This is a genomic window from Curtobacterium pusillum (genome assembly GCF_013359865.1).
Taxonomy (GTDB): Bacteria; Actinomycetota; Actinomycetes; order Actinomycetales; family Microbacteriaceae; genus Curtobacterium; species Curtobacterium pusillum.
In genome coordinates, this window is record NZ_JABMCE010000085.1 from 1 (window position 1) to 115,343 (window position 115,343).

Below are 115,343 nucleotides of genomic sequence, written 5' to 3' on the forward strand. Positions count from 1 at the left end.
GCACCGACGCCCGCGCCCGCGTACACGTCGAGCGCCGCGTCGACGCCGCCGCCCTGCGGGACCGGGTGCCCGGCCCGCCGCAGCGCGTTCTCGAGCGCGGCGAGCGTCGTCACGACGGTGTCCTTCCGGGCGTTGTAGCCCATGGTGCCGATCCGCCACACCCTGCCGTGCAGGGGCCCGAACGACGTGCCGATCTCGATCCCGTGGTCGTGCAGCATCGCGGAGCGGACGTCGTCGCCGTGCACGTCCGACGGGATCTCGACCGCGAGGACGTTGTGCATCCGGTGCGCGAGGTCGCCGAAGACCCGGAGCCCGAGCGCTTCGACTCCGGTGAGCATCGCGCGGCCGGCGAGTTCGTGGCGGGCGATGGCCTCGTCGACCCCCTCGTCGAGCAGGATGCGCGCGCACTCGTTCGCGGCGTAGAGCATCGAGGCGGCCTCGGTGTGGTGGTTCAGCCGGCGCGGGCCCCAGTAGTCGAGGATCATCGCGAGGTCGAGGTAGTTCGACCGGATGGGCTCGTCGGCCACCTCGTCGCCGGGTTCCCGGATGCCGGCCTCGACGCTCCGGCGGCCGCCGAGCACGTCGACTGCCCGGGCCGACAGCGACACCGGGGCGCTGCCGGACGGCCCGCCGAGGCACTTCTGCAGACCCGCGCTCACGGCGTCGATGCGCCAGGCATCGAGCTCGAGCGGGTTGCCGCCGATGGTCGCCGTCGCATCCGTGTAGAGCAGCACGCCGTGCCGGTCGCAGATCGCGCCGAGTTCGTCGAGCGGCTGGTTCATGGTGGTGGAGGTGTCGCCCTGCACGATCGCCAGGACCTTCGGCTTCGTCGCGGCGACGGCGGCTTCGATGGCGGACGGGGTGAACACCTGGCCCCACGTCGTCTCGATCGTGTGCACCTCGGCACCGGCCCGCCGGGCGATCTCCTCGAGCAGGTGCCCGAACCGTCCGAACACCGGGACGAGCACCCGGTCACCGGGTGCGAGCAGGGAGACGAGCACCGCCTCGATGCCGGCTCGCGAGGTCCCGTCGACGAGCACGGTGGCGTCGTTCCGGGTGCCGAACACCTGTCGGTAGAGCTCCTGCGTCTGGTTCATGGTGGCGGTCATCCACGGGTCGTACTGCCCGACGAGCGGGGTCGACAGGGCACGGAGCACGCGCGGGTCGGCGGTGATCGGGCCCGGCCCCATGAGGAGGCGGGCCGGCGGGTTGACGGGGTGGGACATCGGGGCCTTCCGGTTGGTGCTCAGCGCGACGGGTGGTGTTCAGCGCGACGGGTGGGACGGGCGCAACGGGTGGGAGGGGTTGGACAGGTGGGTCGGGAACGTGGCCGCCGCGGCGACGAGGTCCCGGTCGGTGTCGGGGCCGCCGACCAGGCAGACCCCGACCGGGGCGCCGCCGACCTGCAGCAGCGGCGCGCTCAGCGCCGGCAGGCCGCCGACACCGGCGACGGCGGTCATCCGGAGGGTCGCCCGCCGGGTGGCGAGGACGTCGGGTCCGGTAGCGGTCCGCAGCGGGGCGGGCCCGGGGACGGTCGGGAGGCACAACACGCCTCCGCCGACCGCGTCCCGGATCCTGGCGCGCAGTTCCGGCAACCGGGCGCGGGCGGTGTCCTCGTCCTCCGCGGTGACGGCGGCGGCGGCCGTGAACCGGGCGGCGACGTCCTCGCCGAGCGAACCGGGGTGCTCGCCGATCCAGCGTCCGTGGTTCCGCCAGGCTTCGGCGGCCTGGACGACCCGCAGCGTCTCGGCGAGGTCGTCGAGGTCCGGCAGGACAATCCGCCGCACCGGCCGGCCCGTGTCCGCGACCCAGGCGGCGAAGGCCCGCGCGGTGTCCGGTTCGGCGGCGTCGAGCAGGGCCTCCGCGACCAGGAGCGTGCCGTCGTCGACGTCCGTCGCCGTCTCGGACAGCGAGACCGTGGCGGCCGCGGTGAGCACGTCCGGGCTCCTCGCCAGCCACCCGACGGTGTCGAACGACTGCGCCAGGGGGAGCACGCCGTGCCGGGACACCGCGTCGTGCGTGGTGCGGAGCCCCCAGAGGCCCTGGTACGAGGCGGGGACCCGCAGGCTGCCCGCGGTGTCCGTCCCGAGTCCGAGGTCGGCCTGCCCGAGGGCGACCGCCGACGCCGGACCGGAGGTCGAGCCGCCGCCGATCCGGGTGCCGTCCGCACCGTTCGGGGGTGCGCCGAAGTGGGCGTTCCGGCCCGCGAGCGCGTACGCGAACTCGTCGGTGCCGGCGATCCCGGCGACGTCGGCGCCGGAGTCGAGCAGGGCCCGGAGCGCGGCGGCCGTCTCGGTGGCGGTCGGTGCCGAGCGCTCGTGTTCGGGGTTCCCGGCGCCGACGACCTGGCCGGCGATGTCGAACAGGTCCTTGACCGCCACCCGGACGCCCGCGAGCGGTCCGGCACCGGTGCCGTGGACGAGCGGGTCGCCGAGGACCCGCCAGATCGACCGGTCGAACGCCCGCGGCCGACCGGTGACGTGCGCGACCGCGATCCGCCAGACGCCGTCGGTCCGGCGCCAGAGCTGGGTCTGGAGTCCGCGCCCACCGCCCGCGAACGCCGACTCGCCGACGACGAGCACCGTGTCGCCACCGACCGGCCGGACCTCCACCGACGCGATGGTTCGCGGCGCGACCCCGCCACGACGGGTGCGGAAGGCGCTGATCGCGTCGTGGCCGCGGAGGAGCCCGGCGTCGTCGCCGCGGAGGGTCTCCGACCCCGGTTCGAACAGGGCGTCGAGCAGGTCGGTGTCGTCCCGCATCAGCGCCTCCTCGTAGGCCGTGAACGCCGCCTCGAGTCCGGCGGGCCAGCGGTCCCCGCCGCCGCCGGTCACGGTCCGACCTCGGCGAAGTCGGCCTTCCGCACCATGGCGTGCGACCCGCACACCAGGTCGACCACCTGGGAGATGCGGAAGTCCGTGGCGGCACTGAGGTACGCGTACGCGATGTGCTCGTCGACGCCCCACCGCGCCCGGAGCAGGGCGATGGCGGCCCGGACGCACCGCCGGACGGCCTCGTCGAGGTCCTGGTCGAGTCCGGTGGGCACGAGGTACTCGGCCGTCTCGGCGAGCGGACCGACGAGCTCCCCGAACCGGCGGAGGGCCGCCGTCCGCGGGACCAGGTCGAGACGGAGGGTCAGACGGAGCGAGGCCTCCATCGCGGTGAGTGCCACCTCGCCGTCGCCCTGCGCGAAGTGCGGGTCGCCGACGTACACGCCCGCTCCCGGCACGAACACGGGCAGGTGCAGCGTCGCCCCGGCCGTCAGCAGGGCGATGTCGACGTTGCCGCCGTACGTTCCCGGAGGCACCGAGTGCGCGCGGTCGTCGGAGTCGGGCGTGACCCCGACGATGCCGGGGAACGGCCGGAGCGGGAACGTGATGACGCGGGGGCCGCCCTCGACCGCGGGGAGCCGTCCGTGCGCCACCCCGTCCCGACTGACGACGTCGGCGAACACCGACACGCTCGTCTCGGCCCTGGGGAGCTCGCCGGGCAGGGCTCCGCGTCCGTGCCGGTTCGAGATGACGCCGTACGGCACCCGCGGATCCGCTGCGAGGACCGTCACGGACACGACGTCACCGGGTTCGGCCCCGTCGACGGCGATCGGACGCGAGACCACGTGCGGACCGTCCTCGGGGCCACGACGGAGCGACCGGGCGATGTCCACGGCGTCGACGAGCACGCCGTCGCGAGGGACACCGTGCCGGCCGAAGAACGCCACCGGGTCGCCGCCCTGGTCGTCGAGGATGCCCTCGTGGCTGACCGTGTCGACCGAGAGGACCGTCCCCGACGGCACCGTCAGCGCGGGATCGTCACGGCGCGAGGGCAGGCGGCCCCAGAGGACGTCGGACGGCGTCGACCCGAGGTGCGCGTCGGTCTGCCGCAGGAGCTCAGGCACGGGCGATCAGCTTCCCCTCGACGGCGGTGACGCCCGCGGTGGCGGAGGCGATGCGGCGGCCACGGAGGAAGGTGTCGGTGACGCGGCCACGTGCCTCCAGGCCGGCGTACGCGGAGACGGGGTTGCGGTGGGCGAGCGCGGCCACGTCGATCGTCTCGATCGCGTCCGGGTCGAACACGGCCAGGTGGGCGAGCGCGCCCGGCGCGATCCGTCCGCGGTCGCTGCTGCCGATGAGCGCCGCGGGCGCGGTCGTCACGGCGGGCAGGACCCGGTCGAGGGGGAGTCCGCGGCGGTGCGCCTCGGTCCACAGGGCACGGAAGCCGACCTGCAGCCCGGCGATGCCGCCCCACGCGAGTCCCCAGTCGTCGACCTTGAGGTCGGCGGTCGAGGGCGAGTGATCGGACACGACCATGTCGATGGTGCCGTCGAGGAGACCCTCCCAGAGGGCGTTCCGGTTCGCGTCGTCGCGGATCGGCGGGCAGCACTTGAACCGGGTCGCACCATCCGGGATGGCGGCGGCCTCGAACGTCAGGTAGTGCGGGCAGGTCTCGACCGTGATCGCGACGCCGTCGTCCTTCGCGGCGCGGATCATCGGCAGGGCGCCGGCGTCCGACAGGTGCAGCACGTGCACCCGGGCACCGGTCGCACGGGCGCCGTCGATGACCCGGGCGATCGCGGACCGTTCCGCGGTTGCGGGGCGGGTCTCGAGGAAGTCCTCGTAGCGGGACCCGAGCGCATCGTGGGGGAGCAGGTGGTCCGGGTCCTCGGCGTGCACGATGAGCAGCGCGCCGATCCTCGCGACCTCGGCGATCGCGCTCCGGAGCTGCTCCGCGCCGAGGTGCGGGAACTCGTCGACGCCCGACGGAGCCGTGAAGCACTTGAAGCCGAACACCCCGACGTCGTGCAACGCGTCGAGGGACCCGAGGCTGTCCGGGACGGCGCCGCCCCAGAAGCCGACGTCGACCGCGACGCGGCCCTCGGCGCTCGCACGCTTCGTCGCGAGCGCGTCGACCGTCGTCGTCGCCGGGATCGAGTTGAGCGGCATGTCGACGATGGTGGTGACGCCGCCCAGGGCCGCCGCGCGGGTGGCCGAGGCGAAGCCCTCCCACTGCGTCCGACCCGGCTCGTTCACGTGCACGTGCGTGTCGACGAGGCCGGGGAGCAGCACGTGGCCGTCCGGGACGGCGTGCTCCTGGAGGGCCTCCACCGCGGCGTCGACCGGCAGCAGGTCCGCGATGCGGCCGTCGCGGACGACGACGGCCGCGGGCCGGAAGCCGCCGTCGATCCAGGCTCGCCGCGCTCGGAACACGACGTCCGCCGGGGTGGCGATCGCGGTCGATGGTGCCAACGGGGAGACCTCCGGGTCGGGCGGGTGAGCGGGGTGTTCCGGGCTCATCTGCGACGCTAGGGAACGCGGTCGGTCCGGCCGTTTCGCCCGTGTAACGGTCGTGTGACGCCCGCGGCCGGTGAAACGCTCGTTCCGGAGCGTCGTCCCGCTCGCGCGTTCATCCCGGCCAGTGCTCGAGCGCCCACCCGCCGTCGGCCGTCCGCTCGTAGGCCAGGCGGTTGCTCGGTCCGTCCACGTCGCCCTGCCAGAACAGCATCCGGACCGGCGTGATCGCGTAGCCGACCCAGGTGTCCGGCGGTTCGAGGGCGTCGTCGCGTTCCTGCACGAACGCCGCCCACCGTTCCCGGCGGCGCGTGGTGGGCTCGGCGGCGAGCTCGTGGTCGTTGAGCCAGGCGAGCACCTGCAGGTACCGGGTGCGCGCGGCGAACGCGACCCGTGCCTCCTCGTCCGTCACCCGCCGGACGTCACCCGTGACGACGAGCTGCCGGGCGACCTCGGGCTGCAGGACGGTGACGGTGGCGCGGGGGTCGGCCGCCAGTTCCGCCGCCTTCCGGCTCCTGGTGTCGGTGTGGAAGTGCAGCCGCTCGCCGTCGAAGCGGGAGAGCAGGACGGTCCGGGCCGACGGGTAGCCGTCGAGTCCGACGGTCGACAGCGTGACGGTCGGGGTCAGTCCGGACTCCGGGGTGGGCAGCCAGTCCGCCGCCAGCGCGAACGGGTCGGTCACGCCGGCGGCCGCGGGTCGAAGCGGGCGATCTCGTGCAGTGACGCCACCGCCTCGGCGAGGGAGTGCTCCCACAGCGCGGCGCCGTACGACGCGCTCGCCCGGCTCGCGTCGCCGACGACCCCCGGTGTCCCGAAGTCGTCCGACAACCAGCCGAAGGACACCGGGCCGCCGTTGAACGCGATCTTCTCGAAGCCGGCCACGTGCTCGGGCACCCATCGCTCGGCGCGCGACATGTCGACCAGGTCGGGGCGGAGGTGCAGGATCATCGACGTCTCCGCCGCGCCGCCGTGGATGCCGAGGCCGAGCTCGTCGGCGTCCTCGCCGTCCGGACCGGGCAGCCGGGCGAGTGTCGGCATGAGGAACGTCTTCAGCTCGTACCGCTTCCGGATCTCCCGGAGCGCGACCTGCAGCAGGGCGACGTTGCCACCGTGCCCGTTCGCGAACACGAGTGTGCCGGCACCGGTGAGCGCGACAGCCCGACCGACCTGCACCACGGTGTCGAACATCGTCGCCGCGTCCAGCCACACCGTGCCCGGGGCCCAGCTGTGCTCGTCCGACTTCGTGAACGCCAGCGTCGGCAGCTGCCACACGTCGAGCCCCTCCGCGGCCGCCCGGTCCACCGCGGCACCCCCGATGTGGTCGGCGAGCAGGAAGTCGGTCAGGAGCGGCAGGTGCGGCCCGTGGTGCTCGACGGCACCGGTGGGCTGCACGACGATGGTGTCGGCGGTGAACCGCGCGGCGACGTCCGGTCCGGACAGCTCGGCGAGCTTCCGGGTCCCCGGCGTGCGCGCGGTGTCGTCGGTGACGCTCACTTGCCGAACCCCGGGACGCTCGGCTGTGCCGACGCGGTGGACCCGCCGGAGAGCACGAGCGACGGGTCGATGACGTGCCCCGGGTTGAGGAGCCCGACCGGGTCGGTGCGCCGCTTCAGCGCGAGCAGCTCCTCGACGCCGTGGTCGACGTAGTACTGGTGCGGGCTGTGCACCCGCACGCCGAGGTCGTCCAGCACGGGGTAACCGGCGTAGACGTCCTCGGCACCGGTGTACGGGGCGGTGAGCATGCCGATCGGGCCGACGTGCGCGGCCTCGATGTGCAGCATCCCGCCCGGGTACACGGCCTCGACCTCGGCGATCCGGTCGATGAGCGCTTCACCGCCGACCTCGACGTGGAAGTACTCCGTGTCCGCGGTGTTCCGCTTGAGCCACCAGATCGGGTGGTTGTAGGACAGCATCGAGACCTTCGTGGTCTGCTGCAGGCCCTCGCGGACGTCCTCGACGGTGCCGCCGGCCTCGGCGACGAGCGCCTGCGCCTCGTCGAGCGTGACCGCGTCGACGATGCCGCGGAGACTCGCCCGGCCCGCGACGATCGCCGCGTCCTTCGGCAACGTCGCGGCGACCTCGGCGCGGTCGGCACTCACCAGGCGCGGTGCCGGGGTCAGCCCGCGGAGGGTCCGGACCGCCGTGAGCGCTTCCTCGAAGGTCGGGAAGCTCGCGTACAGCGCACGCCAGTCCTGCAGCGGCTCCAGCCGGACCGTTGCGCGGGCGATGACACCGGCCGTGCCGTAGGTGTGCACGAACGGCTGGGCCTCGTCCCCCTCGACGTGCCGGAGCCCGTCCTCGCCGGGCAGCGCGATGTCGAGCGCGGTGACGAAGCCCTGCCAGTTCGACCCGTGCGAGATCGACCCCGTGCCGCCGGACCCGCCCGACAGGAACCCGCCGATCGTGGACTGCGCCGTCGACGGGTACATCCAGAGTTGCTGCCCCGCGCCCGCCGCGGCCTGCTCGAGCGCGACCATCGTCGCACCCGCCTCGGCGGTGATCCAGCCGTCCCCGACCTCGACGACGGCGCGCGCCCGCGAGGTGTCGAGCACGAGGCCGCCGTGCAGGGGGATGCCCTGTCCGTAGTTGCCGGTGCCCTTGCCGCGGGTGGTGACGGGCACGCCGTGGCGGACGGCGGCGGCGAGGGTGTCGGCGATCTCGTCGGCGCTCGCCGGTGACGCGACGAGGTCCGCGAGTCCGAGTGGCAGCTGCTCGGAGAGGATCGGGCTCATGGTCGCCTCGTCGACGGAGGCGCGCTCGCGGGTGCGCCGGTCGTCGCTGACGCCGCGCTCGCCGAGCAGGGCGAGGAGCTCGGCGCGGAGCGCGGCGAGCGCCTCCGTGGTGGCCGTGGGGGCGGTGGTGGTCATGCTGGCTCCAGTGGGGTGGGTGGTGCGGAGACGACGGACGGGAGGCGCGGGGCGGCGTCGGCCAGCGCCTCCCGTCCGGTGGGTGGGAGCGGCTAGTAGCCGAGCGAGATGCTCTTGTCGAGGAACTCGTTCGTGTAGAGGTCCCCGGCCTCGAGCCCGGACTTCACGTGTCCGCCGGACCCGTCGAAGATCGGCTTCGCCTTCTCGATGAAGTCCGTCACCCGCTGCTCGTCGAGGTCGCCGACGTACCCGTTCTCCCCGTCGGTCGCGATGCCGAGGTCCTTCATCTGCTTCGCCGCGAACGCGCCGACCTTGGAGTCGTACGCCCAGCCGTTGTTGTACTGCTTCACGAGCTGCGTGATGAGGTCGTTCGTCGCCGACGGGGACGCCAGGTAGTCCACGTCCGCCTGCTGCATCACGGGGACGAGCTTCTTCAGGCACGGCGAGAGCTTCTGCAGGTCGCCCGTGCGCACCGACATGGTCTCGGGGTACGGGTTCCAGCCGGTGCTCGAGATGAGCTTGTAGTCGACCTTCTTGCCCCAGGCCGCGACCTGGTTCTCGTAGATGTACGGCTCGGCGGTGGCGAAGCCCTGCTGGGCGTCGGTGCCGCCGGCGGAGACGAACTTCGACGGCGTGCCGTCGTAGCTGCCGTCGAGGACGCTCTTCGGCAGGGTGCCCGACTCCTGCAGGTACGTCATGTATGCGGCACCGTTGAAGTAGCGGACGACGCCCTTCTTCTTCTCGAGGTCCTTGCCGAGCTCCTTGATGCTGCTGACGTCCTTGTACTTCGACGGGTCGTACATGATGACCATCGGTGACTGGTCGTTCTCGGCGAAGACGGCCGTGGTGGGCAGGTTGCCGGAGAACTCGACCGCCTCGTCGGTGGAGACGTAGCCGAGGGTGATCGACTTGTCCTGGTACATCTGCGAGCTGACCGTCGAGTACCCGATCGCGGGGCCGCCGGCGCGGATCTCGAGCTTGACGCCGGTGGACTTGCCGTTGGCGTACAGATCGCCGCTCACCGTCTTCCCCGAGGCGTCGATCTTCGGGTTCGGGCCGAGCATCTGGTACAGGTGGCCGTGGTCGCCCTCGGGGTTCCAGTCGGTCTGGACCACGACGGTCGACGGACAGACGTCGGAGAGGTCGACGGCCGGCCCGGAGGCGCTGCTCGCCGCGGCGGTCGTGGTCGTGCTGCTGGAGGTGCCGCTCGCGCAGCCGGTGAGGGCGAGCGCGGTGACGCCGAGCGCTGCGGTGGCGATGCCCAGTCGGGTCGTGGTGCGCATGGATGCTCCGTTCGTGGTGCTGGTCGCGTGGTGCAGGGGTGTGGGAGGGGCGGGAGGTCGTGCGGGTCAGGGGTGACGGCGCGCTCGTGGGCGCACCGGTCGGCGCGGGTCAGCCGAAGTCGTGCCAGCGGCCGACGGCGAGGCGACCGATCAGGCCGAAGACGAGGAACACGGCGACGCCGTAGAGCGAGGCGATGATGATGGTCGCGTAGAGCTCGGGCCCCATCAGCCGCGAGGCGGTGACCTGGATCAGGACGCCGAGCCCGGGGTTGCCACGCTGGAAGAACTGGTCGCCGACGATCGCGCCGATCACCGACAGCCCCGCCGAGGTGCGGAGCCCGACGAAGATCGACGGCAGCGCCGCGGGGATCTGGAGCTTGAGGAGCTGGGCGCCGCGTCCGGCCCGTTGCAGCTGGAAGAGCTCGCGCTGCGCACGGTCGGCGGACTGCAGGCCGAACAGGGTGTTCGACACCATCGGGAACAGGGCGATCATCACGGTGACGATGACCCGGCTGACGAACTCGTAGCCGAACAGGGCGCCGATGAGCGGGACGAGCGCCAGGATCGGGACGCACTGCAGCACCACGGCGTAGGGGTACAGCGAGTTCTCCAGCCACTTCGCCTGGGTCATGAGCATCGCCCAGAGGACGCCGATGACGATCGCGATGGCGAGCCCGGTCAGGGACACGAGGGTGGTCCGGCCGAGCGCCGTCCACAGGTCGCTGTCGAACGTCGTCGGTGTTCCGTCCATCCCGGTGTCCCACACGATCGCCTTGAGGACGAGGTGCGGGTACGGCACGAGGAAGGCGAGGCTCCGGACGTGGTCGTAGTAGGCGGCGGCGGCGTACCAGACGCCGACGAGCAGCGCGAAGACCACGACGGGCTGCCACCAGGTGACCGACCGTCGGGTGCGGGGCGTGGCGCGGCGGGCGGCGGCGCGGGCCGCCCGGGTCTCGGCGACCTCCTGCAACGTGGCCATCAGCGGTGTCCTTCCCGGAGTGCGTGGGAGACCTCGCCGACGAGCTCGGCGAACTCGGGGGTGAAGCGGATGTCGGGGTCCCGCGGCATCGGGAACGGCACGTCGAACCGGCCGACGATGCTGCCCGGTCGGCCGGACATCACGATGACCTCGGTGGACAGGTAGACGGCCTCGGACACCGAGTGCGTGATGAAGAGCCCGGCGAACTGCTGCTCCACGAAGAGCCGGAGGAGTTCGTCGTTGAGGCGTTCCCGGGTGATCTCGTCGAGGGCGCCGAACGGCTCGTCGAACAGGAACAGCTCGGGGTCGAGGGTCAGCGACCGGGCGAGCGAGACGCGCATGCGCATGCCGCCGGAGAGCTGCTTCGGCAGGTTCGACTCGAACCCGCCGAGCCCGACGAGGTCGATCGCGTGCGCTGCCTTCGCCGCGCGCTCGGCCTTCGGCATGTGCCCGAGCTCCGCGAGGAGCTCGACGTTGCCCTGCACGGAGCGCCACGGCAGGAGGGTGGCGTCCTGGAAGACGTAGCCGATCCGGTCGGCGGCGACGCCGGCGGAACCGTCGGACGCCGTCTCGAGGCCGGAGGCGATCCGGAGCAGCGTCGACTTGCCGCAGCCGGAGGGGCCGACGACCGAGACGAACTGTCCGCGGTCCACGGTCAGGTCGACGCCCTGCAGGGCGATCGTGCCGTTCGGGAAGGTCATCTCGACGTTCCGGAAGTCGAGCAGCGTGTCCGTCGCGGTGACGGGGGCTGGTGCTGTGGTGGTCACGGCTACCTCGTGTTCTCGTGCGCGGGGGCGGAGCGGGGGGTGTTCTCGGATGCTGGGGCGGTTCCTCGGGACGGGACGGGGTTCGGGGCGGCCACGGTGCGCTGGACCTCGGTGGCGGCGACGAGCCGGCCCGCGGCGACGACGAGTCGCCCGGCCGGGGCGTTGGCGATCGCGTCGGTGACCCCGGTCGCGTCCACCGCCACGAAGTCGGCTCGCGCACCCGGTACCGCACCGGCGGCGGGCAGGCCCATCACGCTCCGCGCGCCGTCGCTCACCAGGCCGTACGCTTCGTCGGGCGTCAGGTGGCCGGCGGTGACGAGGAGGGACGCGGTCTCGAAGGCGTCGGACCGCCCGACCGGGTTGAACGGGTCGCGGACGTTGTCCGCGCCGGCCGCCACCCGGACACCGGCGTCCAGGAGTGCCCGGAGGGTGGTGAGCCCGCGCGGGGTCGCGACCGGGTGCTGCCAGCCCTGCAGGTACAGGTTCGTGATCGGCAGCGTGATGACGCCGACGTCCGCGGCGAGCACGTCCGCGACGACCTCGGCGAGGCGCCCGGGCTGCAACGTGCCGAGGCGGACGCAGTGCCCGGCGGAGTACTGCCGGTCGCGGGGCCAGTCCCGGACCGACCGGGCGTAGTGGTCGAGGGTGACCGGACCGTCGAGGCTCTCGTCGGCGTGCAGGTCGACGCCGAGCCCGCGGCGACGGGCGATCGCGAGCAGGCGGTCGACGTCCGCGTTCGGGTCGTCGGCGAGGTGCGGTGCGCCGCCGACGAGGTCGACGCCGAGGTCGAGGACCGCCTCGACGTGCTCGTCCGGCGCGTGCGGTCCGGCGAGGGCGACGAGTTCGAGGTCCATCAGCCCGGCGAGTTCGGCCCGGACCTGCACGAGGGCGCGGGCGCCGCGGGTGGCCTCGTCCACCGTGGCGTCACCGTGACCGCTCAGGACGTCGACGTGGGTCCGCACCGCGGTCGTCCCGGCGGCGAGCATGGCGAGCGCCTGCGCCCGAGCGCGGTCGGCGATGTCCTCGACGGTCATCGTCGCGGCGTGCTCGGCCCAGGCCGCGATCGCGGAGCCGAGGTCGCCGAGCGGCGGTCGGATGACGTCGGCGCTGAGGGCCTTGTCGAGGTGCGCGTGCGGTTCGGCCGGCGCCGTGAGGAGCAGGCGGCCGTCGAGGTCGAGGGTCCGCTCGGGGGAGGCGTGGAGCGTGCCGACGGCGGCGACCCGGGTGACCGTGCCGTCGGCGATCGCGACGTCGACGAGGCGGCCGTCGGGCAGCAGCGCAGCCCGGAGCAGGTCGAGGGACCGGGGCAGTGTGCCGAGCATGGTGGCCTCCGATCGTGTGTGAGAATGTTGATCGCATCAACATTGCCGATGCTAGGGCGGCCGTGTTTCCCGGCCGTTTCGGCCTGATTGCCATGTGTGACACCGACCCCCGACCGGAACAGACCACCGCGTCTGCAACGACAGGAGCGCAGTGACCAGCGACCTCATCGAGTCCGACAGCAGCGCGTCCGATCGCATCGTCGACGGGCAGTCGCGACGCATCGGCGAGCACATCCGGGCCCTCCGCCGGGCCCGTTCCCTCACGCTCGTGCAGCTCGCCGAGCTGACCGGCCTCTCGCACCCGTTCCTCAGCCAGGTCGAGCGGGGCCACTCCCGCGCGAGCATGGTCTCGCTCGAGAAGATCGCCGGCGCGCTGTCCACCAGCCAGGTGGAACTCCTGGCCGCCGGTGCTGCACAGACCCGGGAACCCGACGACCGCCGCCCCGAGGTCCTCCGTGCCGGGGAAGGCGCCCGCGGGCCGTTCTCCAGCGGCGAGGCGCGCCTGCTCGTGCACGGCGGCGCGCACGCCTTCGAGCCGCTGGAGTGGGTGGGCGAGAACACCGACCTCGGCCCGTACTTCGAGCACCACGAGGACGAGTTCCTCTACGTGCTCGGCGGTGCCGTGCTGCTCGACCTCGGCGGCGACGAGGCCGAGGCCGGGGTGCTGCGCCTCGGCCCCGGCGACTCGGCGTACTACCGCGGTGGCACGCCGCACCGGTGGTGCAGTCCCGACGGCAGCCGGTTCCACCTGGTCGTCGTCAAGGAGACCCCGCGGACCGGAGCGACGTCGTGACCGGGATGGTGTCCGACCCCGGGGCGCGGCGACCGATGCGCATCGCCGACCGGCAGCGGGTGGCCGAGGACGTCGTCGTGCTCGACCTCGCTCCCGTCGACGGCACCGCGCTGCCGGACTGGGAGCCCGGCGCGCACCTCGACCTCGAGATCGCGCCGGGTCTCGAACGGCAGTACTCGCTCGTGACCACCACCGCCGACGGGCACTGGCGGGTCGCCGTCCTCCGCGAGTCCGAGGGGCGTGGTGGTTCGACCGCCGTGCACGACACGCTCCGCATCGGCCACGAGGTCGTCGTCGGCGGGCCTCGGAACCACTTCGGGTTCGACCCGGGCCGGCCCGCGGTGTTCGTCGCCGGCGGGATCGGCATCACCCCGATCGCCGCGATGATCGATGCGGCGGAAGCGGCCGGTACCCCGTGGGAGCTCCACTACGCCGGACGCAGCCGGGACCGGATGGCGTTCGCCGCCGAACTGGTCGCCGCGTACGGGGACCGCGTCCGACTCGCCGTCGCGGACGAGGGCGGGCGCCTCGACGTCGCGGCACTCCTGGCCGAACCGCGCGACGCGGTCACCTACTGCTGCGGTCCGCGGCGCCTGATGGACGCGGTCGAGCAGGCGGCGGCGCACTGGCCGGCCGGCAGCGTGCGGGTCGAGCGGTTCGAGGCGGCCGAGGGCGTCGACGCGCCCGGGGAAGCGTTCGAGGTGGAGCTCGCCCTGTCCGGCACGACCGTGACCGTCCCGGCCGACCGGACGCTCCTCGAGGTGGTCGAGGACGCCGGCGTGTTCGTGCTGTCCTCCTGCCGCGAGGGGACGTGCGGCACGTGCGAGACACCGGTGCTCGAGGGGCGGATCGACCACCGCGACACCGTGCTCAGTCCCGCCGAACAGGCCGACGACCGCACCATGATGATCTGCGTCTCCCGGGCACGCGGCGACTGTCCCCGGATCGTCCTGGAGCTGTGACGCGTCGGACGGGAGGCGCTGGTGCGGACGCGACCAGCGCCTCCCGTCCGACCCGGGGCCGGCCCCGTCTACGGACGCTCGGTGTCGTCGAGCGGGGCGCCGGTGAGCGCCGAGAGGCGCTCCAGTCCGGCCTCGGCGACGAGCTGCCGTGCGAGCGGTCGGGCCCTGGCCACGGCCTCCCGCACGTCCACTCGCGTGACCTCGCCGTCGGCCAGGCTCAGCTCGCCGTCCACCCAGACGTCCTTCACCTCGTGGCTGCCGGCGACGAAGACGACGGCCTGGTACGGGTCGTGCACGTTCGCGAGGGTCGGGCTCTCGCCGTCGAAGACCACGAGGTCCGCCCGCTTGCCGGGCTCCAACGACCCGATCTCATGCTCCATCCGCAGCGCCTGCGCGCCGCCGATCGTGCCCATCTCGAACGCCTCGCGCGCGCTCATCGCCGTGGCCTGCAGATCGCGGATGCGGGCGAGGAGCGCTGCGGACTTCATCGCCTGCAGGAAGTCCTGCGAGTCGTTCGACGCCGGGCCGTCGACGCCGATCCCGACCGGGATGCCGAGCGCCCGCAGTTCCGCCACCGGAGCGATGCCGCTCGCCAGGATCCCGTTCGCGACCGGGTTGTGCGCCACCCCGACGCCGTTCGCCGCGTAGCGCTCCCGGTCATCCCGGTCCACCCACACGCTGTGCGCGGCGATCACCGGCACCCGGAACATGCCCGTCGCCTCGGCGTGGCCGACGACGGTCCTGCCCGTCCGCTGCCGTGCCGCGGTGACCTCCTCACGGACCTCGTGCACGTGCACGTGGATGCCGTGCCCGCCGTCGACCGCGTACCCGATGTGCTCGTCCCACGCGGCGTCGGTGTACCGGCCGATCGAGGACATGCCGACGCGGAACGTGCTGTACCGGCTGGCGTCGGCCGTTTCGCGGAGGGCGTCGAACTCCTCGAGGATCGGCGCCGGCCCGAACCCGCGGTCGACGTCGCCCGACCCGAACGACACCACGCCGCGCAGCCCGAGCTCCTCGAGCGCCTGCACCACACCGGGGGTCGCGGGTTCACCCGGGATCGGGTCCGAGCAGAACATGTCGTTCGCCGTGGTCACACCACTCCGGAGCATCTGGATGCCTTGCAGCATCGTCCCCGCGTACGCCTTGTCGCGGGTCATCACCGGGTTCACCCGCGAGATGAGCTCCTGCAGCCACTCCCAGAGCGTGTACTGCGAGCCGATCCCCGTGATGAGCCCCTCGCTGAAGTGCCCGTGCGTGTTCACGAAGCCGGGCGTCACGATGTCGTTCGCGCCGCCCCGGACCGTGGCCGCGGGATGTGCCGCGGCGAGGTCGGCGAACGTGCCGACGGCGGCGATGCGGTCGCCGTCCAGCAGGACGGCGCCGTCCCGGATGGCAGCGGGGGTGGCGGAGTCGTCGGGCGCGGCGGTGAGGACCCAGCCGGCGCGGATCAGCGTCTGTGACATGGGGCGAACCTAGGGGGCGCGTGTTCCGTGGGTGTTACCGTCGGGTTTCCCGGAGCGCCACGCCCGGGCTGTGGGAACGCGGCCCATGCGCTGGAGCTGCCGTCGGGCGTTCGTCGGTGCTCGTGCATCGGTGGCCGGGGGGGGGGCGCTCCTGATCGCGCTGGTCGGTAGAACGTCGCGCGCCGAAGTCGAGCAGTGAGACGAGTTCGATGGTCGAGTGATCTCCGACGCGCCGGGGGAGCCAGGCTCTGCACCCGTGAGCTTGGTCCGGCTCGATCTGCGCGGTGAACTCCGGCACCCGAATGATCCGTCGGGCGACGCTGCGCTGGTGATCGCAGGTCCCAGCGGGAGAGTCGACTCCGACCGGGCACGTGTGTTCGCGAAACACGGGTTCGTCGCGGAATCCATCCGCTGGTTCGGGGGCTCCGGGCAGCACGCCGGGTGCCGTGGGAGATCCCGGTGGAGTGCTTCTTCGATCGGGTCACTGCTCTGCAGTCGGTGAGCGATCGGGTGTGGGGTGGTGGGTACCTCGTTCGGTGCCGAGGCTGCGTTATTGAGCGGCGCGCACCACCACGTCCGTGGCTGGGGTGATCGCATTCGCTCCTACCGACGTGGTGTGGCCGCGGAACGACGAGGCAGGGATCGCACGCTCCCACTGGACCTCGACAGCGCGCACCGCATCGAGCTCCGTCGCCTCCACGCTGGCCGTACGACAACCATCATCACGAGAAAGGATGCGGGACACCGAACAGTCCCGGCGGGTCCGAAGAAGCAGACCATGCACTCGGCAGGGCGGCATGGCCCGCGATCGCTCAGAGCACCGCCTCGTAGAGGATCGTCCAACGGACTCGTTCCCGAGGATCGCGTAGACCGGACTCACGTTCATTCGGCTCGGGCTGTCGTCGCAGCGAACGTCGGCTCTGGTCGGCGCGAAGTACGAGTCGGCATTGCTGGTTACCGCAAAGTCGTTGAGGAGTTGTCGCGGCTGCCACCTGAGCGGCAGTACCGTCCGGGAACAGCCTGACCTGAGGCTGCGAGAACTTGACCCGAAGGCGACCCGATGGACAAGTACGACAGGCGACGGCTTCGCGCCCCCGCGTTCAAAAAGCATCTCCGCGATCAACTCAGCGACGAGCCCGTGCCGACAAGCCCGGCTCATGGCGCGCCGCTGTCCGAGTTCAGCCCCAACCTCGACACTCCCGCCGGTGCTTACCTCGGTGCGCCAGAAGCGAAGTGGGCGGAAGCGAGCCGGGGACGGGCCGGCACCGGCAGCCCGATCGCACAGCTCAACGGCGCGGCGAAGACGAGTGCCACGCGCGCGCACATCGCTGGCGGCTCGATAGCGAACGGCGGACCCGGGCAAGCCGGCGCTGAGCCAGCCCTGTTCAAGGTTGGGATGGCGAGCACGGGGCTGTCCCTTGCCGGCTGCGGTGTCGTGATCGGCTGCGAAGTCGCGCGCACGATCGGCCCGCACTTCCTGACGGCCCTGAGGCTGGCGAATCCTGACGTCCGCGACACCGAGCTCGAAGAGCGCGGCGGGTCCAAGGGGCAGGCCGCCGCGGTGCTCACGATGTCCGGGCCCACGGTCGTCGAACTTCCCTCAGAGGAGCAGGCGGCAGACACCATCATCATGCCCGTTGTCGGCGACGACGTGCACTACAGCCGCGGTTCCGGGTACCTCATCGGGCTGCAGGGCGTCGTCGTAGCGTCCGATGACGGGCAAGCCCTGCCGTCGGGGCTGCGGTACGTGCAGTTCGACGGTGAGGAGTGGCCAAAAGTCGTCGCTGTGACAGGTCTGGACCGGATTTAGCTGGCCTTCGTCGCGAGCAGGCTCTCAGCGCTGTTCTCCGTGCTTTGCGGATCGGCGACGCCCTCCACGGACCGGACGCGCACTTCCGCCTTCCGCCGATCGGAGTCTCCAGATCAGCCGTCCTGCGCGTCTCGACAGCCGATCGCTCGTTGGACAGGTCGATCGTGGAGCCCGTTGATGTCGAAGCGCTCTGCCAGGCGGTGGCCATCTCAGGAGACGGGTCAACCCCGTCGAGTCCAGGGCTACAGTCCGTACCTGTGGGACGTGGCGAGAGAGCGACCAGGCAGGTCCTCCGACTTCAGGCAGCAATGGGCGTTGTCCTCTGCCCTGTGGTGGGCATCGCACTCATCGTCATCGGAGCCGCGCGAGCCTCGAGTGGCGCCGCAAACGGCGGCTCGCTGTTCGGCTTCCTCGTACTCGTCGCGGTCCTGCTATTCGGAGGCACCTTCGTTTGCTGGCACCGATTCCGGACCCTCAGCCCGTTGGACGAGGACCGGAGAAGTGAGACTGACCGGTCGTCTCAATAGTCGATCGGCTACTGCGAGGGTTGGGCGGGTCACTTCTTGAGCGTGTAGTTACTTCCCGCTGTACACGGGGAATGCGCTCGAGTCGCCGTAGTCGCGCTCGTGCAGGTTGTGCAGCGTGGTCATGTCGTCGTCGGAGATGATGAAGTCGACCTGCGCGTTGGAAGCCATGTGCGCGGGCTTCGCGGTCTTCGGCAGCGAGGCAGTGCCGAGCTGCACGGTGTAGCGGATGCAGAGCTGCGCGACGGACACGTCGTACTTCTCGGCCATCGTCTTGAGGTCGGCGTTGTCGAGGACCTCGCCGTGCGCGATCGGCGAGTACGCCTCCACCTGGATGCCCTTGTCTGCGCAGAAGGCGAGCAGGTCCGTGGGGGTGTTCCCGGCGTGCACGAGCAACTGGTTCACGTGCGGGACGACGGTGCCGCCGTCGAGGATGTTCTGCAGGTCCTGCTCGAGGAAGTTCGACACACCGATCGCGCGAACCTTCCCTGCCTGCAGCGCTTCCTCGAGGGCGCGCCATGCGGCGAGGTTGCCCTCGGCGTAGTCGCCGCCTCGGAAGTCGTCCCAGGGTTGGGGCGCGTGGATGAGCATCAGGTCGACGTAGCCGATGTCGAGCTTCGCGAGGGACTCGTCGATCGCGGAGACCGCAGTGTCGTAGTCCTTGATCTCTGCGGCGAGCTTGGAGGACACGAACAGGTCCTCGCGGGGCACGCCGGAGGCGCGGACGCCCTTGCCGACGCCGTGCTCGTTGCCGTACGCCTGCGCGGTGTCGATGTTGCGGTAGCCGACGCCGATGGCGTCCCGAACGGCCTGCTCGGCTTCCGCGTCGTCCATCAGCCAGGTGCCGAGGCCGATCTTCGGGAGCTCGACCCCGTTGGAGAGGGTGTAGGTCTCGGTGAGGGTGCTCATGCTGCTTCTCCGTTCTTCGGCAGGGCGCTGTACACCTCGTCCGTGACGGGCTCGAGCCATTCGTTGCGGACGTTCTCGCCGGGCGTGATGAACGCCAGGTGCGAGAACCACGAATCGGCCTTCGCACCGTGCCAGTGCTTGGTGCCGGCCGGGACCCGGATCGCGGCGCCGGGCGTCATGCTGATCGGTTCTTCGCCCTCGGCCTGGTACCACCCAGACCCGGCCGTGCAGATCAGGACCTGGTCGCCGCCGCCGTTCTCACCGTGGTGGATGTGCCAGTTGTTCCGGCATGCCGGCTCGAAGGTGATGTTGTTCACGGGGACGCCGCCGTCGACGACGGGTGCGTTGTAGCTCTGCCCGGTGAAGTACTGCGCGAACGCGTCGTTCGTCGCGCCGGTCGGGAAGGGTTGCTGGAAGTCGGTCTGAGCCATGGGGTGCTCCGTCTCTGTGGGGTCGTGGTCAGTTGCCGTCGGCGCGGTCGCGTGGCGCGACCTCGATGGTCGCGGCTCTCGGGTCGGGTGCGGTCATCGGTGGGAGGTAGGGGCTGCCGGCGTACTTCGCCTCGAACGCGGCGTCGATCCGGTTGCCCAGGTCTGCATCGTCGACGGGGGCGAAGGCGACGTCGTGTTCGGCGCCGGCAGCGGTGATCTTTCCGGCGCGCTGTGCCACAGCGGCCTGGTACCACTTGCCGCGGGTGCCGTTCCAGGCGCGCACGAACACGCGGCCGTCGACGACGACGGACCAGATCCACGTCAACGTTCCGGTGGTCACGCCATCAGGTCGGTACGGGGCGATGTGGAAGTCGTCGGTGTCCGCGATCTGCTGCGCCGTCGTGGCGGGCCAGCTCGTCGCGCTCACTGGTCGTTCTCGACGATGTTCTTGAGCACCGCGGTCGCTCCCATGCCGTTGGGCCAGCCGGCGTAGAACGCCAGGTGCAGCAGGGCTTCCTTGAGCTCGTCGTCGGTGAGGCCGTTCTGGCGGGCGTAGGCGAGGTGGAACTGCAGCTGGTCGGTCTTGCCGAGCGCGGTCAGTGCTGCGATCGTCACGAGGCTGCGGTCTCGCTTGGACAGGTCGGGGCGCTCCCAAACCTCGTCGAAGAGGACCTTGTCCGTGTAGTGCGCCATCCCCGGGGCGAAGTCCCCGAAGGCGTCCTGCCCGCCTGTCCAGCCGGTGTGTTCGTCGTTCGCTGTCATCGTGCGTCCTTCCGTCGTCTTGCGTCGCCGGTCTCGATACGCGGTCCGTCCCCGGCCTGCTCGTTCGTCGCGACCCAGGTGGCGAGGAGCTTCAGGCGCTCCTCGGTGACGGAGCCCGGTACCGCGGTGTACATGAGCACGTTCAGTCCCGGCTCCCCCATCGGCTCCATCGCCTCGTACCGCATGTCGAGGTCACCGACGACCGGGTGGTGGAACTCCTTGACGCCGTTGGCGTGGTGCCGCACGTTGTGCGCACCCCACCTGATCCGGAACTCGTCGCTCAGGGTGCTCAGTTCCCCGACGAGGTCCTGCAGTGCTCTGTCGCCGGGGTCCCGACCGACCTCGGTACGGAGGATGGCGACGTTGATGTCGGCAGAGCGTTCCCACGATGGGTAGAACTCGGCGGCGAGGTCAGGTTGCAGGAACGTGAAGCGCGCCAGGTTCACCGGCCGCTCGGTCGACTGGTACAGGTCCCAGTAGAGGCCGCGGAACAGGGCGTTCTCCGCCAGGACGTCCAGCCGACCGTTGCGCGCGAACGCGGGGCCGGCGGTGTAGCCGTCGACCATCCACTGCACCGTTTCGCGCAGCGGCTTGGGCGCGGTGCGACGCTTCCGCATCGGGGAGGCGTTCGCCGTGCGGGCGAGATCGAACAGGTGCGCACGTTCGGCGTCGTCGAGCAGCAGAGCGTCCGCGATCGCGGTGAGGACGGCGTCCGATGCTCCGACCACGTGACCGCGCTCGAGCTTGGCGTAGTACTCCACACTGACGCCGGCGAGCATCGCGACCTCGTTTCGCCGCAGCCCCGGAACGCGCCGGTTGCTCCCTCCCGGAAGCGACACCTGCTCCGGCTGCACATGCGCTCGGCGGGTCGTGAGGAACTCCCGCACGTCGTCTCGAGTGGTCATGCCGGCCACGCTAACCGGCGCCCGTTCCCGGCGGGGTGCTCTCCCAGTACACCTTCCAGCACGGCCCCCTCGGTCACCTCGCGTCGGGTCTGCGTGCGTCCGGACGACAGCCGTCCCGCTCACGGCGCGGACGGCGGGCGGCGCGCTCGGTCGTGCTTTCGCTCCAGCGCCCGCAGCGTCACGAGCGGGATGAAGGTCACGGCGGCGAAGACGATCCCGGTGATCGGCGCCGCGGTCGGGCCGAGGTCCGTCCCGATCAAGCAGGCAGTGATCGCCGTGCCGATGGCGGTGCCTGCATTGAACATCGAGGTAGCCATCGCACTCGGGAGCGTGGGCGCGACACCGCCATGACCGACCGCGAGCGAGACCAGGACCGGGTTCGCGGACAGCCCGACGAGACCGAGGACCGCCACGAGGACGAACGTCGGGACCACGTGGTCGGCGAAGACGGTGAGACCCGCTGCGACCACAAGCGACCCACCGGTGGTGACGAGCGCTGTGCCGAACGGGCGGCGGTCGCCGGCACGTCCACCGAGGACGGAGCCGATGAGCGCGCCGGCGCCGAAGAGCAGCAGCGCGACCGGGACGAGGGCGCTGCTGATGCCGGTCCTGTCGGTCAGCAGCGGCGAGATGTAGCTGTACACGGAGAGCACCCCGGCGTTGACTCCCGCGCACGCCGCCAATGTGAGCCACAGCCTCCCGGACCTGAGCGATGCCAGCTCCCGTCTCGCGGACGGTTGCGCTCGGTCGGTGCGCTCCGCGGGGATCGCCGCGGCGACGGCGACGACCGCCGACGCGGCGAGGACGGCGAGACCCCAGAACGGTCCGCGCCACCCGATCACCTGGCCGCCGAACGCGCCGAGCGGAACACCGACGACGTTGGCGAGCATGCCGCCGCCGAGAACGATCCCGAGCGCGCGAGAACGGATGTCGACCGAGACGACGTGGGATGCCACGACGGCCGCGACGGCCCAGAACGCGCCGGTCGCGAGGGCGCTGACGAACCGGCTGACCAGGAGCAGCGCGAAACTGTCGGTGAGTGCCGCGCCGACGTGGCCGAGGGTGAACACGGCAAGAGCGAGCATCATCGTCGTCTTCCGTGGCAGCCGCAGCGTCAGCAGCGCCATCGTCGGTGCGCCGATGATCATCCCGACGGCGAACACCGTGATCGCCAGTCCGGCGTGCGCGACAGAGACGTCGAGGTCGCTGGCGACCTCGGGGAGGATGCCGGCGACCACGAACTCGCTGGTCCCCATGAGGAACGTCCCCGCAGTGAGCACCCAGATGGCTGCCGGCAATCTCCCGCTCGATGGGGATGACGAAGCGCTGGTGGGAGCGGGCGGAGTCTCAGGAGTGCGTTCACTCATGGGGAGCGCTGTCCTACTTTCGAGCCCGACGCGCGGCGATGGGCCCGGCGAGGAGCGTCAGGTCGGCCTTGCTGAGCCGGTCCGCGGCGTTCAGGTGGTGCCAGAACGGGTACGGCAGCTGCTGGGCGCTGATCGCGTCGAGCTTCCCGAGCTCCTCGGCGGTGAGCTGCAGGTCGGCAGCTGCAAGGTTGCCGCGCAGCTGGTCCTCATTGCGGGCACCGACGACGAGGGACGTGACGCCCGGCTTGGCGAGAAGCCACGCGAGCGAGACCTGCGCCGGGGTGGCGTCGTGGGCGTCAGCAATCGCGACGAGGTCCTCGACGATGTCGTACAGCTGCTCGGTGTCGTACACCGGGGGCTCGTTCCAGCCTTCGACGTGGCGGCTGCCGGCCGGCGCGTCGACGTCGCGGCGGTACTTGCCTGAGAGCAGACCGCCCGCGAGCGGGCTCCAGACGAGGATACCGATGCCCTGGTCGACCGCGACGGGGACGATCTCGTGCTCGATGTCGCGAGTCTGCAGCGAGTAGTGCACCTGCGTCGACACGAACGGGGTGAGCCCCTTCCGATCTGCGGTCCACAGCGCCTTCATCATGTGCCAAGCCGCGAAGTTCGAGACACCGATGTAGCGGACCTTGCCCCAATGGACGAGGTCGTCGAGCGCGGAAAGGGTCTCCTCGAGCGGGGTCTGTCCGTCCCACTCGTGCAGCTGGTACAGATCGAGGTGGTCCGTGCCGAGACGGGTGAGCGTGGCGTCGACGCTTCGGAGGATGTGGTGTCGGGACAGGCCGGCGTCGTTGGGGCCGTCGCCCATGGGCAGGCGCACCTTCGAGGCGACGAGGACGTCGTCACGGTTCGGTCCGAGTGCCTTGCCGAGGATCTCCTCGGACATGCCGGTGGAGTACACGTCGGCGGTGTCGAAGAGGTTCACGCCGGCGTCGCGGGCGATGTCGATCTCACGGCGGGCGCCGTCGACGTCGATCTTGCCGACGTTCTCGGCGAAGCCGGTGCCGCCGAAGCCCATCGTGCCGAGGGTGATGGTCGAGACGCGGAGGCCGCTGTTTCCTAGCTGTCGGTATTCCATGCCGCCCACGCTACGAAGCAGCCGACGTGGTTGGGAGGACGAACCAGAACCCCCCAGCCGGACGGGTCACCGCGTCGTGCTGAACTCCTGCGTCGCAGCCCAACTCGACAGCACTGCGAGCCGCTCCGCCGATGCCGTGCCCTCGTCGACCGTGTACGTCACGAGCAGCAAGCCGGGCTCTCCAGGCATCTCGAAACCGTCGAAGGTGACTTCCAGCGGACCGACGACGGGGTGGTTGAACACCTTCCGACCGGTGGTGTGTTCGTGGACGTCGTGGTCGGCCCAGTCCTGCCGGAACTGCGGACTCCGCGTCGCGAGCTCACCGATCAGCGCCGTCAGGTCCTCGTCCAGCGGGTCCCGGCCGGCGGACAGGCGCAGCATCGCGGCGGTCATGCGGCGTGCGAGCGGCCAGTCCGCGAAGTAGTCGCGGGCGCGCGGGTCGAGGAAGATGAACCGCGCCGTGTTCGGTTGCCCGTTCATCTCGAAGTGCGGTGAGTACAACGCCCGGCCCATCAGGTTCGACGCGAGCAGATCGTGCCGCTGGTTCTGCACGACGCCGGGCACCGCGAGGTTGTCGAGCATCCGCTGCACCGATGGGCGTACGCGCTGCGTCGAGGCAGCCGATGCCGACGGCTTCGGCACCACAGGGACCCGCCGGGCGAGGTCGAACAAGTGTTCCCGCTCCACATCCGAGAGCAGGAGCGCACCGGAGATGGCGGAGAGCACACTCTCCGAAGCGCCCTGGATCGCCCCACGCTCGAGGCGGGTGTAGTAGTCCGTGCTCAGCCCGGCGAGCGTTGCGACCTCCTGCCGCCGGAGCCCCGGAACGCGCCGATCGTCGGTGAACACCGGGAGCCCAACCTGATCAGGGGTGACGCGGGCGCGCCGGGAGACCAGGAACTCCTTGACCTCGTTCTTGCTCATGCGTCGACCCTACGGACGGTTCGCGCGGTGTGGGAGGTCGCGATCGGTCCCCTCAGGTGAACGCAACCGGCCTGCCCCGTTCGGCCGGCACCGGGGGCGGTGGACGCGACCAGGAGCAGGACGGGAGGCGCGGTGCGGGCCCGCACCGCGCCTCCCGTCCTGCTCCTGGTCCGTCAGCCGAGGGCGGCGACGTCCGGCGAGCCGGCTGCCGTGGCGACGTCTGCCGAGCCGGCTGTGAGCGCACCGCGGACCGATCCCCAGGCCGCCAACCGGGCCCTGATCGACTCGTCGCGTTCGGCCTCGAGCGCGGCGGCGTGCGCCTGTTCGAGCACCTCGTCGATGACGATGCGCCGCCCGGCGCGCGCCGACGCGATCGCCGCGTCCACCATCGTCAGGCTCATCACGTTCCCGTGCACCTCGCCGTCCGGGACCCCGCCCGAGCGGACCGCATGGACGAACGAGGCGAGCGCTCCCGCGATCGCGTCGCCGACGCTGCGTGCCACCGGCGGCGTGCCCGGGACGCCGTCGAGGTCGCTCCACGGGTCGTGGTCGCCGTCCCAGAGCGCGGTGCCCGCAGCACCGGACGCCCGCCAGTCGCCGTTCCACGAGGTCTCGGCGCCCGGCGCGCACCACGAGCCGTCGTACACGTACCGCACGTCGTCCTCGAACGTGAAGACGGCTGCCGCGGCGGCGTCGCCCCGGTACCAGGACCACGACGGGTTCCACGACTCGCAGTAGACGGACACCGGGTCGCGCTCGAGCACGTACCGCGCCGAGTCGAACGCGTGGATCGCCATGTCGAGCAGGAGCACGTCGTCCATCTCCTCGCGGAAGCCGCCGAAGTGCGGGGCCTTCGCGAACCGCGTACTCAGCCCGCCGACCGCACCGAGCCCGCGGACGTGCTGCCGGAACGCGACCAGCTGGTCGTTGTACCGCCGTGACTGCGACACCATGAAGAGCTTGCCGGTGGCCTCGGCGGCGGCCGCGAGCGAGAGGGCCTCGGCGACGGTCTGCGCGGCCGGCTTCTCACCGAGCACGGGTAGTCCGGCACGGAGGGCCTCGAGCGTGACCGGGTGGTGGGCGGCGGGCACGGTGATGTCGAGCACGGCTTCCGCACCGGTCTCCGCGGCCAGGGCGGTGAGGTCCGTGCCGACCGGGATCGTGGGGTCGCCGGCGTGGGCGGCGCCGGCCCGTGCCGCGTCGAGGTCGAGGTCGACGATGCCGACGAGCTCGACGTCCGGGTCGGCGGCGACGGTGCCGAGCCAGGCCCGTCCCATCCCGCCGGCGCCGACCTGGACGACGCGGAGGGTCACGCGTGCACCTCGTCGTCGACGGGTGCGTCGTCGAACGGGCCGCGGTAGTGCTGGCCGTCGAAGTACTCACCGAGCTCGTAGCGGCGCAGCGTCGGGATCTCCCGCTCGCGCTCGGGTCGCGCCCACTCGGCGGCGTTGGCGATCACGCGACGGACGTCCGGGTGGTGGTAGACGGGGAAGTCCTGGTCGCCGGGGGAGAAGTAGAAGATCTTCCCGAGACCGCGGCGGTACGTCATGCCGCTCCGGAACACCTCGCCACCGGTGAAGCCCGAGATGAACACGAGTTCGTCCGGCGTCGGCACGTCGAAGTACTCGCCGTACATCTCCTGCTCGGGGATGACGATCGGGTTGGGGACGCCACGCGTGATCGGGTGCTGCGGGTTCACGGTCCAGACGAGTTCCTGGTCGTGTTCGCTGCGCCACCGGAGCGTGCAGGTCGTGCCCATCAGCTTCCCGAAGATCTTCGACCAGTGGCCGGAGTGCAGGACCACGAGCCCCATGCCGGAGAGCACGTGCTTGTGCACGCGGTCCACGACGGCGTCGTCGACGTCCTGGTGTGCGGCGTGGCCCCACCATGTGAGGACGTCGGTCTCGGCGAGGACCTCGTCGGTGAGCCCGTGCTCGGGTTCCTGCATGGTGGCGGTGCGGACGACGGCGTCCGGCAGGTTCTCGCGGATGCCGTCGGCGATCGCGCCGTGCATGCCGTCCGGGTAGCGATCGGCGACGTGCTGCTCGACCTGCTCGTGGACGTTCTCGCCCCAGACGGTGATGCGGAGCGGGGTGGTGGTCATGGTGTGCCTTTCTGGCTGGGGTCGGGACAGGGGTCGGTCGGCGTCACTTGACGGCGCCGCCGAGCGCCCCCGCGGAGATGTACCGCTGGGCGACGATGAGGAGCACCGCGGCGGGCAGGGACGCCAGCACCGAGGTGGCCATCACCGGCCCCCAGTCCGTGACGTTCGAACCGATGTAGTTGTAGATGCCGAGGGTGATCGGGCGGACGGCGGTCGTCGACGTCAGGGTGAGCGCGATGAGGAAGTCCCCCCACGCGCCGAGGAACGTGAACAGTGCGGCCGTCACGATGGCGTTCCGGCTGATCGGCACGACGATCGAGACGAACGCGCGGAAGTCGTTCGCTCCGTCGACCAGTGCCGCCTCGACCAGGCTCGCCGGGATCGACTCCATGAACGCGCGCATGAGCAGCACGGCGAAGGGGACCTGGACGGCGCTGTCGGCGAGGATCAGCCCGAGGTAGCTGTTCAGCAGTCCGACGTTGTTGAACAGCGTGTACAGGGCGTTCGCGATGACGATCGCCGGGATCATCTGCGTGATGAGCAGCACCAGCAGGAACACGCGCGTGCCGCGCATCCGGAATCGGGCCAGGCCGTACGCGGCCGGGGTCGCGATGACGAGCGTCAGCACCACCGTGCCCAGGCCGATGATCATGCTCGACAGGAAGTTCTGCCCCTGCTGGGCGAACGCCGCCTGGTAGCCCGCGAAGGTCGGGTGGAACGGGAACCACGACGCCGTGGCCGCCCCGGACGTCGCCTGCAGACTGGTGTTCACCATCCAGTAGACGGGGAACACCATGATCGCCAGGAACAGGCAGCCCAGGACGGTGAGCGGAATCCCCTTGACGGAGCCGCGCGGGCGGCGGGCCTTCGTGGTCCGGGCGGTCGTGACCGCGCGGGTGGTGGTGATGTTGTCCGCGAGTCCGACGCTCATTCGTCGACCGCCTTCCTGGAAATCGCGATGTAGACCATCGCGAAGACGAACGAGACGACGATGAGCACGTTGCTCACGGCGGCTCCGATGCCGAACTGGAAGTTGATGAACGACTGGTGGTACGCGTTCGTGGCGAGCGTCTGGGTCGAATTCGCCGGGCCGCCGCCGGTGAGGCCGAGGATGATGTCGACGACCTTCAGCGTGTACACGACCCCGAGCACGATCACGACGCTCACGACCGACCGGATGCTCGGCCAGGTGATGTACCAGAAGGCCTTGAACCCCGTCGCGCCGTCGAGCGCTCCGGCCTCGTACAGCTCCGGCGGCACCGACTGCAGACCGCTGTACAGGATCGTCGTGTTGAACGGGATGCCGAGCCAGACGTTCACGCCGATGACGGCGATGAGCGCGAGGCTCGGGCTGACGAGCCATGGCACCGGTGCGATGCCGACCAGGCCGAGGAGCTGGTTCAGGGCTCCGCTGTCCTGGTCGAGCAGCCACTTCCAGACCGCGCTCGACGCGATCAGGGGCAGGAGCCACGGCAGCAGCAGCAGTCCGCGGAGGAACCCGGAGAGCGGGAAGTGCCGACGGAAGAACAGCGCCAGGCCCAGCCCGATCACGAACTGCAGGACGATCGACCCGGCGGTGAACAGCGCCGTGTTCACCACGCTCGTCGTGAAGACCGAGCTCTGGAACACCGCGATGTAGTTGCTGAGACCGACCCACGGGGCCTCGCCCGTGAAGAACGTCTTGGTGGTGTAGTCCTGGAAGGACATCAGGATGTTCTTCACGACCGGGTAGCCGAAGAACACGGCCACGAACAGCGCGGCCGGGACGACGAAGAGCCATCGGGTGATCCCGGACCGCAGGCGTGCGCGTCGCTGACCGGGGCGTGGCGGGGGTGGTGCGGGGACGGACGTACGGGTCCGTGGTGGGGTCTGTGTCGTGGCGCTCATACCGGAGCCGCTCCTCTCGTGGTGGGAGGGAGCCGACCGGATCGGCCGGCTCCCTCGTTGCACTACTGGTTCTGGGACTGCGCCTGCTGGAGCGCTGCCTCGGGATCGGCTTTGCCCGTGAGGGTGAGCTGGACGGCGGTGTAGATCTTCGTGGCGGCCTTCGGCCAGTCCGGTCCGAGCTCACCGGTGCGGGCACGAGCGGTCTTCACGGTGGTGACGAACGAGGCGACCTGCGGGTGGTCCGTCGCCCAGGCGGCCCCGACCTCGAGGTTCGTGGGTACGTTGCCGGTCACGCCCGCGATGACCTTCTGCATCTTCGCGGTGTTGAGGCACCCGACGAACTTGCCGGCGAGCTTCATGGTGTCCTTGTTGCCGGTCTGCGGGACGGTGAACGCCTCGCCGCCGAGCGGTGCGACGGTCTCCGAGCCGGTGGGGGTCGGGATCGGCACGCTGTCGAACTCGAGCCCCTTCTTGGCGTTCAGCGCCGGGAGCTGCCACGGGCCGTTGATCATCATCGCGGCCTTGCCGGCGAGGAACTGGTTGTTGACGTCGGCCTGCGCCCAGTTGATCGAGCTCTTCGACATGGAGCCGTCGCTCTGCAGGTCGTCGACGAGCTGGAGCGCCTGCGTCGCCTCGGGGGTGGCGATGTCCTTCTCGTCGCCGCCGTTCGACCACAGCAGCGGCAGGAACTGCCAGGTGCCCTCGTAGGTGTTGATGTTGCTCATCGCGAAGCCGTAGGTCGACCCCTTCGTGAGCTTCTTGGCCGCGGCCTTCAGCTCGTCCCACGTCTTGGGCGGCTGGACACCGGCGTCGGCGAGCAGCTTCTTGTTGTAGTAGAGCGCGATCGAGTTCGTGACCGGCTGCAGGCCGTAGAGCTTGCCCTTGTACGAGTTCGCCGCCTTCACCGCGGGCACGTCGCCCGAGGCGTCGAGTCCGTAGTCGCCGAGGTCAGACAGGGCGCCCGACTCGGCGATCTGCTGCACGTCGGGGTTGTCGAGCATGAGGACGTCGGGCAGGGTCCGCGACGACGCCTGCTGCAGCACCTTCGAGATGAGCCCGGCACCGGCGACGTGGTTGATGGTGACCTTCGCACCGACGGTCGCCGCGCACTTCTTGTAGATGGGGTTGTAGTTGGCGGCGTAGTAGTCCTCGATCGTGAGGGTCTTCCCGCCACCGGACGACGCCGTGCCGGACCCGGAGCACCCGGCGAGGACGAGGGGGACCGTCGCGAGCACCGCGACGGCGCCGACGAGGGCGCGGATCCGGCGTGACGGGGAGTGGAATCTTTGCTTCATTGCAAGGCTCTTCTCTTGACGGGTGCATGGGGGCAGGCGCGCAACCACGACTCCGCTGACGTCGTCGTCGCTGTGTCCTCGGTGCGAGAAACTAACAGAAAAGCGCTTCACCTGTAAAGCGCTTTTCTGAGTCGGTCCGGAGGCTAGGCTGATGGTCGTGGCAGCCGACGCCGAGCCGCCACCTGGCAGAACGTGACGAGGAGTCGGCATGGCAACGATGCAGCAGGTCGCCGACCGCGCTGGCGTCTCGATCGCCACGGTGTCCTTCGTCGTGAACGGCACCAAGTACGTCACCCCCGCGACGACCGCCCGGGTCCGTGCCGCGATGCGCGACCTGAATTTCCGCGGCAACGTCGTCGCCCGTGCCCTGGCGAGCCGTCGCACCCGGATCATCGCGCTGCTCTTCCCGACGACGGGGAACCGCTTCAGCCCGACCACCGCGCAGTTCTTCATGAGCGCCGCGGAGCGTGCGTCTGAGCGTGGCCACCACCTCGTGCTCTGGCCGGTCGACCCCGCTGGGGACGACCTCGACGACCTCGTCTCCGGTGGCCTCGTCGACGGCGTGATCGTCATGGAAGTGCGCATGGACGACCCTCGTGTCGCCGTCCTCACCAGCCTCGAGGTCCCGTTCACGCTCATCGGCCGCACCCGTGACAGCCGGGGCCTGCCGTTCGTCGACATCGACTTCGAGACCACGATCGTCTCGAGCATCGACCACCTCGAGTCGCTCGGCCACCGCCGGTTCGCCCTCGTGCTCGAGGACCTCGAGGGCACGCCGATGGCCGGCTATGCGCCGCACCTGCGGGCCCAGGCAACCTTCGAGCGGGTGATCGCCGAACGCGGGCTCGTCGGGCAGGTCGCCCCCGCCGGGGCAGGGAGCGACGGCGGGCGTGCCGCGGCGGAGGCGATCCTCGCAGCCGATCCTGACGTCACGGCGGTGCTCGTCATGAAGGACGACTCGTCGGCCGGGGTGCTCGTCGGCCTGTACGCGGCCGGGCGGCGGGTCCCCGAGGACGTCTCGGTGCTCAGCATCGCGTCGTCGGCGACGCACGCCGACCAGCACTACCCGCGGCTGTCGACGATGGTCGCACCCGGCCGAGAGCTCGGGATCCGCGCCGCCGACGCGCTCATCGACCAGCTCGACGGGGTCTCCGACGATCTCCCGCACTTCCTGCTGCCGTGCACCCTCCGGGTCGCCGAGTCGACGGGGCCCGCTCCGGTGTGACCCGCACCGCGGGAGCGACAGTGCACCGCCGGCGTTCCGCGGTGAACTGTCGCTCGCGGAGCACGCACGCGGTGGTCGGTGCGCGAGGTGGTGCGTGACCGGCCGGAGGCGATCGCGCGGAGTTCGCTGCCGACGGCGAAGGAGTAGCGCAACCGGTCGACCTGCGTGGTCCCGGTCCCGCTCACCCGCGTACCGCTCGACCCTCGGGTGACGTCTGGCCAGCCGGCTCCTGGCGCGAGGGCTCCTAGGGGAGCATCTGCTGGAACTGCGCTACAGCACGGATGACGCCGAAGACCCCGCCGATGACGACGACAGCGATGTACGTCCACAGCGGCCACATCGGTCTTCCCGGCGCGACCTTGCAGACCACCACGTACCGGCCGATGACGTAGACGATCGGGGACAGGAACGCCCACGGCCACCGGAACGGCCGAACGACACCGCGTCGCTTCAGCTCGCGGTGGTCGAAGTACGCGAGCAGGACATCAACGCCGTACAGGAGCACACTGACGCCTTGCACGAGGAAGTATCCGCCGGTGTAGACGGAGCGCGGATCCACGGTCCGAACGTGGCTGGGCCCGATGACCTCGAACCGGAAGTGCGGCTGGTAGACGAACAGCAGCGGCAGGGTGATGAGCGGCAGCAACGCCATCAGCCACACGAACACGGTGTCCGTCCGCACGCTGTCGGCGATGCGTGGACGAGGCATCTGCGCCGTCGGCGGCCCAACGTGTTGGGTCCACCCGGCGCCGTCCCACCACCGCGTCCCGTGTTGACCGGACGGGTCTGGATACCAGCCTGGCGGCGTCGCAGACGACATCGGAACTCCTCGAAGGTTGCGGGAGCGACGAGCTCCACAGCACTCGAACGTAGACCGGCGCTGCCCGGTTCGGTCCGCGCCGAAGGTGACGGATGGTCCAGGTTCGACCGGGACCACCGGCTGAGCGTCGGCTGCAACAGAAATTCTCGGCAGTGCCCATCGGGCAGACGTGGGCTTCTGGCGCCCGCTCGACGATCGCTCAGCGAGTCAGACGGACGACGTGAACGCTGGCACCGCCGAACGACTCCGTCTTCACCATGCCGTCGCGTTCGAATCGGTTGCGGCGGTAGAAGGCCTCGGCTCGGGGGTTGTTCTCAGCCATCCACAAGTACGCCGCGTCATCGCCGACGGCGGCGTCGAGCAATTGTTGGCCCGCTCCTGACCCGTAGGCCGCTGCGATCACGTAGATGCCCTCGAGCTCCCGCGCGGCGGGGGAGGATGAGTCCCGTCCGGCTCCCGCCGAAGCCCAACCGATGACCTTCTCGCCGTCGAGCGCGACGAACACGTCGGTGATCTCGTCATCGATGATCGACTTCCAGCCGGCCTCGCGCCGTTCCGTGTCGAGTGAAGAAAGGAAGGCTGCGGGCATCAGGTGCGCATAGGCCTCGCGCCAGGCCTGTACATGGACGGCTGCGATTCCGGCGGCATCGGACTCCCGTGCGGAACGGACGGACATGTGCGCCATACCGCCATTCCATCACCACTCGTTCGCTCGAGACCTCGATACGGCTCGTCCTGACCAACGCCCGATCGGCACCGCGTTGCTGTTCGTCGCATCTGACCCGCACGCCGATGGCTGCCGGGCAACGGGATCATCGATCTGGCAAGGAGGACTGACGAAGGCGGTTGTGATCCCGTGCCGCGGTTCACCCGGCGCATCGGCGAGCACACTCTCCTTGTGACCGCGTCGGCCCGCGACACCCCCGACGACTACGCCGAAGCGCTTTGGTCGAACTGTCAGCGAGTGCGGATCGTGAACTTCTCGAGGGTGAAGGTGCCATCCTGTGCGAACAGGCCGACTCGTCCGGTAGGCCGGTCGTAGAGACGCGTGCTCAACGCGGTGGCACCATCGATGACCGCGACGCAGATGTCGGCGTCGAGGTGCACTTCGATGCGATGCCGCCCCGGTGCCAGCTCGACGGAGCGCTCCAGTTCCACTGCGTGCGGCACGTCGCCGAGGATCTGCCACTGCTCCGTGCCGGTGCTGCCGCGCGGCCACCGGTCCAGCACCAGCCGGCTCCGATTCGGTTCGAGCCGGAGCGCGTAGCCCTCCTCGGCGTCGTCGTTGGTGCGCAGCAACACTCCGAGCGACTGCGTGTTGGCCGTGATGTGGACGTCGGCGACGATCAACGCTTCGGCGGGAAGCTCCGGTCCGAGCCATGACGCGTACCGGGTCTCCGCACCAGCACCAACCTCCCGTACTGCGCCGTTGAGCGGCTCGAACTCCTCAGTGATGTCGGTCTCGTGGGCGTACGCGGCTTTCACCGCGTCGGGCAGGTCAAACCGCAACGACCCGTCGGATCGCTGATGCGCCTGCAGCGCTGCCATGGTGCCGGCCCACTGCCACCGGCCCTCGTCACGGCGACCGTCCTTCGTCGCGATCCATCCGACGAAGTAGCGGTCCTCTCCGAGGGCGACCGTCTTCGCGGCGTAGAAGGCGCGTCCGTCGACGGTGTCGTCCGCTGGCGCGACCCATGGTCCGTCGGGGGATTTCGCCATGCGGTATCGCGTGCAGAACGAGTCGGAGAACTCCGAGTACACCAGGTACCACCACTCACCCCACTGGAACACATCGGGGCATTCCTGGGTGATGAACCGGTGCGGCTCCCAGAGTGGTTCGGCGTCGCGCCACGTCACCAGGTCATCAGACTCGAGCCGCGCGACCAGCCCGGAACGTCGGTAGGGCTCCTCACGTCGACGTGTGGCGAGGAGCATCTGCCAGGGCCGGTCAGCTGCCGGGCGGAACACGAAGGGGTCCCGCCAGTCTTCGGGCGAGTACTCGGCGAGCGCAGGGAAGTCCCAGTCGTGGTGCTTGGTCCAGTCGGTCAGATCACCCGTGGAGGTGGCATGACAGACGACCTGGGCATCCTTGAACCCACCATCAGCACCGGTTGTGATGCGAGGATTGTGGCCGGTGTAGAACAAGTGCAGCGTCCCAGCGTCGTCCCGAACGACGCTTCCGGTGTAGCAGTCGAAGTCGCTGGCGTCCGTGCCTCCGGATGGAAGCACCACGCCCTTGTCCTCGAACGTGACGAAGTCCGTTGTGGTGGCGGCGCCCCACGGCATCCCTGTCGAGCGCTCGAGCGGCGTGGCGTCGGGGCGCTCGTCAAGAAGGTAGAAGAGCCACGCCGTGCCGTCGCGCTCGAACGGGATGACGTCCCCGACGAAGCCGTTCGGGGGCTGGAAGTGGGTGCTGGGCGGGGGGATCACTCAGGTTCCTTCGGATCGAGGGGCAGCAAGCGAGCTGCGGGGTACGTATTCGCAGGGCACGAGGTGCCGGCCGGGCTGCTCCGTCTCTGCCAACAGCAGCGTCCCGGCGTCGTAACCCATCTGCTGGTGGGGGAGTGCGACCGTGGTCAGCGGCGGATGCATCTGATCGGCGAGGTCCGGCTGGTCGTCGAATCCGACGATGCTGATGTCCTCCGGGCACCGCAGACCGAGTGACTGCGCAGCCATCAACGCGCCGACCGCCATGCGGTCGTTGCCGCAGATGATCGCAGTCGGTCGTTCGTTCGCCAGCACACCCATCGCGAGGTCGTAGCCGGAGCCCACCTGGAACGTGCCGAACTGGATCCGGATCGTGGCCGGATCGATGTTGGCATCCGCAGCGGCGCTCTCGAGTCCACGCTTCCGCTCCCGACAGGCGTAGTCGTCCTCCGGACCGCCGAGGAATGCGACGTTCGTATGGCCTGCTGTGAAGACGGCGGCGGCGGCGTCGCGGCCGCCCTGGAACTCATCGGCCAGCACGGTCACGGCGGGTACGTCGCCGGGTGGGAAGCAGTTGACGAAGACGGTCGGGACGTTGTCGAGTCCGCCGACCGGGGTGACGTATTCGGGGCCCGGCGCTGCGTAGATGAGCCCTGCGACGCCCTGCTGCACGAGGTTCTCGACTGCCGCCTTGCCGCCGTCCGTGGTCGGCGCGGTCTCGACCACGAAGCACACGTACCCGGCTTCCTGGACTGCTTGCTGCACGCCGAGAACGATGTGGCCAGCGTACGGCTGAGAAACGAGCCGGTCCGCGATGACACCGACCGTGTACGACCGGTTCGACCGCAACGACTGCGCTGCGCGGTTCGGCTGGAAGTTCAACTCCTTCGCGGCCTCGAGGACGCGGCTGCGCGTCTCGGCCGCGATGGAGACATCGCGGCGGTCGTTCAGCACGAACGACACGGTGGGCTGCGATACGCCTGCGTGGCGTGCAACGTCCTTCATCGTGACGCGATGCGGCTGCGCTGCTGTCCGCTTACGGCTCGCCATCGACCCTCCTTCGTCATCATCATCATGCCAGAAGCAAATACGTATTGCGTGACCTGCGACCGGTGTGTACGCTCGGCCTGCAAATACGTATTGGCCCCGACCTAGCGGGGCCACGATCGCTCAGAGAGGAGCGACCCATGGCGAACGGATTCGGTACTCCAATCGACCGGCGCACGCTGTTCAAGTTCGGTGGTGCCGGGCTCGCCCTGGCCAGCATCGGATCGCTGGCCGCGTGCTCGACCACTGGTGGAGGGGGCAGCGGCTCGGGGACGGTGAAGATGCTCTACTTCGGTGAGCAGAGCGCCGCCACCGCTCTGCAGAAGGCGATCGAGCCGAAGATCAAGCAGCTGGACAAGAAAGCCAGCCTGCAGGTCACGGCGATCAACGGCACCGACTGGAACGACTTCCTTGCGAAGGTGCTGACGCAGATCGCGTCCGGGGATGTCCCGGACATCGTCAGCGTGGCGACCGAAGGCCAGCAGCTCCTGGCGTCGAAGAATCTGCTGACCCCGCTCGACGACTACGTCACGAAGAACCTGTCGGACCTGCACAAGTACTTCACCGGCGCGCACCCGGCGCTGATCGAGTCGACGATGTACGAGGGGCACCTCTACACGCTGCCCGACAGCTTCAACGCGGGCAGCATGTTCTACTCGACCGATCTGTTCACCAAGGCCGGCCTGTCCCGGCCCGCAGCCACCTGGTCGATGGACGACTTCCACTCGTCGACGGAGAGCCTCGCGAAGCTCGGCGGTGGCACCTACGCGTTCGACTGGGTGGTTCGCCTCTGGGGCAGCTGGACTTCGTTCCTCTACGCGAACGACGGGAACCTCCTCGAGGAGGGCAAGTACTCCGGCGGCGACTGGCTGTGGAAGAGCAAGGCGTTCTCGGACAACCCGATCGGTGTCTCCGGCCGTAAGGGCGGTTGGAAGTGGGGGGACCCCACCGCGAACTCCGACGCGGCCGTCGAGGCACTCCAGTACGTCATCGACCTGCAGAAGTCCGGTGCGTCGCCTTCGCCTGACGTCGGCGGCGGCGGCACCCTGCAGGGGCTCATGGCATCCGGCCGGATCGGCATGACCATCGGCGGTGGCTTCTGGGCCGGTGGTCTCCACAACGCGGGGATGAAGAACGGCAGCTTCGACGTGGTGCAGTTCCCGACATGGAAGAGCAACAAGTCGCTCTTCGGCGCCGGCGGATACGGCATCTTCAACTCCTCGAAGCAGAAGGATCTCGCGTTCGAGGTGGTCAAGCTCATGGTGCAACCCGAGAGCTTCGACGCGCTGTGGCCGGGCAACGTCACCACTCCGGCGCAGAAGTCGCTGATGACCGCGGAGCGGTACGCCACGACCGGGCCGGCCCACTGGTCGGTGTTCTACGACCAGCTCGACAACTCGGTGCCGATCTCGGCACCGCCGTACTACAACGCGCTCGCGACGGCACTCAACCAGCGCACCACGCAGGCGATCTCCTCCGGAAACGCGAAGAAGGCGCTCGACGGCATGCAGGCCGACATCGAGAAGGCCGCTGCGCAGGCTTCGTGATGACAGCAGCAACAGAAACGCGCGTCCGGCGGGCTGCCAAGGTCGCAGCCCGCCGGCCGGCGGCCAAGCGCGCCCGCCGTCGTGAGTCCACGTTCGGCTACCTGATGATCGGGCTCGCGGTGGTCTTCGTCGCCGTGTTCACCCTCATCCCCATCCTCGCCTCGCTCGGGCTGTCCTTCACGTCCTGGGACGTGATCAGCAGCCCGAAGTGGGTCGGCTTCGACAATTACGAGCGTCTGTTCACCGATGGGCCGGTGCTGGCGTCCTTCGGGGTCACCGTCCTGCTCGCCCTCGCGATCGTGGTGCTGCAGATCTCGCTCGGCCTGCTGTTGGCCGTCTTGGCGAACAACCGGAAGCACAACGCGACACGAGTGTTCTTCCGCACCTCGTTCTACCTGCCGTTGCTGGCGTCGACAGCAGCCGTGTCGATCTTCATGGGCTACATCTTCGACACGAAGTTCGGGCTCATCAACTACTACCTCAACGAGATCGGTCTGCCCGGAGCGCACTGGCTCAACGACCCGTTCTGGGCGAAGGTCACGATCGTGATGGTCGTGGTCTGGCAGCAGGTCGGCTTCACGTTCGTGCTGTTCGTCGCCGCGTTGATGGCTGTGCCGGTCGATGTGCAAGAAGCAGCCGCGATCGACGGCGCCGGCCCATGGCGGACGCTGTTCCGGATCAAGATCCCGCTCATCAGCCCGACGATCCTGTTCGCCACGGTCATCGCCATGATCAACGCGATGCAGCTGTTCGATCAGCCGTTCATCATGACCAAGGGCGGGCCAGGTACCGCAACCACCACGGCCACCATCTCCATGTACCAGGCCGGATTCCAGAACCTGCAGTTCGGGTTCGCCTCCGCCATCGCGATCCTGCTGCTGGTCATCATCGGCATCATCACCGCGATGCAGTTCATCGCAGCCCGAAAGCTGGTGTTCTACCAATGACGACCACAGACACCCTCAACCCGCTGCACGCACCGGAGACATTGGCCCAGCCGAGCGTGGACCACATCGTTCGGCGGCGGAAGCCCGTCGCGAAGGTGGGAAGCGTCATCGGGATGATCATCCTGATCATCGCCGTGGTGTTCGCACTCGGACCGCTGCTGTGGACGCTGACGACGTCGCTGCGCACGCCGGCGGAATCGTTCAACAACCCGCCGCAGTGGCTGCCGCTGTCCTGGGACTTCAGCAACTACGCCGCGGTGTTCAACCAGATCCCGATCGGACAGTTTTTCGTCAACAGCGTCATCGTCACGCTGCTGATCGTCGTCGGGCAGACCATCACCTGCACCCTGTCCGGGTACGCCTTCGCGATGATCAGCTTCCCGGGCAAGAACACGATCTTCGGGATCTTCCTCGCCACGATGATGGTGCCGATCCAGACGATCATCATCCCCGTCTTCGTCATCCTGAAGGACATGGGGCTGACCGGCTCCATCGCTTCCCTCATCGTCCCCGCCCTCGGCAGTGCATTCGGTACGTTCCTCATGCGGCAGTACTTCCTGCAGATGCCGAACGAGCTCGGTGAAGCGGCCCGCATCGACGGTGCCAGCCAGTTCGGGGTGTTCTGGCACGTCTACTCGAGGATGGCAAGCCCGGCGATCGCGACACTGGCGATCCTCAACTTCTCCGGCTTCTGGGCCGAGTACTACCGGCCGCTGATCTTCCTCAACCAGCAGAACACGTTCACCCTTCCGCTGGGCCTGGTCGGGCTGCAGGGGAATCTCGGCACCGGATCGATCTCCGTCGTCCTCGCAGGCGTGGTACTCACGATGATCCCGAGCGTGCTGCTGTTCATCTTCGCCCAGCGCTACTTCATCGAAGGCGTCACGGCTGGATCCTCCCGATGACCGACATCCGCACCATGCCCGCAGCACTCCAGAAAGCAGCACCGACCGTGACCGCCGCTGATCACCACCTCCCGCAATTCCACGTCCGGCTGCCCCGCGGCTACGTCAACGACCCGAACGGCCCGATCGACATCGGCGGGCAGGCGCACCTGTACTTCCAGTCCCGGCCCCGCGTCGATCTCGCGATCCCGGTCGAGTGGGGACACGCCACCAGCGACGACCTCGTGCACTGGACCCTGCACCGGCCGGCCATCGTCCCCGTCCCCGGGGGCGCCGACTCCGGCGGGGCATGGTCGGGCAACACGGTGCTGCACGACGGGACGGTCCGCGCCTACTACTCAGGGAAGGTCGACCACAGCCCCTTCCAATCGGTACTCCTCGCCGAATCCACCGACGGAGGCAACACGTACGGACCTCCCGTCCAGGTCGTCACGGACCCGTCGGTCGACGAAGCGATCACCATGTTCCGCGATCCGTTCGTCTGGCAGGACGGTGACGGCTGGTCGATGGCCGTTGGAGCAGCGGCAGCCGATCAGACGGCTTCCGTCCGTCACTACCGCTCCGCGGATGGCCTCAGTTGGGCATTCGTCGGTGACCTGGTCGCGATGTCCCGCAACACGGTCGACGGCATCGACACCGGCGAAGGGTGGGAGTGCCCGCAGATCCTCACACTCGATGGCGTCGACGTCGCCATCGTGGCGTCCTGGTCGCATGCCGACGGGCCGGGCGATGTGATCGCCATCCCGCTGACCGGCGCTCCTCTGCCGGTCAAGGTGGATGACGGGCAGCACTTCTACGCGGCGTCCGTGATGCGAACGAGCTCCTGGGGCCCCGTGCTGTTCGGGTGGATCAGAGAAGGCCGTATCGAACAGTGGACGGAACAAGCCGGCTGGTCGGGTGCGATCTCACTCCCTCGACGGACCTGGTTGCACGGCGGGCGCCTCGCGAGCGAACCGCATCCGGTGCTCGAATCGCTCCGGATCGGTTCCGGACAACGTGGCCAGGGCGCAACGATCGGTTCGCAGGTCGAGATCGTGCTTCCCGTCGCCGTCACGGGGCGCATCCGGCTCCGGTTCTCCGAAGCCGAGTACCTCGACGTCAACATCGACCTCGAAGCTGACATCCTCACCGTCGACCGGGCCCATGCCAGCACGGATCATCGCGCTGACCCGAGTCCCGCGGTGGTCTCTGCTCCCTTCGACCGGTCCGCTGATCGACCCGCAGTGCGACTGCTGTTGGACGGGTCCATCGTCGAGGTGTTCACCAGTGCCGGCCGCTCCGTCACGACGCGGGTCTACCCCACGCAGGCTCCGCCGTGGACCGTGGAAGCGCCCGCTCAAGCGCTGGTCTGGGAGCTCGAACGTGCCGTTGCCACGGTGCCTGCCCACGACACGAACATCCCTGCGGGAACCGTTTCGTCGTAATGCGCCGTACGAGCAGACGGCAACGACGATTCGTTCTCGAACATCGAAGGAGATGACTGTGCGTCTGATCGCCGTAGCGGGTGAATCGCTGGTCGACATCGTGCACGACGGCGCGACGCGGGAGATACCAGGTGGAAGCCCGGCGAACGTGGCGCTCGGGCTGGCACGGCTCGGCACCCCGGTCGAGTTCGCCACGTGGCTCGGTGACGATGCTCATGGACTCCGCATCGCCGATCATCTCCAGGCGTCCGGCGTGCGGCTGGTACCAGGCGTCTTCGGTGCGACTCGGACCTCCGTCGCGATCGTTCGGCTGGCCCAGGACGGCCAGCCGACGTACGAGTTCGGTATCGAGTGGGATCTGCCGGAAGTGCAGCAGACCCCGCGGTGGTTGCACGTCGGGTCGATCGGCGCGTTCCTCCAGCCCGGTGCGAGCAAGGTGCTGGCGTTGGTGCGTCGGACGGCGGCGGCTGCGGGAACCGTCTCGTTCGACCCCAACATCCGACCCGCCCTGCTCGGCGACGCAGCAGGCGTGCGAGCTTGGTTCGAGCAGCTGGCCGCGAGCGCGAACGTGGTGAAGCTGTCCGACGAGGACGCGGCATGGCTCTATCCCGGATTCAGCACGGACGCAGTCCTGGACCGGCTCCTCGAGGTCGGCGTCGAGCTCGCCGTCATCACCACCGGTGCCGCAGGCTCGGTCCTGGCTACTGCACTCGAGCGGGTCCCGGTGCCGAGCGAGCGCGTTGACGTCGTGGACACGGTCGGCGCAGGCGACACCTACATGGCGACGCTCATCTGGCAGCTCCGGAGTCACGGGGCGGCACTCGGCTCGATCGACGGATCCGCCCTCGCCGAACTCGGTCGCGTCAGTGCCCGTGCCGCGGCGATCACTGTCAGCCGGCGGGGTGCAGATCTGCCGACCGCCGATGATCTGCTCTCGGTTGCCGGCGAGGACAGCGGATGACTGCCCCGTCGGTGCCGCACGGGAAACGGCAGCGTCCCGCTTCCGGCGCCATGTCGGTCGGACAGCACTTCAACGAGCTTCGGAAGCGCCTCTTCCGCGCGGTACTCGCCATCGCAGTCTGCGCGATTGCCGGCTGGTTCGTCACACCGTTCGTGCTCGATCAGCTCCGCACCCCGGTCGCCGAGCTGACCACCACTGGCGGCGGTCACGCCGCGGAGCTGAACTTCCCCGTCATCAGCGGCGCCTTCGACCTGCGGCTCCAGATCACCATCACCATCGGTGTCGTCATCTCCAGCCCCATCTGGCTCTACCAATCGTGGGCGTTCGTTGTTCCCGCGCTGATGCGGAAGGAGAGGCTGTACGCCATCGGCTTCCTCGGCTCCGCGATCCCGCTGTTCCTCGGCGGCTGCTGGTTCGGCTGGCAGGTCCTGCCGCACATCGTGCAGATCCTCGGCAGTTTCGTCGCGCACCAAGACACCTCGATCGTCGATGCGAAGGCTTACTACGACTTCGCAGTGAAGCTCGTGCTCGCCGTCGGTATCGCCTTCGTCCTGCCGGTCTTCCTCGTCCTGCTGAACTTCGTCGGCGTGTTCACCGCGAAAGCGATCCTCGGCGCCTGGCGCATCGCAGTGCTCTGCATCCTCATCTTCACCGCGGTCGTCACGCCGTCAGCGGACATCGCATCGATGTTCCTCCTCGCCGTTCCGATGTCCGTGCTCTACCTGGCAGCGTGCGCCGTCGCATGGCTGCACGACCGTCATCTCACCCGCCGCCTCGCGGCCGCGGCGACCACCACCCCGTAACGCGGCCTCGGCTGCGATCACCCCATCTCGCGAACGATCACCCCATCTCACGAAGGAGCGCACCATGCTCGGCAACCTCACCGGCGTCCACCTGCTCATCATCCTCGGCATCGTCGTACTGCTCTTCGGTGCCACGAAACTCCCCGCCCTGGCCAAGGGCCTCGGGCAGTCGCTGAACATCTTCCGCAGCGAGATCCAAGCCGACGACAGCAAGAAGAAGACAACCGCTCCCGACAGTCCCACAGCCGACCCCGTTCTCCCGTCGAACGAGTGACCTCCTCTCAGTCGAACTGACGGGATCACATCGTGGACGTCGACAAGCTGCTCATCATCGCCGTCGTCGCGGCGTTCTGCCTCGGTCCGACTCGACTCGTCGGACACACCAAGCAGCTGACCACGTTCCTCCGGCAGCTCCGTGGCTGGGCAGACACGACGAAAGCACAGATCGAAGAACGGACCGGCGTCGACATCGATTGGTCAGAACTGGATCCACGTCGATACGACCCACGGCGCATCATCCGCGATGCCCTCGTGGACGCCCCGAAGCCGCGCGATGTCGCCCTCGAAACGCCGACGACGAATGCGCACGAACCGCCCCGAACCCGGTGACGATCGCCACTCAAGCGGTCAACGGATCGGTGGTCCAACTCCACTGCTGCACGTGCGGCGTCGTCGGTGGCGGAGGTCATCCACCCCAGCCGGAACCCACGTCACGCCGCCGTCACGGGCCGGAAACAGCGGACTGCTACAAACGCAACCATGCTGACCGTCACCGGTGCCCTCCGCGTCCTCGTCGACCCTCGGACCGAGCGGGAGGGCGACGTCGTCGTCGATGACGGCAGCGACCTCGCGAGTGTTCTCGACGCCGAGGGGTGCGTGGTCACTGCCGGCCTCGTGAACGCGCACCACCACCTGCTGCAGACCGCGTTCCGGACCCTCCCGGGCACGCGGGGCGTCCCGATGGCGGACTGGCTGCCGACGATGGCCGGAGCGTACGCGCGGGTCGGCCACGATCCCGAGCTCTACGGACTGGCCGCTGCCGCCGGAGCCGCCGAGGGCCTCCTGTCCGGCGTCACGACGATCGCCGACCACCACCTGAACTGGCCGGCCGACGCGACCACCGACGACACCGTCGCGCTCGCCGCTGCGACCGTGGACGCGGTCCGCGGGATCGGTGGGCGACTCGTCTTCGTCCGGGGGTCCGCACGGGACGACCCGGACCGCGCTGCTGCGTCCGCGGACGCCATCGCCGCCGGGCTGCTCCACGAGGACGCCGTGGGCGGCGTCGACCCCGACGGCGGGCTCCAGGTCGCCGTGGGCCCGGCGGGGGTGCACTCCGACGGTGAGGCGACGTTCCGGGCCCTCGCCGAGGTCGCCGCACGGTACGGCTTGCGCCGACGGACGCAGGCGAACGAGCAGGTGGACACCGCGATCGCTCTCGAGCGCTACGGCCGTCGGCCGCTCGACCTGCTCGAGGAGTGGGGGTGGCTTGCGCCCGACGTCACCATCGCGCACCTCTGCGACGTCACCGACGACGAGATCGCGCGGCTCGCGGCGTCGGGGGTCACGGCGACGCACGCGCCCGGCTGCGACGTGCCGATGGGCTGGGGGATCGCGCCCGTGGCCCGGCTCGCCGCCGCCGGGGTCCCCGTCGGGCTCGGCACGAGCGGGGGCGGGAGCAACGACGCCGGGCACCTGCTCGCGGACGGCCGCCTCGCGATGCAGGTGTCGGCGCTCGTCGGGCCCCAGCTGCCGGCCCGTCAGGTGCTCGGGATGATGACGGAGGGCTCCGCCGCGGGGCTGGGGCGGCCGGAGCTCGGGCATCTCGGCGCCGGGGGTGCGGGTGACCTCTGCGTGTGGGACGTGTCGGGTGTCGCGGACGCCGGTGTCGCCGATCCTGTGGCCGGGCTCCTGTGGGCGTCCCCGGGACGGCGGCCCCGGCACGTCGTCGTCGGTGGGCGCGTGGTGGTGCGGGACTTCAGGCTCGTCACGGCTGATGAGCGCGAGTTGGCGGCCCGTCTCGGCGAGCGTCTGGCGCGTACCCCGGCCTGACGGCGACGGCCGGCCAGCCGGCGACGGCCGGCCGGTCCCGGCCGACGCGCGCGGGCAACCGGTCCCGGCGTGGCGGGGCCCGGCCAGCCGGTCGCGGCCGACCGGTCGCGATCAGCCCACCCCCACCCGACGGTGGATCGGCCCGGCGCCGTCCACGAGCGAGCCGCCCGACGACCCCGTCCGGACCGCGATCACCTCCGCCATGATCGCGATCGCCATCTCGGCGGGGGTCGTCGCGCCGATGTCGAGCCCGATCGGCGACCGCAGCCGTCCGAGGTCCGGTGTGCCGAGCCGCCGCAGTTCTTCCATCCGTCGTTCGTGGGTGGCCCGGGACCCCATCGCCCCGACGTACCCGGCGCCCCGGCGGAGCGCGTGGTCGATCACGGCGGCGTCGAACCGGTCGTCGTGCGAGAGCACCACGACGACCGTCGACGCGTCGATCGGCAGGTCCGCGAGCACCCGCGTCGGCCAGCCCACGAGGCGCTCGTCGGCCGCCGGGAACCGCTCGTCCGTCAGGAACACCGGGCGGGGGTCCACCACGGTGACCGCGTGGCCGAGGACCGCCGCGGCGTTCGTCACGGCGACGGCGAACTCGACCGCGCCGACGACGATGCACCGCGGCCGGCCGTCGGAACGCTCGGCGAACACGCGACCGCGGCAGCCGTCCGGGGCGGTGACGACGGCGCCGAGCGTGTCCGGGTCGAGTGAGAGCGCGAGTGACGTCGGCACGCCGGCCGTAGCGTGCCGCAGCGCGTCGACCACCGCGACGTCGTCGGGTGCGACCCGGCGGACGAGGACCTCGACCCGGCCGCCGCACCGGAGGGCGGGCGCCCACACCGCGTCCGGGTCGTCCGGGTGGTCGTCGAAGCCGAATCGCTCGAGGACGGCGACGCCGGTCGCGAGGATCTCCTCGGCCGTGTCGAACAGCGAGCCCTCGACGCATCCGCCGGAGATCGTGCCAACGACCTGGCCGCCGGGCAGGACCGCCATCGACGTCCCGACGCCGCTCGGTGCGCTGCCCTGCATCGCGACGGCGGTCGCGACGACGACGGGGTCGCCGGCGTCGAGGACGGCCAGGAGGCGCGGTGCCAGTTCGAACATCACGCACCTCCGGCGTCGGTCGCGTCCACCGCCATCGCCCAGACCCGGTCCCGGGTCATCGGCAGCCGGTACGGCCGGACGCCGATCGCGTCCCGGACGGCGTTCGCGACCGCCGGTGCGACGGGGTTGTACGGAGCCTCGCTCATCGACTTCGCCCCGAGGGGCCCGAGCGGGTCGTGCGTCTCGGCGAACAGCACCTCGGTCCTGGGCACGTCGGAGATCTTCGGTACCCGGTACGCCCGGAAGGCGTCGGTGGTGACGCGGCCCGTGTCGTCGAGCAGGACCTCCTCGTAGAGCGTGGACCCGATCGCCTGTGCCGCCCCGCCCTCGACCTGGCCGCGCAGTTGCTCGGGGTTGAGGACGGTGCCGGCGTCGACGGCCTGCACGCTCTGCAGCACCCGCACCTCGCCGGTCGGGCGGTGCACGGCGACCCGGGACCCGTGCACGGTGAACGCCAGCGACCGCGGAGTGCCGTCGTGTCGGCCGTGCGCCAGGAGTGGTCCGTCGGCGAGGAGTTCGGCGTGGTCGACGAGTTCGTCGCCGATGCGGACTCCGTCCGGTTCGACCGAGATCGCCGGGCCGAGGGGGCCCGCGGCGGTCCGGGGCGTGCGCTCGGCCACGATGGCCATCGCCCGTGCGGTCATGTCGTCGCGCAACGTCTGCGCGGCTGCGTACAGCGCCCGGCCGGCGACGACGACCCCGGCGGAACCGAACGCCCCGGTGTCGTGCTCGGCCGCGTCGGTGTCGGACTGGTGCACGTCGACACGGTCGGGTGTGGTGCCGAGGGCGGTCGCGACGAGCTGGGTGTGCACGGTGGTGGTGCCGTTGCCGAACTCTGCAGTGCCGACCCCGATCCGGTACCGGCCGCCCGGGGTGAGTTCGACGGTCGTGTGGGCGTGGTGGCCCCGCGGCGGCATCGTGGCGATCGCGGCGAGGGCGACACCCGTGCCGTGCGCCCAGTCGGGGGAGCCGTCGAGTACGGGACCGTCCATGCGGGGCGCCTCCGGCAGCGGCCGGGCGAGCGCTCCCTCGACGAGGTCGAGGCACTGGTCGAGCCCGTAGCTGCCCTCCCACCGCAGGTCCGTCTCCTCGTCCGGGTCGGTGACGACCAGCGGGTCCCCGGGCACGATGACGTTGCGCCGTCGGAGCTCGACGGGGTCGATGCCGAGCTCCCGCGCCAGCTCGTCCATGGCCGACTCGATCGCGAACACCACCTGTCCGAGGCCGTACCCCCGGAACGCTCCCGAGGGCAGGCTGTTCGTGTAGACCGACTCGGCGTCGACGCGCTTCGCGGGGCACCGGTACACGGCCACCGACTCGCTCACCGAGTGGTACATCACCCCGATCCCGTGGTTGCCGTAGGCGCCGGTGTCCATCGTCTGGTCGACGTGCATCGCCGTCAGGGTGCCGTCGGCCTCGGCGCCCAGCCGGACCCGCACGCGCATCGGGTGCCTCGTCGGGGCGATCGTGAACTCGTCCCGGCGGCTGAACTCGTACTGCACCGTCCGACCCGTGCGGAGCACCGCCAGGGTGACGAGGTCCTCGGTGAGGAGCTCCTGCTTGCCGCCGAACCCGCCGCCCACGCGCTTGGCGACGACGCGCACCTGGGCCGGGTCGAGGCGGAACACGCGTGCGATCTCGTCCCGCACCAGGAACGGGACCTGCGTGGCGGTCCGCAGCACGAGCCTCCCGTCCCGGTCCACCGACCCGCGGGTGGCGTGCGTCTCGAGCGCCGCGTGCGAGACGCGACCGGTCGTCCACGTCCCGTCGACGGTCGCGGCGGCGGACGCGAGGGCGCCCTCGACGTCACCGGTCTCGCCGTGCAGGGCCGCGACCACGTTCCGCTCCGGTTCGGCGATCCGGTGCTCGGCCGATGTCTTCTCGCCGTGCAACAGCGGGGCGCCGGGGCGACGGGCCGCGTCCGGGTCGTGCACGCTCGGCAGGACCTCGTACGCCACCCGCACCAGGGCGCAGGCCTGCTCGGCGATCCGGACGCTGTCCGCGACGACGGCCGCGACGCGCTGCCCGCGGAACCGCAGCACCCGGTCGAGCACCAGGGTGTCGTCCGGGTCGTCGAGGCGGGACTCGTGCCGGCCGGTCGAGAACAGCACGCCGGGGTCGTCGCGGTACGTCAGGACGGCGTGCACCCCGGGCAGCGCCTCGGCCTCGGTCGTGTCGATCGCGGCGATCCGGGCGTGCGGGTGCGGGCTGCCGAGCACGGCGAGGTGCAGCAGCGTCTCGGTGCGGCGGACGTCGAGCGTGTACTCCTCCCGGCCGGTGACGATGCGGCCCGCAGCCGGGGCGGCGACCGAGTGTCCGACCGCGGCACCGGCGTCGGCGCACGTGGTGTTCGTCACCCCGGCGAGGGCGTCCTCGATCGACCGGTACCCGGTGCAGCGGCAGAGGTTCCCCTTCAGCCGGCGGTGGTGGTCGGCGAGGTCCTCGGGTCCGAAGGTGGACGCGGTGACCACCATGCCGGCGGTGCAGAACCCGCACTGGAACGCTGCCGCGTCGGCGAACGCGCGCTGCACCGGGTGCGGGGCCTCGGGGGTGCCGAGTCCGGCCGCCGTCGTGACCGTGGCGCCGTCGAGCCGGTGCGCCGGGGTGATGCAGGAGTGCACCGGGACACCGTCGACGAGCACGGAGCACGCGCCGCAGTCGCCGGCGTCGCAGCCCTTCTTGACCGCGGTGACGCCGTGCTCGCGCAGCAGCGTCCGGAGGACCTGTCCGGGTTGGGGGGAGACCTCGAGCGCGTTGCCGTCGACGTCGATCCTCATGCGGCACCTCCGGCGACCGAGTCGGTGTCGATCGCGGCTTCGTCGCGGAGTTCGTGCGCGAAGCGGGTGCTCACCGCGCGGCGCCAGTCGGGCGAGCCGTGCGGGTCGTCGTACCAGTCGTCGTACCCGGCGAGCGCGGCGTCGAGGGTCTCCGCGCTCGGCACCGTGCCGAAGCGGAGGACGAGTGGCCGCGGCGTCGCCGCCGTGACGACGAGCACGAAGCCGTCCGTCGACCACCGCGCCGTCACGAGTGCGCCGGAGCGGCCGTGCGGGCTGAGCGACACCCGTCGGTACCCGGTCGTCGCGGTGAGCGCACGTCGGGGCACCTCGAACGCCCGGATCACGTCACCGTCGCCGAGGTCGAGCGTCCGGACGCCGAGCACGAGCTCCGACACCGGGACCCGCCGTTCGCCGCCGTCCGCCGTCCACACGACGGCCGTTGCGTCGAGGGTCACCAGGAGCGCCGTCATCGCCCCCGCCGGCAGCCCCACGGCCACGTTCCCGCCGACGGTCGCGCTGTTCCACACCTTGAACGAGGCGAGCAGGGCGTTCGCGCACCGGTCGACGAGCGGCCACGCGCGCCACCCGGGGTCCGGGGCGAGCCGCAGGAGCGACGCGATCGTGCACGTCGCGGCGATCGTCAGGGTGTCGTCGGAGTACTCGACGTCCGGCCAGCCGAGCGTCGTCAGGTCGACGAGGCCGGTGAGGTCGGGTTGCTCCTCGGAGAAGAGCCAGGTGCCACCGGCGAGGGGGCGTTCACCCGCGGCGAGGGAGAGGTCGGCGCGGTGCGACGGCATCCGCACGGTGCGGACGGTGACGAGGTCCATGGAGGGGTCCGATCAGGGTGGGCGAAGCGGGACGGTGGACGCTCCCCGGCCGTCGGCCGTGCGCGATCATCCCGCGGTTCCACGCCGAGGTCGGCCGGCACGTGTCGGTGGTGTCCACGGCGCCCTCCTCGGATCGGACCTGCTGTCGTGCCACGGTACGGAAACGGTGTTTCGGCGTGGTTACGGGCCGGGAACGCTCGATGACGAACGACGACGACCACCCGTGACGTGCCGGAGACATGCCCGAAACACGGCGGTGTCATCCTCCGGGACATGGACATCTCCGACCTCGACCGGCTCGACCCCGCCGATGCGCGCGCGCTCGTGGCGACCTGGGCGGGTGTGCCGCGGTGGGTCGACGCGGTCCTCGCCGCACGTCCGTACGCGTCGGTCTCCGAACTCGCCGCGACGGCCGACCGGCTCGCCGGGACCTGGACGGACGACGAGGTCGCCGCGGCCCTCGCCGACCACCCCCGGATCGGGGAGCGCCCGGTGGGGTCCGGGGCATCGGCCGCGGCGTCCCGGGTCGAGCAGGCGTCCTCCGCCGACCCTGACGGTGAGACGCGCGCGGCGATCCGCGACGGCAACGCCGCGTACGAGGCCCGCTTCGACCGGGTGTTCCTGGTACGCGCCGCGGGACGCTCCGCGACCGAGATCCTCGCCGAACTCCGGCGCCGGCTCCGCAACGACGACGCGACCGAACGCGCCGAGGTCGCCGACGAGCTCCGCGCGATCGCGCTGCTCCGACTCGAGAGGACCTTCGCGTGAGCCACCTCACCACCCACGTGCTCGACACCACGCACGGCCGACCCGCGCCGGGGATCGCGGTGACGCTGACCGACGCCGCGGGGAACGTCGTCGCGCGCGGCACCACCGATGACGACGGACGGATCGGGGACCTCGGACCCGAGCGTCTCGCGGCCGGCGACTGGACGCTGTCGTTCGCCACCGGGCCGTACTGGACCGGCCTGGGCTCCGTCGCCTTCCACCCGCGGGTCGACGTCGTCCTCACCGTTCCCGAGGGGCAGTCGGACGCGCACCTGCACGTCCCGCTGCTCCTCAGCCCGTTCGCCTACTCCACCTACCGAGGGAGCTGACCCACCATGACCGACACCAGCACCGCCGACACCACGGCCACCACGACGACGACCGCCACGGTGCACCTGGGCGCCAACCAGTACGGCAAGGCCGAGGTCCGTCTGGTCCGCGTGACCCGGGACACACGTCGCCACGAGATCGAGGACCTGACGATCTCGACCCAGCTCCGCGGCACGGCGCTGGCCGACTCGTACACCGACGGCGACAACGCGAAGGTCCTCGCGACGGACTCGCAGAAGAACACCGTCTACGCGTTCGCCCGCGAGCACGGCGTGCACACGCCCGAGGAGTTCCTGCTCCGGCTCGGCCGCCACTTCACCGGCGCGTTCGACTGGTACGACGGCGCGACGCTGTCCGCCGAGCAGCACGCCTGGGAGCGGATCCCCGTGGACGGGGAGGAGCACGACCACGCGTTCGTCCGCTCCGGCCGGGGCACCCGCACGGCCGTCGTCCAGTTCGACGGCGAGGACGTCCACGTCGTGGCGGGCGTCACCGACCTCACGGTGCTGAAGTCCACCGGCAGCGAGTTCCACGGCTTCCCCCGCGACGGCTACACGACGCTCGCCGAGACCGACGACCGGATCCTCGCGACCTCGGTCACGGCGCGCTGGCGGTACACCCCCGAAGCGGTCGCCGCGGGCATCGACTACGACGCGCTGTACACGGCGGTCCTCGACCGGATGCTCGCCACCTTCGCCGACCTGCACTCGCTCGCCCTGCAGCAGACGCTCTTCGCGATGGGCCGCTCGGCGATCGAGGCGTTCCCGGAGATCGCCGAGGTCCGCTTCGCGATGCCGAACAAGCACCACTTCCTGGTCGACCTCGCACCCTTCGGACTCGACAACCCCGGTGAGGTGTTCTTCGCCGCCGACCGCCCCTACGGGCTCATCGCCGGCACGGTCGTCCGCGACGGTGTCGCCGAGGCGCCGGCGGCGTGGACGTCGGTGCCGGGGTTCGTGTGATGCCCCGGCAGGACGGCTGACCGGTGGTCGCCGGACGCACGGTGGGCCTCGTCCTCGCGGCCGGCGCCGGGTCCCGGATGGGGCGGCCCAAGGCGCTCGTCCGCGACGGCACCGGCCGACCGTGGGTCGACCTCGCGGTCGCGACGCTCCTCGACGGCGGGTGCGACGACGTCGTCGTCGTGCTCGGAGCGGCTGCTCGGGAGGCGCGGCTCCTCATCGCGGACCGGCCGGCGGTGCGCAGCACGGTCGCGGCCCACTGGGCGAGCGGGCTCGGTTCGTCGCTGGTGGCCGGCATCGACGCCGTCACGTCGGCCGGTGACGGCGTCGATGCGGTGCTCGTCTCGCTCGTCGACCTGCCGGACCTGCCCGCGGCGGCCGTTCGCCGGGTCCTCGGTCCGTCCGCGCACCGTGTGTCCGCCGCCCGGCAGGCCACGTACGCCGGGCGACCGGGGCACCCGGTGCTCCTCGGCCGAAAGCACTGGGCGCCGCTGGTGGCCGGACTCCGGGCGGTCGGGGACGACCCCACGCGGGCCGACCGCGGTGCCGGGTCCTACCTCCGGTCGGTCGGCGCCGAGCAGGTCGCGTGCGACGACCTGTGGGACGGACGCGACCACGACCGGTTGCCGGACCCCGTGCAGTGACGCCGTGCGGACGACGGACGGGAGGCACGGCACCAGCCGGCACCGCGCCTCCCGTCCGTCCTGCTGGTCGTCACGCGACGGACGCGCGCGTCTCGGCCAGCGTCGGGTAGTCGGTGTAGCCCTCGGCGGAGGCGCCGTAGAACAGCTCGGGCCGCGGCGCGTTGAGCTCGGCTTCCTGCTCCCACCGGTGCGCCAGGTCCGGGTTCGCGATGGCGGCGCGGCCGACGGCGACGGCGTCGGCGAACCCCTGGTCGAGGAGTGTGATCGCCTCGTCACGGGTGGTCATCGCCGAGAAGCCCGAGTTCGCGACGAACGGAGCGCCCGCGGTCCGACGGATGTGCTGCACGAGGTCGCTGCCGGGCTCGGCGTTGAGCACGTCCACGAAGGCGATGCCGAGCGCGGCGAGCCCCGCGGCCAGCGCGGAGTACGTGGCGAGCACGTCGGCGTCGTCCTCCTCGAGCACGCCCTGGATGTCGTGCTGCGGTGACAGCCGGATGCCGGTGCGGTCCGCACCGATCGCGGCTGCGACGGCGGTGACGACCTCGATCGCGAACCGCGCGCGGTTCTCCGGCGACCCGCCGTACTCGTCGGTGCGGGTGTTCGACACGGGGGAGAGGAACTGATGGACGAGGTACCCGTTCGCGCCGTGCACCTCGACGCCGTCGAGTCCGGCGGCGATCGCGTTGCGCGCGGCCTGCACGAAGCCCTGCACGGCCTCGTGGACCTCGCCCGTGGTGAGTCCGTGCGGGACCGGCATGTCCGCCTTGGTGCCGTCGGCCAGGTGGGTCTGGCCCGGGGCCGCGATGGCGGAGGGGGCGACGATGCGCGGGGTCCCCGAGATGTCGGTGTGCGAGACGCGGCCGCCGTGCATGAGCTGCATGACGAGGGTGCCGCCCTCGGCGTGCACGGCATCGGCCACTCGGCGCCACCCGGCGATCTGCTCGTCGGTCTCGATGCCGGGCTGCCCCGGGTAGGAGCGGCCCTCCTGGACGGGCCACGTGCCCTCGGTGATGATCATGCCGAGGCCGGCGCGCTGCCGGTAGTGCTCGACGAGGAGGTCGTTCGGCACCCCGTGCTCGCCGGCGCGCGTGCGGGTGAGCGGAGCCATGACGATGCGGTTGCGGAGGTGCAGGGCACCGAGGTCGGTGGGTTCGAAGAGCTTCACGACGAAACCGGAACGTGTTCGTTGCGGTGCCCATTCCCGCGCGGGACGGGAGACGCGGTGCGGACCGGCACCGCGCCTCCCGTCCGACCGGTCTACGCGGTGGTCACCGGCGCTCCCAGGAGCCGCGTCCCGCTCGTCCCGGCGGGCGAGGTGACCGTCCACGAGGTGTCCGGCAGGAAGTACCCCTGCGCGGCCTCGGCACCGGTCAGCGTGTGTCGCGGGGTGGAACACGTGTACGACGCCCCCGGGGCGAGGGAGGTGTACCTGCAGTTCCCCGCGCCGCTCGGTACGAGGGGCGACAGGTTCCCGGCGGTCGGGGCGACGGTGACCGTGGTGGTGCCGGTGTTCGTGACTCGGAAGGTGTACGGGATCGTGTCGCCGTCGGCGTACGGCGCCGTCGTCACGTCCCGGCCGGTGTCGGAACGGGCTCCGCTGATCGTCACCGCCGCGAGCGTGGCGGACCCGGTTTGGATGCCGGACGTGAGTGCCACCGGCACCCCGAGCACGTGCGCAGCACCGGTGGAGTCGCCCGTGGCGCTCCACGTCGTGTCCGGCACGAAGTACCCCTGCGCGGCCTCGGTCGTCGTCACCGTGTGACGGGGCATCGCGCAGGTGTAGGACGCGCCCGCGCCGAGACCGGCGTAGCGGCAGTTCCCGGTTCCCGGCGGGGTGAACGGGGCCAGGTTCCCGGCGGTCGGCGTGACGGTGGTCGCCGAGGCGCCGTGGTTGCGGACGGTCACGGCGTACGGGACCGTCTCACCTGCCGCGTAGGGCGACGCCGAGAGGTCCCGAGCGGAGTCGGTTCGCGTACCGGTGATGCTGAGGTTCCCGAGTGTGCCGATTCCGTCGCAGGCCGCGCCGAGCCAGGCGTCGTCGAACCGCGCGAACTCCATGGCGGTCGAATCGCTGGACTCGTAGAGGACGCCGAACCAGCCGGGTGTGAGGCGGGTGGCGGTCGAGTACCCCGAGTAGCCGGCGTTGATCTGCCTGGCGTACGGCCAGGTGGCTCCGTCGTCGCAGGACACCCGCGCGGTGAGGTTCGAGCGCGAGGACTGGGAGGCGGTGTTGGTGAACAGGAGCACCTGAGCCTCAGCGCTGCCGGCAGGGGCGGCCGGGTAGACGCGCGTGATCGACGCGTTGTTGGTCGGGTCCGGGAGCTCGGTGTCCTGCGTCACGGCACCGTACGTGGCGCCGCCGTCGTCGGACACGGCGATCTTCCGGTACCCGCCGCCCGCGCTGTCCCTGGAGTTGAGGAGGATGCGCCCGTCGGAGAGCTCGACGACCTTGTTCTCGTCCATGCCGGTGCCGACGAAGGCGCCCCGCTGCCACGTCGCGCCGTGGTCGTCGGAGTAGACGCTGTACGCCTGGATCGCGGTCGAGCCGTCCGCCTGGAGCACGGTTCCCGCGAACTCCTGCACGAGCCTGCCCGCGTGCGCGCCGTAGCGGAGCTGGATGCCCTCGCCGGAGCTGGCGAACATGCCGCGCACGTCGCCGGTCGTCGGGCTGGTCGAGCTCGACCCGGGCTTCACGACGGAGGTGATCAGGCGTGGTGCGCTCCACGTCAGGCCCGCGTCGTCGGACTCGGACACCTGCGCGCTGATGACCTGGCGGTCCGCGTCGTCGTTGCCGTAGGCGCTCCCGGCGAACCCCTGGTCCTTCGAGTACACCGAGAACAGGAAGACCTTGCCGGCGACGGCGTCGTACACGAGGCTCGGGTCGCTGTAGCCGGACTTCGGGGCGGTGGTCGAACCGGCGCGGACGGTCGTCGTGGTGCCCCAGCTCGCACCGCCGTCCGTGCTCCGGCGCATGACGATCGAGTTGGGGTTGGGTGCGTCGGCCGCGCTGCCGGGTCGCCCGTCCCAGGCGGCGAGCACGACCCCGTCGGGGAGCGATGCGAGTGCCGGGATGCGGTAGGCGGCGAACGGCCCGGTCGGGGAGCCCGAGATGTCCGACGTGGTGATCGTCCCCGGCGGGTCGGTCGGCGCGGCCCCGGCCGCGGTCGCCGTGAACGTGGCGCTCGCGCCCGCGAGCAACGTGGCGGCGGCGAGGAGGGAGAGCGCTCGGCGGCCGCTCCTGCGTGGTCCTGACATGGGGTTTCCGTTCTTCCGATGGTGCACGTCGTCGTGGTTGTCGGTCGTGGAGTTCGGGTCAGTGGTGCTCTGGTCACTGAAGCACATCGGACGTCTGATGTCCATCGTCATATGTGCTAACTTCGCCAAGCATGAGTGAGTCACACGCATGACGTTCTCCGTCACCGTCGTCGGTACGGGCGCCTTCGCCCGTGAGCACGTCCTCGCACTCCGTACGCTCGACGGCGTACGGGTCGCCCGGGTCGCGGGCACCGACCTGCGCCAAGCGGCCGAGCTGGCAGCGCTCGTGCCGGGAGCCGTGCCCACCACCGACATCGCCTCGGCCGTGGCCGATCCCGCGATCGACGGCGTCGACGTCTGCAACGCGACCCCCGGCCACGCTCCGTGGACGATCGCCGCCGGCCGAGCCGGCAAACACGTGCACGTCGAGAAGCCGGCCGCCCTGTCGATCGAGTCGTTCGACCAGATGGTGGAAGCCGTGCACGGGGCCGACCGGACGCTCATGGTGGGGCAGACGGTACGGTTCCAGCCCGCGGTCGCCGAGCTGCACGAGCGGCTCGAGCGTGGCGACGCCGGGGTGCCCCGGCTCCTGCACATCACCTGGTACACCGGTCATGTCTGGCCCGGTGGCTGGCGAGGCTGGCAACTCGATCCGGTGGCGTCGGGCGGACATCCCGTGCACAACGGCACGCACGCACTCGACCTGGCCGTGTGGCTGATGCGATCCGAGCCGGTCGAGGTGTTCGGACGTGACTTCCCGACGTTCGCGGCCGAGATGCCGATGCCGGACAGCTTCCACCTGCTCGTGCGGTTCGCGAACGGCGCCCTGGCCACGATCGAGCTCTGCTACGCGCTCACCCAGCCGGGTCGATTCCTCCGCCGGGTCGTGCTCTGCGGGACGAACGGCACACTGCTGCACGACACCGATGCCGAACCCGGTCTGTCGACGCCACGTCACGCCGAGCCCCCGGCATCGCTCGAGGGCGCACTCGCACGCCAGCTCGCGCACTGGGTCGCGGCGGCACAAGGGCGCGAGCCCCTGCGCGTCCGGCCGAGCGAATCGCGGGCTGCGCTGGCGGCGGCGATCGCCGGCCAGCGGTCGCTGCGCTCGGGCCACCCGGTGCGCATCGGGGAGGAGGCACGGTGAACGACCGGATCCGAGTCGCCTTCGCAAGCGGCGTGCGTCATGCCGACTCCTACCTGGCCGAGTTCGCCGCTGATCCGAGGGTGCAGCTCGTCGGCGTCGCCGACGAACCGGACGCTCCGACCTGGATGATCGAGGACGGCCGTCGTGTGGCCGACCGGTACGAGGTTCCCTGGTTCGACGAGATCGACGCCGTCACGGACCCCGAACGCGTCGACCTCACCGTGGTGTGCAGTGAACCGACGCGGCATGCCCGACTGGCGTCGGCGGCGATCACGGCAGGTGTCCACGTCCTCGTCGACAAGCCGGTCGCCACGCGGCTCGAGGACCTCGACGCCCTGATCGACCTCGAGGCGACGAGTACAGGCACGGTCTCGGTCGTGAACCGGACCCACGCTCCCGCGCTCCGGCGAGCACGGCGTTGGATCGACGCCGGTGACATCGGCCTCCCGCGGCACGTCGACGTCGAGTTCCTGGCGAGTGGTGCGTTCTTCTCGACCTCGGTCGAACGCCCCGAACTCGTCCTCGATCCGTCGCTCAGCGGTGGTGGCGAGATCCTCAACTTCCTGGGGTACTGCGTCGACGCCGTGGACCACCTCGTGGGGCTCCCGATCGAGAGCGTCCACGCCATGGCCGGCGCCCTCTTCGACGCCGGACACGCCGGGGGCGGCGTCGAGGACACCGCGATCGTGTCGCTCGGGCTGGCGAACGGCGTCACCGCGACCGCGACGGTCGGGCGGGTGGCATTCGCGCCGGGCACCGGGCCGACCAGCAGTTCGATCCGCGTGCTCGGGTCGCACGGGCACCTCACGGCCGATGACGACCAGCCCGCCGTCCTCGCGTTCGGACCGCGTGGAGTCGCCGCCCACCCGATCGGCGGCGGCGGTGGTGCGGCGCCCCTGCGTGCCTGGCTCGGGCACGTCGTCGACGCGCTCTGCGCAGGGGAGGCGCCCGACTACGGACTGCGCCGAGCCCGGACGTCGCTCGCCGCGATCGACGCCGCGTACCGCTCGCTCGCCGACCAGGCGGCCGTCCGTCCCCACCGACGCCCCTGAACGGGATCCACGTCCGGAACGAAGGAGAGAACGTGTTCCTCGACCTGCCCGAAGCCGAACTCCGCGCCTACACGAGTGCGCAGGTGGACCCCGATGACTTCGATGCCTTCTGGGCCGACACCCTGGGCGCTGCCCGTCGGCACCCCGTCATCGCCCGGATGGAGCCGGTCGACGTCGGCCTCCGGACGATCGACGTGTACGACCTGCGCTTCCGCGGCTTCGACGGCGAGGAGATCGCGGCGTGGGTCAGGATCCCGCGGAACGCCGAAGGACCGCTGCCGGCGGTCGTGCAGTTCCACGGGTACGGCCGTGGCCGTGGCGACGCGGTCGAGAACCTCCTCTGGGCCTCCGCCGGTCTCGTGCACGTCGAGATGGACACCCGAGGGCAGGGATGGAGTGGATCGCGGGGCCTCACCCCGGACCGCACGTCCGCCGGGCCGCAGATGCCCGGCTTCGTGACCCGGGGCATCGAGGACCCGGACGACTACTACTACCGGCGTGTCTACACGGACGCGGTGCGTGCCGTCGAGGCAGCTCGTTCCCTGGACGCGGTGGCCTCGGACCGCGTCGCCGTGCACGGGATCAGTCAGGGTGGCGGGATCGCGCTCGCCGTGGCCGGCCTCGTTCCGGACCTCACGCAGGTCGTCGCACGCGTGCCGTTCCTGTGCGACTTCCCCCGTGCCTCCGTCATCACCGACCGCCTTCCCTTCCGGGAGATCAGCGACTACCTGGCGCACTACCGGGACCGCACCGAACTGGTGCACCGCACCCTCGCGTACTTCGACGGCGTCAACTTCGCACGTCGGGCACAGGCGCCGGCGCTGATCACCGTCGCCCTGATGGACGCGGTGTGCCCGCCGTCGACGGTGTACGCGGCGTACAACGCCTACGCGGGCCCGAAGCGGCTCTGCACGTGGACGTACAACGGACACGAGGGCGGCGGCGTGGACGACGACGTCATCGCACTCCGGACGCTTCAGGGGGCGCTGCGCGTGGACTGAGCCTCGGTCCCGAGCGATCGCCGCAACGGCAGGTAGTGCCGGACCACCGCGGCTCGGTAGGCGTCGGGGTCGCCGGCCTCCGCGGCCCTGAGCATGTCGCCGTGGGCGCGCGCGGTCTCGTCCAGACCGACCGCCGGCGACAGCCCCAGCCGCGGGTACACGACCGTGTTGACCTCCCAGAACGCCGTGACCAGCTGCCCGACCAGGGCGTTGTCGAGACGGGCGATCAGTTCGGAGTGGAACGCGCGGTCCTCGGTGGCGAACGGTTCGCCCGCATCGCTGCGGAGCTCCATCGTGTGCACGAGGTCGTGCAGCGAGGGATTGCTCGTCCCGGCCAGCGCGGTGCACACCTGCTCGGCCATCGACAGGTCGAGCGCCTCACGGACCTCGACGACCTCTCGCAGCGCGGCCAGGTCGTCCCCGGCGCCGAGCACGCCGCGGAACACGAGTCCCTCGACCAGCGGCGCGAGCGAGAGCTGCCCCACGTAGGAGCCGTGGCCGTGCCGGACCTCGACGATGTCGAGCGCTGCGAGCGTGCGCATGGCCTCTCGGATGCTGCTGCGACTGACCTCGAGCTCGGCGCAGAGCTCCGCCTCGCTCGGCATCAGGTCACCGGGCCGGAGCCGGTGCACGAGGATGAAGTCCTTGATCTGGTCGGTCACGGGCGTGCGACCGTGCCTGTGCGTCGATGCGAACAGGCCGACCGGTGCGGATACTTCCGTCATGAGCGCTTGACCTCCCCGGACATCGTGCCCTACGTTCACTGTACCCGCTCGGACATCAGACGTCCGACATCAGGAGAGGTAGTTTCAATGCTGAAAGCAACGCTCCAGAAGGAGGCGAGTCGTCGCACCTTCCTCGCCGGTACCGGCGCGATCGGGATCGTCGCAGCGCTCGCGGCCTGCAGCGGGACCGGTTCAGCCAGCAGTTCGAAGGCGAGCGGCAGCGCGGGCAAGATCGACAAGAACGGCACCATCACCGCCGGGATGTCGTACGCGCTGGGAACCGGTTTCGACCCGATGACCACCACCGGTGCGCTGACGATGGCGGCGAACTGGCACACGCTCGAAGGGCTCGTCGAGCTCGACCCGGTCACGCGGAACGCGGCGGCCGCACTCGGCAAGGCACTTCCGAAGCAGAAGGACGACACGACCTACACGGTGACGCTCCGGGACGGTGCGAAGTTCCACGACGGATCCGCCGTCACCATCGACGACGTCCTGTTCTCGTTCCAGCGCGTGCTCGACCCCGCCAACGCCTCGCTCTACGCCGACTTCCTGCCGTTCCTCTCCTCGGACGGCGTGACGAAGGTCGACGACAAGACGGTGCAGTTCCACATCGACTACCCGTTCGCGCTCTTCGCCGAGCGGATCTCCGTCGTGAAGATCGTGCCGAAGGCGGCCGTCCAGGCCGACCCCACCGGGTACGACGCGCTTCCGGTGGGCACCGGCCCGTACAAGCTCGTCTCCGCCACCGCCAACGACAAGCTCGTGTTCCAACGGTTCGACGACTACAACGGGCCCCGGAAGGCACTCGCCGCCGGGATGACCTGGAACCTGCTCTCCGACGCGTCCGCTCGGGTCAGCGCGATGCAGTCGAAGCGCGTCGATGCGATCGAGGACGTGCCGTACCTCAACGTCGACGGCCTCTCCAGCGTCGTGGACACGAAGTCCGTCCAGTCCTTCGGGCTGCTGTTCATGATGTTCAACACCTCGGCCAAGCCCTTCGACGACAAGCGCGTCCGTCAGGCGTTCTTCTACGCGATCGACATCGACAAGCTCATCAAGAACGGCATGCTCGGCAACGCCGCCGCCGCTTCGAGCTACGTGCAGAAGGACCACCCGGACTACGTCAAGGCGAAGACGGTCTACAAGCACAACCCGAGCAAGGCGAAGAAGCTCCTCAAGGAGGCCGGCGTCTCCGGGCTCAAGATCACGCTCCTGACGACGGACACCAGCTGGGTCAGCGATGTCGCGCCGTTGATCAAGGAGGACCTCGACGCGGTCGGGATCAAGACGACGCTCGACATCGGACAGTCCGCCGGCCAGTACAAGAAGGTCGACAACAACCAGTTCGAGGTCATGGTCGCTCCCGGTGACCCCTCGGTGTTCGGGAACGACGCCGACCTGCTCCTCCGCTGGTTCTACGCGGACAACGTCTGGTCGCAGCAGCGGTACCGCTGGACATCCAGCACCGAGTTCAAGAAGCTCCAGTCGCTGCTCGACCAGGGCGCGAAGCAGAGCGACCGGAAGGACCAGCTCGCCACCTGGGGCAAGATCTACGACCTCGTCTCGGACGAGGTGCCGCTCTACCCGCTGCTGCACCGCAAACTCCCCACGGCCTGGAACGGCGACGCACTGCAGAACTTCAAGCCGATCTCGATGACCGGTCTCTCGTTCCTGGGCGTCGCGCCCACCGCGTGAGCCGTATTCCAGCCGGCGGCAGGGCCGTTCCCCTCGGCCCTGCCGCCACCCATCGCCCCCATTAGGAGCACTCCGCATGGTCCAACTCGTGCGCCTCGCGACACGCAGGTTGATCGTCCTGCCGTTCATGATCCTCGGGATCACGCTGCTGGTCTTCTTCGTCCTGCAGTTCGCGCCCACCGACCCGGCGACGAACGCGCTCGGTGAGAGCGCCAGCCCGGCGGCCAAGGAGGCCTGGCGAGCAGCGAACGGCTACAACGATCCGCTGATCCTCCGGTACTTCGCGTTCCTCGGACAGCTCGTCCGGTTCAACCTCGGCAACACCGTGCCGCCGGCACAGCCGGTCGGCAAGCTCATCGCCGCCGCCTTCCCGCTGACCCTCGAACTGACCTTCCTCGGACTCATCATCGCCGTCGTGGTCGCAGCGGTGTTCGGCGTCGCAGCGGCGCTGTACCGGGACCGCTGGCCCGACCAGGTGATCCGCGTCGTGTCGATCGCCGGCTTCGCCGTGCCGTCGTTCTGGCTGGCGATCCTGCTCATCCAGCAGTTCGCGCTGAAGGTGCCGTGGTTCCCCACCGGCGGCTACGTGCCGCTCGGCGACTCACCCGCGGGCTGGCTCCAGAGCATGTTCCTGCCCGCGACCGCGCTCGCCGTCCCGGTCGCGGCGTCGCTCACCCGCGTCGTCCGCACCTCGATGGTGGAGGAGCTCGATCGCGACTACGTGCGCACCGCGATCGGCTCCGGTCTGCCGCGCTCGGTCGTGATCGGGCGGAACGTGTTCCGGAACGCGCTCATCACACCCCTCACGGTCCTCGGCCTCCGCGTCGGGTACCTGCTCGGCGGCGCGATCGTGATCGAGGTCATCTTCAACCTGCCCGGCATGGGACAGCTCATCCTCAACGGCGTCACGGCGGGCGACACCAACCTCGTCCAGGGCGTCACCATCACGATCGCGTTCACCTTCGTGATCGTCAACACGATCGTCGACCTGCTCTACCTGGTCGTCAATCCCCGAATCAGGACGGTGTAACGATGCGACGCACCCTCGCAGACCGACTCTCCGCTCCGGGGCTGCGGTTCAGAGCACTGCCGCTCTCCTCCAAGGCCGCGCTCGTCGTCTTCGCGGTCGTCGTCCTCGCGGCGGTCTTCGCCCCGCTCGTGGCGACGCACGACCCGCTGAAGTCGGGCATCCCCGCGCAGGCGCCATCGCTCGACCACCTCTTCGGCACCGACCGCAGCGGCCGCGACGTGTTCTCGCGTCTCGTGTACGGCGCGCGGTCGTCCCTCGCCATCGGCCTGGGAGCGACGGCGCTCGCACTGCTCGTCGGCGGCATCGTCGGGTCGATCGCCGCCACCGCGAACCGCTGGATCAGCGAGACGATCATGCGGGTCCTCGACGTGATCATGTCGTTCCCCGGCATCGCGCTGGCGATCGTCTTCGTTGCCGTCTTCGGCAAGAGCCTCCCGGTCCTCATCGCGATCATCGCGTTCCTGTACGTGCCGCAGCTGTCCCGGATCGTCCGCGCGAACGTCCTCAGCCAGTTCGGCGAGGACTACGTCTCGGCCGAGCGCGTGCTCGGTGCGAAGACGACCTACATCCTCGTCAAGCACGTGTTCCGGAACTGCGCGGCTCCGATCCTGGTGTTCGCCACGATCCTCGTCGCCGACGCGATCGTGTTCGAGGCGAGCCTGTCCTTCATCGGCGCCGGCGTCCAGGAGCCCGCACCCTCGTGGGGCAACGTGATCTCGAGCGGCAAGAACCTGCTCCTCGCGGGTGGCTGGTGGGCGACGCTCTTCCCCGGCCTGCTCATCCTGGTCACGGTGCTCGCGCTCAACGTGCTGGCCGAGGGACTCACCGACGCCATGGTGCGACCCAGTGCCCGACCGCGGTCGACCGTCGCCGCCCAGGAGGCCACCGCCACCGCGAGTGTCGCGGCGGCCGCTCCGGACCCTGCTCTGGTCGCCCACCTCCGCAACCTGCGGGACGCCGAGGAGCGCCGGACGGACCGGCTCGTCTTCGACTCCGACGTCGCGCCGCTGCTCGAGGTCCGGGATCTCTCGATCCGGTTCCCGGACCGGCACGGTGACGTGGACGTCGTCGACCGCCTGAGCTTCTCGGTGCGACCGGGGGAGACGATGGCGCTCGTCGGCGAGTCGGGCTCCGGTAAGAGCCTGTCGAGTCTGGCGATCATGGGCCTCCTCCCCGCCAACGCCGAAGTGACGGGCAGCATCCGCTTCGAGGGGCGGGAGCTGCTCACGATGACGGAGGCCGACCACAACCGGCTGCGCGGGCACGAGATGTCGATGGTGTACCAGGACGCGCTCAGCTCGCTGAACCCGTCGATGCTGGTCCGGTCGCAGCTCAACCAGCTGCTGAAGCGGGGCGGCACCCGGACCGCCGAGGAACTGCTGGAACTCGTGGGACTCGACCCGGCGAGGACGCTGAAGAGCTACCCGCACGAACTCTCGGGCGGTCAGCGGCAGCGTGTGCTCATCGCCATGGCGCTCACGCGCAGCCCGAAGCTCGTCGTCGCCGACGAACCCACGACGGCACTCGACGTCACGGTCCAGGCACAGATCATCGACCTGCTCAACGACCTCCGCGAGAAGCTCGGGTTCGCGCTGGTGTTCGTGAGCCACGACCTGGCGCTCGTTGCCGAGGTCGCCCACACCATCACCGTGATGTACGCCGGTCAGGTGGTGGAGAGCGCTCCGACCGCCCAGCTGCTGCTCGACCCGCAGCACGAGTACACCCGCGGTCTGCTCGGCTCGGTGCTCTCGATCGAGGCCGGTGCGTCCAGGCTCCACCAGATCCCCGGGACCGTCCCCACCCCGCGCGACTTCGCGAAGGGCGACCGGTTCGCAGTGCGGTCGGTCGAACGCCCCGGCGTGGGCGCCGACGTCCGTCCGCAGCTGCGCCTGCTCCCCGGGACAACCGACCACCTCGTCGCCACGACCGAGCCCGCCGAGCACTCGGACGACCTCGTCGCCGCACAGAACGGAGCCGCCTCGTGACCGGGCCGGAGATCCTCGCACTGGAGCACGTCCACGTCGTGCACACCGCCCGCACGGGCAAGCTGTTCCGACCCGACAAGGTGCACGCCGTCAACGACGTGGGCCTGAGCATCCGCCGCGGTGAGACGGTCGGCATCGTCGGGGAGTCCGGCTGCGGGAAGTCGACCCTGGCCCGCGTGCTCGTCGGGCTCCAGCACCCCACGGCGGGCGACGTCCGCTACCGCGGTGCGAGCGTGCTGTCGAAGAGCGCCGCCGTCCGCCGGGACCTCGGCAAGGCCGTCTCGATGGTGTTCCAGGACCCGTCCACGGCGCTGAACGCCCGACTGTCGATCCACGACATCCTGCGCGACCCCCTGGACGTGCACGGGATCGGTTCCGGTGCGCAGCGCGAACGCAGGATCACCGAGCTCCTCGACCTGGTCGGCCTGCCCCGGTCGGCGGCAGAGGTACTGCCGAGCCAGGTGTCCGGCGGACAGCGGCAGCGCGTGGCGATCGCCCGTGCGCTGGCGCTCGAGCCCGACCTCCTGGTGGCGGACGAGCCGACGAGCGCCCTCGACGTCTCGGTCCGCGCTCAGATCCTCAACCTCCTGACCGACCTGAAGAGCCGTCTCGACCTCGCGATGGTCTTCATCTCGCACGACATCCAGACCGTCCGGTACGTGTCCGACCGCATCGTCGTCATGTACTACGGCCGCATCGTCGAAGAGGGCACGGCCGCCTCGGTGTTCGACGCGCCGAGCGACGACTACACCCGCAAGCTGCTCGGCGCCGCGCCGACGCTGCTCTAGACCCATCCTCAACCGCACCACCTCTGGAGAACCATCGTGAACACCCACCGCTTCGGCGGCGTCGTCCCGCCGCTCGTCACCCCCTTCGCCCCCGACGGCTCACTCGACGTCGCGTCCTTCGAGCGGCTCATCGAGTCACAGCTGTCCGCGGGGGTCGACGGACTGTTCGTCCTCGGGTCCTCCGGTGAGGTCGGCTTCCTCTCGGACGCCGTCCGCAACGCCGTCATGCAGGAGGCCGTCCGCATCACCGCCGGCCGCGTGCCGGTGCTCGCCGGCGTCAACGACATGTCGACCGCGCGCGTCCTCGACCAGGTCCGCATCGCCGAGCTCGCCGGCGTCGACGCCGTCGTGGCCACCGTGCCGTTCTACGTCCGTCCGAGCGCGATCGAGGCCGAAGAGCACTTCCGGACGATCGCCGCGGCGACCGAGCTGCCGGTGTTCGCCTACGACGTCCCGGTGCGGGTCGGCGTCAAGCTCGGCGCCGAGATGCTCGTCCGCCTCGGCGTCGACGGGGTGCTCGTCGGCGTCAAGGACTCGTCCGGGGACGACGTCGGGTTCCGGCGTCTCGTCGCGGCGAACCGCGCCGCAGGCAGCCCGCTCGCGCTCTTCACCGGCCACGAGATCGTCGTCGACGGCGCGCTGCTCGCCGGTGCCGACGGTGTCGTGCCCGGTCTCGGGAACGTCGATCCCGTCGCCTACGTGAACCTCTTCGCGGCCGCGAAGGCCGGGGACTGGGACGAGGTCCGTCGACTGCAGGACGACGTCGCCGCCCTGTTCGAGATCGTGTTCCAGGCCGAGGGCGTCAGCGGAGAAGCGGCCGGCATCGGTGCGTTCAAGGCCGCCCTCGCGGGTCTCGGCGTGATCGCGGATGCACGGATGGCACACCCGGTCCCGCCCCTCGACGCAGCCACCACCGAGCGCATCAACCGCGTCGTCGAGGCCTCCGGGCGCGGCACGACGGTCGTCGTCGGCTGACCCGGCGTTCCCGGCACCCCCATGACCAGGATCGCGCGCCTCAGCACGCCGGACGGTCCCCGGTACGCCATCGCCGACGGTGGCTCGTGGACGGCAGTCCGCTCGCTCTTCGACCACACCCCGACCGGCGAGGACCTCGGGCCGGAACCGCCGGTCTTCCTCGCGCCGGTCGAGCCCGGCCAGGTGGTCGGCTGCTCCCACCCGACGGGCCCGGACGGCCGGAGCCGCGTGCAGGGCTGGCAGAAGCCGATCGGGACCGTGGCGGGGACCGGTGAACCCGTGCGTCTCAACGAGTGGAGCACGCGTGTCGTCGCGGAGGGCGAACTCGCCCTCGTGATCGGCCGACGGGCGTCGCGTCTGGGCCGGCAGGACGCGCTCGAACACGTCCTCGGCTACACGGTCGCGAACGACGTCACGACCGTCGAGCCCGCCGTCGACGCGGTCTTCTTCGCCGCCAAGGCCGGTGCTTCCCACACGCCGCTCGGTCCGTGGATCGAGACGGAGCCGGGCGCACCGGACGACCTCGAGATCGTCGTCGAGGTCGACGGCGAGGCGGTCCGTCGTTCGAGCACGTCGGCGCTGCCCAGCACGGTGGCCGACATCCTCGTCGAACTGACCAGGTGGATCACGCTGGAGCCCGGCGACGTGGTCCTGACCGGGTCCCCGAGCACCGACGCGACCATCCGCGCTGGGTCGGGCGTCACGGTCCGGATCGCGGGCATCGGCACGCTCGGGAACCCCGTCGCATGATCACCCTGGGCGTCGACATCGGGGGGACGAAGACCGCCGCCGGGCTCGTGGCGGAGGACGGGCGGGTGCTCGCGCGCGCCGAGGTCCCCACGCCGGCGCAGCGGGGGCCGGACGCCGTGCTCGAGACGGCCGAGCGGCTCTGCGCCGAGCTGATCGCCGCTGCACCGGCACCCGTGCTCCGCTGCGGCGTCGGCTCCGCCGGCGTCATCGATCCCGTCACCGGCACCGTCGTCTCCGCGACCTCGTCGATGCGTGACTGGGCCGGGACCGACGTGCGCGGACGTCTGGGAGGCGCGCTGCGCCTCCCGGTCGTCGTCCTCAACGACGTGCACGCGCACGCCGTCGCCGAGGCACGCTTCGGCGCGGGCGCCGGGACGACGAGCATGCTGCTGCTCGCCCTCGGCACCGGTATCGGAGGCGCGCTCGTCCGCGACGGGGTCGTCGAGGTGGGCCGCCACGGTGCCGCCGGGCACTTCGGCCACGTGCCCACCGTCCGTGCGATCGACGTGCCGTGCACCTGCGGGCGAGCGGGCCACCTGGAGGCGATCGCGTCCGGACCGGCCATCGCCGGACGGTACCGGCGCGCGGCGGGCCGCACCGACGTCGTCGACACCAGGGACGTCTTCCGGCGGGCCGCGGAGGGCGATGCCTTCGCTGCGAACTGCACGTCGATCGCCGCGAAGGCGATCGGCGAGGCGATCGGCGGGTTCGTCAACGCGCACGACCCGGACGTGGTCGTGGTGGCGGGCGGCCTGGCCACGGCCGACCCGGCGTGGTTCGACGAGATCGTGCGCGCGGCAGGGGGCACGATGATCCCGATCGTCGAGGACTGCCCGATCGTCGCGGCGCGGCTCGGGGCGGACTCGGGCATCGTCGGTGCCGCGACGTGGGCAGACAGACGATCCGACCAGGAAGCAGGTGTCGCATGAGCGACGGAGTACTCGACGTCCTGCGCGGAGGTCTCGTGACCTCCTGCCAGGCGTACCCGGGGGAGCCGATGCGGCACCCGGAGACGATGGCCCAGATCGCGGAGTCCGCCGTGCGGGGCGGAGCGGTCGGCATCCGCGCGCAGGGGGTCGCCGACGTCAGCCTGATCCACGAACGGGTCGCGGTCCCGCAGATCGGGTTGTGGAAGGTCGGCGGGGACGGCGTCTTCATCACGCCGACCCTGGCCCACGCCGTCGTGATCGCGAACGTCGGTGCGGAGATCGTCGCGATCGACGGCACCAGACGTCCCCGCCCGGACGGCCGGACGCTGTCCGAGACCGTCCGCGACTTCCGGAACGAGTCGTCCGCGCTGCTCATGGCCGACGTGGGGAGCGTGGCCGACGGGCTCGCAGCGGTCGAGGCCGGGGTCGACTGCCTCAGCACGACCCTGTGCGGCTACACGGACGAGCGGCCGAAGTCCGACGGGCCCGACCTCGAGGTGCTCGCGGAGCTCGTGTCGACGGTCCCGATCCCGGTCTTCGCCGAGGGACGGGTGCACACGCCGGCCCAGGCGCGTGCCTGCGCCGACGCCGGGGCGTGGGCCGTCGTGGTCGGGACGGCGATCACGCACCCGGCCACCATCACGAGCTGGTTCAGTGCGGCCGTCGGGTCGCCGCAGCACTGACGGAGCGGTGCCGGCAGCGCGTCCCTGCGCCGCCGGCACCGCTTGGTCTCAGTCGCGCGGGCAGACCAGCGTCGAGGAGCGCACCTGACCCTCGGGCCGGATCACCTGGTGCAGCGAGAGGGGCTTGCCGCAGATCGGGCATCCGCGATCGATCGTCCGGTCGTCGACGCCCTCGGGGTGCCCGGCACCGATCTGCGAGGGGCCCATCTTCGCGATGAGCGTGCTGTTCCACCGTTCGTACCACTGCCCGAAGCGACCCACGGCTCGTCCTTTCGTTCGTACACGAACCATTGTGCCACGAATGAGTTCGGATCACACGGTGTCGACGAGTTCGAGCAGCGCAGTGAGCTCGTCCTTCAGCGCCTCCAGCCGGGCGAGCGGCCACCCGAGACGGTCGGCGACGGCCAGTGGCACGGCCCGGGCGCGCTCGCGGAGGGCTCGTCCAGCGGTGGTCAGCGAGACCTCGAGCTGCCGTTCGTCGCTGGTGCTCCGTGTCCGGCGGAGGTAGCCGGAGGCCTCGAGGCGCTTGAGCAAGGGGCTGAGCGTCGCCGAGTCGAGTCGGAGCTCGCGGGCGATCTCGCGCACCGAGCGGGGGTCCCGTTCCCACAGCGCGAGCATCACCAGGTACTGCGGGTGGGTCAGGCCCAACGGCTCGAGCAGGTCGCGGTAGAGCCCGATGACGCTCCGACTCGTCGCCGCGAGGGCGAAGCAGAGCTGCCGGTCGAGGGCGAGCGGGTCCACGTCGGTCTCGGTCATCCGTCCACCATACCGTTGGTGCACGAAGGACTGCCGGGCGTCCTTCCGCTGGAACATGGGCGACTGCTTTCCGACGCGGCACCCGTCGATCGACGCGTGTCTTGTCGACGGTCGCGCACGAGCCCGCAACCGGCGGGGCACCCCGCAACGGCCTGGAGGCGCGGGTCGACCCGTGTGGGCCGACCCGCGCCTCCAGGCTGCGTGCGCCCGACTACGCGCGGTGCGTCGAGACGTGCCCCTCGTGCGGGTTGGCGTCCGGCGTCGCGGGCGCGGCGTGCGAGCCGTGGTGCTCACCCTCGTGCCCGGCGACCGGGTGCGTGCGCTCGAGCTTCGCACCCTCCACGTCGACGTCCGGCACGATCCGGTCGAGCCACTTCGGGAACCACCAGGCGCTCGTGCCGAGCAGGTGCATCGCCGCCGGGATGAGCAGTATGCGGACGACGAACGCGTCGACGAGCACACCGAACGCGAGGCCGAAGCCGATCGGCTTGATGGTGGAGGAGTCCGAGAAGATGAAGCCCGCGAACACCGAGATCATGATGATCGCGGCCGCCGTGACCACCGCGCGACCCGCGTGCAGACCACGCTGGACGGCCACCTTCGCGGAAGCGCCGTGGGCGTACGCCTCCCGCATCCCGGACACCAGGAACAGCTGGTAGTCCATCGCCAACCCGAACAGGATGCCGATCTCGATGATGGGCAGGAAGCTCAGGATGGGTGCGGGGTCGTGTACGCCGAACACGCTGCCGAGCCAGCCCCACTGGTAGATCGCGGTCAGGCCGCCGAACGACGCGAGGACCGACAGGATGAAGCCCGCCGTCGCCGTGATCGGGACGAGGAACGACCGGAACACGATGATGAGGATGATCAGCGACAGGCCGACGACCACCACGAGGTAGAGCGGCAGCACGTTCGCGAGTTTCTCGGACACGTCGATGTTCGCCGAGGCGTTGCCGGCGACGCCGAGCGTGGCCTTGCCGTCGTCCACGGTGACGTGCTGCGCGCGGAGGTCCTTCACGAGGGTCTCGGTCGAGACGCTGTCCGGACCGCCGGCGGGCTTCACCTGGAAGGCGATGATCTCCCGGTCGCTCGAGGCGCCGATCGGCAGCACGGCCTTGACGTCGTCGTTCTTCGCGATCGCCTCGCCGATGGTGACCTCGGTCGCGGTGACGTCGTCCTTGCTGATCGCCTTCGGCAGCGTCGCGACGACCAGCAGCGGGCCGTTCTGGCCGGCACCGAACTCCTCGTCGAGGGCCTTGTACGCCTTGTACTGGCTGGAGTCGACGGCCTCGGACGCGCCCGTCGGCAGGCCCAGGCGCATCTGCGTGGCGGGCAGGGCGATGGTGCCGAGCACGGCGACGCCCGCGACGAGCGTGACGATCGCGCGCCAGGTCGACATCGGCTTGTTCGGGACCCGGATGGAGTCCGTGTTGCCGATCCGCGCGCGCTCCTTCTTCCGGAGGATCCGCATGCCGATGAGCGACAGCAGCGCCGGGGTGAACGACGTGGCGATGCAGATCGCGAAGAACACCGCGACCGCGCCGACCGTGCCCATCAGGCCGAGGAACGGGATGCCGGTGATGTTCAGCGCGAGCAGGGCGACGATGACGGTCGCGCCCGCGAAGACCACGGCGTTGCCCGAGGTGCCGTTCGCGAGCCCGATCGACTCGTGCACCTGCATGCCCTGCTTCAGCTGGGTCCGGTGTCGGTTCAGGATGAACAGCGAGTAGTCGATGCCGACCGCCAGGCCCAGCATCACCCCCAGCACCGGCGTCACCGAGATGAACTCGACGAGGCTCGAGAAGGACAGGGCGGCGAGCGAGGCCACCCCGACGCCGAGGACGGCGCTGACGAGCGGCACGGCGGCGCCGATGATCGTGCGGAGCATGAGGAACAGCACGATCGCGGCGATGATGACGCCGCCGATCTCTCCCGGGCCGAGGATCGAGGGGACCCCCTGCGCGATGTCGTTCGACACGTACACGTTCACGCCGCTGATGTCGGCGTCGTCGGCGTCGTCCGCGATGGCGGTCTTGGTGTCCGCGGGGACCTCGTAGGTCGACTTCGTGAACTGCACGGTGCCGATGACGGCGCTGCCGTTCGACGAGACGAAGCGGATGTCCTTCGACAGGTCGAGGAGCTTCGAACCCTGCTCGAGCTCCTTCTCGCTCGAGTCGAGCTTGGCGGTGTTGTCGTCGATGGTCTTCTGCGCCGCGGTGAGCTGCGCCTCACCCGAGGTGATCTGCTGCTGCTGCGCGTCGATCTGCGCCTGGGCCTGGGCGAGCTGCGCCTGGGTGGCTGCGGAAGCGGCAGCGCCCGCCGCCTCGGCCTGGGCCTTCTTCGCGTCGAGCTGCTGCTGCGCCTGCGCGAGCTGCTGCTTGCCGGAGGCGAGCTCGGCCTTCTTCGCGTCGAGCTCCTTCTGCCCGCTCTCGATCTTCGCGCGACCGTCGCTGATCTGCTTGCGGCCGTCGACGATCTTCTGGCGCTGGTCGTCGAGCTGCTTCTGCGTGTCGAAGCCCGAGGTGGTGCCCTTGACGCCGTCGAGCTTCTCGAGCTTCGTGAGGAAGTCCGCGACGTCGGACTTCTGCGTGTCCGTGAACGCCTTGCCGTTCTTCGTCTCGAAGACGATCGTCCCGTTGCCGCCGTTCGCGGAGGGGAACTTGTCGGCGAGCTCGTCCTGCACCTGACTGGTCTTCGTGCCGGGGATCGTGATCGACGAGGAGATCGTCCCCGCGAACAGGCTGTACGTGACGCCCGCGATGCCCATGATCACGATCCAGGCGATGATCACGAGCCAGTGGCGTCGTGCGGAGAACCGTCCAAGACGGTAGAGGAGACCGGCCATGGGGTTGCCTGCGTTCCTTTCGTTGTCAGGTGCTGTGGTGTGCGGGGTGCGCCGGTGAACCCCGCGGGGGAGTCGTCAGTCGGTGGGCATGTAGCCGCTGCGGACGCTGTGCACGAGCCTGGCGAGCAGGGCGTCCCAGTCGTCGAGCGCCTCCTGGTCGAGGCGGGGCCCGGTGGTCGTGAGCCAGTGGTGTGCGATCACGACGATGCCGCTCATGAGGGACTCGACGAGCAGTGCGGCGTCGAGGGCGTCGGCGGCGGGGTGCCGTCGCGAGACCTCTTCGCGGAGCCGTTCGGTGACCCGGGAGAACGCGGTCTGGGTGAGCACCGCGGCCTTCGGGTCGTTCTTGCCGGGGTCGCCGAGGATCCGGTACATGCTGGCGATCGCCGGAGCCAGGTCGGCCCCGCGCGCGGCGGACTCGAGCTCGTCGAACATCGACGCGCGGCTGCCGTCGCCGACCGGGGTCTTCGCCATGTCGGCCAGGAAGCGGTCGATGATGACCGAGAGCTCCTGGTCGCAGACGGCGAGCAGGACCTCGTCGAGCGAGCCGAAGTGGTTGAAGACCGTCCGACGGGCGATGTCGGCTCGCGCGGCGAGGTCGTCGACGCTGAACTCGCGGCCCCCGCGCTCCTCGATGAGGTCGCGTGCGGCCTGCAGGATCGCTGCGCGGTGCTTCGCCTTGAGGGCAGCGCGGCGATCGGTCGAGATGGTCACGACACCGAACACTAGGTGCATCGATGCACTCGGTGCAACGACTACGAGTACATCCTCAGGTTCGACGTGGGCGGGAACAGGCGTGCGGAAACACTGTTCCGCGAGTGGTCGCCGTGGTTGACTGGCAGCAGCCGAACCGCCGTACGAAGGAGTACCCCGATGGCCGTCCGCCTCTCACCGGAGACCCTCGACGAGATCGCCGCGAGCGGTGTCGCCGTCCCGACCTACGACCGTGACGGGATCACCGCCGGCATCGTGCACTTCGGCGTCGGCGGGTTCCACCGGGCGCACCAGGCGATGGTGATCGACCGGCTGCTGCAGCAGGGCGAGGCGCGTGCGTACGGCATCTGCGGCGTGGGTGTGCTGGAACAGGACCGCCGGATGGCGACCGCGATGGCGGAGCAGGGTGGCCTCTACACGCTCGTCCTCAAGCACCCGGACGGCACCCGGGAGTCCCGTGTGATCGGCAGCATCGTCGACTACCTGCTCGCCGTCGACGACCCCGACGCCGTCGTCGAGAAGATGGCGCACCCGGACACGAGGATCGTCAGCCTGACCATCACCGAGGGCGGCTACAACTTCGACCACGTGACGGGCGAGTTCGTCGCCGACGAACCCGGTGTCGCGGCGGACCTGCGCGGCGACGCCCCGCCCCGGACGGTGTTCGGTCTCGTCGTCGAGGCGCTGCGGCGCCGACGCGACCGCGGGCTCGAACCGTTCACGGTGATGTCGTGCGACAACATCCAGGGCAACGGTCACGTCGCTCGGGACATGTTCACCGCCTACGCCCGACTGCAGGACCCCGCCTTCGCCGACTGGATGGACGAGCACGTCGCGTTCCCGAACTCGATGGTCGACCGCATCACGCCCGTGACCGCCGACGAGGACCGCGCCTGGGTCCGCGACGAGCTCGGCATCGAGGACGCCTGGCCCGTGGTCGCCGAGCCGTTCTTCCAGTGGGTGCTCGAGGACGACCACCCCGCTGGCCGTCCGCCGTACGAGCATGCCGACGTGCAACTCGTCGACGACGTCGAGCCGTACGAGCTCATGAAGCTCCGTCTGCTCAACGCCAGCCACCAGGGGCTCTGCTACTTCGGCTACCTCTCCGGGTACCGCTACGCGCACGAGGCCACGCAGGACCCGGCCATCGCCACCTTCCTCCGCCGCTACATGGACGAGGAGGGCACGCCGACCCTCAAGCCCGTGCCCGGCATCGACCTGGAGGACTACAAGTCCACGCTCATCGAGCGCTTCCAGAACCCCGAGGTCCGCGACACCCTCGCCCGGCTCTGCGCCGAGTCGAGCGACCGGATCCCGAAGTGGCTCCTGCCCGTCGTCCGCGAGAACCTGGCATCCGGCGGACCCGTCGCGCTGTCCGCCGGGATCGTCGCGTCATGGGCGCGCTACGCCGAGGGCACCGACGAATCAGGAGAACCGATCACCGTCGTCGACCGGCTCGCCGAGCAGCTCGTCCCGATCGCCAAGACCCAGCGCGAGGACCGGCTCGCCTTCCTCCGGAACCGCCAGGTGTTCGGGGACCTCGTGGACGAGGAGCGGTTCGTGGCCGCGTACCGCGACGCGCTCGACGGGCTGATCACGGACGGCGCGCACACGACGGTCACACGCCTGTCGCGTTCCTGAGACGCGACCCACGAACCGACTGGAGGCGCGGTGCGGGCTGGCACCGCGCCTCCAGCCGGTCGTGGCGGGAGTCGGTACCGTCGTCGCCATGGCGACGATCGCGCTCATCAGCGGAGCACCCGGCAGCGGCAAGACGACACTCGCGACCGTGCTCGCCGACGCGCTCGGCTGGCCCCGCGTCGACCGCGACCGCCTGTACGCGGGACTCGTGGACGGCGCGGACCTGGACCGCGACCAGGTCGTCGCGCACGGCGTGGAGCTGTTCTGGACCGCCACGGCGCACCTCGCCGCGGCCGGGTGCAGCGTCGTCGCGGATGCGACGCTCTACCGTGGGCAGTCCGAGGCGGACGTCCGACGTGTCCTCGACCCGGCGGGCGACGTCCGGAACGTGCACTGCCGTTCGGACCTGGCGTACGGACGGTTCGTCGCGCGCGGGCACGGCGCGGCGATCGACGCCCGCGTGGCCCGCAACGCTCCGCTCGTGACGGACCCGCTGGACCTCGGCCGCCCCCGGCTCGAGGTCGACACCACGGACGGGTACGACCCGACGGTGGACCGTGTCGTGGCGTGGGTGCGCGGACGGTGAACCGGACGGATCGTCTCTACGCGCTCGTCGAGGAACTGCGGGCCGCGGCTCCCGCACTGCGGAGCGCCCGTCGGCTCGCCGAGGGGTTCGGGGTCAGCGTCCGCACGGTCGAACGGGACCTGCTCGCGCTGCAGGAGGCCGGCGTGCCGATCTGGGCCGAGCCCGGACGCACCGGCGGGTACACGATCGACGCCCGCGCGACCCTGCCGCCGCTCGGACTGACCGTCGAGGAGGCGCTCGCCGTGGCGATCGGCCTCGGCGCCCTCGCGAACAGCCCCTTCCGGGACGCGGCTCGGAGTGCCGCCCGGAAGGTGACCGCCGTGCTCGCCGAGGACGACGCCCGACGCACGGCGAGGTTGGCGCGCCGGGTGCACCTGCTCGAGGCGGGCGACCGAGCGCCGGCGCCCACAGGGCTCGCGGGGGCGCTGACCGGCGGCCGGGTCGTGCGGATGCGCTACCGCGACGCCGCCGGCAACGACTCGGAGCGGACGGTCGAGCCGCTCGGGTACATCGGCAAGGGCGAGGACTGGTACCTCGTCGCCTGGTGTCGACTCCGCGACGGGATCCGGGCGTTCCGGGGCGACCGGGTGCTCGCCGTCGAGGAGACCGACGAGGTCGCACCGCCGCGGGTCGTCCGGATCGAGGAGCTCGACATCCCGCACGGCGTGCTCCGGCCCGTCCTCGGGGAGTGATCCGGGGAACACCGACAGGACGGTGTCGCGGTGGCCGAGGATGCTCGATCCCGGGTGGCCACGGCGGTCACCCGGGAGGGCACACCATGGAGTTCGCATCGATCCGGATCATCACCGAGGACCTCGACGGGATGGTGGCGTTCTACGAACGGGTCACCGGGACCACGGCACGTCGGCCGGCACCGGTGTTCGCGGAGATCGTGACGGGCGGGGCCGTGCTCGCACTCGGGACGCCGGCGACCGTCGCGATGCTCGGGGACGCAGCGCCGACGGCCCGGGCGAACGGGAGCGTCGTCGTCGAGTTCCTCGTGGACGACGTGGACGGCACGTACGAACGGCTGGCCGACGGGCTCGACGACGTGGTCCTGCCGCCGGCGAGGATGCCGTGGGGCAACCGCTCCACGCTGTTCCGCGATCCGGACGGCAACCTCGTGAACCTGTTCAGCCGACCGGTCTGATCGCCGCTCGGGCTAACGGGGCAGGGTCGCCGCCCACCGGCCGATCGAGTCGTACGCCCGCTCGCGGACCTCGGGGGTGGACAGCACGACGTCGTGCAGGGCGCCGTGCAGCCGGCGGACGGTCACCTCGCTGCCGATGGACAGGGCGCGGTGCGCGACGACGTCGACGTTGAGGGCGACGTCGGCCCGGGCCATCCCGTCGTCCCACCGCGGCTGCAGCATGCTCTTGTCGCTCAACATGACGAGCACCGGGACCTCGAGCTCGAGGCCGGCCTCGACGGTGGCCTGGCCGTCGAACACCGCGGCGAGCCAGCCCGGGTGCAGCGGGAAGCCCCGGTCGGGCCGCCACTGCTGGTCGTAGGTCCACGAGCCCTCGCCCGCTGCTGAGACCGTCCGGGTGTAGAAGCCCGGGTCGACTGCTGGCATCGGCGCGAGCGGGTTCCGCCGCGCTCCGAGCTTGATCACCGGTGCCACGAGTGCCCGGCCGACCGCGCTCGCTTGGAACTCGAGCCACGGGCTGTTCAGGATGAGGCCGTCGACCCGCTCCGGGTGCCGTGCCGCCCACAGCGACAGCGTGAGGCCGCCGGTCGAGTGCCCCATCGGCACGAGCCGTCGTCCGGAGTCGCCGTGGTGCTCGGCGGCGATCGCGGCGAGTGCTGCGGCGATGTCCTCGTCGTAGGTGGCGAGGTCGTCGACGTTGCCCGGGGTCTGGTGCGGGCGCAGGCTCCGGCCGTACTTGCGGAGGTCCAGAGCGTGGAACCGCGCTCCGAGCCGCTCGATGCGTTCGGCGAGCTCGACCTGGAAGAAGTAGTCCGACCAGCCGTGCACGTACAGCACGTCGACGCCGTGCAACGGCCCGTGCGCGTGCAGCAGGAGGTCGGCGGGCGATCGCCGACGCCGCACGAGGGTCGCGACGACGGGCCCCTCGTGGTCCTCGCCGAGCGGGAGTTCGAGGCGTTCGAACGGCGTTCCGAGGACGTCCTCGCGCCATCCGTGGTCCGCCATCCGTCGAGCGTATCCGGCACCGAGACGGGAGGCGCGGTGCCAGCCGGCACCGCGCCTCCCGTCCGTCACAGGGTCGCGTCTAGGACAGCTTCTCGCTGTCCTCGAGCCAGCCCGCGAGCTTCGTCATGTAGTCCGCCTGCGACGCGTAGTCGAGCGCGGGGAAGGTCCAGCTGTGCACCTGGCCCGCCTGCAGGGCGGCGTTGTCGGCGAAGGTCGGCTGCTTCTCGAGGTCGGCGACCTGGTAGCCCTGCTGCGACAGCAGGATCACGTCGCCGGTGATCTGGCCGGCGTTCTCCCACGAGTAGATGCCCCAGTAGAAGCCCTCGGGCTTCGGGTTCACCAGGTCGACGCCGAACGACGAGTACATCTGCAGCGTCGGTTCGTCGCTCGGACGGGTGACGTAGGCGCCGTCGCCGTCGGCGTACATCGAGACGACCGAGAGGTCCTTCTCCTTCGCGACCTTCTCGAGTTCGTCGGCGGCCGTGTCGAAGCGCTTCTCGGCCTCGGCGACCGTGGACTCCTTCGCGCCGAGTGACTCGGCGAGGCCGGTGATGTCCTTGATGACGTCCTCGCCCTTGCCGCCCCACTTCACCTGGGCGACGGGCGCGATCGCCTGGATCTGCTTCTGCTGCTCCAGGTCCTTGAAGCCGTAGCCCGGCTGCGTGTCGTCGAGAGTTCCCTTCTCGTCCGTCGGGTAGACCGAGGTGACGACGAGGTCCGGCTTGAGGGCGGCGAGCTGCTCGAGGTCGATGTCGCCGTAGCCGGTGCCGAGCTGGGCGATGCCGTCGGTGTCGAGTCCCTCGAAACGGGCGTCCTTCGCCATGGTCAGCTGGCCGAAGGTGCCGACCGGCTCGAGCCCGTACTCGATGAACGAGAGCGCGATGTCGTTGAGGACGACGACGCGCTTGGGCGTGTGGTCGACCTTGACGGTCGTTCCGGTGGCGTCCTTGTAGGACCACGCGCCGTCGGACGCGGCGGTGCTGCCGCTGCCGGCGCTGTCATCGGAGCTGTTCGTGCCCGAGCAGCCGGCGAGGAGGAGGGCCGAGACGGCCACGGAGGTCACGAGGGCGGCACGGAGGGAGCCGCGGCGGGAGAGCTTCACGTTAGGAGAGGCTAACCTAAGTTTCCGGAGCTCGCCAGTTCCGTTTCGTGCCGCTCGGCGAGGCCGGCTTCGTGCTCGTCCGCCTCGGGGACGATCATCGGCGCGCCCGTGACCGGGTCCGGGACCACGCGGGCGTGCAGGCCGAACGCCCGCTCGAGGAGCTGTGGCGTGAGGACCTCGTCCGGGGTGCCGTCCGCCGCGACCCCGCCCGCGTGCAGGACGACGAGCCGGTCCGAGTACCGCGCGGCGAGCGAGAGGTCGTGCAGGACCATGACGACGGTCGAACCCTGCTCGCGGTTGAGTCGCCGGACGAGACGGAGCACCTCGAGCTGGTGGGCGAGGTCGAGGTACGTGGTGGGTTCGTCCAGCAGGAGCGTCTCCGCCTGCTGCGCGACCACGAGGGCGATCCAGGCGCGCTGACGCTGCCCGCCGGACAGGCTCGCGACGTCCCGGTGGGCGACCTCGGTGAGGCCGGTGGCGGCGATCGCCTGCTCGGCGACGTCGGCGTCGTCCGCTGTCCACGGCTTCGCCCAGGACTGGTGCGGGTTCCGCCCGCGCATCACGAGGTCGAGCACGCTCGTGCCGGCCGGCGCCACGGGGGACTGCGGCAGGATCGCGAGCTTCCGGGCGACGGCGCGGTTCGGTTCCCGTCGGATCGGGACGCCGTCGAGGTGGACCTCGCCCGCCTGCGGCTTGAGCACCCGGCCGAAGGCCTTGAGCAGGGTGGACTTCCCGCACCCGTTCGCCCCGAGGAACGTCGTGACCGTGCCCCGCTCGATGCGGAGGTCGAGGTCGGTGAGGACGGGGTGCCGGTCGTAGCCGACCGAGAGGCCGCGGGCCTCGAGGACGGGGGCGGTGCTGCGGTCGGTCATCGGGACATCTCCTTGCGGTGACGGATGAGGAGCCAGATCAGGTACGGGGCGCCGATCACGGTCGTGATGATGCCGACCGGCACCTGCCACGGGAACGCCGCTCGGGCGAGGAGGTCGGCGGCGAGGACGAGCACGGCGCCGAGCGCTCCTGCGAGCAACAGGGGGGGACGGTTCGTGCCGGCGAGCCGGAGTCCGATCTGCGGGACCACGAACGCCACGAACCCGACCGGCCCGGCAGCGGCCACGGCGGCGGCGGTGAGGACGACCGCGAGTGCGATCACGATGAGCCGGTGGCGCTGGACGGCCAGGCCGACGCCGGTCGCGACCTCGTCGCCGAGCTGCCCGATGCCGAGTGACGCACTCGTCGCCAGGGCGAGGGGGACCGCGACCGCGGCGACGATGAGCAGCGGCCACACGCTCGACCACGACGTGCTCGACAGGCTGCCGACGAGCCACTGGGACGCGGCCGCCGCCACGGTGATCTTGGCCCGGACGAGCAGGTAGCTCGTGACGGCGTCGAGCGTGGCGCTCACCCCGATGCCGACGAGGACCAGTCGATAGCTCTGCACGCCGCCGCGCCAGCCGAGGCCGTACACCGCGATCGCGGCGACGAGCGCACCGATGGTCGCAGCGACGGGGATCCCGCCGCCGAGGACGATCGAGGACACCGAGTACGTGCCGCCGCCGAGGACGATCGCGGCCACGGCCCCCACGCTGGCGCCGGAGGTCACGCCGATGATGTCCGGCGTCCCGAGGGGGTTCCGCGTGAAGGTCTGGGTGAGGGCGCCGGCGACACCGAGTGTGAGGCCGACCAGGGTGCCGGTGAGGACCCGGGGGAGACGGAGCGTGGAGACGATGAACGCGTCGGGGCCGCTCTCGAGCCCGAGCAGGGAGCGGACGACGGTCGCGGGCGCGATCCACGTCGAGCCGATCGCGACGCCGAGGACGACGAGCATGCCGACGGCGGCGATCGCGGCGACCGTGTACCAGAACACGCGCGGACGCCAGGCGAGCCCGACGGGGCCGACGACGACGCCGCGGCGCCCGGCCGCGGTCGGTGCCGTGCCCGTCGCGCCGGTGTGCACAGTGTCGGTCGTCCCCGTGCGTGCCGCGTCCGCCGCGCTCACAGCGACACCAGCGATCGACGGCGGGCGACGGCGACGAACACGGGACCGCCGATGACGGCGAGGACGATGCCGACCTCCACCTCGGAGAACCCGCCGATCAGCCGGCCGACCACGTCCGCCAGCAGCACGAGCGCCGCGCCGACGAGCGCCGACACCGGCAGGGCCCAGCGGTGCCCGGTGCCCGCCAGCGCTCGGGCGACGTGGGGCACGGTGAGGCCGACGAAGCCGATCGGTCCCGCGGCCGCGGTGGCCCCGGCGGCGAGGAGCGTGATCCCCCCGAGCCCGACCAACCGGGCGACGAGGACGTTCTCGCCGAGGCCCTTCGCCAGGTCGGTGCCGAGTCCCAGGGCGTCGAGCGCTCGCACGTTGAGCACGGCGAGCACCAGTCCGGCGACGAGGAACGGCCACACGGCGCCGAGCACGTCGAGCTGCCGTGCCGCGAGTGACCCGACGACCCACAACCGGTAGGCGTCGAGCGAGTCCTGGTCGGTGAGCACCACGAACGACGTCAGTGCCCCGAGCAGTGCGGAGACCGCGGCGCCGGCGAGGGCGAGCGGCACGGGGCTCGCCGTCCCGCTGCCCGCGATCGTCACCGAGAACACCACGACGCTCGCGACCAGTGCGCCGACGAGCGCGAACCACACCGTCGCACCGGTGCCGGTGACGCCGAAGACGTACACGCCGATCACCACCGCCAGTCCGGCCCCCGACGAGACGCCGAACAGGCCGGGGTCGGCGAGCGGGTTCCGGGTGTGTCCCTGCATGAGTAGTCCGGCGATGCCCAGCGCCGCGCCGACCGCTGCGCCGATGCACGTACGCGGGATCCGGGAGCCCCAGACGATCGCCTCGTCGGTGCCGCTCCCGGTGCGTGTCAGGCCGGCGAGCACGCGGTCGATCCCGATCCGGTTGCTGCCGAGGAGCATGCTCGCCACCGCGATCAGGGCGAGCATCACCACGAGGCCGACGATCACGAGCACGCGACGGCGGACGGCGTCTCGGTGGATCCCGAGGGCGTCCGTCGGGTTCACGACACGGGTCTCCGGCGCGGGGGCCAGGGCGGAGGAGGGGGCTGGCACGGAGATCATCTTAGGTTAGCCTTGCCTCATGGCGAAGACCCCGCGGCTCCTGCCCGAGAACCCCCGGCTCTTCCGCGCCCGAGTCCTCCGGACCGAGCGCAGCACGCCGTCGATGCAGCGCGTCACGGTCATCGGTGAGGACCTCCGCGAGTTCCGGTACCTCGGGTTCGACCACTGGTTCCGGCTGTTCGTCCAGCGCCCGGACCAGGACGTCTTCCGGATGCCCGACCTCGACGGCAAGAAGTGGTGGCCGACGTTCCTCGCCATCCCCGAGGACGTCCGCCCGCACTGCGCGAACTACACGGTCGCCGCCTTCCGGATGCTCGCCGACGGCACCGCCGAGATGGACATCGACTTCGTCGTGCACACGGACGACGACGGCGAGCCCGAGGGACGCGCCGCGATCTGGGCCTGCGCCGCTCGCCCCGGCGACGAACTGGCGATGCTCGACCAGGGCTGCATCTTCGACTGCCCCGACGACACCAGCGAGGTCGTGATCGCGGCCGAGGAGACCGGACTCCCCGGCGTCGTCGGCATCGCCGCGTCGCTGCCGCGGGACACCGTCGGCCGCATCATCCAGGAGGTCCCGACCGCCGGCGACGTCCGCGAACTCGACGCGCCGATCGGGGTCGCCGTCACGTGGATCGTCCGCGAGGACACCGACCCGCACGCGGTCCCCGGTCGGGCCGCGCTCGCCGAGCTGCAGCGCCACGTTCCGGCGGACGACCGTGGCTACGCGTTCGTCGTGGGGGAGTCGACGCTCGCGACGGAGGGGCGCCGGCACCTGCACCGTGCGGGCCTGCCGAAGTCCCGCATCACGTTCTCCGGCTTCTGGAAGCACGAGACCCGCGAGTCCGTACCGGCCTGACGCGACCACCTACGGACTGGAGGTGGGCCCCAGCCGCCGGTACCGGCGCGACGCGTCAGCGGCGTGACGGCCGTGACGGGAGGGACGGTGCCAGCTGGCACCGTCCCTCCCGTCCGCCCTGTGGTGGCGTCAGCCCTTGAGACCGGACCCGGTCACACCCTCGACGATCTGCCGCTGGAAGATCAGGTACAGGATGATCAGCGGCAGCGCCGCCAGGATCGCCCCGGCCTGGATGTCCGCGTAGCGCTGACCGAAGCTGCCCTGGACCGTGGCGAGTCCCACTGGGATCGTCATGAGGTCCGGGTTCGACAGCACGAACAGCGGCAGCAGCAGGTTGTTCCACACCCCGACGAACGTCAGGATCGTCACCGCTGCGATCACCGGACGTGACAGCGGCAGGATGACCGACCAGTAGATCTTCCAGAGGCCGGCGCCGTCGATGCGAGCGGCCTCCTCGAGCTCCTTGGGGATGCCGTCGAAGAACTGCTTGAAGATGAACACCGCGATCACGGCGGGCACCTGCGGGAAGATGACCGACCAGTAGGTGTTGAGCAGGCTGACGGCGTTGAGCTCCTGGAAGATCGGGATGATCAGCACCTGCGTCGGGATCATGATCCCGAGGATGATCAGCAGGAACGCGAGGTTCCGGCCGCGGAACACGAGCCGGGACAGGGCGAACGCCGCCATCGACGCGAACAGCACCGTCAGCAGTGCCGTCACCACGCTGGTGATGGCGCTCGCGAGGTACCAGTTCCAGATGTCGCCGGCCTGGAACAGCGACGCGTAGGAGTGCAGCGTCGGGTTCCAGTTCGACAGGATCGCGTTCGCACCGAGCGCGGCGACACCGTTGTCGGACAGTGACGTCTTCAGGGCGAACAGGCTCGGGATGAGCCAGATGATCGCGAACACCGTGAGGACGATGGCCGCGGCGATGTTGAAGCCCCTGCCGGAGACACCGATCCTCGCGGCGTTCGAGGGTGCCGCGGCGGAGACGCCGGAGCGGAGCTTGGGGCGGGTGATGCTCTCGGTGGCGGTCATGTCAGGCCCCGATCTCTCGCTTGGCGGCAGCGCGCTCGACGATCTGCCGGATGACCGCGATCGCGACGATCACGATGAACAGGAGCACCGACGCGGCCGAGGCCGCGCCGAGCCGGTTGTCGGTGAAGCCGACGCCGGTGATGAGCTGCAGCGAGACCTGGGTGGAGATGCCCGGGCCGCCGTTCGTCATCAGGTAGACCTGGTCGAAGATCTTCAGGCTCGCGATGATCTGCAGCAGGATGACCAGCGTCGTCGTGCGGCCGAGGAGCGGCAGCGTGATCGACTTGATCTGCTGCCAGTTCGACGCACCGTCGACGGCGGCCGCTTCGTACAACTCGCGCGGGATCTCCTGGAGCCCGGCGAGGTAGAGGACGAAGTTGAACCCGAGCGTCCACCACACGGTGGCGATCGCGACGCCGATCATCGCCGTGTTCGGGCTCGACAGGACACCGGAGCCCGGGGTCATGCCGAACAACGACTGCACGCTCGCCCAGAGCCCGGTGCTCGGCGTGAAGATGAACACCCAGATGAGGGAGATCGTCGCCGACGGCAGGATGAACGGCAGGAAGAACGCCAGCCGGAAGAACCACTGGCCGCGGTTCATCCGGTTCGTCAGCACGGCGAAGATGAACGCCAGGATGACGAGCGGCGGCGTCGTGTAGAGCGTGAACTGCAGCGTGTGCCAGAGCGACGACCAGAAGTCGGCGCGCCCGAGCATCTCCGCGTAGTTCGCGAACCCGGCGAAGCTGCCGAGTCCGGTGCGGACGGTCGAGGTGTTGAAGAAGCTCGTGACGATCATCCAGATCGTCGGGCCGAGCAGGAAGGCCAGGTAGAACAGGCCGAAGGGGGCGAGGAACAGCCATCCGCTGCGGCCCTGGCCGCGGGTGAGACTGGTCCGGTAGGTGCGGAGCCGTCGCGGAGCGGTGCTCGCATCCGTGGGACGGGTCAGGACTGGTGCTGCAGTCACGTCATCGTGCCTTTCGCGCGGTGTTCACGTCGTTGGCGGTGCCCGCGTCGTCCGCGGTGTTCGCGTGCCCGTTCACAGCGGGCTCGGGGTGTTGAGGTACGTCGACAGCTGGTCCTTGATCGCCTTGAGTGCTGTCGCCGGTGACGTGCCCTGCTGGACGAGCGCGAGCTGCGCGCCGACGGTGTTCTCGAAGGTCGATCCGGAACCGCCGTACCAGGCGGCGTCGTCGAAGACGGCGGTCTCCGCGGCGGCGGCGTAGTTCGACTGCGGCGTCAGCTTCTTGTAGGCGGTGCTGTCGAACGTCGGCATGTAGGCGGGCACGTGGCCGCCCTCGGCCCAGGTCATGCTCTGCTCGAGCATCTGCTTGATGAACAGCATCGCCTGCTTGCGCTGCTCGGGCGTCCGGTCCTTGCGGGGGAGCACGAACGTGTGCGAGTCCGCCTGGGTGGCGGGCTTGTCGTACAGCTGCGGGACCGGTGCCATGCCGAACTTCAGGCCCTTGACGGACTGGGCCGTGCTGATCTCCCACTCGCCCTGCATGAAGAAGCCCACCTTGCCGGTGAACATCAGCGTCTGGGCGGTCGCGTAGTCGAGGCCCTTGTTGAGCCAGCCCTGCTTGACCCACTTCTGGGTGCGGCTGGTCACCTCGTTGTAGGCGTCCTCGTTCACCGTCAGCTTCGCGCCGCCGTCGCTGAGGAACGGGGTGGCTCCGTTGATCTGGTTGTAGAGCGTCCAGAAGAAGCGCCACGGCGTCGCCGTCTCGCTGACGTTCGCGACGTTGAGCGCGCCGCCGCCGGTGACCTTCGAGACCGCGGCCAGGGCGCTCTCGAACGCGTCCATGCCGGACAGGTCCTTGAGCTTGCCGTCACCGTCGAGCAGGCCCGCCTTCTGGCAGATGTCAACGTTGTAGAACAGGACGAAGGGGTGGGTGTCGAGCGGGATCGCGACGTTCTTCCCGTCGGTCTTCTGCGCGGCCCAGGCCTTCTGGTTGAAGTCGCTGGCGCTGAGCCCGACGCTCGCCAGGTCGTCGCTCGTGATGGGGTCGAGCAGGTCCCCGTCCCAGAGCGGCTTCGCCCGGGTGAGGTGGGAGATCGCGACGTCCGGTGGCTTGTTCCCGACGGTGGCCAGTGTCAGCTTCGAGTAGTACGGGTTGCCCCAGGCGAAGGTCGTGGCCTGCAGCGAGGACGATCCGCCGTGCTGCTTGGCGTACCCGGCCTCCATCGTCTGCATGCGCGCGCCGTCGCCGCCGCCGAAGAGGTTCCAGAAGACGAGCGTCTCGGGGTTGAGGGCGCTTCCGGCGAGCCCGGCTGCGATCGGGCTCGAGCACGCTGCGAGCGGCAGGACCGTCGCGGCCGCTGCTCCGGCGGCGAGGAAGCCGCGGCGCGAGAGTCGCGTCGCGGGTGTTGCTGGTCGGATCGGCATGGCATCACTCCATCGGGACGGGCCGAGACCGGAACAGGGTCGGTGCTCCGGGCCAGAGCATCGCTGCTCTGCACACGGAGCAGCGGGTCGGTGCTCCGTGAGCGCTCACATTAGCGCTCGCTCCCATCATCCGCCACCCCTTTCGCGCTGGCGCGGAACCGGGTAGCGTTTCTCGTGGGTGAGCGCTCACTTTTGTGACGGTGCGACTCGGTACACCGTCCGGTCGTCCCGCTCCCCGTACGACCCGCTCGCACGATCGAAGGAGATCCATGCCCCGCACACACCTCGTCCTCGACGCCGCGTTCACCGTGGGGCCGGTGCGACGTCGCCTGTTCGGCGGGTTCGTCGAACACCTCGGACGCCACGTCTACGACGGCATCCACGAGCCCGCCCACGAGACCGCCGACGAACAGGGCTTCCGCCGCGACGTCGTCGAGCTCGTCAAGGAGCTCGGCGTCTCCGCCATCCGCTACCCCGGCGGCAACTTCGTCTCCGGGTACAAGTGGGAGGACGGCGTCGGTCCGGTGTCGGAGCGTCCCCGCCGCCTCGACCTCGCGTGGCACTCCACCGAGACCAACGAGGTCGGCCTGCACGAGTTCCAGCACTGGCTCGACCTGGTCGGCTCCGAGCTCATGCTCGCCGTGAACCTCGGCACCCGCGGCACCGCCGAGGCCATCGAGCTGCTCGAGTACGCGAACATCGACGCCGGCACCGCGCTGTCCGAGTACCGACGGTCGAACGGCCGCAACGAGCCGTTCGCCATCAAGATGTGGTGCCTCGGCAACGAGATGGACGGACCGTGGCAGCTCGGCCACAAGAACGCCGACGACTACGGCAAGCTCGCCGCGATGACCGCCAAGGCCATGCGACAGATCCAGCCCGACCTCGAGCTCGTCGCCTGCGGTTCGTCCGGGGCCTCGATGCCGACGTTCGGCGAGTGGGAGCGCACCGTCCTGGAGCACACCTACGACGACGTCGACTACATCTCCGCGCACGCCTACTACGAGGAGGACGGCGACCTCGCCTCGTTCCTCGCCTCGGGCGTCAACATGGACCACTTCATCAAGACGGTCACGACCGCCGCGGACCACGTGCAGGCGCAGAAGAAGTCCGACAAGCGGATCGACATCTCGTTCGACGAGTGGAACGTCTGGTCGATCACGAAGTGGCACGAGCAGGCAAGGGAGTTCACGCTCGAGGAGTGGCCGGTCGCCCCGCGCCTCCTCGAGGACGTCTACACCGTCGCCGACGCGGTCGTGGTCGGCGGGCTCCTCATCTCGCTCCTCCGTCACGCCGACCGCGTGGCCTCGGCATCGCTCGCGCAGCTCGTCAACGTGATCGGCCCGATCATGACGGAGCCCGGTGGGCCGGCCTGGCGCCAGACCACCTTCTTCCCGTTCTCGCTCACGTCGCGCCTCGCGCAGGGCACCTCGCTGCAGGTGAAGACCTCGGGCGACACGGTCGACGGGGGCAAGTACGGCGAGGTCCCGGTCGTGGACTCGGCGGCCACGGTGTCGGAGGACGGCGCCGTCGCGGTGTTCCTCGTCAACCGGCACCCCTCCGAGGCGACGACCGTCACGATCGACCTGGCCGGCCTCGGTGCCGCCGGTGACGCCGAGGTCCGAGCAGAGGGCGTCTGGGATGACGACGTGCACGCCGTGAACGACCTGGCGAACACGACGCGCGTTGGCCTGCGGACCAACGAGAGCGTCCACCGCGAGGGCGACACCGTCACGATCGAGCTGCCCCCGGTCTCCTGGACCGCCGTGTCGATCGGCTGAAGCGCCTCGGCGCACGCTGCGGCGGGCGTCGAGTGAGCACAGAGGGCGTCGGGCCGCAGCGCGGGCCGGCGCCCTCTGCCGTGCGCGGGGGCGGCGGGCGGGCGGGCTCGGTGCGCTTGTCGCGCTCGGTGCGCGAAAGCGACACCGTGCCGGCGTCGGCGTGGGTCTGTCCCGCGAGCGCGACAGATGTGCGCGGAAGTTTGGCGGGTTCGTGTCGCTTTCGCGGTCGGCGGGCCAGGAGGCGCGGGGCGGGCGGGCGCCGTGCCTCCCGTCCGGCGGGTGGGCGCGCTCGGTGCGCGAAAGCGACACCGTGCCGGGATCGGCGTGGGTCTGTCCCGCGAGCGACAGATGTGCGCGGAAGCTTGGCGGGTTCGTGTCGCTTTCGCGGTCGGCGGGCCGGGAGGCGCGGGGCGGGCGGGCGCCGTGCCTCCCGTCCGGCGGGGGGTCGCGCTCGGTGCGCGAAAGCGACACCGTGCCGGGGTCGGCGTGGTTCTGTCCCGCGAGCGCGACAGACGTGCGCGGAAGTTTGGCGGGTTAGTGTCGCTTTCGCGGCTGGCGGCCCGGCGGCGCTGCGCCTCGCGACCGGACCGGGCCTCCGGTCGGCGCGGGTTTCCGCAACCGTCCCGCACGACGCGGCGGTCCGCCCGGAGGTCAGACCGGCGGTGCAGCCGTGCTCGACCGGACCACCAGACGCACCGGGACGAGGTCGTCGACACGGCTGACGTCTTCGCCCTCGATCTGTGCGAGCAGGCTGGTCACCGCGCGCTGCCCGACCTCGTCGAAGGACTGGTGCACGGTGGTGAGCGGCGGCCAGAACGAGTCGGACTCGGGGGAGTCGTCGAAGCCCACCACGCTCAGCGTCTCCGGCACGGCGCGACCGAGCTCGTGGGCGGCCCGGAGCACACCGAGCGCGGTCTGGTCGTTCGCGGCGAAGACGGCGGTGATCTCTGGCCGACCCGCGATCGTGAGCCCGGCACGATAGCCCGACTCGGCGCTCCAGCCACCGTGGAAGATCGGCGGGACGGTTCGCCCGGCGGCCTCGAGCGTGGCCTGCCAGGCGGCGAGACGTCGTGCGGCGGAGTACGACGACTCGGGCCCTGCCACGTGCCAGACGGTCTCGTGCCCGAGGTCGAGCAGGTGCTGTGTCGCCTGCCGCGCGCCGTCGGCCTGGTCGGTGTCGATCGCCGGGTGCTGCGTCGTGCCGGTGGAGTCGACCACGACCATCGGGACGCCGTCGGGCAGGACGACTTCGGCCGTGTCGATGATGTGCGACTCGATGATGATCACGACCCCATCGACGGCCTGTTCGTGCAGGCGCGAGAAGGCCGAGCGGACGCCTTCCTCGGTGCGGGAGGCCATCGGCAGCAGGGTGATCGTGAAGTCCGCGGCGCCGGCGGCGTCGGCGATGGCCTCGAGCGTGCGCATGTTGCCGTACGACGCGAGGGTGAACATGATCACGCCGATCGTGCGGAAGCGCCCGGACCGAAGGGCTCGGGCGGCGCGGTTCGGCCGGTAGCCGAGGTCGTCCATCACGCGCCGCACCCGGTCGCGGGTCTCCGGCGAGACGTTGTCGAACCCTCGGGCGACGCGGGACACCGTCTGCATCGAGACGCCGGCGGCTTCCGCCACGGCGGCCATCGACGGGGAACGACGGGTGGCGGACAGCTCGGTCGTCACGTGCGCCCCTTCTGTCCAGCGCCGGAGGGAGAACACCGGCATCCCCGAACGCTAGCGCATGTTGACGTTGCCATGCTATCGTCGCCGCGTTCGATGTTGACGTCAACATAGAACGAACCCGAATGCAGCACGACAAGGGAGTCACATGAGCACGCTCGAAGCGCGCGGAGCCGGAGTCGCCCCTCCGGCCGTGCCACCGCGGCGCCGCGCCAGGCCGCGCGGCCGGTACACCGGATGGCTCTTCGTGGGCCCGTTCGTGATCGTCCTCGTCGCGATGCTCATCGTCCCGATCGGGTACGCCCTCTGGCTCAGTCTGTTCCGTGATCAGCTCATCGGCGGCAACCAGTTCGTCTGGTTCGCCAACTACGTGCAGCTCTTCCAAGACGCGAAGTTCTGGTCCGGGCTCGGTCGGGTCGTTCTGTTCCTCCTCGTGCAGGTGCCGATCATGCTCGGCCTCGCGCTCGTCGCCGCGCTCGCCCTCGACAGCGCCCGACTCTGGGGCACGTCGTTCTTCCGCATCGCGGTCTTCCTGCCGTACGCCGTCCCCGGCGTCGTCGCGGCGCTCATCTGGGGCTTCATCTACGGGAACCAGTTCGGGCTGACCGGCGCCGCGAACCACGCGCTCGGGATCGACCTGCTCCAGCCGTTCAGCCCGGGCTGGGTCCTCACGTCGATCGGGAACGTGGTCACGTGGGAGTTCCTCGGCTACAACATGCTCATCTTCTACGCCGCACTCCGCGTCGTCCCCGGCGACCTGTACGAAGCCGCCGAGCTCGACGGTGCCGGCCCCTTGCGAACCGTCTGGTCGATCAAGCTCCCGGCCCTCCGCGGCCCGATGGTGATCGCCACGATCTTCTCGATCATCGGCAGCTTCCAGCTCTTCAACGAGCCGAACCTGCTGAAGACCCTCGCCCCGAACGTCATCGGCAGCGCCTTCACCCCGAACATGTACGCCTACTCGCTGTCCTTCAGCGGTCAGCAGTTCAACTACTCCGCCACGGTCGCGATCGTCATGGGTGTCATCACCGCCGTGATCGCCTACGTCGTCCAGGTCCGCGGAACCCGCCAGGAGAACCGATGAGCACCCTGCAGCACCCCGCGACCGGCGGGACCGGCGCGACCGCGCCCGCCACGGTCACCGAGGCGACCACGACGCAGCGCGACCCGCGCTTCCGGGCGAGCCGCGCCTCCAGGCCCACCAGCGCCCGACGGCTCCGCAACGCGGAGGGCGGGCGCAAGCAGAAACGCTCCGGCCTCCTCACCGCCGTGATGGTCGTCTTCGTCGTCTACTCGTTCGCGCCGCTGTTCTACCTGCTCGTGAACAGCACGAAGACGCAGGCCTCGCTGCTGTCGACGTTCGGCCTGTGGTTCGGCGGGAAGTTCAACCTCTGGCAGAACATCATCGACACCCTGACGTACAACGACGGCATCTTCGTCCAGTGGCTCGGCAACACGCTGCTCTACGTGGTCGTCGGTGCCGGCGGCGCGACCATGCTCGCCACGATCGCCGGGTACGGCATGGCGAAGTTCCAGTTCCCCGGCCGTCGAGCCGTGTTCGCCGTGGTCCTCGGCGCGATCGCCGTCCCCGGCACCGCGCTCGCCGTCCCGACGTTCCTGCTTTTCTCCCAGTTCGGCCTGACGAACACCCCGTGGGCGATCATCCTGCCGTCGCTGATCAGCCCGTTCGGCATGTACCTCGTCTGGACGTACGCGGTCGATGCGATCCCCGCCGAGCTCCTCGAAGCCGCCCGCATGGACGGCGCCGGCGAGTTCCGCATCTTCTTCACCATCGCTCTCCGTCTGCTGGCGCCCGGTGTCGTCACGGTCCTGCTGTTCGCGGTCGTCGCCACCTGGAACAACTACTTCCTGCCGCTCATCATGCTGAGCGACCCGAAGTGGTACCCGCTCACGGTCGGCCTGAACCAGTGGAACGCGCAGGCCACCGGCTCCGGCGCGCAGCCGATCTACAACCTCGTCGTCACCGGATCGCTCCTCACGATCATCCCGATCGTGGTCGCGTTCCTCTTCCTCCAGCGCTTCTGGCAGTCCGGCCTCGCGGCCGGATCCGTCAAGGCCTGATCCGTCGGACGGGAGGCGCGAGGCGACTCCGCCACGCGCCTCCAGGTCCCCTCCACAGCAGCACCACCCCCAACACGAAGAAGTGAAAGGCACCCGAATGCACAAGCGCATCCGGCGCGGGCTCAGCGCCCTCGCCATCGGCGTCACCGCCGCGATCGCCCTGGCCGCCTGCTCCTCCGGCGGTTCGTCCTCCGGCGGTTCGTCCGACGACATCGACAAGGCACTGGAGAAGGGCGGCACGCTCACCTACTGGTCGTGGACCCCGTCCGCGAAGGACCAGGTGGCCGCGTTCGAGAAGGCCTACCCCAAGGTGAAGGTCAAGCTGGTCAACGCGGGCACCGGCGCAGATCAGTACACGAAGCTGCAGAACACGATCAAGGCCGGCTCGGGGGCTCCCGACGTCGCCCAGGTCGAGTACTACGCCCTGCCCCAGTTCGCGCTGTCCGACTCGCTCCTCGACCTGTCGTCGTACGGCTTCGGCGACCTGAAGGACAAGTTCGCCGCGAGCACGTGGAGCTCGGTCGACCTCGACGGCAAGGTCTACGGTCTCCCGCAGGACTCCGGCCCCATGGCGCTGTTCTACAACAAGACGGTGTTCGACAAGTACGGCATCGCCGTGCCGAAGACCTGGGACGAGTACGTGGCCGCGGCGAAGAAGCTGCACGCCGCCGACCCGAACGCCTACATCACGGCGGACTCCGGCGACGCCGGCTTCACCACCAGCATGATCGCCCAGGCCGGTGGCACGCCGTTCACCACCAAGGGCGACAAGGTCACGATCAACCTCGCCGACGCCGGCACGAAGAAGTGGACCAAGACCTGGGACCAGCTCGTCGAGCAGGGTCTGCTGTCGAAGACGGTCGGATGGAGTGACGACTGGTACAAGCAGCTCGGCAACGGCCAGATCGCCACGCTCATCACCGGTGCGTGGATGCCCGGCAACCTCGAGGCGAGCGTCGCCGACGCCAGCGGTGACTGGCGGGTCGCGCCCATGCCGACCTACGACGGCGGCACCGCTCAGACCGCGAACAACGGTGGCAGCGCCGAGGCGGTCCTGAAGCAGTCGAAGAACCCGGCCCTCGCCGCAGGCTTCCTCAAGTGGTTGAACTCGTCGAAGGAGTCCACCAAGGTCTTCATGAAGTCCGGCGGGTTCCCGTCCACCACCGCTGACTTGGACTCGAGCGCGTTCCTCGACGAGAAGCCGGCGTACTTCGGCGGTCAGCAGATCAACAAGGTCCTCGTCGACGCGTCGAAGTCGTCCGACAACGACTTCACCTACCTGCCGTACCAGGTGTACGCGAACAGCGTCTACGCGGACACCGTCGGGCAGTCGTACGAGAACGGCACCTCGCTCGAGAGCGGTCTCGAGGCCTGGCAGAAGGCCCTCGCGAAGTACGGCAAGGACCAGGGCTTCACGGTCACGTCGAAGTAACCCGCTCCACCTCCACCCTCGGGGCCGTGCGGATGCTTCCGCACGGCCCCGACTCCTGAAAGAGTCACTCCATGCGCTTCGCCATCGGCGACACCGACTTCCTGCTCGACGGCGAGCCGCACCGGATCCTGTCCGGCGCGATCCACTACTTCCGCGTGCACCCCGATCTCTGGGCGGACCGGATCCGCAAGGCGAAGCTGATGGGGCTCAACACCATCGAGACGTACGTCGCCTGGAACGCGCACGCTCCGCAGCCGGGTGTCTTCGATCTCGCCGGCGGCCTCGACCTCGGCCGGTTCCTCGACCTCGTCGCCGCCGAGGGCATGCACGCCATCGTCCGGCCCGGTCCCTACATCTGCGCCGAATGGACGAACGGCGGACTGCCGTACTGGCTCTTCGCGGACGGCACCGTCGGCGTGCGTCGCAACGAGCCGCAGTTCCTCGCCGCGGTGCAGCGCTACCTGGAGCAGCTCGCGCCGGTCCTCGTCCCGCGCCAGATCGACCAGGGCGGCCCGATCGTCCTCGTCCAGGTCGAGAACGAGTACGGCGCGTACGGCTCCGACCCCGCCTACCTCCGCGCGCTCGAGCAGATGCACCGCGACATCGGGCTGACCGTCCCGTTCACGAGCGTCGACCAGCCGATGGACACCATGCTCGAGGACGGTTCGCTTCCGTCACTGCACAAGACCGGGTCGTTCGGGTCCCGCTCCGCACAGCGTCTCGAACGTCTTCGACGGGCCCAGCCGACCGGTCCGCTCATGTGCTCCGAGTTCTGGGACGGCTGGTTCGACAGCTGGGGCGAGCACCACCACACCACGTCCGCCGCCGCGAGTGCTTCGGACCTGGAAGACCTGCTCGCCGCCGGCGGCTCCGTCAACATCTACATGTTCCACGGCGGCACGAACTTCGGCTTCACGAACGGCGCGAACGACAAGGGCGTGTACCGGCCGATCGCGACGTCGTACGACTACGACGCCCCGCTCGACGAGGCAGGGCGGCCGACTCCGAAGTTCCACGCGTTCCGATCGGTGATCGCGCGCTACGCGCCGGTGCCGCCGCTGCCGGCGTCGATGGAGCCCGGGGGATCGGGTCGCCTCTCCGGCCGCGTCGGCGGTGTCGGCGGTGTCGGCCTGGAGGCGCGGGTCGCCCCCGCCTCGGACATCGCCGTCCGTCTCGACCGTGTCGCGTCGCTCCGCTCCCTGCTGCCCGCGCTCACCAGCTGGTCCACGCACGACGACCCGCCGACGTTCGACGCGCTCGGTGCTGCCAGTGGCTTCGTGCTGTACCGCGCCGAGGTCGACCTGCCCTCCGGCGGTGTCCTCACGGTCGGCACCGAGGTCCGCGATCGTGCGATCGTCTCCGTCGACGGCACCGTCGTCGGCGTCCTGGAGCGCGAACACCACGACCGCGCGATCGCGCTGCCGCCCGTCTCCGGCACACTCGAGCTCCTCGTCGAGGACCAGGGCCGCGTCGACTACGGCCCCCGCATCGGTGAGCCGAAGGGCCTGATCGGGGGAGTGGCCGTCGACGGTGTCACGCTCGCGCGTTGGATCGCGTCACCGCTCGGCCTCGACCCGCTGGCACCCGCCGCGGTCGACGTCCTCGCTGCGATCGAGCCCACCGACGGCGACGTGCTCGCCGGTCCGGCGTTCGCGACGGGCTCGTTCGACCTCGCGGAGACGGACGATCGGTTCCTGTGCCTCGACGGGTTCCGGAAGGGTGTTGCCTGGGTCAACGGGTTCTGCCTCGGCCGGTTCTGGTCCCGCGGGCCCCAGCACACCCTCGCGGTCCCCGGGCCGGTGCTCCGCCCGGGACGGAACGAGGTCGTCGTCCTCGAGTTGCACGCCGCGGCGTCACGCACGGTGTGCCTGCGCACCGAGCCGGATCTGGGCCACACGGAGGCCTGATCCGCACCGCCGCCGCGCCGAGTCTCGGCCTGGGCGACAGTTCTCACGCGCCGAAGCACGAGATGTGTCGCCCAGCCCGAGTCTTGGGCGCGCGGTTCGAACCGCTACTTGCGCGCGGACGCCGCCCGGCGCTTGTTGAACACGTCGAACGCCACGGCGGCGAGCAGCACCAGGCCCTTGATGAGCGACTGGAACTCCGTGCCGACACCGAGGATCGACATGCCGTTGTTCAGGATGCCGATGATGAGACCACCGACGATCGCGCCCGGCACCGTGCCGATGCCACCCGTGACCGCCGCGCCGCCGATGAACACCGCGGCGATGGCGTCGAGCTCGAACCCGTTGCCGGCGCTGGGCGAGGCGAGGTTGAGCTGCCCGGTGAACACGACGCCGGCCAGCGCCGAGATCACGCCCATGTTCACGAAGAGCAGGAACGTGACGCGCTTCGTCTTCACGCCGGACAGCTGCGCCGCCAGGGCATTCCCACCGATGGCGTAGATGTGGCGGCCGAACACCGCGCTCCGCATGACGACCGAGTAGATCACCACGAGGGCGCCGAGCACGACGAGCACGATCGGGGTGCCGTTGTAGCTGGCGAGCAGGAGCGCGACGTAGATCACGAGCACGGCGCCGAACGCCGTCTTCACGATGAACCACGCGAACGGCTCGCTCTCGAGCTGGTACTTCCGCCGGGTGGCGCGTCCGCGGAAGGCAGCGATCACCATGACGGCAGCGGCGGCGAAGCCGAGGATCATCGTGAGCGGCTCGTACCCGGTGGTGCCGAACGACGGCAGGAAGCCGGAGCCGAGCGACCGGAAGCCGTCCGGGAACGGCGAGATCTGCTGGTTCTGCAGCACGATCTGCGCGGCGCCGCGGAAGGCGAGCATGCCCGCGAGGGTCACGATGAACGCCGGGATCCCGAAGTACGCGATCCAGAACCCCTGCCAGGCGCCGACGAGGGCACCGATGACGAGGCAGAGCACGACCGCGATCGGCCACGGCACGTGCCACTGGGTGATCATCACGCCCGCCATCGCGCCCGTGAAGGCGACCACCGATCCGACGGACAGGTCGATGTGCCCGGCGATGATGACCATCACCATGCCGATGGCGAGGATGAGGATGTAGCTGTTCTGGACGATCAGGTTCGAGACGTTGATCGGCGCGAGCGTGATGCCGTTCGTCGTCACCTGGAAGAAGATGACGATGACGATCAGCGCGATGAACAGGCCGATCTGTCGGAGCTGCCCGGTGAGGTAGCCGGCGGCGGACTTAAGCGCGTTCATTGACAGGGGTCTCCCGTTCCTGGGTCATGTACTGCATGAGGACCTCGGGCGTGGCCTCGGAGCGGGGCACATCGGCGGTGATGGTGCCCTCGGAGAGCGTGTAGATGCGGTCACAGATGCCGAGCAGCTCGGGGAGCTCGGAGGAGATCACGACGATCCCCTTCCCCTGGTCCGCCAGACTGTTGATGATCGTGTAGATCTCGTACTTCGCGCCGACGTCGATGCCGCGGGTGGGTTCGTCGAGGATGAGGACGTCGGGGTCGGCGTACATCCACTTCGACAGGACGACCTTCTGCTGGTTCCCGCCGGACAGCTTCCCGGTGACGACGTCGACGTTCGGCGCCTTGATGTTGAGGTTCTTGAGGAACTGCCCGGCGACGGTGGTCTCCTGCGACGCGTTCACGAAGCCCCAGTTCGCGAGCTTCCCGAGCGCCGATCCGGAGATGTTCCGCTTGATGTCGTCGATGAGGTTGAGGCCGTACCGCTTCCGGTCCTCGGTGACGTACGCGATGCCGTTGTCGATCGCCTGCGTCACGGTGTGGGTCTTCACCGGCGTGCCGCGCTTGTAGACGGTGCCGGTGATCCCGGTGCCGTACGACTGCCCGAAGACGCTCATCGCGAGCTCGGTGCGGCCGGCCCCCATGAGCCCGGCGATGCCGACGATCTCGCCCGCCCGGACGCTGAGGTTCGCCTGGTGGATGATCTCGCGCGACGAGTCGAGCGGGTGGTGGACGGTCCAGTCCTCGATCCGGAGCAGCTCCTCGCCGATGACCGGGTTCTCCCGCACGGGGTACCGGTTCGACAGGTCGCGGCCGACCATGCCGCGGATGATCCGGTCCTCGGACACCTCGTCGCCGTGCATGTCGAGCGTCTCGATGGTCTTGCCGTCGCGGATGATCGTGACCTTGTCCGCGATCGCCTTGATCTCGTTGAGCTTGTGGCTGATGATGATCGCCGTCATGCCCTCGGCCTGCAGCGACCGGATGAGGTCGAGCAGGTGCGCGGAGTCGTCGTCGTTGAGCGCCGCGGTCGGCTCGTCGAGGATGAGGAGCTTCACCCGTTTCGACAGCGCCTTCGCGATCTCGACGAGCTGCTGCTTGCCGACGCCGATGTCGACGATCTTCGTGACCGGGTTGTCCTTCAGACCGACGCGCTGCAGCAGCTCCGCCGCGGCGAGGTTCGTCTTGTTCCAGTCGATGAAGCCGCCCTTGGACCGCTCGTTGCCGAGGAAGATGTTCTCGGCGATCGAGAGGAAGGGGCTCAGCGCGAGCTCCTGGTGGATGATCACGACGCCGGCTGCTTCCGAGTCGTTGATGTCGCCGAACTGCACGGGTGACCCGTCGAGCAGGATCTCGCCGTCGAACGTGCCGTGCGGGTAGACCCCGGACAGTACCTTCATCAGGGTGGACTTGCCGGCGCCGTTCTCGCCGCAGATCGCGTGGACCTGGCCGCGTTCGACCTGGATCGAGACCCCCTGCAGGGCCTTGACCCCGGGGAACGTCTTGGTGATGTCACGCATCTCGAGGATGGTGTCCGCCATGTGGACCGCTTTCCGTGGTGCGCGCCGACGCGCGCAGGATGGGCGGACTGGAGGCGCGGTGCGGTCTGGCACCGCGCCTCCAGTCCGATGGTGGGGTGCGTCCTACTTGAGGTCGGCCTCGGTGTAGTACCCCGAGTCGACGAGGATCTCCTTGTAGTTGTCCTTCGTGACCACGGTGGGCTGGAAGAGGAAGGTCGGGACGACCTTGACCTTGTTGTCGTAGGTCTTGGTGTCGTTGACCTCGGGCTTCTTGCCCGACAGCAGGTCCTCGGCCATCGTCGCGGACTGCTTCGCGAGCTTGCGGGTGTCCTTGTAGATGGTGGAGTACTGCTGGCCGGCGATGATCGACTTCACCGAGGCCGCTTCGGCGTCCTGACCGGTGATGGTCGGCAGCGGACGGTCAGAGGTGCCGTAGCCGGCGCCCTGGAGTGCCGAGATGATGCCGATCGACATGCCGTCGTACGGGGAGAGCACGCCGTTCAGCGTGGTGCCGCCGGAGTACGACTTCGCGATGAGGTTCTGCATGCGGGCCTTGGCGGTCGCCGGGTCCCACTGCTGCGTGGCGGCCTGGGAGAGCTGGTCCTGCCCGGAGCCGATCTTCAGCGTGCCGTCGTCGAGGTACGGCTTGAGGGTCTTCATCGCGCCGTTGAAGAAGAAGCTCGCGTTGTTGTCGTCGAGCGAACCGGCGAAGACCTCGATGTTGAACGGTCCCTTCTCACCGGTCTTCTTGCCGTCCGCGTCGAGGACGCCGAGGCCGGTGAGCAGCGAGTTCGCCTGGTCCACGCCGACCTTCTCGTTGTCGAACGACACGTAGTAGTCGACGTTCTTGTTGCCGGTCAGCAGGCGGTCGTAGGAGATGACCTTGATGCCGGCCTTGGCGGCGGCGTCGAGCTGGTCGGAGAGCGATCCGCCGTCGATGGACGCGACGATGAGGACCTTCGCGCCCTTCGTGATCATGTTGCTGACCTGCTGGACCTGCTGCGGGATCTTGTTGTCCGCGTACTCCAGGTCGACCTTGTAGCCGGCCTTCTCGAGGTCGGACTTCACGGCGTTGCCGTCCTTGATCCAGCGCTCCGACACCTTGGTCGGCATGGCGACGCCGACGAGGGCGCCCTTGTTCGAGTCGCTGCTGCCGCTGCTGTCGGTGGACGCACGTCCACCCGCGGAGCACGCGGCCAGGGAGAGAGCGATGCCGAGGGCCGCGACCCCCGCGACGATCCTGCGCTTCATCATCGAAGTACCTCTGTTCCTCTCGCGTCGTCGTCGACGCGCTCGGGTGGGGAGCGACGCCGCTCCTCCGGAGTGATGCTCATGTGAGCGCTCACACACGTGGGTTCCGTGGCAGCCTGTCAACTCATCGTGACCGTTTCGGGATCTTGCCGCGTCCGTCGTACTGCGCGGTACGGTTGGCGACGTGACGACCACGACCGCGCTCGGGGACGCCGGCGGCAGACGCCGCAAGGCACCCACGATCTTCGACGTCGCCGAGCGCGCCGGGGTCTCGCACCAGACCGTCTCCCGCGTGATCAACGGCGACCCGACGGTCCGCGAGCAGTACCGCGCGCAGGTGTCCGACGCCGTCGTCGAGCTCGGGTACCGTCCCCGCGCCGCCGCCCGGGCCCTCGCCGGCGGACGCAGCCGCGCCCTCGGCATCATCACCGCGGGCGACGCCCTGTACGGCCCGTCGAGCACCGCGATCGGCTTCGAACGGGCGGCCCGGTCGGCCGGCTACCACGTGCTGCTGTCGACACTGCCCGACGACCCGCGCCCCGTCGACCTGTCGAACGCGCTCACGACCCTGCTCGCGCAGGACGTCGCCGCGATCGTCCTCGTCGCCGCCGACAACCGGGTGCTCGACGCCCTCGCGTCGCTGACGGTCCCCGTCACGGTGCCCGTCGTCGTGGCGAACGCGGTGCAACGCGACGCCGCCCGGGCCCCGGTCGCGCCGAGCGTCGCCGCGGTCGCGATCGACCAGGCGGCCGGCACCTCGCTCGTGATGCAGCACCTGTTCCAGCACGGGCACCGGCGGATCGTGCACATCGCGGGCCCCGGCGTCTCCCAGGAGTCCGAGGTGCGCCGGACGACGTACGACCGGATCATGCGCGACGCGGGCCTGGAACCGATCGTGCTCGACGGCGACTGGACGCCCGCGAGCGGCTTCGCGGCGGCGCGGACGATCGACGTGCACACCGTCGACGCGGTCTTCGCCGGGAACGACCAGATGGCGCTCGGCGTGCTGCACGCGTTCGCCGACGAGGGGCTCCGGGTTCCGGACGACATCGCCGTCGTCGGGTTCGACGACGTCCCCGAGGCCGCGCACTTCACCCCGCCGCTCACCACCGTGCGGCAGGACTTCCGGGCGATGGGGGAGCGGGTGCTCGAGACCGTCCGGGCGCTCGTCGAGGGGGAGCCCCGCGACGAGACGCTGCTCGTCCCGGAGCTCATCGTCCGGCGCAGCGCGTAGGTGAACTGCCCGCTCCGGCGCAGGGCGCACGTGCGTGCCGGACGGGAGGCGCGGGTCGACCCCGCACCGCGCCTCCCGTCCGGCACCGGGCCGCGTCAGCCCTTCAACGCCCCCGACGACAGGCCCGCGACGTAGAACCGCTGCAGCCCGACGTAGAGCGCGATGCACGGGATCATCGCCACCACCGACCCGGCGACGAGGTTCCCGTACGACACCTGCCCGTACGCCCCCGTCTGCAGGTTGAGCAGCGCGACGGGCAGCGTGTAGAGCGAGTCCTTCGTCAGGAAGGTCAGCGCCCCGAGGAACTCCGTCCACGACGCCAGGAACGCGTACAGCGCAGCGGTCGCGGCGCCGGGCAGGAGCAGGGGACGGAGCACCGAGACGACCACCCGGAAGCGGGAGGCCCCGTCGACGAAGGCCGAGTCCTCGAGCTCGGTCGGGATCGACTCGAAGGCGTTCCGCATCACGAACACCCCGAACGGCAGGTTCACCGTCGTGTAGAAGAGCACGAGCCCGAGCAGCGAGTTCGTCAGCTTCATCGCGTTCAGCTCGAGGTACAGCGGCGTGAGGATCGCCTGGAACGGCACCATCATCGTCAACAGCACGAGCCCGAACACGATGCCGGAACCACGGAACCGGAACCGCGCGAACCCGTACCCGGCCATCGTCGCGATCACCGCGGTGAGCACGGCGGTCGAGATGGACACGATCAGCGAGTTGACGACACCCGAGAGCAGGTGCGACGACGAGCTGAACACCGCGGCGAAGTTCTGCCAGCCGAGCTGGAAGAACGTCGCCGCGTCCGGCGCCTGCGTGATGACGGCCTCGGACTGGAAGGCCCGCAGGATCGACCAGATGAGGGGGACGGCGAAGACCAGGACGGAGCCGACGCCGGCGATCACGTACAGGGTGCGCTTGACCGCGGTGTCCCGCGGGTGACGGACGCTGCCCTGGTGCCGACGGCGGCGTCCGCCGTCCCCGGCCGTGGTGACCGTGCGGGTCGACAGGTCGGCGGCCGCGATGGTGGACGGTGTGGTCGTGGTGCTCATGGCTCAGTCCTTCTCTCGGAGTGCCCAGAACTGGAACACCGTGACGGCCGCGATGACGACGACGAGCGCGATCGATTCCGCCGTCGCCGCACCGAGTTGCAGGTTCACGAACCCGCGGTTGTAGATCGCGTTGACGATGGTCGTGGTCTCGGTGCCCGGTCCGCCCTGCGTGAGGATGTAGAACTGGTTGAACGCGAGCAGCGACCCGATCACCGAGATGATCACGCTGAGGGCGATGGTCGACCGGATCATCGGGAGCGTGATGAGCCGTTCGGTCTGCCACCACGAGGCGCCCTCGAGCTGCGCGGACTCGTACACCTCGTCCGGGATGCCCTGCATCGCCGACATGAGCAGCACCATGGTCAGTCCGGACACAGCCCAGACCACGAGCACGCAGATGAGCAGTGTCGCGAGCGGCCCGTTCACGAGCCAGGCGGTGCTGCCGTCGGTGATCCCGAGCCACCGGAGCACCATGTTCACGGCGCCGGAGTTCGGTTGGGCCTCGAGCACGAGCATGAACGACAGCGTGGTGAGCCCGACGACGTACGGCAGGAAGAACACCGTCCGAAGCAGGGTGCTCCCACGACGGCGGGCGCGCACGAGCACGGCGAGGAAGTACCCGAGCGCCAGGATCGGCACGGTGACGATCGCCGTGTACAGCAGCGTGTACCCGATGGCGTGCACGAACGTCGGGTCCTGGAACAGCGTGAGGTAGTTCTGCAGGCCGATGAACCGGTACGGGCCGATCAGCGGCCAGTTCGTGAACGAGATGTAGAGCGCGAACACGAGTGGGGCGAGGACGAACACCGCGACGAACACGATCGCCGGGGTGACGAGCACGGCGCCGGTGCCTGGCGGGTGCGTGAGCGAGCTCCGTGACGGGCCGGAACGTCCGCGGCCGACAGTGGGCCGGCCGGCTCCGGTCCGACGGCCGGTTCTGGCCCCGCCGTCGGCGGAGCCGCGGGTGGTGATGGTCGACATGACGTGCACCTCTCTGTGCATCGAGACGAAGGGGTCAGGCCTGGACCTGGTCGAGGATGCGCTGGTACTCGGACTGCGCCGTCTTCATGGCGGCCGCCGTCCCGGACCCGAACACCGCCTGACGGAACATCGCGAAGTACGGCGACGACGGCTGGTTGTTGAGCAGGTTGTACGCGAGCGTCTGCGGCGCGTAGCCCTTGTCGATGGCGTCCAGCGGGCCGAACGCGAGCGGGTACTTCTTCCGGTACGCGGGGGTGGCGGCGTCCGACCGCGTCGGGAAGTAGCCGCCGTCGGGGAGTGCCTGCTGCTGCTGGAGTCCGTTCGCGTACTGCATGAACGCCCAGCCGCCGGACGGGTTCGGCGCGCCGTTCGGGATGCACATGTTGTCGCCGCCGTCGAAGAACGACCGCTTGCCGTCCCACGACGGGATGAGCACCGTCTGCATCTTCGCTCGCATCGCCTTCGTGGCGGCGGGTACGGTGGCGCCGTACGAGCTCGGGAAGATGCCGACCTTGCCGGCCCGGAAGTCGGCGCCCCAGGTCGTGCCGGCATCGGAGTACGTCGCCTTCGAGAGGACCCCGTCCTTCCAGAGCTGACGGTAGAACTCGAGCATCCGTTCGAGGGCCTCGTTGCCGGTGATGTTCGCCTTCTGTGAGCCGACCTCGCCCGACATCATGTCGACTCCGGTGGCCCAGACGTGCGGCTGCGTGACGAAGCCGATGATGCCCGCGGCGTTGCCGGAGATCGACCACCCGTAGACGTCGTCGCCGACCTTCCGGATCGCCTTCGCCGCGTCGAGCAGCGTGGAGAGGTCCTTCGTCGACTCCTCGACGTCGAGCCCGGCCTTCTCGAACAGCTCCGTGTTGACGAACAACTGCGAGTTGTCCGCCAGGTACGGCAGCCCGTAGTACCGGTCCCGGTACTCCAGCAGACGGAGGTGTCCGGGCGAGATCTCGTCGAAGTAGTCGAGTCCCTTCACGACGTCGGTGAGGTCGGCGAACGCCTCGCGGAAGATGAACAGCTGCGAGTTGATGTCGTCGATGTCCACGACGTCCGGCGGCTCACCCCCGCGGATCGCGGTCGCGAGCTTCGTCACGTACTGCGCGTCCGGCACCGGGGTCAGCTCGACCTGGAGGTTCGGGTTCGCCTTGTTGAACCCGGCGACGGCGGCCGTGAGCCCGGCCTGGGTCGCGGAGCGGCACCAGACGTGCACGGTGCCGGTCGCGTTCCGGCCGAAGCTGGCCACCTTCGCGTCGACCTTGGGCAGGGTGCCGGAGCACCCCGCCAGGGCGAGTGCCGCACCACCGGCGAGACCGCCGGCGAGGAATGCTCTGCGGTCCATCACGTCACCGCGCCAGCGGGAGCCAGACGCGCATCGGCGCGGCTCCGCGGTTGGCCCAGGCGTAGTACGGGACCGCGGTCGCGGTGACGTCCTGGAGGTGGGGTGTGGCTCCGTCGGACCCGGCCGCGTCGTCGACGCTGGTCGCGTCCACTGCGTGATCCGCGCCTCCTGGACGGCTCGCGTCCAGACGACGGTACGGCCACGCTGCCTGCACGTGCTCCGCCGGGGCGTGCCCCGGGACGCGCAGCGTGACGACGCCGTCGAGGAGGCCGTCCTGGCGCTCCTCGGTGATCGGCGCATCCGCGTCGACCGTCAGGTCGTCGACCGTGAAGCCCTGCTGGTCCGCCTGCTCGACCGCGTACACGAGCGGACCGCGCTCGATCGCGACCTGGCCGCGGGCGGCGTCGATGCGGGCGTCCGCGACGTACCGGTGCGGCGTCGTGTCGAAGACGAGCTCGACGGTGTCGCCGGCGGTCCACTCGCGGTCGATGACGTGCAGCGTGCCGGGAGCGGGGTTCGCCTCGCCGCCGGCGCCCGAGACGGTCGTCGTGTCCGACCAGGCCGGGATCCGGAGCCCGAGGGCGAGCGGACCGTCCTGCGTGACCGTGACGACCACGTGGCCGTCGTGCGGGTACCCGGTCTCGATCTCCACGCTCCCCAGCGAGGCGGTCGCGTACTGGTGCACCTGCAGGCCGCCGTCCGTGGCGGTGGCCAGGTAGCCGTCGAGGCTCGCGAACGTCCGCATGATGTTCGGTGGGCAGCACGCGCAGTCGAACCAACCGCGGCGGCCGTGCGCGGGGGAGCGGTTCTCGTCCTGGTGCGCGTGGTCGCGCTGCTGGAGCGGGTTGACGTAGAAGTACTCGGTGCCCGCGAGGCTCACGCCCGCGAGGAACGCGTTGTACAGCAGGCGCTCGATCGCGTCGGCGTACACGGGCTTCCCGGTCGCCAGGAGCAGGCGCCAGGCCCACTGGATGCCGCCGATCGCGGCACAGGTCTCGGCGTAGCCTCGGTCGGTCGGGAGCTCGTACGGGTCGCCGAACGCCTCCCAGTCCCAGCGCGCGCCGAGGCCGCCGGTGATGAACGCCTTCGTCGCCATCATGTCGGCGAACTGGCGCTCGCTCGCGGCGAGGAGCTCGGCGTCGCCGGTCTCGATCGCGACGTCGACGGCTCCCGCGGCCAGGTACACGGCGCGGACCGCGTGGCCCTCGACCGTCGTCGCCTCGCGGCTCGGGACACGGTCCGAGAAGTAGGTGGGCTCGCCGCCGGCGCGCTCGATGATGCCGTGACCGCGGGCGTCGACGAACCAGTGTGCGAGGTCGAGGTAGTCGCGGTTGCCGGTCTCGCGGTAGAGCTCGACCAGGCCCATCTCGACGACGGGGTGGCCGTCGATGTCCTGCTTGTGATCGGCTCCCGGCCCGAACGTGCGGACGAGGTGGTCGGCGTTCTTGATCGCCACCTCGAGCAGGCCGGTGTCACCCGTCGCGCGGTGCTGTGCCACGGCGGCCTGGTACAGGTGCCCGGCGCAGTACATCTCGTGGCTCCACTTGAGGTCGGTGTAGCGCTCGCCCTTCCCGCGGATCTGCTGCACGGAGTCGAGGTAGCCGTCCTCGGCCTGGGCCTGCGCGTACAGGGCCGTGACCTCGCGCTGCAGGTCGAGCAGGTCGTCCGACGGGGCGCGGCCGTACTCCCACGCCACCGCCTCGAGCCACTTCGTCACGTCGGAGTCCATGAAGATCGGACCCGTCGCGTCGCCGGTCTCGAGGCCGGCCGCGATCCGGAGGTTCCGGAAGTTCCCGGCGGCCTCGAGCAGGGCGTACCCGCCCCGGATCGCGTCGCGGCCGTTCCGCTCCTGCCGGAGCGCCCAGAAGCCGCCGGTGATCCGGGCATCGCCCGTGGGCAACGGCCGGAGCGTGAGGTGCGCGTCGGCGGTCGGGAGGACCGGCGTCGCGGTGTGCGCGCGGCTGTCCGTCGCGAGCGTGGTGGTCATGTCGCCTCCTTGCGATGTGACTTCGCCGTTTTCGGAAAACGGTTTCTGGCGCCGACGCTACGACACGTGCCGGAGGCGCGCAAGGGCGTCTTCCTGCGGCTTGCGTATGATCGGATCACTTCGGCATCCGGAAAGGGGTTTGCTGTGACGCTCGAACGCGCGGGGCTCGACCGTGGTGCGCAGCCCGTCCGGATCACCGACGTGGCGGCGCTCGCCGGGGTGTCGATCGGCACCGCGTCGAAGGCGCTCAACGGCACCGGGCAGCTCCGGGAGTCCACACGGTCGCGGGTCAAGGACGCCGCCGAGAAACTCGGGTTCGTCGGGGACGCCCGAGCGCGCGCGCTGTCCTCCGGGCGGACCTACACCGTCGGCATGATCACCACCGACTCGTTCGGCCGGTTCTCGATCCCTGTGCTGCTCGGCGCCGAGGACGCCCTCTCCGCCGGACAGATGGCCGTGCTGCTCTGCGACACCCGCGACGACCACGTCCGAGAGGCCCACTACCTCCGCTCCCTGGCCGCCCGAGGGGTCGACGGCATCATCGTCACCGGGCGCTCCGCCGACCCCCGGCCACCCATCGACGTGTCGATCCCGGTCGTGTACGCGTTCACGCCGTCGACCGACCCGGCGGACGTGTCGATCACGCTCGACGACGCGGCCGGGTCGTCGGCGGTGGCTGCGCACGTCCTCACGCTCGGGCGGCAGCGGGTCGCGATCGTCACCGGACCGGCGAGGCACCAGTCGGCGGTGCGACGCGTGTCGGGCGCCACGGCCGTGCTCGGCTCGGCACTCGTCGGTGAACCGCTGTACGGCGAGTGGTCGGAGCGCTGGGGGCGGCAGGCGGTGGACGTGCTGGCGCGGGGATCGGCGGACGTCGACGCGATCGTGTGCGGGAGCGACCAGATCGCCCGCGGCGTGTGCGATCGGCTGCGGGAGCTCGGGCGCTCGGTGCCGGAGGACGTGGCCGTGACCGGGTTCGACGACTGGGACGTGATGGCGCTCGCGAGCCGGCCGCCGCTGACCACGGTCGACCTGCGGCTCGAGGAGCTCGGGCGTGTGGCGGGGCAGGCCCTGCTCGACCTCATCGACGGGGGCTCGGCGGCGTCCGCCGCGGTGACCCCGTCCCTGGTCATCCGCGAGAGCACGCTCGGCGCGTAGGGCGGCGGGCGCTCGTTCCCGTCCGTCGACTGGCCGGGACTTGCCGTGCGCGTTCGTCGAGCGGGCGGAAGTCGTCGGTCGACCGCGCCGAGTGTGACGGATACGGCCCGCTCGCGGGTCGGCGGGGGAGTGGTTGGCGATCTGCGCGGGGCGGCATTGCGTGAGTGAGCGCTCACGTGACAGGATGTGAGCGCTCACGGAGGACGACGAGGTTCTGGAGGAACGCATGAGCGACGACCGCCGACAGCAGGTCGAGCACGGCCGCACGGCCCTGGGGATCGAACTCGGCTCCACGCGCATCAAGGCGTGCCTGGTCGACGAGGACCTCGTACCGATCGCCGCGGGCACCCACGAGTGGGAGAACGAGTTCGTCGACGGTCGCTGGACCTACTCCCTCCTCGCCGTCGAGGCCGGGCTCCGGGCCGCGTACGCCGCCCTCGTGGCCGATGTCGAGGCGCGGTACGGCGTCACTCCGACGACCTTCCGCGCGGCCGGCGTGAGCGCGATGATGCACGGGTACCTCGCGTTCGACGCCGACGGGGAGCTGCTCGTGCCGTTCCGGACCTGGCGCAACACCTCGACCGGCCCCGCCGCGGAGCAGCTCAGCGCGGCCCTCGGGTTCAACATCCCGCTGCGCTGGTCGATCGCGCACCTCCACCAGGCCGTCCTCGACGAGGAGCCGCACGTCGCCGAGCTCGCCGGCATCACGACGCTCGCCGGCTACGTGCACCGTCGCCTCACGGGCCGGGACGTGCTCGGCGTGGGCGACGCCAGCGGGGTGTTCCCGATCGACGCGTCCCCGGTGGACAGCGGTCCGGGTGAGCCCGGCAAGCGTGACTACGACGCCGCGATGCTCGCCACGGCGCAGGACCTCATCGGTGTACCGGACCTGCGGGCGCTCCTGCCCGAGGTGCTCGTCGCCGGGGAGGACGCCGGCACGCTCACTCCGGAGGGCGCCGCGTGGCTGGACCCGACCGGTGGGCTGCTCCCCGGCGTCCCGTTCTGCCCGCCCGAGGGCGACGCGGGCACCGGCATGGTCGCGACGAACGCGGTGGCACCCCGGACCGGCAACGTCAGCGTCGGCACGAGCATCTTCGCGATGGTCGTCCTCGAACGCCCGTTGCCCACGCCGCACGAGGAGCTCGACGTCGTCACCACCCCGTCCGGGGACGCCGTCGCGATGGTGCACTGCAACAACGGCGCGAGCGAGATCGCCGGCTGGGCGAAGGTGTTCGGACGCTTCGCCGAGGCGGCCGGGACCCCCCTCGCCGCCGACGACGTCTACGCCACGCTCCTGTCCGAGGCGGTGGACGACGACACCGATCCGGACGCCGGCGGCCTGCTCTCGTTCAACTACCTCGCGGGAGAGCCCGTCACGCACGTCGAGGACGGCCGCCCCCTGCTGCTCCGGACCCCCGACGCCCGGTTCACCCTCGGCAACCTCGTCCGCTCCGAGGTGCACGGCGCGTTCGCCACCCTCGCGATCGGCATGGACGTGCTGCACGGCGAGCAGGTCCACGTCGACCGGATGACGGCGCACGGCGGCCTGTTCCGGACGCCGGGCGCCCCGCAGCGGCTGCTCGCGGCGGCGCTCCGCGTCCCGGTCGCGCTCGAGGAGACCGCGGGCGAGGGTGGCGCCTGGGGGATCGCGGCCCTCGCGGCCTACCTGGAGCACACCGACCGGCACCTCGCGGACTTCCTCGCCGACACCGTGTTCGCCGGCGATGCCGTGCACGTCGCCGACCCCGAGCCGCGGGACGTCGCGGGATTCCAGACGTACCTCGACCGGTACCGCCGAGCGCTGCCCGTCCAGGACGTGGCGGCAGCTGCGACCCGAGCCGACGTGACCACGGCGAAGAGCGAGCCGACGACGGCAGCCGAGCCGCGCCTCCAGACCGAGAAGGAGCCGACCCCGTGACGAACGCAACCGACGGCGCCGCCGACGCGACAACCGACCCCGCCACGCGCGACGCCGTCGCGAAGACCCGCGAACGCGTCGCCTCCCTGCACGGCGAACTCGTCCGCTACGGCCTCGTGATCTGGACCGGCGGGAACGTCTCCGAACGCGTGCCCGGCACCGACCTCTTCGTCATCAAGCCCAGCGGGGTGTCGAGCGACGACCTCACCCCGGCGAACCAGGTGGTCTGCACGCTCGACGGCGTCCCCGCAGACGGCTGGGGCAACGAGCACGGGCCGTCCTCCGACACCGCTGCCCACGCGTACGTGTACCGGAACATGCCCGGGGTCGGCGGCGTCGTGCACACCCACTCGACGTACGCGACCGCGTGGGCCGCCCGTGCCGAGGAGATCCCGTGCGTGATCACGGCGATGGCGGACGAGTTCGGCGGCCCCATCCCGGTCGGCCCGTTCGCGATCATCGGCGACGACTCGATCGGCCACGGCATCGTCGAGACGCTCAGCGGCCACCGCTCCCGGGCGGTGCTCATGCAGAACCACGGCGTGTTCACGATCGGCAAGGACGCCAAGGACGCCGTGAAGGCCGCCGTCATGTGCGAGGACGTCGCCCGCACGATCCACATCTCCCGCCAGCTCGGCGAACCGGTGCCGATCGCCCCGGAGAACATCGACCGACTCTTCGACCGTTACCAGAACGTCTACGGACAGAACCCCGAAGGAGCACTGCAATGACGCACGCCGTCGACCCCGCCGAGACGCTGGCGGGATACGAGGTCTGGTTCCTCACGGGCTCGCAGGCGCTGTACGGGGAGGAGACCCTGCGCCAGGTCGAGGAGCAGTCCCGGGCCGTCCACGCCGAGCTCGCCGGCGCGCTGCCGGTCAGGCTCGTCTGGAAGCCCGTCCTCAAGGACGCCGACGGCATCCGCCGCGCGCTCATCGAGGCGAGCGCGGACGACCGGGTCATCGGCGTGACCACGTGGATGCACACGTTCAGCCCCGCGAAGATGTGGATCAACGGCCTGCAGGCGCTCACGAAGCCGCTGCTGCACCTGCACACGCAGGCGAACGTGACGCTGCCGTGGGCGGACATCGACTTCGACTTCATGAACCTCAACCAGGCCGCGCACGGCGACCGGGAGTTCGGCTACGCCCTCGCACGTCTCGGTGTGCGGCACGCCACCGCCGTCGGGCACGTGTCCGACGAACGCGTGCAGCAGCGGGTCGCGAACTGGACCCGCGCTGCCGCCGGTGCCGCCGCGGTCCGCGCGCTCAAGCTCACGCGCTTCGGTGACAACATGCGCTACGTCGCCGTCACCGAGGGCGACAAGACCGAGGCGGAGATCGAGCTCGGCGTGCAGGTGAACACCTGGGCGGTCAACGAGCTGGCGGCGGCGGTCGACGCCGCGTCGGCGGACACAGCGGCGGTGGACGCGCTGGTCGCCGAGTACGAGCGCGACTACGACGTCGATCCGTCGCTCCGGAGCGACGGCGAACGGCACGGCGCCCTCCGCGACGGCGCTGCCATCGAGATCGGCCTCCGCACCCTGCTCGCCGACAACGACTCCGCTGCCTTCACGACGAACTTCGAGGACCTCGGCTCACTCAAGCAGCTGCCGGGCCTCGCCGTGCAGCGGCTGATGGCCGAGGGCTACGGCTTCGGCGCGGAGGGCGACTGGAAGACCGCCGTCCTCGTGCGCGCCATGAACGTCGCCGGTGCCGGCCTGCCCGGCGGTGCCTCCCTGATGGAGGACTACACGTATGACCTCACGCCCGGCGCCGAGAAGATCCTCGGCGCCCACATGCTCGAGGTCTCGCCGACCCTGACCGCGACGACACCGACGCTCGAGATCCACCCCCTCGGCATCGGCGGCAAGGACGACCCGGTCCGCCTGGTCTTCACGGCCGACCCCGGCGAGGCGGTCGTGGTCGCCCTGTCCGACACCCGCGACGGCTTCCGCCTCACCGCGAACGTCGTCGACGTGGTCGCACCGACCGAGGCCCTGCCGAAGCTGCCCGTCGGCCGTGCGGTCTGGGAGCCCCGTCCGTCCTTCCCCGTGGCCGCGGAGGCGTGGCTCACCGCCGGCGCCGCCCACCACACCGTGATGACCACCGCCGTCGGCCTGCAGGTCGTCGAGGACTTCGCCACCATGGTCGGCACGGAGTTCCTCGTCATCGACGAGCACACCACGGAGCGCGGCTTCCGCGACGAGCTGCGTCTCCAGCAGGCGTGGCACCGTCTCGACCGCGGCTTCTGAGGGGCACGGACCCTACGATGAGCGACGTGATCGCAGAGCAGCGCACGAGGACGAACTGGGCCGGCAACGTCACGTACCGGGCGTCCGGACTCGCCCGTCCGACCTCCGTCGACGAGGTGCAGCGGCTCGTCGCGACCACGCCGCGCCTGACGGCGCTCGGGTCACGTCACTCGTTCAACGAGATCGCCGACACCGACGCGCTGCAGGTGTCGCTCGCGGACCTGCCGCCGGTGCTCGACATCGACACGGAACGCCGCGTCGTGCGCGTCGCCGCCGGCATGGTCCACAGCCAGGTGGCCGCCGGCCTGGAGGCGCGGGGCTGGGCACTCGCGAACCTCGCCTCCCTGCCGCACATCTCCACCGCCGGGGCCGTCGCCACCGGAACGCACGGCTCCGGCATCCGGAACCCGTCGCTCGCGCAGGCGGTGGTCGGTCTCGAGGCCGTCCGGGCTGACGGTTCCGTCGCGAGGGTCGATGCGTCCTCGCCGGATGGCGCCCTCGACGCCCACCGGGTCGCACTCGGCGCGCTCGGCGTCGTCACCGCGGTGGAACTCGCGATCGTGCCGACCTTCCGCGTCGCCACGACCGTGCACCTCGACCTGCCGTGGGACGCCGTCGAGTCGTCCTTCGACCGGATCATGTCCGACGCGTACTCGGTGTCGATGTTCACGTCGTTCGACGACCGCGGCGCACGGCAGGTCTGGGTGAAGCACCGGGTGGACGAGCCGGAGCCGTCCGTCGACCTCGTGGCACTCGGGGCACGGCCGGCGACCGGTCCCGTACACCCGGGGGAGAACGACCCCGCGGGCGTCACCGAGCAGGGCGGCGTCCCCGGGCCGTGGTCCGAGCGGCTGCCGCACTTCCGGTCCTCGTTCACGCCCTCGACCGGTGCGGAGATCCAGTCGGAGTACCTGCTGCCGGCGGCGTCCGCGGTCGCGGCACTCCGGGAGCTCCGGCCGCTCGAAGAGCTGTTCGCCCCGCTCCTGATCGCCGCCGAGGTCCGGACCGTCGCCGCCGACACGGCCTGGCTCGCGCCCTCGTCCGGTCGGCAGTCGGTCGGCGTCCACTTCACCTTCCGACGTGACGCCGCCGCGGTGGCCGCCGCGATCGAACGCATCGAGGACGCCCTCGCGCCGTTCGACGCGCGACCGCACTGGGGGAAGGTCTCCGCCGCGAGTGCCGAGCGGCTGCACGCGGTCTACCCGCGCCTGTCCGACTTCGCCGCCCTCGCCCGGGATCTCGACCCGACCGGGCGGTTCCGCAACCCCTTCCTGGCCCGCATCCTCACCTGAGGGCTCCCGCTGGAGTGCCTCGCACCGCTCGCGGCGATGCGGAGGCACCTGTACCCCTACCCCTTGCGGATCAGGTCGAGCACGAGCCGCGCGGCGTTCACGAGCAAGCTCGCGATCCCCAGCCACAGCGCGTGGCGCCTGGTCCGGCCGTCGGTGTCGTTCGACATCGGTGGCTTCCTGTGTTCGCGCCGGCGGACAACGAGGAGCTCCGGCAGGGATGCACAGCCGAGCGGACTCGGCTACCATCGGTCCCGAGTGTTCGACTCGGGGATGGTTGTGCATCCCGGGCTTTCCACTCGGAAGGCGAACCGAGGCCCGGAACTGTTGCTGCAGTCCCGGGCCTCACGCATTCACCCCTGGCCACGTTCCGGCGATGGCGCGGCCTCGGTCAGCCTACCGATCTGTCCGGTGATGTACCACGACCGACGATCGTGATTCGGGCTCCCGCTCGACCTCGCTCGGCCACGGCGTCGCAGTCCTCGAAGTGGGGCTGCTGCCCACATGCGGGAACCCGTACGGTGACGACCATGGGGCACAAGGGAACCGCATGACGCTGCCGATCGCCGGGTGGTACCCGGATCCAGAGGACCAGTCGCGTCTGCGCTGGTGGGACGGGCTTCGCTGGGGAGCGCTCGCGCCGCAGCACGCGACACCTGCTGGCGCCATCCCCGCCCCGGACTTCGAGCGATCGCCTCGACCACCCGCTCCTTCCGAATACGCCGTCGGCGTGATCGACCCGCCGCTCACCGGACGCAAGGCACGCGTCGCGAACGATCGTGCGACCAGGTCAGCGAACCCCTTCGGCTACGCCGGACTCGTCCTGTCCCTGATCGCCTTCATCTTCAACGTGCTCGCGATCCCCAGCATCCTCGGCCTGGTGTTCGGAGCGATCGGGCTGGCCCGAGCAGCTCAGCTCAGCGGTCAGCGGATCACGGGATTCGGCGTCTCGTTGGCGGCGGTCATCCTCGGGCTCGTGGCGGGCGGCGTCTTCTTCTTCAGAGTTGCGCAACTCTTCGGCTGATCCGCGCCCGATCCCCGGTGAGGCGGCTGGCCCCGGCGTCGACTTCGAGGGGGATCTTCCGGACCCGGTGAGCTCGGGATCGCCGACGTCGGCGGTGGCCTCGAAAGGTCTCGTGGGCGACGGCGAGCAGCTGCTCGGAGGCTTCGGCGAGCAGGCGTCCGGGGTCGGTGAGCAGCTCCCCGGGCTGGGGCGCGCGCCGAACGTCGGCAGCGACCTCCTGGGGACTCTTCGCCCGCCGACCGAGCCCGAGCGCCCGGGTCCGGTCAATCGCCGTCTGCGACGAGCGGTGGCCGGTTCCCCGCGCCGCGAGCGGCCAGCCGGGAGGCGCAGTTCGGGACGATCTCGATCCGACGGACCGCCCGGTTCTGCCCGCCGCAGCGAACGCAGGGCGAACGCATCGGGAATAGGGGAGTGTCACACGGGACTTGGATTGTTTCGTCGTGCGACGTCCGTCGCACCCGGGATTCGGACGGGCCGCCGTGGCGGTGTCAGGATGGACGCCGCCCGCTGACCCGACCCGGGCCACTGCAGCGACCACCCCACGGTCGTCACCCCACCACTTCCCACGAGGAGCAGCATCGTCATGAGACGCCCCAAGCGCCTGACCATCACCGCGGCGGTCGCCGCAGCAGCAGCACTGGTGCTGACCGGGTGCTCGGGCGGCGGCGCCTCGGACGACGCGTCGGGCGGCACGTCGAAGGGCGGCACGCTCAACATCCTCACGACGGCGACCGCGGTGCACCTCGACCCGGCGACGAGCCAGAACCTCAACATCACGACGCTCGGCCTCGTGCTGCGTCGTCTCACCGCGTGGGACGTCGAGCCCGGCAAGACGGCGAAGGTCGTCCCGGACCTCGCGACGAACACCGGCGACTCGAGCGACGGCGGCAAGACCTGGACCTACCACCTCAAGAAGGGGCTGAAGTTCCAGGACGGCACCGAGATCACCACCAAGGACATCAAGTGGGGCATCGAGCGCTCGTTCGCGCCGACGCTCACGGGTGGCCTGAGCTACCACAAGTCGCTCCTCGTCGGCGGTGACACGTACAAGGGGCCGTTCGACGGCAAGACCCTCGACAGCATCGAGACGCCGGACGACTCGACCATCGTCTTCAAGCTCAACGCGGCGTACGGCGACTGGCCGTGGATCGTGTCGATGCCGGCGTTCGCCCCGGTCCCCGAGGGCGACGGCACCGACACCGGCGCGTACGACACCAAGCCGGTCGCGTCCGGCCCGTACCAGGTGCAGTCGAACACGCAGGGCTCGCAGATCACCCTCGTCCGGAACACGAACTGGAGCGCGAAGAGCGACGACGTCCGTACCGCCGGTCCGTCGAAGGTCGTGTTCAAGGAGAGCCAGGACCCGTCGACCGTCACGCAGACGCTCATCGCCGACAACGGCGACGCGAAGGACTCGTTCGGCGCCACCTACCTCGGCGCCGCCGAGCTGAACCAGGTCCGGTCGAACCCCTCGGCGCAGGACCGCCTCGCCACGTCGAAGGCCGGCCCGATCACGTACATGGCGATCAACACGCAGAAGGGCTCGCTCAAGGAGCTCAAGGTCCGCCAGGCCCTGCAGTACGCCGTCGACAAGAAGTCGTACCGGATCGCCGCGGGCGGCGCCCTCGCCGGTTCCTACGCCACGACGCTGATCACCCCGGGCATCGCCGGTCGCCAGGACTACGACCTGTACAAGCCCGGGGCGTCGGGTGACGTCGCGAAGGCGAAGAAGCTCCTGCAGGAGGCCGGCGTCTCCGACCTCAAGCTGACCCTCGCGACGCAGAACGACCCGTCCAACCTCGCGCAGGCGCAGGCGCTCCAGGCCGGACTCAAGCGCGCCGGCATCACCGTGACGCTGAAGCCGCTCGACCAGGACTCGTTCTACACCGCGACCACCGACGGCACCGACTTCGACCTCGCGCTGTTCAGCTGGCAGCCCGACTTCCCGAGTGCGAACGCCAACATCCAGCCGCTCTACGACTCGTCGCAGATCGGCAACGGCGGGTACAACGTGTCGAAGTACAGCAACCCCGAGGTCGACGCCCTCATCAAGCAGGCGACGGGCACGATCGACCAGAAGGACGCCCAGAAGCTCTGGGCCGAGGTCGACAAGAAGATCATGGCCGACGCGCCGATCGTCCCGCTGACCTACGCGAAGCAGTCCTTCCTGGCCGGTTCGAACGTGCAGAACTTCCAGATTGCGGACTTCCCGGCGTACCCGAACTACCTCAAGGTCTCGCTCGCGAAGTGAGCTCACCGCTGCTCGAGGTCGAGGGGCTCCGCGTCGCGTTCGGCGACGCGGAGCCCGTCGTCCGTGACGTCTCCTTCACCCTGACGCCCGGCCGTGTACTCGCCCTCGTCGGCGAGTCCGGGTCGGGCAAGTCCGTGAGCGCGATGAGCGTGCTCGGGCTGCTCCCGCCGGAGGCCCGGGTCTCCGGCAGCGTCCGGTTCCGGGACGCCGAGCTCGTCGGTGCCCCGGACGACGAGCTCCGCGCGGTCCGTGGCGCGGGCATCGGCGTGGTCTTCCAGGAGCCGATGAACTCCTTCACGCCCGTCCTCTCGATCGGCACCCAGATCGCCGAGGCGATCACCGCGCACCCGACGGCCCTCGATCGTGCGGGGGTCTCGGCGCGGATCGACGAGCTGCTCCGCTCCGCCGGCCTCACCGACCCGGCGCGGATCCGGAAGGCGTACCCGCACGAGCTGTCCGGCGGGCAGCTGCAGCGGGCGATGATCGCGATGGCGCTCGCGGGGGACCCGGTCGCGCTCATCGCGGACGAGCCGACGACGGCTCTCGACGTCACGGTGCAGGCGGGGATCCTCGACCTGCTCCGGACCCTGGGCCGCGAGCGCGACCTGGCGGTGCTGCTCATCACGCACGACATGGGCGTCGTGGCGGACGTCGCCGACGAGGTGCTCGTGATGCGTCGCGGCGACCCCGTCGAGCACGGGACGGTCGCCGAGGTCTTCGCCCACCCGACGGCCGAGTACACCCGCGCCCTCCTCGCAGCCGTCCCCAGCCTGGGCCCACCCGTGCCGGTACCGGCGCGCCGCGGAGCCTGCGGAGCGGCGGGACGGTCGAGCCCGGGGGGAGAGGCGCCCCCCGCCCCCGCCACGTCCGCTGCGGACGGGGCCGTGGCCGAGTCTCGACCAGGGCGACAGTCCTCACGCTCCGCGGCGCGCGAGCCGTCGCCCAGCGCGAGTCTCGGCGGCGACGCGATTCGCGCCTCCAGGCCGGTGGTCGCGCAACTGCGCGACGTCGCCGTGCGGTACGCACGCCGAGGCGAACCGACGGTGTCCGGTGTCGACCTCGAACTCCGTGCGGGCGAGACCCTCGGTCTCGTGGGGGAGTCGGGCTCCGGCAAATCGACCATCGGCCGCGCGCTCGCCGGCCTCGTGCCGGTCGTCGCCGGATCGGTCGAGGTGGACGGCAGCGACCTCCGCACCGCCCGCGGTGCACGGCTCCGGGAGCTCCGCAGCCGCGTCGGCATCGTCTTCCAGGACCCGGCGTCCTCGCTGAACCCGCGCCAGACCATCGGGTGGAGCATCGCCGAGCCGCTGCTCGTGCACGGCACGGCCTCCGCAGCGGCGCGGGCTGACCGCGTCCGCGAGCTGCTGACCGCGGTGCTGCTCGACCCGTCATGGGCCGAGCGCTTCCCGCACCAGCTCTCCGGCGGTCAGCGGCAGCGCGTCGCGGTCGC

The 115,343-nt window shown here is 70.4% G+C and carries 102 protein-coding genes and 1 pseudogene (1 of these 103 running past the window's edge); 47 read left to right on the forward strand and 56 right to left on the reverse strand.

The features are described from left to right. The 11 genes from HP507_RS14740 to HP507_RS14790 all read right to left on the reverse strand — a co-directional run. Positions 1-1,226: pyridoxal-phosphate-dependent aminotransferase family protein (locus HP507_RS14740; protein WP_175352554.1), on the reverse strand; the 1,226-nt coding region annotated here is incomplete at its 3' end. A 39-nt stretch (positions 1,227-1,265) separates the two neighbouring features. Continuing rightward, entirely contained in the window at positions 1,266-2,834 is a 1,569-nt protein-coding gene (locus HP507_RS14745; protein WP_217508841.1) for an AtzH-like domain-containing protein, read from the reverse strand. Then, entirely contained in the window at positions 2,831-3,895 is a 1,065-nt protein-coding gene (locus tag HP507_RS14750) for an acetamidase/formamidase family protein (RefSeq protein WP_175352555.1), read from the reverse strand. Before HP507_RS14750 ends, HP507_RS14745 begins: the two co-directional genes overlap by 4 nt. Then, on the reverse strand, positions 3,888-5,291 hold the full coding sequence (allB, locus tag HP507_RS14755) for an allantoinase AllB (RefSeq protein ID WP_175352556.1): 1,404 nt from the start codon (positions 5,289-5,291) through the stop codon (positions 3,888-3,890). The genes HP507_RS14750 and allB overlap by 8 nt, the downstream gene beginning before the upstream one ends. 109 nt (positions 5,292-5,400) lie before the next feature. Continuing rightward, a complete protein-coding gene (locus tag HP507_RS14760; protein WP_175352557.1) occupies positions 5,401-5,967 on the reverse strand; it encodes a pyridoxine/pyridoxamine 5'-phosphate oxidase in 567 nt (188 codons plus the stop codon). After that, positions 5,964-6,779 carry a creatininase family protein gene (locus HP507_RS14765; protein WP_175352558.1) on the reverse strand — a complete coding sequence of 272 codons (816 nt, stop codon included), beginning with the start codon at positions 6,777-6,779 and terminating at the stop codon, positions 5,964-5,966. Before HP507_RS14765 ends, HP507_RS14760 begins: the two co-directional genes overlap by 4 nt. Next, a complete protein-coding gene (locus HP507_RS14770) occupies positions 6,776-8,152 on the reverse strand; it encodes an FAD-binding oxidoreductase (RefSeq protein WP_175352559.1) in 1,377 nt (458 codons plus the stop codon). The genes HP507_RS14765 and HP507_RS14770 overlap by 4 nt, the downstream gene beginning before the upstream one ends. A 92-nt stretch (positions 8,153-8,244) precedes the next feature. Beyond that, complete coding sequence (locus HP507_RS14775) at positions 8,245-9,435, reverse strand: substrate-binding domain-containing protein (RefSeq protein WP_175352560.1); 1,191 nt, start codon at positions 9,433-9,435, stop codon at positions 8,245-8,247. Between the two features lie 109 nt (positions 9,436-9,544). Next, a complete protein-coding gene (locus tag HP507_RS14780) occupies positions 9,545-10,414 on the reverse strand; it encodes an ABC transporter permease (RefSeq protein WP_175352561.1) in 870 nt (289 codons plus the stop codon). Then, positions 10,414-11,181: an ABC transporter ATP-binding protein gene (locus HP507_RS14785; RefSeq protein ID WP_271207262.1), complete on the reverse strand. Its 768-nt coding sequence runs from the start codon at positions 11,179-11,181 to the stop codon at positions 10,414-10,416. Before HP507_RS14785 ends, HP507_RS14780 begins: the two co-directional genes overlap by 1 nt. Positions 11,182-11,183: 2 nt before the next feature. Continuing rightward, positions 11,184-12,503 (reverse strand): amidohydrolase family protein, encoded by a 1,320-nt coding sequence (locus tag HP507_RS14790; RefSeq protein ID WP_175352562.1) that lies wholly within the window; start codon positions 12,501-12,503, stop codon positions 11,184-11,186. 151 nt (positions 12,504-12,654) lie between these two features. Between HP507_RS14790 and HP507_RS18460 the strand changes: the two genes are divergently transcribed. Both HP507_RS18460 and HP507_RS14800 read left to right on the forward strand, forming a co-directional pair. Next, complete coding sequence (locus HP507_RS18460; RefSeq protein WP_175352563.1) at positions 12,655-13,296, forward strand: helix-turn-helix domain-containing protein; 642 nt, start codon at positions 12,655-12,657, stop codon at positions 13,294-13,296. Between the two features lie 5 nt (positions 13,297-13,301). Continuing rightward, the gene (locus HP507_RS14800; protein WP_175352814.1) at positions 13,302-14,258 is read left to right on the forward strand and encodes a PDR/VanB family oxidoreductase; all 957 of its coding nucleotides are present in this window, start codon (positions 13,302-13,304) and stop codon (positions 14,256-14,258) included. Positions 14,259-14,326: 68 nt separating this feature from the next. On the opposite strand, the gene HP507_RS14805 is transcribed toward HP507_RS14800, so the two are convergent. Further along, on the reverse strand, positions 14,327-15,724 hold the full coding sequence (locus tag HP507_RS14805; protein WP_175352564.1) for an amidohydrolase family protein: 1,398 nt from the start codon (positions 15,722-15,724) through the stop codon (positions 14,327-14,329). 1,060 nt (positions 15,725-16,784) lie between these two features. Here HP507_RS14805 and HP507_RS14810 point away from each other — a divergent pair. Further along, entirely contained in the window at positions 16,785-17,534 is a 750-nt protein-coding gene (locus HP507_RS14810; RefSeq protein WP_175352565.1) for a hypothetical protein, read from the forward strand. A 575-nt stretch (positions 17,535-18,109) separates the two neighbouring features. Here the strand turns inward: HP507_RS14810 and HP507_RS14815 are convergent. The 13 genes from HP507_RS14815 to HP507_RS14875 all read right to left on the reverse strand — a co-directional run bounded on the left by HP507_RS14815 (position 18,110) and on the right by HP507_RS14875 (position 29,723). Continuing rightward, positions 18,110-18,967 carry an aldo/keto reductase gene (locus tag HP507_RS14815; RefSeq protein ID WP_175352566.1) on the reverse strand — a complete coding sequence of 286 codons (858 nt, stop codon included), beginning with the start codon at positions 18,965-18,967 and terminating at the stop codon, positions 18,110-18,112. Next, positions 18,964-19,398 (reverse strand): cupin domain-containing protein, encoded by a 435-nt coding sequence (locus HP507_RS14820; RefSeq protein ID WP_175352567.1) that lies wholly within the window; start codon positions 19,396-19,398, stop codon positions 18,964-18,966. The genes HP507_RS14815 and HP507_RS14820 overlap by 4 nt, the downstream gene beginning before the upstream one ends. 28 nt (positions 19,399-19,426) lie before the next feature. Beyond that, positions 19,427-19,825 carry a DUF2255 family protein gene (locus HP507_RS14825; protein WP_175352568.1) on the reverse strand — a complete coding sequence of 133 codons (399 nt, stop codon included), beginning with the start codon at positions 19,823-19,825 and terminating at the stop codon, positions 19,427-19,429. Next, positions 19,822-20,160, reverse strand: a complete 339-nt coding sequence (locus tag HP507_RS14830) for a carboxymuconolactone decarboxylase family protein (RefSeq protein WP_175352569.1) — start codon at positions 20,158-20,160, stop codon at positions 19,822-19,824. Before HP507_RS14830 ends, HP507_RS14825 begins: the two co-directional genes overlap by 4 nt. Beyond that, positions 20,157-21,065: a helix-turn-helix transcriptional regulator gene (locus HP507_RS14835; protein WP_175352570.1), complete on the reverse strand. Its 909-nt coding sequence runs from the start codon at positions 21,063-21,065 to the stop codon at positions 20,157-20,159. The genes HP507_RS14830 and HP507_RS14835 overlap by 4 nt, the downstream gene beginning before the upstream one ends. Positions 21,066-21,184: 119 nt before the next feature. Then, the gene (locus tag HP507_RS14840; protein ID WP_254701153.1) at positions 21,185-22,363 is read right to left on the reverse strand and encodes an MFS transporter; all 1,179 of its coding nucleotides are present in this window, start codon (positions 22,361-22,363) and stop codon (positions 21,185-21,187) included. An 82-nt stretch (positions 22,364-22,445) separates the two neighbouring features. Beyond that, the gene (locus HP507_RS14845; RefSeq protein WP_175352572.1) at positions 22,446-23,513 is read right to left on the reverse strand and encodes an aldo/keto reductase; all 1,068 of its coding nucleotides are present in this window, start codon (positions 23,511-23,513) and stop codon (positions 22,446-22,448) included. A gap of 66 nt (positions 23,514-23,579) precedes the next feature. Beyond that, positions 23,580-24,437 (reverse strand): helix-turn-helix transcriptional regulator, encoded by an 858-nt coding sequence (locus HP507_RS14850; RefSeq protein ID WP_175352573.1) that lies wholly within the window; start codon positions 24,435-24,437, stop codon positions 23,580-23,582. Between the two features lie 173 nt (positions 24,438-24,610). Beyond that, complete coding sequence (locus tag HP507_RS14855) at positions 24,611-25,750, reverse strand: Gfo/Idh/MocA family protein (RefSeq protein WP_175352574.1); 1,140 nt, start codon at positions 25,748-25,750, stop codon at positions 24,611-24,613. Further along, on the reverse strand, positions 25,747-26,541 hold the full coding sequence (locus HP507_RS14860) for a ThuA domain-containing protein (RefSeq protein ID WP_175352575.1): 795 nt from the start codon (positions 26,539-26,541) through the stop codon (positions 25,747-25,749). The genes HP507_RS14855 and HP507_RS14860 overlap by 4 nt, the downstream gene beginning before the upstream one ends. Before the next feature lie 43 nt (positions 26,542-26,584). Then, on the reverse strand, positions 26,585-27,472 hold the full coding sequence (locus tag HP507_RS14865) for a carbohydrate ABC transporter permease (protein WP_175352576.1): 888 nt from the start codon (positions 27,470-27,472) through the stop codon (positions 26,585-26,587). Continuing rightward, a complete protein-coding gene (locus HP507_RS14870; protein ID WP_246328474.1) occupies positions 27,469-28,428 on the reverse strand; it encodes a carbohydrate ABC transporter permease in 960 nt (319 codons plus the stop codon). Before HP507_RS14870 ends, HP507_RS14865 begins: the two co-directional genes overlap by 4 nt. A 62-nt stretch (positions 28,429-28,490) precedes the next feature. Then, complete coding sequence (locus HP507_RS14875; protein ID WP_175352577.1) at positions 28,491-29,723, reverse strand: sugar ABC transporter substrate-binding protein; 1,233 nt, start codon at positions 29,721-29,723, stop codon at positions 28,491-28,493. A gap of 208 nt (positions 29,724-29,931) precedes the next feature. Between HP507_RS14875 and HP507_RS14880 the strand changes: the two genes are divergently transcribed. Further along, positions 29,932-30,948 (forward strand): LacI family DNA-binding transcriptional regulator, encoded by a 1,017-nt coding sequence (locus HP507_RS14880; protein ID WP_175352578.1) that lies wholly within the window; start codon positions 29,932-29,934, stop codon positions 30,946-30,948. A gap of 244 nt (positions 30,949-31,192) precedes the next feature. Here the strand turns inward: HP507_RS14880 and HP507_RS14885 are convergent, their stop codons facing one another. The 5 genes and pseudogenes from HP507_RS14885 to HP507_RS14900 all read right to left on the reverse strand — a co-directional run bounded on the left by HP507_RS14885 (position 31,193) and on the right by HP507_RS14900 (position 35,359). Continuing rightward, positions 31,193-31,657: a DUF2510 domain-containing protein gene (locus HP507_RS14885; protein WP_254701154.1), complete on the reverse strand. Its 465-nt coding sequence runs from the start codon at positions 31,655-31,657 to the stop codon at positions 31,193-31,195. A gap of 6 nt (positions 31,658-31,663) precedes the next feature. Further along, positions 31,664-31,768, reverse strand: a pseudogene (locus HP507_RS18575) (DUF2510 domain-containing protein); the annotation flags it as partial. 199 nt (positions 31,769-31,967) lie between these two features. Continuing rightward, positions 31,968-32,453 (reverse strand): GNAT family N-acetyltransferase, encoded by a 486-nt coding sequence (locus tag HP507_RS14890; protein WP_175352580.1) that lies wholly within the window; start codon positions 32,451-32,453, stop codon positions 31,968-31,970. Positions 32,454-32,725: 272 nt separating this feature from the next. Beyond that, the gene (locus HP507_RS14895) at positions 32,726-34,198 is read right to left on the reverse strand and encodes a glycoside hydrolase family protein (RefSeq protein ID WP_175352581.1); all 1,473 of its coding nucleotides are present in this window, start codon (positions 34,196-34,198) and stop codon (positions 32,726-32,728) included. Then, on the reverse strand, positions 34,199-35,359 hold the full coding sequence (locus HP507_RS14900; RefSeq protein ID WP_271207259.1) for a LacI family DNA-binding transcriptional regulator: 1,161 nt from the start codon (positions 35,357-35,359) through the stop codon (positions 34,199-34,201). Positions 35,360-35,382: 23 nt separating this feature from the next. Here HP507_RS14900 and HP507_RS14905 point away from each other — a divergent pair, with 23 nt between their 5' ends. The 9 genes from HP507_RS14905 (at position 35,383) to HP507_RS14945 (ending at position 43,881) form a co-directional block, all read left to right on the forward strand. Continuing rightward, positions 35,383-36,789 carry an ABC transporter substrate-binding protein gene (locus HP507_RS14905; protein ID WP_175352582.1) on the forward strand — a complete coding sequence of 469 codons (1,407 nt, stop codon included), beginning with the start codon at positions 35,383-35,385 and terminating at the stop codon, positions 36,787-36,789. Continuing rightward, a complete protein-coding gene (locus tag HP507_RS14910; protein WP_175352583.1) occupies positions 36,789-37,736 on the forward strand; it encodes a carbohydrate ABC transporter permease in 948 nt (315 codons plus the stop codon). The genes HP507_RS14905 and HP507_RS14910 overlap by 1 nt, the downstream gene beginning before the upstream one ends. Next, the gene (locus HP507_RS14915; protein ID WP_175352584.1) at positions 37,733-38,641 is read left to right on the forward strand and encodes a carbohydrate ABC transporter permease; all 909 of its coding nucleotides are present in this window, start codon (positions 37,733-37,735) and stop codon (positions 38,639-38,641) included. Before HP507_RS14910 ends, HP507_RS14915 begins: the two co-directional genes overlap by 4 nt. After that, positions 38,638-40,065: a glycoside hydrolase family 32 protein gene (locus HP507_RS14920; protein ID WP_175352585.1), complete on the forward strand. Its 1,428-nt coding sequence runs from the start codon at positions 38,638-38,640 to the stop codon at positions 40,063-40,065. Before HP507_RS14915 ends, HP507_RS14920 begins: the two co-directional genes overlap by 4 nt. A 58-nt stretch (positions 40,066-40,123) precedes the next feature. Next, on the forward strand, positions 40,124-41,026 hold the full coding sequence (locus HP507_RS14925) for a carbohydrate kinase family protein (RefSeq protein ID WP_271207258.1): 903 nt from the start codon (positions 40,124-40,126) through the stop codon (positions 41,024-41,026). Continuing rightward, on the forward strand, positions 41,023-41,829 hold the full coding sequence (tatC, locus tag HP507_RS14930) for a twin-arginine translocase subunit TatC (RefSeq protein WP_254701156.1): 807 nt from the start codon (positions 41,023-41,025) through the stop codon (positions 41,827-41,829). Before HP507_RS14925 ends, tatC begins: the two co-directional genes overlap by 4 nt. Before the next feature lie 64 nt (positions 41,830-41,893). Further along, on the forward strand, positions 41,894-42,103 hold the full coding sequence (locus HP507_RS14935) for a twin-arginine translocase TatA/TatE family subunit (protein ID WP_175352587.1): 210 nt from the start codon (positions 41,894-41,896) through the stop codon (positions 42,101-42,103). 32 nt (positions 42,104-42,135) lie between these two features. Next, positions 42,136-42,438 carry a twin-arginine translocase TatA/TatE family subunit gene (locus HP507_RS14940; protein WP_175352588.1) on the forward strand — a complete coding sequence of 101 codons (303 nt, stop codon included), beginning with the start codon at positions 42,136-42,138 and terminating at the stop codon, positions 42,436-42,438. Between the two features lie 150 nt (positions 42,439-42,588). Continuing rightward, a complete protein-coding gene (locus HP507_RS14945) occupies positions 42,589-43,881 on the forward strand; it encodes an amidohydrolase family protein (protein ID WP_175352589.1) in 1,293 nt (430 codons plus the stop codon). 111 nt (positions 43,882-43,992) lie between these two features. Here the strand turns inward: HP507_RS14945 and HP507_RS14950 are convergent, their stop codons facing one another. The 3 genes from HP507_RS14950 to HP507_RS14960 are packed head-to-tail and all read right to left on the reverse strand — an operon-like array spanning position 43,993 to position 48,586. Beyond that, the gene (locus tag HP507_RS14950) at positions 43,993-44,982 is read right to left on the reverse strand and encodes an XdhC family protein (protein WP_175352590.1); all 990 of its coding nucleotides are present in this window, start codon (positions 44,980-44,982) and stop codon (positions 43,993-43,995) included. After that, entirely contained in the window at positions 44,982-47,759 is a 2,778-nt protein-coding gene (locus HP507_RS14955) for a molybdopterin-dependent oxidoreductase (protein WP_175352591.1), read from the reverse strand. Before HP507_RS14955 ends, HP507_RS14950 begins: the two co-directional genes overlap by 1 nt. Further along, the gene (locus HP507_RS14960) at positions 47,756-48,586 is read right to left on the reverse strand and encodes an FAD binding domain-containing protein (protein WP_175352592.1); all 831 of its coding nucleotides are present in this window, start codon (positions 48,584-48,586) and stop codon (positions 47,756-47,758) included. The genes HP507_RS14955 and HP507_RS14960 overlap by 4 nt, the downstream gene beginning before the upstream one ends. Before the next feature lie 273 nt (positions 48,587-48,859). Here HP507_RS14960 and uraD point away from each other — a divergent pair, with 273 nt between their 5' ends. The 4 genes from uraD to HP507_RS14980 are packed head-to-tail and all read left to right on the forward strand — an operon-like array spanning position 48,860 to position 51,287. After that, positions 48,860-49,354 carry a 2-oxo-4-hydroxy-4-carboxy-5-ureidoimidazoline decarboxylase gene (gene uraD / locus HP507_RS14965; protein WP_175352593.1) on the forward strand — a complete coding sequence of 165 codons (495 nt, stop codon included), beginning with the start codon at positions 48,860-48,862 and terminating at the stop codon, positions 49,352-49,354. Further along, positions 49,351-49,683 carry a hydroxyisourate hydrolase gene (uraH, locus tag HP507_RS14970; protein WP_175352594.1) on the forward strand — a complete coding sequence of 111 codons (333 nt, stop codon included), beginning with the start codon at positions 49,351-49,353 and terminating at the stop codon, positions 49,681-49,683. Before uraD ends, uraH begins: the two co-directional genes overlap by 4 nt. A 6-nt stretch (positions 49,684-49,689) precedes the next feature. Further along, complete coding sequence (gene pucL / locus HP507_RS14975) at positions 49,690-50,646, forward strand: factor-independent urate hydroxylase (protein ID WP_175352595.1); 957 nt, start codon at positions 49,690-49,692, stop codon at positions 50,644-50,646. A gap of 23 nt (positions 50,647-50,669) precedes the next feature. Further along, positions 50,670-51,287: a nucleotidyltransferase family protein gene (locus HP507_RS14980; protein WP_271207257.1), complete on the forward strand. Its 618-nt coding sequence runs from the start codon at positions 50,670-50,672 to the stop codon at positions 51,285-51,287. A 70-nt stretch (positions 51,288-51,357) separates the two neighbouring features. On the opposite strand, the gene HP507_RS14985 is transcribed toward HP507_RS14980, so the two are convergent. After that, entirely contained in the window at positions 51,358-52,452 is a 1,095-nt protein-coding gene (locus HP507_RS14985) for an alkene reductase (RefSeq protein WP_175352596.1), read from the reverse strand. A 92-nt stretch (positions 52,453-52,544) separates the two neighbouring features. Further along, complete coding sequence (locus tag HP507_RS14990; protein WP_175352597.1) at positions 52,545-54,542, reverse strand: sialidase family protein; 1,998 nt, start codon at positions 54,540-54,542, stop codon at positions 52,545-52,547. 148 nt (positions 54,543-54,690) lie between these two features. On the opposite strand from HP507_RS14990, the gene HP507_RS14995 reads away from it, so the two are divergent. From HP507_RS14995 to HP507_RS15005, 3 genes are read left to right on the forward strand one after another with little or no spacing between them, the layout of a single operon-like run. Beyond that, positions 54,691-55,689 (forward strand): Gfo/Idh/MocA family protein, encoded by a 999-nt coding sequence (locus HP507_RS14995; RefSeq protein WP_175352598.1) that lies wholly within the window; start codon positions 54,691-54,693, stop codon positions 55,687-55,689. Then, a complete protein-coding gene (locus HP507_RS15000) occupies positions 55,686-56,741 on the forward strand; it encodes a Gfo/Idh/MocA family protein (protein WP_175352599.1) in 1,056 nt (351 codons plus the stop codon). Before HP507_RS14995 ends, HP507_RS15000 begins: the two co-directional genes overlap by 4 nt. Positions 56,742-56,773: 32 nt before the next feature. Beyond that, the gene (locus HP507_RS15005) at positions 56,774-57,742 is read left to right on the forward strand and encodes an acetylxylan esterase (protein ID WP_175352600.1); all 969 of its coding nucleotides are present in this window, start codon (positions 56,774-56,776) and stop codon (positions 57,740-57,742) included. Here the strand turns inward: HP507_RS15005 and HP507_RS15010 are convergent. Beyond that, positions 57,718-58,404 (reverse strand): FadR/GntR family transcriptional regulator, encoded by a 687-nt coding sequence (locus HP507_RS15010; RefSeq protein WP_338085243.1) that lies wholly within the window; start codon positions 58,402-58,404, stop codon positions 57,718-57,720. The two genes, HP507_RS15005 and HP507_RS15010, sit on opposite strands and share 25 nt — an antisense overlap. Positions 58,405-58,554: 150 nt before the next feature. Between HP507_RS15010 and HP507_RS15015 the strand changes: the two genes are divergently transcribed. From HP507_RS15015 to HP507_RS15050, 8 genes are all read left to right on the forward strand, one after another. Then, positions 58,555-60,165 carry an ABC transporter substrate-binding protein gene (locus HP507_RS15015; protein ID WP_175352602.1) on the forward strand — a complete coding sequence of 537 codons (1,611 nt, stop codon included), beginning with the start codon at positions 58,555-58,557 and terminating at the stop codon, positions 60,163-60,165. A 76-nt stretch (positions 60,166-60,241) separates the two neighbouring features. Next, a complete protein-coding gene (locus tag HP507_RS15020; RefSeq protein ID WP_175352603.1) occupies positions 60,242-61,195 on the forward strand; it encodes an ABC transporter permease in 954 nt (317 codons plus the stop codon). Between the two features lie 2 nt (positions 61,196-61,197). Beyond that, on the forward strand, positions 61,198-63,180 hold the full coding sequence (locus HP507_RS15025; RefSeq protein ID WP_175352604.1) for a dipeptide/oligopeptide/nickel ABC transporter permease/ATP-binding protein: 1,983 nt from the start codon (positions 61,198-61,200) through the stop codon (positions 63,178-63,180). Beyond that, positions 63,177-63,968, forward strand: coding sequence for an ABC transporter ATP-binding protein (locus tag HP507_RS15030; RefSeq protein ID WP_175352605.1), 792 nt, complete (start codon positions 63,177-63,179; stop codon positions 63,966-63,968). Before HP507_RS15025 ends, HP507_RS15030 begins: the two co-directional genes overlap by 4 nt. A 36-nt stretch (positions 63,969-64,004) precedes the next feature. Then, complete coding sequence (locus tag HP507_RS15035; protein ID WP_175352606.1) at positions 64,005-64,943, forward strand: dihydrodipicolinate synthase family protein; 939 nt, start codon at positions 64,005-64,007, stop codon at positions 64,941-64,943. 21 nt (positions 64,944-64,964) lie between these two features. Further along, entirely contained in the window at positions 64,965-65,693 is a 729-nt protein-coding gene (locus HP507_RS15040; RefSeq protein ID WP_175352607.1) for a fumarylacetoacetate hydrolase family protein, read from the forward strand. Continuing rightward, complete coding sequence (locus HP507_RS15045; RefSeq protein WP_175352608.1) at positions 65,690-66,622, forward strand: ROK family protein; 933 nt, start codon at positions 65,690-65,692, stop codon at positions 66,620-66,622. The genes HP507_RS15040 and HP507_RS15045 overlap by 4 nt, the downstream gene beginning before the upstream one ends. Beyond that, complete coding sequence (locus HP507_RS15050) at positions 66,619-67,305, forward strand: N-acetylmannosamine-6-phosphate 2-epimerase (protein ID WP_175352609.1); 687 nt, start codon at positions 66,619-66,621, stop codon at positions 67,303-67,305. The genes HP507_RS15045 and HP507_RS15050 overlap by 4 nt, the downstream gene beginning before the upstream one ends. A 48-nt stretch (positions 67,306-67,353) precedes the next feature. On the opposite strand, the gene HP507_RS15055 is transcribed toward HP507_RS15050, so the two are convergent. From HP507_RS15055 to HP507_RS15070, 4 genes are all read right to left on the reverse strand, one after another. Continuing rightward, entirely contained in the window at positions 67,354-67,566 is a 213-nt protein-coding gene (locus HP507_RS15055) for a hypothetical protein (RefSeq protein WP_175352610.1), read from the reverse strand. 51 nt (positions 67,567-67,617) lie between these two features. Beyond that, positions 67,618-68,061: a MarR family winged helix-turn-helix transcriptional regulator gene (locus tag HP507_RS15060; protein ID WP_175352611.1), complete on the reverse strand. Its 444-nt coding sequence runs from the start codon at positions 68,059-68,061 to the stop codon at positions 67,618-67,620. Between the two features lie 211 nt (positions 68,062-68,272). Continuing rightward, a complete protein-coding gene (locus tag HP507_RS15065) occupies positions 68,273-70,906 on the reverse strand; it encodes an MMPL family transporter (RefSeq protein ID WP_175352612.1) in 2,634 nt (877 codons plus the stop codon). Between the two features lie 75 nt (positions 70,907-70,981). After that, positions 70,982-71,620: a TetR/AcrR family transcriptional regulator gene (locus HP507_RS15070; protein WP_175352613.1), complete on the reverse strand. Its 639-nt coding sequence runs from the start codon at positions 71,618-71,620 to the stop codon at positions 70,982-70,984. 159 nt (positions 71,621-71,779) lie between these two features. On the opposite strand from HP507_RS15070, the gene HP507_RS15075 reads away from it, so the two are divergent. From HP507_RS15075 to HP507_RS15090, 4 genes are all read left to right on the forward strand, one after another. Beyond that, on the forward strand, positions 71,780-73,261 hold the full coding sequence (locus HP507_RS15075; protein WP_175352614.1) for a mannitol dehydrogenase family protein: 1,482 nt from the start codon (positions 71,780-71,782) through the stop codon (positions 73,259-73,261). An 88-nt stretch (positions 73,262-73,349) separates the two neighbouring features. Beyond that, entirely contained in the window at positions 73,350-73,847 is a 498-nt protein-coding gene (locus tag HP507_RS18025) for a P-loop nucleotide/nucleoside kinase family protein (RefSeq protein WP_175352615.1), read from the forward strand. Further along, on the forward strand, positions 73,829-74,539 hold the full coding sequence (locus tag HP507_RS15085) for a helix-turn-helix transcriptional regulator (protein ID WP_338085244.1): 711 nt from the start codon (positions 73,829-73,831) through the stop codon (positions 74,537-74,539). Before HP507_RS18025 ends, HP507_RS15085 begins: the two co-directional genes overlap by 19 nt. An 86-nt stretch (positions 74,540-74,625) precedes the next feature. Continuing rightward, positions 74,626-74,997, forward strand: coding sequence for a VOC family protein (locus HP507_RS15090; RefSeq protein WP_175352616.1), 372 nt, complete (start codon positions 74,626-74,628; stop codon positions 74,995-74,997). A gap of 12 nt (positions 74,998-75,009) precedes the next feature. On the opposite strand, the gene HP507_RS15095 is transcribed toward HP507_RS15090, so the two are convergent. From HP507_RS15095 to HP507_RS15115, 5 genes are all read right to left on the reverse strand, one after another. Beyond that, positions 75,010-76,002, reverse strand: coding sequence for an alpha/beta hydrolase (locus HP507_RS15095; RefSeq protein WP_175352617.1), 993 nt, complete (start codon positions 76,000-76,002; stop codon positions 75,010-75,012). A 79-nt stretch (positions 76,003-76,081) separates the two neighbouring features. Further along, positions 76,082-77,104, reverse strand: coding sequence for an ABC transporter substrate-binding protein (locus tag HP507_RS15100; RefSeq protein ID WP_175352618.1), 1,023 nt, complete (start codon positions 77,102-77,104; stop codon positions 76,082-76,084). Between the two features lie 11 nt (positions 77,105-77,115). Further along, complete coding sequence (locus tag HP507_RS15105) at positions 77,116-77,976, reverse strand: ABC transporter ATP-binding protein (RefSeq protein ID WP_175352619.1); 861 nt, start codon at positions 77,974-77,976, stop codon at positions 77,116-77,118. Continuing rightward, entirely contained in the window at positions 77,973-79,103 is a 1,131-nt protein-coding gene (locus HP507_RS15110; RefSeq protein ID WP_271207255.1) for a FecCD family ABC transporter permease, read from the reverse strand. The genes HP507_RS15105 and HP507_RS15110 overlap by 4 nt, the downstream gene beginning before the upstream one ends. Then, positions 79,100-80,179, reverse strand: coding sequence for a FecCD family ABC transporter permease (locus tag HP507_RS15115; protein ID WP_271207254.1), 1,080 nt, complete (start codon positions 80,177-80,179; stop codon positions 79,100-79,102). Before HP507_RS15115 ends, HP507_RS15110 begins: the two co-directional genes overlap by 4 nt. A 28-nt stretch (positions 80,180-80,207) precedes the next feature. Between HP507_RS15115 and HP507_RS15120 the strand changes: the two genes are divergently transcribed. Beyond that, positions 80,208-81,047 (forward strand): siderophore-interacting protein, encoded by an 840-nt coding sequence (locus tag HP507_RS15120; RefSeq protein WP_175352621.1) that lies wholly within the window; start codon positions 80,208-80,210, stop codon positions 81,045-81,047. A gap of 129 nt (positions 81,048-81,176) precedes the next feature. Here the strand turns inward: HP507_RS15120 and HP507_RS15125 are convergent, their stop codons facing one another. The 3 genes from HP507_RS15125 to HP507_RS15135 all read right to left on the reverse strand — a co-directional run bounded on the left by HP507_RS15125 (position 81,177) and on the right by HP507_RS15135 (position 84,474). Next, the gene (locus HP507_RS15125; RefSeq protein ID WP_175352622.1) at positions 81,177-82,085 is read right to left on the reverse strand and encodes a carbohydrate ABC transporter permease; all 909 of its coding nucleotides are present in this window, start codon (positions 82,083-82,085) and stop codon (positions 81,177-81,179) included. Between the two features lies 1 nt (position 82,086). Next, a complete protein-coding gene (locus HP507_RS15130; protein ID WP_175352623.1) occupies positions 82,087-83,052 on the reverse strand; it encodes a carbohydrate ABC transporter permease in 966 nt (321 codons plus the stop codon). A gap of 72 nt (positions 83,053-83,124) precedes the next feature. After that, on the reverse strand, positions 83,125-84,474 hold the full coding sequence (locus HP507_RS15135; RefSeq protein WP_175352624.1) for an extracellular solute-binding protein: 1,350 nt from the start codon (positions 84,472-84,474) through the stop codon (positions 83,125-83,127). Between the two features lie 269 nt (positions 84,475-84,743). On the opposite strand from HP507_RS15135, the gene arfA reads away from it, so the two are divergent. After that, entirely contained in the window at positions 84,744-86,255 is a 1,512-nt protein-coding gene (arfA, locus tag HP507_RS15140; protein WP_175352625.1) for an arabinosylfuranosidase ArfA, read from the forward strand. A 651-nt stretch (positions 86,256-86,906) separates the two neighbouring features. Here arfA and HP507_RS15145 read toward each other — a convergent pair. Further along, complete coding sequence (locus HP507_RS15145) at positions 86,907-87,893, reverse strand: LacI family DNA-binding transcriptional regulator (protein ID WP_175352821.1); 987 nt, start codon at positions 87,891-87,893, stop codon at positions 86,907-86,909. Positions 87,894-88,077: 184 nt separating this feature from the next. Between HP507_RS15145 and HP507_RS15150 the strand changes: the two genes are divergently transcribed. The 4 genes from HP507_RS15150 to HP507_RS15165 all read left to right on the forward strand — a co-directional run bounded on the left by HP507_RS15150 (position 88,078) and on the right by HP507_RS15165 (position 93,350). Then, entirely contained in the window at positions 88,078-89,013 is a 936-nt protein-coding gene (locus HP507_RS15150) for a carbohydrate ABC transporter permease (protein ID WP_175352626.1), read from the forward strand. Then, positions 89,010-90,011, forward strand: coding sequence for a carbohydrate ABC transporter permease (locus HP507_RS15155; protein ID WP_217508843.1), 1,002 nt, complete (start codon positions 89,010-89,012; stop codon positions 90,009-90,011). Before HP507_RS15150 ends, HP507_RS15155 begins: the two co-directional genes overlap by 4 nt. Positions 90,012-90,108: 97 nt before the next feature. Next, positions 90,109-91,443: an ABC transporter substrate-binding protein gene (locus tag HP507_RS15160; protein ID WP_175352627.1), complete on the forward strand. Its 1,335-nt coding sequence runs from the start codon at positions 90,109-90,111 to the stop codon at positions 91,441-91,443. Positions 91,444-91,514: 71 nt separating this feature from the next. Further along, positions 91,515-93,350: a glycoside hydrolase family 35 protein gene (locus HP507_RS15165; protein ID WP_175352628.1), complete on the forward strand. Its 1,836-nt coding sequence runs from the start codon at positions 91,515-91,517 to the stop codon at positions 93,348-93,350. Positions 93,351-93,454: 104 nt separating this feature from the next. Here HP507_RS15165 and mmsB read toward each other — a convergent pair whose 3' ends face one another. From mmsB to chvE, 3 genes are all read right to left on the reverse strand, one after another. Then, on the reverse strand, positions 93,455-94,636 hold the full coding sequence (gene mmsB / locus HP507_RS15170) for a multiple monosaccharide ABC transporter permease (protein ID WP_175352629.1): 1,182 nt from the start codon (positions 94,634-94,636) through the stop codon (positions 93,455-93,457). After that, a complete protein-coding gene (gene mmsA, locus HP507_RS15175) occupies positions 94,623-96,176 on the reverse strand; it encodes a multiple monosaccharide ABC transporter ATP-binding protein (protein WP_175352630.1) in 1,554 nt (517 codons plus the stop codon). The genes mmsB and mmsA overlap by 14 nt, the downstream gene beginning before the upstream one ends. Positions 96,177-96,278: 102 nt before the next feature. Next, entirely contained in the window at positions 96,279-97,409 is a 1,131-nt protein-coding gene (gene chvE / locus HP507_RS15180; protein WP_175352631.1) for a multiple monosaccharide ABC transporter substrate-binding protein, read from the reverse strand. 181 nt (positions 97,410-97,590) lie between these two features. Here chvE and HP507_RS15185 point away from each other — a divergent pair, with 181 nt between their 5' ends. Next, on the forward strand, positions 97,591-98,640 hold the full coding sequence (locus HP507_RS15185) for a LacI family DNA-binding transcriptional regulator (protein ID WP_175352632.1): 1,050 nt from the start codon (positions 97,591-97,593) through the stop codon (positions 98,638-98,640). A gap of 95 nt (positions 98,641-98,735) precedes the next feature. On the opposite strand, the gene HP507_RS15190 is transcribed toward HP507_RS15185, so the two are convergent. From HP507_RS15190 to HP507_RS15205, 4 genes are read right to left on the reverse strand one after another with little or no spacing between them, the layout of a single operon-like run. Then, a complete protein-coding gene (locus tag HP507_RS15190) occupies positions 98,736-99,689 on the reverse strand; it encodes a carbohydrate ABC transporter permease (RefSeq protein WP_175352633.1) in 954 nt (317 codons plus the stop codon). 3 nt (positions 99,690-99,692) lie between these two features. Further along, entirely contained in the window at positions 99,693-100,670 is a 978-nt protein-coding gene (locus HP507_RS15195) for a carbohydrate ABC transporter permease (RefSeq protein ID WP_175352634.1), read from the reverse strand. 34 nt (positions 100,671-100,704) lie between these two features. After that, positions 100,705-102,012 carry an ABC transporter substrate-binding protein gene (locus HP507_RS15200; RefSeq protein ID WP_175352635.1) on the reverse strand — a complete coding sequence of 436 codons (1,308 nt, stop codon included), beginning with the start codon at positions 102,010-102,012 and terminating at the stop codon, positions 100,705-100,707. Positions 102,013-102,016: 4 nt separating this feature from the next. Then, positions 102,017-103,999 carry a glycoside hydrolase family 127 protein gene (locus tag HP507_RS15205; protein WP_175352636.1) on the reverse strand — a complete coding sequence of 661 codons (1,983 nt, stop codon included), beginning with the start codon at positions 103,997-103,999 and terminating at the stop codon, positions 102,017-102,019. Positions 104,000-104,143: 144 nt separating this feature from the next. Here HP507_RS15205 and HP507_RS15210 point away from each other — a divergent pair, with 144 nt between their 5' ends. The 8 genes from HP507_RS15210 to HP507_RS15245 form a co-directional block, all read left to right on the forward strand. Then, positions 104,144-105,157: a LacI family DNA-binding transcriptional regulator gene (locus tag HP507_RS15210; protein ID WP_175352637.1), complete on the forward strand. Its 1,014-nt coding sequence runs from the start codon at positions 104,144-104,146 to the stop codon at positions 105,155-105,157. A gap of 226 nt (positions 105,158-105,383) precedes the next feature. Continuing rightward, positions 105,384-107,075, forward strand: a complete 1,692-nt coding sequence (locus HP507_RS15215; protein WP_175352638.1) for a xylulokinase — start codon at positions 105,384-105,386, stop codon at positions 107,073-107,075. Further along, positions 107,072-107,806, forward strand: a complete 735-nt coding sequence (locus tag HP507_RS15220; RefSeq protein WP_175352639.1) for an L-ribulose-5-phosphate 4-epimerase — start codon at positions 107,072-107,074, stop codon at positions 107,804-107,806. The genes HP507_RS15215 and HP507_RS15220 overlap by 4 nt, the downstream gene beginning before the upstream one ends. Beyond that, complete coding sequence (gene araA, locus HP507_RS15225) at positions 107,803-109,329, forward strand: L-arabinose isomerase (protein WP_175352640.1); 1,527 nt, start codon at positions 107,803-107,805, stop codon at positions 109,327-109,329. The genes HP507_RS15220 and araA overlap by 4 nt, the downstream gene beginning before the upstream one ends. Before the next feature lie 26 nt (positions 109,330-109,355). Then, positions 109,356-110,621, forward strand: coding sequence for a D-arabinono-1,4-lactone oxidase (locus tag HP507_RS15230; RefSeq protein ID WP_271207253.1), 1,266 nt, complete (start codon positions 109,356-109,358; stop codon positions 110,619-110,621). A gap of 547 nt (positions 110,622-111,168) precedes the next feature. Beyond that, complete coding sequence (locus HP507_RS15235; protein ID WP_175352642.1) at positions 111,169-111,642, forward strand: DUF2510 domain-containing protein; 474 nt, start codon at positions 111,169-111,171, stop codon at positions 111,640-111,642. Positions 111,643-112,225: 583 nt separating this feature from the next. Continuing rightward, positions 112,226-113,893, forward strand: coding sequence for an ABC transporter substrate-binding protein (locus tag HP507_RS15240; protein ID WP_175352643.1), 1,668 nt, complete (start codon positions 112,226-112,228; stop codon positions 113,891-113,893). Next, positions 113,890-115,343 carry the 5' portion of a dipeptide ABC transporter ATP-binding protein gene (locus HP507_RS15245; protein WP_175352644.1) on the forward strand. 349 nt of this gene lie beyond the right edge of the window, so the window shows 1,454 of its 1,803 coding nt (coding positions 1-1,454); it begins with the start codon at positions 113,890-113,892; the stop codon falls past the right edge of the window. Before HP507_RS15240 ends, HP507_RS15245 begins: the two co-directional genes overlap by 4 nt.

Excerpts from the sequence above, each read along its gene's own strand:
- HP507_RS14945 (WP_175352589.1), top strand. The coding sequence starts at position 42,589 with ATGCTGACCGTCACCGGTGCCCTCCGCGTCCTCGTCGACCCTCGGACC.
- HP507_RS15195 (WP_175352634.1), bottom strand. The coding sequence starts at position 100,670 with ATGTCGACCATCACCACCCGCGGCTCCGCCGACGGCGGGGCCAGAACC.
- HP507_RS14780 (WP_175352561.1), bottom strand. The coding sequence starts at position 10,414 with ATGGCCACGTTGCAGGAGGTCGCCGAGACCCGGGCGGCCCGCGCCGCC.
- allB (WP_175352556.1), bottom strand. The coding sequence starts at position 5,291 with ATGAGCCCGGAACACCCCGCTCACCCGCCCGACCCGGAGGTCTCCCCG.
- HP507_RS14805 (WP_175352564.1), bottom strand. The coding sequence starts at position 15,724 with ATGTCACAGACGCTGATCCGCGCCGGCTGGGTCCTCACCGCCGCGCCC.
- HP507_RS14910 (WP_175352583.1), top strand. The coding sequence starts at position 36,789 with ATGACAGCAGCAACAGAAACGCGCGTCCGGCGGGCTGCCAAGGTCGCA.
- HP507_RS14905 (WP_175352582.1), top strand. The coding sequence starts at position 35,383 with ATGGCGAACGGATTCGGTACTCCAATCGACCGGCGCACGCTGTTCAAG.
- HP507_RS14800 (WP_175352814.1), top strand. The coding sequence starts at position 13,302 with ATGGTGTCCGACCCCGGGGCGCGGCGACCGATGCGCATCGCCGACCGG.
- HP507_RS15145 (WP_175352821.1), bottom strand. The coding sequence starts at position 87,893 with ATGGCCGCCGTGGCGGAAGCCGCCGGCGTCTCGATGCAGACGGTGTCC.
- HP507_RS15105 (WP_175352619.1), bottom strand. The coding sequence starts at position 77,976 with ATGACCGACCGCAGCACCGCCCCCGTCCTCGAGGCCCGCGGCCTCTCG.
- HP507_RS14830 (WP_175352569.1), bottom strand. The coding sequence starts at position 20,160 with ATGACAGCGAACGACGAACACACCGGCTGGACAGGCGGGCAGGACGCC.
- HP507_RS14880 (WP_175352578.1), top strand. The coding sequence starts at position 29,932 with ATGGCAACGATGCAGCAGGTCGCCGACCGCGCTGGCGTCTCGATCGCC.
- HP507_RS14875 (WP_175352577.1), bottom strand. The coding sequence starts at position 29,723 with ATGAAGCAAAGATTCCACTCCCCGTCACGCCGGATCCGCGCCCTCGTC.
- chvE (WP_175352631.1), bottom strand. The coding sequence starts at position 97,409 with ATGATGAAGCGCAGGATCGTCGCGGGGGTCGCGGCCCTCGGCATCGCT.
- HP507_RS14915 (WP_175352584.1), top strand. The coding sequence starts at position 37,733 with ATGACGACCACAGACACCCTCAACCCGCTGCACGCACCGGAGACATTG.
- HP507_RS15040 (WP_175352607.1), top strand. The coding sequence starts at position 64,965 with ATGACCAGGATCGCGCGCCTCAGCACGCCGGACGGTCCCCGGTACGCC.
- HP507_RS14770 (WP_175352559.1), bottom strand. The coding sequence starts at position 8,152 with ATGACCACCACCGCCCCCACGGCCACCACGGAGGCGCTCGCCGCGCTC.
- HP507_RS14950 (WP_175352590.1), bottom strand. The coding sequence starts at position 44,982 with ATGTTCGAACTGGCACCGCGCCTCCTGGCCGTCCTCGACGCCGGCGAC.
- HP507_RS15020 (WP_175352603.1), top strand. The coding sequence starts at position 60,242 with ATGGTCCAACTCGTGCGCCTCGCGACACGCAGGTTGATCGTCCTGCCG.
- araA (WP_175352640.1), top strand. The coding sequence starts at position 107,803 with ATGACGCACGCCGTCGACCCCGCCGAGACGCTGGCGGGATACGAGGTC.
- HP507_RS15065 (WP_175352612.1), bottom strand. The coding sequence starts at position 70,906 with ATGGCCGGTCTCCTCTACCGTCTTGGACGGTTCTCCGCACGACGCCAC.
- mmsA (WP_175352630.1), bottom strand. The coding sequence starts at position 96,176 with ATGGCGGACACCATCCTCGAGATGCGTGACATCACCAAGACGTTCCCC.
- HP507_RS15165 (WP_175352628.1), top strand. The coding sequence starts at position 91,515 with ATGCGCTTCGCCATCGGCGACACCGACTTCCTGCTCGACGGCGAGCCG.
- HP507_RS15125 (WP_175352622.1), bottom strand. The coding sequence starts at position 82,085 with ATGACCGCCACCGAGAGCATCACCCGCCCCAAGCTCCGCTCCGGCGTC.
- uraD (WP_175352593.1), top strand. The coding sequence starts at position 48,860 with ATGGACATCTCCGACCTCGACCGGCTCGACCCCGCCGATGCGCGCGCG.
- HP507_RS14775 (WP_175352560.1), bottom strand. The coding sequence starts at position 9,435 with ATGCGCACCACGACCCGACTGGGCATCGCCACCGCAGCGCTCGGCGTC.
- HP507_RS15160 (WP_175352627.1), top strand. The coding sequence starts at position 90,109 with ATGCACAAGCGCATCCGGCGCGGGCTCAGCGCCCTCGCCATCGGCGTC.
- arfA (WP_175352625.1), top strand. The coding sequence starts at position 84,744 with ATGCCCCGCACACACCTCGTCCTCGACGCCGCGTTCACCGTGGGGCCG.
- HP507_RS15050 (WP_175352609.1), top strand. The coding sequence starts at position 66,619 with ATGAGCGACGGAGTACTCGACGTCCTGCGCGGAGGTCTCGTGACCTCC.
- tatC (WP_254701156.1), top strand. The coding sequence starts at position 41,023 with ATGACTGCCCCGTCGGTGCCGCACGGGAAACGGCAGCGTCCCGCTTCC.
- HP507_RS15135 (WP_175352624.1), bottom strand. The coding sequence starts at position 84,474 with ATGCCGATCCGACCAGCAACACCCGCGACGCGACTCTCGCGCCGCGGC.
- HP507_RS15025 (WP_175352604.1), top strand. The coding sequence starts at position 61,198 with ATGCGACGCACCCTCGCAGACCGACTCTCCGCTCCGGGGCTGCGGTTC.
- HP507_RS14850 (WP_175352573.1), bottom strand. The coding sequence starts at position 24,437 with ATGAGCAAGAACGAGGTCAAGGAGTTCCTGGTCTCCCGGCGCGCCCGC.
- HP507_RS15095 (WP_175352617.1), bottom strand. The coding sequence starts at position 76,002 with ATGGCGGACCACGGATGGCGCGAGGACGTCCTCGGAACGCCGTTCGAA.
- HP507_RS14860 (WP_175352575.1), bottom strand. The coding sequence starts at position 26,541 with ATGACCACCACCCCGCTCCGCATCACCGTCTGGGGCGAGAACGTCCAC.
- HP507_RS18025 (WP_175352615.1), top strand. The coding sequence starts at position 73,350 with ATGGCGACGATCGCGCTCATCAGCGGAGCACCCGGCAGCGGCAAGACG.
- HP507_RS15155 (WP_217508843.1), top strand. The coding sequence starts at position 89,010 with ATGAGCACCCTGCAGCACCCCGCGACCGGCGGGACCGGCGCGACCGCG.
- HP507_RS15200 (WP_175352635.1), bottom strand. The coding sequence starts at position 102,012 with ATGGACCGCAGAGCATTCCTCGCCGGCGGTCTCGCCGGTGGTGCGGCA.
- HP507_RS15075 (WP_175352614.1), top strand. The coding sequence starts at position 71,780 with ATGGCCGTCCGCCTCTCACCGGAGACCCTCGACGAGATCGCCGCGAGC.
- HP507_RS14935 (WP_175352587.1), top strand. The coding sequence starts at position 41,894 with ATGCTCGGCAACCTCACCGGCGTCCACCTGCTCATCATCCTCGGCATC.
- HP507_RS15120 (WP_175352621.1), top strand. The coding sequence starts at position 80,208 with ATGGCGAAGACCCCGCGGCTCCTGCCCGAGAACCCCCGGCTCTTCCGC.
- pucL (WP_175352595.1), top strand. The coding sequence starts at position 49,690 with ATGACCGACACCAGCACCGCCGACACCACGGCCACCACGACGACGACC.
- HP507_RS14920 (WP_175352585.1), top strand. The coding sequence starts at position 38,638 with ATGACCGACATCCGCACCATGCCCGCAGCACTCCAGAAAGCAGCACCG.
- mmsB (WP_175352629.1), bottom strand. The coding sequence starts at position 94,636 with ATGAACGCGCTTAAGTCCGCCGCCGGCTACCTCACCGGGCAGCTCCGA.
- HP507_RS14870 (WP_246328474.1), bottom strand. The coding sequence starts at position 28,428 with ATGAGCGCCACGACACAGACCCCACCACGGACCCGTACGTCCGTCCCC.
- HP507_RS14820 (WP_175352567.1), bottom strand. The coding sequence starts at position 19,398 with ATGGCTCAGACCGACTTCCAGCAACCCTTCCCGACCGGCGCGACGAAC.
- HP507_RS15240 (WP_175352643.1), top strand. The coding sequence starts at position 112,226 with ATGAGACGCCCCAAGCGCCTGACCATCACCGCGGCGGTCGCCGCAGCA.
- HP507_RS15015 (WP_175352602.1), top strand. The coding sequence starts at position 58,555 with ATGCTGAAAGCAACGCTCCAGAAGGAGGCGAGTCGTCGCACCTTCCTC.
- HP507_RS14845 (WP_175352572.1), bottom strand. The coding sequence starts at position 23,513 with ATGGAATACCGACAGCTAGGAAACAGCGGCCTCCGCGTCTCGACCATC.
- HP507_RS14790 (WP_175352562.1), bottom strand. The coding sequence starts at position 12,503 with ATGCTCGGCACACTGCCCCGGTCCCTCGACCTGCTCCGGGCTGCGCTG.
- HP507_RS14990 (WP_175352597.1), bottom strand. The coding sequence starts at position 54,542 with ATGTCAGGACCACGCAGGAGCGGCCGCCGAGCGCTCTCCCTCCTCGCC.
- HP507_RS14810 (WP_175352565.1), top strand. The coding sequence starts at position 16,785 with ATGGACAAGTACGACAGGCGACGGCTTCGCGCCCCCGCGTTCAAAAAG.
- HP507_RS15205 (WP_175352636.1), bottom strand. The coding sequence starts at position 103,999 with ATGACCACCACGCTCGCGACGGACAGCCGCGCGCACACCGCGACGCCG.
- HP507_RS15060 (WP_175352611.1), bottom strand. The coding sequence starts at position 68,061 with ATGACCGAGACCGACGTGGACCCGCTCGCCCTCGACCGGCAGCTCTGC.
- HP507_RS15235 (WP_175352642.1), top strand. The coding sequence starts at position 111,169 with ATGACGCTGCCGATCGCCGGGTGGTACCCGGATCCAGAGGACCAGTCG.
- HP507_RS14885 (WP_254701154.1), bottom strand. The coding sequence starts at position 31,657 with ATGCCTCGTCCACGCATCGCCGACAGCGTGCGGACGGACACCGTGTTC.
- HP507_RS15045 (WP_175352608.1), top strand. The coding sequence starts at position 65,690 with ATGATCACCCTGGGCGTCGACATCGGGGGGACGAAGACCGCCGCCGGG.
- HP507_RS14815 (WP_175352566.1), bottom strand. The coding sequence starts at position 18,967 with ATGAGCACCCTCACCGAGACCTACACCCTCTCCAACGGGGTCGAGCTC.
- HP507_RS14995 (WP_175352598.1), top strand. The coding sequence starts at position 54,691 with ATGACGTTCTCCGTCACCGTCGTCGGTACGGGCGCCTTCGCCCGTGAG.
- HP507_RS14890 (WP_175352580.1), bottom strand. The coding sequence starts at position 32,453 with ATGGCGCACATGTCCGTCCGTTCCGCACGGGAGTCCGATGCCGCCGGA.
- HP507_RS15150 (WP_175352626.1), top strand. The coding sequence starts at position 88,078 with ATGAGCACGCTCGAAGCGCGCGGAGCCGGAGTCGCCCCTCCGGCCGTG.
- HP507_RS15215 (WP_175352638.1), top strand. The coding sequence starts at position 105,384 with ATGAGCGACGACCGCCGACAGCAGGTCGAGCACGGCCGCACGGCCCTG.
- HP507_RS15090 (WP_175352616.1), top strand. The coding sequence starts at position 74,626 with ATGGAGTTCGCATCGATCCGGATCATCACCGAGGACCTCGACGGGATG.
- HP507_RS14960 (WP_175352592.1), bottom strand. The coding sequence starts at position 48,586 with ATGGACCTCGTCACCGTCCGCACCGTGCGGATGCCGTCGCACCGCGCC.
- HP507_RS15190 (WP_175352633.1), bottom strand. The coding sequence starts at position 99,689 with ATGAGCACCACGACCACACCGTCCACCATCGCGGCCGCCGACCTGTCG.
- HP507_RS14955 (WP_175352591.1), bottom strand. The coding sequence starts at position 47,759 with ATGAGGATCGACGTCGACGGCAACGCGCTCGAGGTCTCCCCCCAACCC.
- HP507_RS14835 (WP_175352570.1), bottom strand. The coding sequence starts at position 21,065 with ATGACCACTCGAGACGACGTGCGGGAGTTCCTCACGACCCGCCGAGCG.
- HP507_RS14865 (WP_175352576.1), bottom strand. The coding sequence starts at position 27,472 with ATGAGCGTCGGACTCGCGGACAACATCACCACCACCCGCGCGGTCACG.